94 protein-coding genes and 1 pseudogene (1 of these 95 running past the window's edge) are annotated in these 115,343 nt (G+C 60.3%); 36 read left to right on the top strand and 59 right to left on the bottom strand.

Annotation, left to right across the window (positions count from 1 at the left end; translation table 11 throughout):
• From HBN79_RS00470 to cbiE, 20 genes and pseudogenes are all read right to left on the bottom strand, one after another.
• Nucleotides 1-503 carry the 5' portion of an urease accessory protein UreD gene (locus HBN79_RS00470; protein WP_095024333.1) on the bottom strand. It extends 337 nt beyond the left edge of the window, so the window shows 503 of its 840 coding nt (coding positions 1-503); it begins with the start codon at nucleotides 501-503; the stop codon falls past the left edge of the window.
• Nucleotides 504-548: 45 nt separating this feature from the next.
• Nucleotides 549-1,247 carry an urea ABC transporter ATP-binding subunit UrtE gene (gene urtE, locus HBN79_RS00465; RefSeq protein ID WP_169916118.1) on the bottom strand — a complete coding sequence of 233 codons (699 nt, stop codon included), beginning with the start codon at nucleotides 1,245-1,247 and terminating at the stop codon, nucleotides 549-551.
• 39 nt (nucleotides 1,248-1,286) lie between these two features.
• Nucleotides 1,287-2,135, bottom strand: coding sequence for an urea ABC transporter ATP-binding protein UrtD (gene urtD / locus HBN79_RS00460; protein WP_095001004.1), 849 nt, complete (start codon nucleotides 2,133-2,135; stop codon nucleotides 1,287-1,289).
• Nucleotides 2,132-3,211, bottom strand: coding sequence for an urea ABC transporter permease subunit UrtC (gene urtC, locus HBN79_RS00455; protein WP_095020797.1), 1,080 nt, complete (start codon nucleotides 3,209-3,211; stop codon nucleotides 2,132-2,134). The genes urtD and urtC overlap by 4 nt, the downstream gene beginning before the upstream one ends.
• A complete protein-coding gene (gene urtB / locus HBN79_RS00450; RefSeq protein WP_095025265.1) occupies nucleotides 3,211-4,713 on the bottom strand; it encodes an urea ABC transporter permease subunit UrtB in 1,503 nt (500 codons plus the stop codon). Before urtB ends, urtC begins: the two co-directional genes overlap by 1 nt.
• Before the next feature lie 149 nt (nucleotides 4,714-4,862).
• Entirely contained in the window at nucleotides 4,863-6,128 is a 1,266-nt protein-coding gene (urtA, locus tag HBN79_RS00445) for an urea ABC transporter substrate-binding protein (protein ID WP_095017659.1), read from the bottom strand.
• 223 nt (nucleotides 6,129-6,351) lie between these two features.
• The gene (locus tag HBN79_RS00440; protein WP_095001008.1) at nucleotides 6,352-7,362 is read right to left on the bottom strand and encodes an iron ABC transporter permease; all 1,011 of its coding nucleotides are present in this window, start codon (nucleotides 7,360-7,362) and stop codon (nucleotides 6,352-6,354) included.
• The gene (locus tag HBN79_RS00435; RefSeq protein ID WP_095001009.1) at nucleotides 7,359-8,309 is read right to left on the bottom strand and encodes an ABC transporter substrate-binding protein; all 951 of its coding nucleotides are present in this window, start codon (nucleotides 8,307-8,309) and stop codon (nucleotides 7,359-7,361) included. The genes HBN79_RS00440 and HBN79_RS00435 overlap by 4 nt, the downstream gene beginning before the upstream one ends.
• On the bottom strand, nucleotides 8,306-9,094 hold the full coding sequence (locus HBN79_RS00430) for an ABC transporter ATP-binding protein (protein ID WP_095001010.1): 789 nt from the start codon (nucleotides 9,092-9,094) through the stop codon (nucleotides 8,306-8,308). Before HBN79_RS00430 ends, HBN79_RS00435 begins: the two co-directional genes overlap by 4 nt.
• Nucleotides 9,095-9,177: 83 nt before the next feature.
• Nucleotides 9,178-11,304, bottom strand: coding sequence for a TonB-dependent receptor (locus HBN79_RS00425; protein ID WP_095031347.1), 2,127 nt, complete (start codon nucleotides 11,302-11,304; stop codon nucleotides 9,178-9,180).
• A 165-nt stretch (nucleotides 11,305-11,469) separates the two neighbouring features.
• Nucleotides 11,470-12,846 carry a PepSY domain-containing protein gene (locus HBN79_RS00420; protein ID WP_095025269.1) on the bottom strand — a complete coding sequence of 459 codons (1,377 nt, stop codon included), beginning with the start codon at nucleotides 12,844-12,846 and terminating at the stop codon, nucleotides 11,470-11,472.
• 159 nt (nucleotides 12,847-13,005) lie between these two features.
• Nucleotides 13,006-15,015 (bottom strand): annotated as a pseudogene (locus tag HBN79_RS00415) (TonB-dependent copper receptor); the annotation flags it as partial.
• 149 nt (nucleotides 15,016-15,164) lie between these two features.
• Nucleotides 15,165-15,530 (bottom strand): DUF2946 domain-containing protein, encoded by a 366-nt coding sequence (locus HBN79_RS00410; protein WP_095020802.1) that lies wholly within the window; start codon nucleotides 15,528-15,530, stop codon nucleotides 15,165-15,167.
• A 48-nt stretch (nucleotides 15,531-15,578) separates the two neighbouring features.
• The gene (locus tag HBN79_RS00405; protein WP_095001015.1) at nucleotides 15,579-16,073 is read right to left on the bottom strand and encodes a copper chaperone PCu(A)C; all 495 of its coding nucleotides are present in this window, start codon (nucleotides 16,071-16,073) and stop codon (nucleotides 15,579-15,581) included.
• Between the two features lie 48 nt (nucleotides 16,074-16,121).
• A complete protein-coding gene (locus HBN79_RS00400) occupies nucleotides 16,122-16,520 on the bottom strand; it encodes a DUF2946 domain-containing protein (protein ID WP_095001016.1) in 399 nt (132 codons plus the stop codon).
• Between the two features lie 109 nt (nucleotides 16,521-16,629).
• A complete protein-coding gene (locus tag HBN79_RS00395) occupies nucleotides 16,630-16,920 on the bottom strand; it encodes an addiction module antidote protein (protein WP_095024324.1) in 291 nt (96 codons plus the stop codon).
• Between the two features lie 3 nt (nucleotides 16,921-16,923).
• Nucleotides 16,924-17,226, bottom strand: coding sequence for a type II toxin-antitoxin system RelE/ParE family toxin (locus HBN79_RS00390; RefSeq protein ID WP_095020804.1), 303 nt, complete (start codon nucleotides 17,224-17,226; stop codon nucleotides 16,924-16,926).
• A gap of 49 nt (nucleotides 17,227-17,275) precedes the next feature.
• Nucleotides 17,276-18,004, bottom strand: coding sequence for a cobalt-precorrin-6A reductase (locus HBN79_RS00385; protein WP_095025272.1), 729 nt, complete (start codon nucleotides 18,002-18,004; stop codon nucleotides 17,276-17,278).
• Nucleotides 18,001-19,098, bottom strand: a complete 1,098-nt coding sequence (locus HBN79_RS00380; RefSeq protein ID WP_095026293.1) for a cobalt-precorrin-5B (C(1))-methyltransferase — start codon at nucleotides 19,096-19,098, stop codon at nucleotides 18,001-18,003. The genes HBN79_RS00385 and HBN79_RS00380 overlap by 4 nt, the downstream gene beginning before the upstream one ends.
• Nucleotides 19,091-20,302: a precorrin-6y C5,15-methyltransferase (decarboxylating) subunit CbiE gene (cbiE, locus tag HBN79_RS00375; RefSeq protein ID WP_095017649.1), complete on the bottom strand. Its 1,212-nt coding sequence runs from the start codon at nucleotides 20,300-20,302 to the stop codon at nucleotides 19,091-19,093. The genes HBN79_RS00380 and cbiE overlap by 8 nt, the downstream gene beginning before the upstream one ends.
• A gap of 188 nt (nucleotides 20,303-20,490) precedes the next feature.
• Here cbiE and HBN79_RS00370 point away from each other — a divergent pair, with 188 nt between their 5' ends.
• The 6 genes from HBN79_RS00370 (at nucleotide 20,491) to cobJ (ending at nucleotide 34,007) form a co-directional block, all read left to right on the top strand.
• The gene (locus HBN79_RS00370; protein ID WP_169916117.1) at nucleotides 20,491-25,710 is read left to right on the top strand and encodes a DUF6543 domain-containing protein; all 5,220 of its coding nucleotides are present in this window, start codon (nucleotides 20,491-20,493) and stop codon (nucleotides 25,708-25,710) included.
• A gap of 96 nt (nucleotides 25,711-25,806) precedes the next feature.
• Nucleotides 25,807-29,571 carry a DUF6543 domain-containing protein gene (locus tag HBN79_RS00365; protein ID WP_169916116.1) on the top strand — a complete coding sequence of 1,255 codons (3,765 nt, stop codon included), beginning with the start codon at nucleotides 25,807-25,809 and terminating at the stop codon, nucleotides 29,569-29,571.
• 90 nt (nucleotides 29,572-29,661) lie between these two features.
• Nucleotides 29,662-30,993 (top strand): precorrin-3B synthase, encoded by a 1,332-nt coding sequence (gene cobG, locus HBN79_RS00360; protein WP_275942186.1) that lies wholly within the window; start codon nucleotides 29,662-29,664, stop codon nucleotides 30,991-30,993.
• A complete protein-coding gene (locus HBN79_RS00355) occupies nucleotides 30,986-31,612 on the top strand; it encodes a precorrin-8X methylmutase (protein WP_016783380.1) in 627 nt (208 codons plus the stop codon). The genes cobG and HBN79_RS00355 overlap by 8 nt, the downstream gene beginning before the upstream one ends.
• Nucleotides 31,612-32,343, top strand: coding sequence for a precorrin-2 C(20)-methyltransferase (locus HBN79_RS00350; protein WP_086798974.1), 732 nt, complete (start codon nucleotides 31,612-31,614; stop codon nucleotides 32,341-32,343). The genes HBN79_RS00355 and HBN79_RS00350 overlap by 1 nt, the downstream gene beginning before the upstream one ends.
• Nucleotides 32,340-34,007: a precorrin-3B C(17)-methyltransferase gene (gene cobJ / locus HBN79_RS00345; RefSeq protein ID WP_169916114.1), complete on the top strand. Its 1,668-nt coding sequence runs from the start codon at nucleotides 32,340-32,342 to the stop codon at nucleotides 34,005-34,007. The genes HBN79_RS00350 and cobJ overlap by 4 nt, the downstream gene beginning before the upstream one ends.
• An 81-nt stretch (nucleotides 34,008-34,088) precedes the next feature.
• Here the strand turns inward: cobJ and HBN79_RS00340 are convergent, their stop codons facing one another.
• The 14 genes from HBN79_RS00340 to HBN79_RS00275 all read right to left on the bottom strand — a co-directional run bounded on the left by HBN79_RS00340 (nucleotide 34,089) and on the right by HBN79_RS00275 (nucleotide 52,812).
• Complete coding sequence (locus HBN79_RS00340) at nucleotides 34,089-34,685, bottom strand: MarC family protein (protein WP_095001023.1); 597 nt, start codon at nucleotides 34,683-34,685, stop codon at nucleotides 34,089-34,091.
• A gap of 58 nt (nucleotides 34,686-34,743) precedes the next feature.
• Nucleotides 34,744-37,524, bottom strand: coding sequence for a hybrid sensor histidine kinase/response regulator (locus HBN79_RS00335; RefSeq protein WP_095001024.1), 2,781 nt, complete (start codon nucleotides 37,522-37,524; stop codon nucleotides 34,744-34,746).
• A 99-nt stretch (nucleotides 37,525-37,623) separates the two neighbouring features.
• Nucleotides 37,624-38,922 (bottom strand): phosphoribosylamine--glycine ligase, encoded by a 1,299-nt coding sequence (gene purD, locus HBN79_RS00330; protein WP_153400191.1) that lies wholly within the window; start codon nucleotides 38,920-38,922, stop codon nucleotides 37,624-37,626.
• A gap of 183 nt (nucleotides 38,923-39,105) precedes the next feature.
• Nucleotides 39,106-40,713: a bifunctional phosphoribosylaminoimidazolecarboxamide formyltransferase/IMP cyclohydrolase gene (gene purH / locus HBN79_RS00325; RefSeq protein WP_095019746.1), complete on the bottom strand. Its 1,608-nt coding sequence runs from the start codon at nucleotides 40,711-40,713 to the stop codon at nucleotides 39,106-39,108.
• Nucleotides 40,714-40,794: 81 nt separating this feature from the next.
• Entirely contained in the window at nucleotides 40,795-41,115 is a 321-nt protein-coding gene (gene fis, locus HBN79_RS00320; RefSeq protein WP_003439210.1) for a DNA-binding transcriptional regulator Fis, read from the bottom strand.
• Nucleotides 41,112-42,125, bottom strand: coding sequence for a tRNA dihydrouridine synthase DusB (dusB, locus tag HBN79_RS00315; RefSeq protein ID WP_095001027.1), 1,014 nt, complete (start codon nucleotides 42,123-42,125; stop codon nucleotides 41,112-41,114). The genes fis and dusB overlap by 4 nt, the downstream gene beginning before the upstream one ends.
• A gap of 197 nt (nucleotides 42,126-42,322) precedes the next feature.
• On the bottom strand, nucleotides 42,323-43,576 hold the full coding sequence (locus HBN79_RS00310; RefSeq protein ID WP_169916113.1) for a DUF3426 domain-containing protein: 1,254 nt from the start codon (nucleotides 43,574-43,576) through the stop codon (nucleotides 42,323-42,325).
• Between the two features lie 30 nt (nucleotides 43,577-43,606).
• The gene (prmA, locus tag HBN79_RS00305) at nucleotides 43,607-44,485 is read right to left on the bottom strand and encodes a 50S ribosomal protein L11 methyltransferase (RefSeq protein WP_095019748.1); all 879 of its coding nucleotides are present in this window, start codon (nucleotides 44,483-44,485) and stop codon (nucleotides 43,607-43,609) included.
• Between the two features lie 272 nt (nucleotides 44,486-44,757).
• Entirely contained in the window at nucleotides 44,758-46,116 is a 1,359-nt protein-coding gene (accC, locus tag HBN79_RS00300) for an acetyl-CoA carboxylase biotin carboxylase subunit (protein ID WP_095001029.1), read from the bottom strand.
• 17 nt (nucleotides 46,117-46,133) lie between these two features.
• A complete protein-coding gene (gene accB, locus HBN79_RS00295) occupies nucleotides 46,134-46,592 on the bottom strand; it encodes an acetyl-CoA carboxylase biotin carboxyl carrier protein (protein WP_095001030.1) in 459 nt (152 codons plus the stop codon).
• 25 nt (nucleotides 46,593-46,617) lie between these two features.
• Nucleotides 46,618-47,073: a type II 3-dehydroquinate dehydratase gene (gene aroQ / locus HBN79_RS00290; protein WP_048360251.1), complete on the bottom strand. Its 456-nt coding sequence runs from the start codon at nucleotides 47,071-47,073 to the stop codon at nucleotides 46,618-46,620.
• A gap of 130 nt (nucleotides 47,074-47,203) precedes the next feature.
• Complete coding sequence (locus HBN79_RS00285; RefSeq protein WP_169916112.1) at nucleotides 47,204-48,970, bottom strand: protein-disulfide reductase DsbD; 1,767 nt, start codon at nucleotides 48,968-48,970, stop codon at nucleotides 47,204-47,206.
• Between the two features lie 156 nt (nucleotides 48,971-49,126).
• Nucleotides 49,127-51,088, bottom strand: a complete 1,962-nt coding sequence (locus HBN79_RS00280) for a methyl-accepting chemotaxis protein (RefSeq protein ID WP_095001032.1) — start codon at nucleotides 51,086-51,088, stop codon at nucleotides 49,127-49,129.
• Between the two features lie 80 nt (nucleotides 51,089-51,168).
• Complete coding sequence (locus HBN79_RS00275; RefSeq protein ID WP_169916111.1) at nucleotides 51,169-52,812, bottom strand: PleD family two-component system response regulator; 1,644 nt, start codon at nucleotides 52,810-52,812, stop codon at nucleotides 51,169-51,171.
• A 243-nt stretch (nucleotides 52,813-53,055) separates the two neighbouring features.
• Here HBN79_RS00275 and HBN79_RS00270 point away from each other — a divergent pair, with 243 nt between their 5' ends.
• The 4 genes from HBN79_RS00270 to speA all read left to right on the top strand — a co-directional run bounded on the left by HBN79_RS00270 (nucleotide 53,056) and on the right by speA (nucleotide 57,470).
• Nucleotides 53,056-54,123, top strand: coding sequence for a DUF2333 family protein (locus HBN79_RS00270; protein ID WP_095001034.1), 1,068 nt, complete (start codon nucleotides 53,056-53,058; stop codon nucleotides 54,121-54,123).
• Nucleotides 54,124-54,126: 3 nt separating this feature from the next.
• A complete protein-coding gene (locus tag HBN79_RS00265) occupies nucleotides 54,127-54,660 on the top strand; it encodes an NUDIX hydrolase (protein ID WP_169916110.1) in 534 nt (177 codons plus the stop codon).
• Between the two features lie 310 nt (nucleotides 54,661-54,970).
• Entirely contained in the window at nucleotides 54,971-55,342 is a 372-nt protein-coding gene (locus HBN79_RS00260; protein ID WP_095026016.1) for a translation initiation factor Sui1, read from the top strand.
• 208 nt (nucleotides 55,343-55,550) lie between these two features.
• Entirely contained in the window at nucleotides 55,551-57,470 is a 1,920-nt protein-coding gene (speA, locus tag HBN79_RS00255; RefSeq protein WP_095001036.1) for an arginine decarboxylase, read from the top strand.
• Between the two features lie 77 nt (nucleotides 57,471-57,547).
• On the opposite strand, the gene HBN79_RS00250 is transcribed toward speA, so the two are convergent.
• A complete protein-coding gene (locus HBN79_RS00250) occupies nucleotides 57,548-58,891 on the bottom strand; it encodes an MATE family efflux transporter (protein ID WP_169916109.1) in 1,344 nt (447 codons plus the stop codon).
• A 190-nt stretch (nucleotides 58,892-59,081) separates the two neighbouring features.
• On the opposite strand from HBN79_RS00250, the gene HBN79_RS00245 reads away from it, so the two are divergent.
• A complete protein-coding gene (locus tag HBN79_RS00245) occupies nucleotides 59,082-63,971 on the top strand; it encodes an alpha-2-macroglobulin (RefSeq protein ID WP_169916108.1) in 4,890 nt (1,629 codons plus the stop codon).
• 859 nt (nucleotides 63,972-64,830) lie between these two features.
• On the opposite strand, the gene HBN79_RS00240 is transcribed toward HBN79_RS00245, so the two are convergent.
• Nucleotides 64,831-65,124, bottom strand: coding sequence for a hypothetical protein (locus tag HBN79_RS00240; RefSeq protein WP_095001099.1), 294 nt, complete (start codon nucleotides 65,122-65,124; stop codon nucleotides 64,831-64,833).
• A gap of 115 nt (nucleotides 65,125-65,239) precedes the next feature.
• On the opposite strand from HBN79_RS00240, the gene pbpC reads away from it, so the two are divergent.
• From pbpC to HBN79_RS00225, 4 genes are all read left to right on the top strand, one after another.
• On the top strand, nucleotides 65,240-67,552 hold the full coding sequence (pbpC, locus tag HBN79_RS00235; RefSeq protein WP_169916195.1) for a peptidoglycan glycosyltransferase PbpC: 2,313 nt from the start codon (nucleotides 65,240-65,242) through the stop codon (nucleotides 67,550-67,552).
• 434 nt (nucleotides 67,553-67,986) lie between these two features.
• Nucleotides 67,987-68,391: a hypothetical protein gene (locus HBN79_RS24080; RefSeq protein WP_346010134.1), complete on the top strand. Its 405-nt coding sequence runs from the start codon at nucleotides 67,987-67,989 to the stop codon at nucleotides 68,389-68,391.
• Nucleotides 68,355-69,476 (top strand): collagen-like triple helix repeat-containing protein, encoded by a 1,122-nt coding sequence (locus HBN79_RS00230; RefSeq protein ID WP_346010133.1) that lies wholly within the window; start codon nucleotides 68,355-68,357, stop codon nucleotides 69,474-69,476. The genes HBN79_RS24080 and HBN79_RS00230 overlap by 37 nt, the downstream gene beginning before the upstream one ends.
• 193 nt (nucleotides 69,477-69,669) lie before the next feature.
• On the top strand, nucleotides 69,670-71,352 hold the full coding sequence (locus HBN79_RS00225) for a POTRA domain-containing protein (protein ID WP_095001041.1): 1,683 nt from the start codon (nucleotides 69,670-69,672) through the stop codon (nucleotides 71,350-71,352).
• 60 nt (nucleotides 71,353-71,412) lie between these two features.
• On the opposite strand, the gene HBN79_RS00220 is transcribed toward HBN79_RS00225, so the two are convergent.
• Together HBN79_RS00220 and HBN79_RS00215 are read right to left on the bottom strand one after the other, a co-directional pair.
• A complete protein-coding gene (locus HBN79_RS00220) occupies nucleotides 71,413-71,826 on the bottom strand; it encodes a response regulator (RefSeq protein ID WP_095001042.1) in 414 nt (137 codons plus the stop codon).
• A gap of 26 nt (nucleotides 71,827-71,852) precedes the next feature.
• Nucleotides 71,853-72,074 (bottom strand): Flp family type IVb pilin, encoded by a 222-nt coding sequence (locus tag HBN79_RS00215; RefSeq protein ID WP_153328191.1) that lies wholly within the window; start codon nucleotides 72,072-72,074, stop codon nucleotides 71,853-71,855.
• 333 nt (nucleotides 72,075-72,407) lie between these two features.
• Between HBN79_RS00215 and cpaB the strand changes: the two genes are divergently transcribed.
• From cpaB to HBN79_RS00175, 8 genes are read left to right on the top strand one after another with little or no spacing between them, the layout of a single operon-like run.
• Nucleotides 72,408-73,337, top strand: a complete 930-nt coding sequence (gene cpaB / locus HBN79_RS00210; RefSeq protein ID WP_095001044.1) for a Flp pilus assembly protein CpaB — start codon at nucleotides 72,408-72,410, stop codon at nucleotides 73,335-73,337.
• Between the two features lie 36 nt (nucleotides 73,338-73,373).
• Nucleotides 73,374-74,600 carry a type II and III secretion system protein family protein gene (locus tag HBN79_RS00205; RefSeq protein ID WP_095001045.1) on the top strand — a complete coding sequence of 409 codons (1,227 nt, stop codon included), beginning with the start codon at nucleotides 73,374-73,376 and terminating at the stop codon, nucleotides 74,598-74,600.
• Nucleotides 74,597-75,802, top strand: coding sequence for a pilus assembly protein (locus HBN79_RS00200; protein WP_095020822.1), 1,206 nt, complete (start codon nucleotides 74,597-74,599; stop codon nucleotides 75,800-75,802). The genes HBN79_RS00205 and HBN79_RS00200 overlap by 4 nt, the downstream gene beginning before the upstream one ends.
• Complete coding sequence (locus tag HBN79_RS00195; protein ID WP_095001047.1) at nucleotides 75,799-77,073, top strand: CpaF family protein; 1,275 nt, start codon at nucleotides 75,799-75,801, stop codon at nucleotides 77,071-77,073. Before HBN79_RS00200 ends, HBN79_RS00195 begins: the two co-directional genes overlap by 4 nt.
• 10 nt (nucleotides 77,074-77,083) lie before the next feature.
• Nucleotides 77,084-77,968 (top strand): type II secretion system F family protein, encoded by an 885-nt coding sequence (locus tag HBN79_RS00190; protein WP_095001048.1) that lies wholly within the window; start codon nucleotides 77,084-77,086, stop codon nucleotides 77,966-77,968.
• Between the two features lies 1 nt (nucleotide 77,969).
• A complete protein-coding gene (locus tag HBN79_RS00185; protein WP_095020823.1) occupies nucleotides 77,970-78,854 on the top strand; it encodes a type II secretion system F family protein in 885 nt (294 codons plus the stop codon).
• Between the two features lie 14 nt (nucleotides 78,855-78,868).
• Nucleotides 78,869-79,558 (top strand): tetratricopeptide repeat protein, encoded by a 690-nt coding sequence (locus tag HBN79_RS00180; RefSeq protein WP_095001050.1) that lies wholly within the window; start codon nucleotides 78,869-78,871, stop codon nucleotides 79,556-79,558.
• 17 nt (nucleotides 79,559-79,575) lie between these two features.
• Nucleotides 79,576-79,842, top strand: coding sequence for a DUF3613 domain-containing protein (locus HBN79_RS00175; protein WP_095001051.1), 267 nt, complete (start codon nucleotides 79,576-79,578; stop codon nucleotides 79,840-79,842).
• 155 nt (nucleotides 79,843-79,997) lie between these two features.
• On the opposite strand, the gene HBN79_RS00170 is transcribed toward HBN79_RS00175, so the two are convergent.
• Together HBN79_RS00170 and HBN79_RS00165 are read right to left on the bottom strand one after the other, a co-directional pair.
• Nucleotides 79,998-80,780 carry a response regulator transcription factor gene (locus tag HBN79_RS00170; RefSeq protein ID WP_095001052.1) on the bottom strand — a complete coding sequence of 261 codons (783 nt, stop codon included), beginning with the start codon at nucleotides 80,778-80,780 and terminating at the stop codon, nucleotides 79,998-80,000.
• 117 nt (nucleotides 80,781-80,897) lie between these two features.
• Complete coding sequence (locus HBN79_RS00165) at nucleotides 80,898-81,371, bottom strand: prepilin peptidase (RefSeq protein WP_095001053.1); 474 nt, start codon at nucleotides 81,369-81,371, stop codon at nucleotides 80,898-80,900.
• Nucleotides 81,372-81,442: 71 nt separating this feature from the next.
• Here HBN79_RS00165 and HBN79_RS00160 point away from each other — a divergent pair, with 71 nt between their 5' ends.
• Together HBN79_RS00160 and HBN79_RS00155 are read left to right on the top strand one after the other, a co-directional pair.
• A complete protein-coding gene (locus HBN79_RS00160) occupies nucleotides 81,443-81,886 on the top strand; it encodes a TadE/TadG family type IV pilus assembly protein (RefSeq protein ID WP_095020824.1) in 444 nt (147 codons plus the stop codon).
• Nucleotides 81,876-84,620: a PAS domain-containing sensor histidine kinase gene (locus HBN79_RS00155; RefSeq protein ID WP_169916106.1), complete on the top strand. Its 2,745-nt coding sequence runs from the start codon at nucleotides 81,876-81,878 to the stop codon at nucleotides 84,618-84,620. Before HBN79_RS00160 ends, HBN79_RS00155 begins: the two co-directional genes overlap by 11 nt.
• Before the next feature lie 128 nt (nucleotides 84,621-84,748).
• Here HBN79_RS00155 and HBN79_RS00150 read toward each other — a convergent pair whose 3' ends face one another.
• The 7 genes from HBN79_RS00150 to HBN79_RS00120 all read right to left on the bottom strand — a co-directional run bounded on the left by HBN79_RS00150 (nucleotide 84,749) and on the right by HBN79_RS00120 (nucleotide 91,671).
• Complete coding sequence (locus tag HBN79_RS00150) at nucleotides 84,749-86,719, bottom strand: pilus assembly protein TadG-related protein (RefSeq protein ID WP_169916105.1); 1,971 nt, start codon at nucleotides 86,717-86,719, stop codon at nucleotides 84,749-84,751.
• Nucleotides 86,720-86,952: 233 nt separating this feature from the next.
• Nucleotides 86,953-87,540, bottom strand: coding sequence for a DUF4136 domain-containing protein (locus HBN79_RS00145; RefSeq protein WP_169916104.1), 588 nt, complete (start codon nucleotides 87,538-87,540; stop codon nucleotides 86,953-86,955).
• Nucleotides 87,541-87,568: 28 nt separating this feature from the next.
• Nucleotides 87,569-88,183 carry a DUF4136 domain-containing protein gene (locus tag HBN79_RS00140; RefSeq protein WP_095019795.1) on the bottom strand — a complete coding sequence of 205 codons (615 nt, stop codon included), beginning with the start codon at nucleotides 88,181-88,183 and terminating at the stop codon, nucleotides 87,569-87,571.
• Between the two features lie 23 nt (nucleotides 88,184-88,206).
• Nucleotides 88,207-88,956: a methyltransferase domain-containing protein gene (locus HBN79_RS00135; protein WP_095020826.1), complete on the bottom strand. Its 750-nt coding sequence runs from the start codon at nucleotides 88,954-88,956 to the stop codon at nucleotides 88,207-88,209.
• The gene (locus tag HBN79_RS00130; protein WP_095001060.1) at nucleotides 88,953-89,258 is read right to left on the bottom strand and encodes a nucleotide pyrophosphohydrolase; all 306 of its coding nucleotides are present in this window, start codon (nucleotides 89,256-89,258) and stop codon (nucleotides 88,953-88,955) included. The genes HBN79_RS00135 and HBN79_RS00130 overlap by 4 nt, the downstream gene beginning before the upstream one ends.
• Before the next feature lie 202 nt (nucleotides 89,259-89,460).
• A complete protein-coding gene (locus HBN79_RS00125) occupies nucleotides 89,461-90,315 on the bottom strand; it encodes a MaoC/PaaZ C-terminal domain-containing protein (protein WP_169916103.1) in 855 nt (284 codons plus the stop codon).
• 3 nt (nucleotides 90,316-90,318) lie between these two features.
• Nucleotides 90,319-91,671, bottom strand: a complete 1,353-nt coding sequence (locus HBN79_RS00120; protein WP_169916102.1) for a 3-oxoacyl-ACP reductase — start codon at nucleotides 91,669-91,671, stop codon at nucleotides 90,319-90,321.
• Nucleotides 91,672-91,793: 122 nt separating this feature from the next.
• Between HBN79_RS00120 and HBN79_RS00115 the strand changes: the two genes are divergently transcribed.
• Nucleotides 91,794-93,068 carry an acetyl-CoA C-acetyltransferase gene (locus HBN79_RS00115; RefSeq protein WP_095001063.1) on the top strand — a complete coding sequence of 425 codons (1,275 nt, stop codon included), beginning with the start codon at nucleotides 91,794-91,796 and terminating at the stop codon, nucleotides 93,066-93,068.
• A gap of 50 nt (nucleotides 93,069-93,118) precedes the next feature.
• Here the strand turns inward: HBN79_RS00115 and HBN79_RS00110 are convergent, their stop codons facing one another.
• Nucleotides 93,119-94,171, bottom strand: a complete 1,053-nt coding sequence (locus tag HBN79_RS00110) for a bile acid:sodium symporter family protein (protein ID WP_095019799.1) — start codon at nucleotides 94,169-94,171, stop codon at nucleotides 93,119-93,121.
• Between the two features lie 82 nt (nucleotides 94,172-94,253).
• Between HBN79_RS00110 and HBN79_RS00105 the strand changes: the two genes are divergently transcribed.
• Both HBN79_RS00105 and HBN79_RS00100 read left to right on the top strand, forming a co-directional pair.
• Nucleotides 94,254-95,048 (top strand): helix-turn-helix transcriptional regulator, encoded by a 795-nt coding sequence (locus HBN79_RS00105; protein ID WP_169916101.1) that lies wholly within the window; start codon nucleotides 94,254-94,256, stop codon nucleotides 95,046-95,048.
• A gap of 126 nt (nucleotides 95,049-95,174) precedes the next feature.
• Nucleotides 95,175-96,068, top strand: coding sequence for a PA4780 family RIO1-like protein kinase (locus HBN79_RS00100; RefSeq protein ID WP_016783575.1), 894 nt, complete (start codon nucleotides 95,175-95,177; stop codon nucleotides 96,066-96,068).
• Between the two features lie 209 nt (nucleotides 96,069-96,277).
• Here the strand turns inward: HBN79_RS00100 and HBN79_RS00095 are convergent, their stop codons facing one another.
• Nucleotides 96,278-97,141, bottom strand: coding sequence for an MBL fold metallo-hydrolase (locus tag HBN79_RS00095; RefSeq protein WP_095001066.1), 864 nt, complete (start codon nucleotides 97,139-97,141; stop codon nucleotides 96,278-96,280).
• A gap of 92 nt (nucleotides 97,142-97,233) precedes the next feature.
• Here HBN79_RS00095 and HBN79_RS00090 point away from each other — a divergent pair, with 92 nt between their 5' ends.
• The 3 genes from HBN79_RS00090 to HBN79_RS00080 are packed head-to-tail and all read left to right on the top strand — an operon-like array spanning nucleotide 97,234 to nucleotide 99,987.
• Entirely contained in the window at nucleotides 97,234-97,563 is a 330-nt protein-coding gene (locus tag HBN79_RS00090; protein WP_095001067.1) for a metalloregulator ArsR/SmtB family transcription factor, read from the top strand.
• Nucleotides 97,564-97,606: 43 nt separating this feature from the next.
• Nucleotides 97,607-99,172: a bifunctional protein tyrosine phosphatase family protein/NAD(P)/FAD-dependent oxidoreductase gene (locus HBN79_RS00085; protein ID WP_169916100.1), complete on the top strand. Its 1,566-nt coding sequence runs from the start codon at nucleotides 97,607-97,609 to the stop codon at nucleotides 99,170-99,172.
• 8 nt (nucleotides 99,173-99,180) lie between these two features.
• A complete protein-coding gene (locus HBN79_RS00080) occupies nucleotides 99,181-99,987 on the top strand; it encodes a sulfite exporter TauE/SafE family protein (RefSeq protein ID WP_169916099.1) in 807 nt (268 codons plus the stop codon).
• Between the two features lie 124 nt (nucleotides 99,988-100,111).
• Here HBN79_RS00080 and cueR read toward each other — a convergent pair whose 3' ends face one another.
• The 3 genes from cueR to HBN79_RS00065 form a co-directional block, all read right to left on the bottom strand.
• Entirely contained in the window at nucleotides 100,112-100,522 is a 411-nt protein-coding gene (cueR, locus tag HBN79_RS00075; protein ID WP_095001070.1) for a Cu(I)-responsive transcriptional regulator, read from the bottom strand.
• A gap of 9 nt (nucleotides 100,523-100,531) precedes the next feature.
• The gene (locus HBN79_RS00070; protein ID WP_346010132.1) at nucleotides 100,532-102,913 is read right to left on the bottom strand and encodes a heavy metal translocating P-type ATPase; all 2,382 of its coding nucleotides are present in this window, start codon (nucleotides 102,911-102,913) and stop codon (nucleotides 100,532-100,534) included.
• A 90-nt stretch (nucleotides 102,914-103,003) separates the two neighbouring features.
• Nucleotides 103,004-103,384, bottom strand: a complete 381-nt coding sequence (locus HBN79_RS00065) for a hypothetical protein (protein WP_016783583.1) — start codon at nucleotides 103,382-103,384, stop codon at nucleotides 103,004-103,006.
• A gap of 147 nt (nucleotides 103,385-103,531) precedes the next feature.
• On the opposite strand from HBN79_RS00065, the gene HBN79_RS00060 reads away from it, so the two are divergent.
• A complete protein-coding gene (locus HBN79_RS00060; protein ID WP_016783584.1) occupies nucleotides 103,532-103,732 on the top strand; it encodes a heavy-metal-associated domain-containing protein in 201 nt (66 codons plus the stop codon).
• Between the two features lie 276 nt (nucleotides 103,733-104,008).
• Complete coding sequence (locus HBN79_RS00055; RefSeq protein ID WP_095020833.1) at nucleotides 104,009-105,205, top strand: multidrug effflux MFS transporter; 1,197 nt, start codon at nucleotides 104,009-104,011, stop codon at nucleotides 105,203-105,205.
• A 1-nt stretch (nucleotide 105,206) separates the two neighbouring features.
• On the opposite strand, the gene HBN79_RS00050 is transcribed toward HBN79_RS00055, so the two are convergent.
• On the bottom strand, nucleotides 105,207-105,377 hold the full coding sequence (locus HBN79_RS00050; RefSeq protein WP_130872246.1) for a sensor domain-containing protein: 171 nt from the start codon (nucleotides 105,375-105,377) through the stop codon (nucleotides 105,207-105,209).
• 124 nt (nucleotides 105,378-105,501) lie between these two features.
• Nucleotides 105,502-106,515: a zinc-binding alcohol dehydrogenase family protein gene (locus HBN79_RS00045; RefSeq protein ID WP_169916098.1), complete on the bottom strand. Its 1,014-nt coding sequence runs from the start codon at nucleotides 106,513-106,515 to the stop codon at nucleotides 105,502-105,504.
• Nucleotides 106,516-106,639: 124 nt separating this feature from the next.
• Here HBN79_RS00045 and HBN79_RS00040 point away from each other — a divergent pair, with 124 nt between their 5' ends.
• Nucleotides 106,640-107,557 (top strand): LysR family transcriptional regulator, encoded by a 918-nt coding sequence (locus tag HBN79_RS00040; protein ID WP_169916097.1) that lies wholly within the window; start codon nucleotides 106,640-106,642, stop codon nucleotides 107,555-107,557.
• 139 nt (nucleotides 107,558-107,696) lie between these two features.
• Here HBN79_RS00040 and HBN79_RS00035 read toward each other — a convergent pair whose 3' ends face one another.
• The 5 genes from HBN79_RS00035 to HBN79_RS00015 form a co-directional block, all read right to left on the bottom strand.
• Entirely contained in the window at nucleotides 107,697-108,650 is a 954-nt protein-coding gene (locus tag HBN79_RS00035; RefSeq protein ID WP_016783589.1) for an adenosine deaminase, read from the bottom strand.
• An 88-nt stretch (nucleotides 108,651-108,738) separates the two neighbouring features.
• A complete protein-coding gene (locus HBN79_RS00030; RefSeq protein ID WP_095001075.1) occupies nucleotides 108,739-109,425 on the bottom strand; it encodes an SDR family oxidoreductase in 687 nt (228 codons plus the stop codon).
• A gap of 157 nt (nucleotides 109,426-109,582) precedes the next feature.
• Entirely contained in the window at nucleotides 109,583-110,185 is a 603-nt protein-coding gene (locus HBN79_RS00025) for a YigZ family protein (RefSeq protein ID WP_095019807.1), read from the bottom strand.
• A gap of 13 nt (nucleotides 110,186-110,198) precedes the next feature.
• Nucleotides 110,199-110,849, bottom strand: coding sequence for a TetR/AcrR family transcriptional regulator (locus tag HBN79_RS00020; protein ID WP_095019808.1), 651 nt, complete (start codon nucleotides 110,847-110,849; stop codon nucleotides 110,199-110,201).
• 42 nt (nucleotides 110,850-110,891) lie between these two features.
• Nucleotides 110,892-111,812 (bottom strand): LysR family transcriptional regulator, encoded by a 921-nt coding sequence (locus tag HBN79_RS00015; protein ID WP_095001078.1) that lies wholly within the window; start codon nucleotides 111,810-111,812, stop codon nucleotides 110,892-110,894.
• A gap of 124 nt (nucleotides 111,813-111,936) precedes the next feature.
• Here HBN79_RS00015 and HBN79_RS00010 point away from each other — a divergent pair, with 124 nt between their 5' ends.
• Nucleotides 111,937-113,286: an aspartate aminotransferase family protein gene (locus HBN79_RS00010; protein ID WP_095001079.1), complete on the top strand. Its 1,350-nt coding sequence runs from the start codon at nucleotides 111,937-111,939 to the stop codon at nucleotides 113,284-113,286.
• A gap of 81 nt (nucleotides 113,287-113,367) precedes the next feature.
• Complete coding sequence (locus HBN79_RS00005; RefSeq protein ID WP_095001080.1) at nucleotides 113,368-114,861, top strand: CoA-acylating methylmalonate-semialdehyde dehydrogenase; 1,494 nt, start codon at nucleotides 113,368-113,370, stop codon at nucleotides 114,859-114,861.
• Nucleotides 114,862-115,343: the final 482 nt, after the last annotated feature.

Genomic DNA, 115,343 nt, shown 5'->3' with positions numbered 1-115,343 from the left:
CGTGACTGAAAATGCCCGTGCTCAAAACGCTCGCCGCTGGCCAGCCGCCCCAACGCCACCATGTCCCAGTAAAACAGCCGTGCATCGTCTGCAAGTTCGATACGGGTGGTGAGTTCGGCCTGGGCTGAGCTGAACACGATGGTTTCTTGCGGCAGCCATTCCAGGGTCGCGCCGGCAGCCACGTTCAATTCGACTGTCTGGTAGGCCGGGCCCGCCGCGCGATACCACTTGGCCGCGCCGGGGCTGGTCAATTGCGCCCAGGCATCGGGGCCGACGCTGGCGCTGATATTCAGTTGGTCACCCCCGGCAATCCCCCCCGGCGGGTGGACGATGATGTGCTGGCACACCTCGGGGCCTTCGGCGTACAAATGCTTTTGCACCCGCAACGGGCCGAGGTGGCGCCGCAGGGTAGGGCGGGTGCTGTCGCCAAAACGGCCATAGCCCAGCTCCAGCTCGGCGAGCCAGCTGGGGGTGAACAATGCGGTATTGGCCGGCAGGTTCATATGTAGGACTTCTTTGTAAGAAAAGCACCAGGAAAGAGGGACAGATTAAATCGTCACCAGCCCGCGCACACCCTCTGTTTGCATATTTTCGCCACGCCCCTGTTGCACGATTTCACCTCGCGACATCACCAGATACTGATCGGCCAGTTCTTCGGCAAAGTCATAAAACTGCTCCACCAGCAAAATCGCCATATCGCCGCGGGCGGCGAGCATTTTGATCACTGCGCCGATCTCCTTGATCACCGAGGGCTGGATGCCTTCGGTGGGCTCGTCGAGGATCAGCAGACGCGGGCGGCTGGCCAGTGCGCGACCGATGGCCAGCTGTTGCTGCTGGCCGCCGGACAAATCGCCGCCGCGCCGGTGTTTCATTTGCAGCAGCACCGGGAACAGTTCGTAGATAAACGCCGGCACTTCCCTGGCCTCGGCGCCGGGAAAGCGCGACAGGCCCATCAGCAGGTTTTCTTCCACTGTCAGGCGCCCGAAAATCTCCCGGCCCTGGGGCACATAGGCGATCCCGGCGTGGACCCGCTGATGAGGCTTGAGCGTGATGATGGGCTGGCCCTCCCACTGCACGCTGCCTTCCTTGACCGGCAACAGGCCCATCAGGCATTTGAGCAGGGTGGTCTTGCCCACGCCATTACGGCCGAGCAGGCAGGTGACTTCACCGACTTTGACCTCGAAGGACAGGCCGCGAAGGATATGGCTGCCGCCGTAGTATTGGTGCAGTTTTTCGACGTTAAGCATGTTCAGTTCTCTCCATGCCCCTGTGGGAGCGGGCAGTTTTCAGCGACCCAGGTAGACTTCGATCACCCGTTCATCCGCCTGCACCTGCTCCAGCGAGCCTTCGGCCAATACGCTGCCCTGGTGCAGCACGGTGACGTGGTCGGCAATCGAGCCGACAAAGCCCATGTCATGCTCCACCACCATCAGCGAATGTTTGCCCGCCAGACTCTTGAACAGCTCGGCGGTGAATTCGGTTTCGGCATCGGTCATGCCCGCCACCGGCTCGTCGAGCAACAGCAGTTGCGGGTCCTGCATCAACAACATGCCGATTTCCAGAAACTGTTTCTGCCCGTGGGACAACAGCCCCGCAGGCCGCAGGGCCGAGCCGGTCAGGCGGATGGTATGCAGCACTTCGCCGATACGGTCCTTTTGCTCTCCTGTCAGTTTCGCGCGCAGGCTGGCCCACACCGACTTGTCGGTCTTCTGCGCCAGCTCCAGGTTCTCGAACACGCTCAGGGCCTCGAATACCGTGGGCTTTTGGAACTTGCGGCCAATCCCGGCCTGGGCGATCTGCACTTCGCTCATCTGGCGCAGGTCGAGGGTTTCGCCAAACCAGGCCTGGCCTTCGCTGGGCCGGGTCTTGCCGGTGATCACATCCATCATGGTGGTCTTGCCCGCACCATTGGGGCCGATGATGCAGCGCAGTTCACCGACGCCGATATACAGGTTGAGGTTGTTCAGGGCCTTGAAGCCATCGAAGCTGACGCTGATGTCTTCCAGGGTCAGGAGGGTGCCGTGGCGGGTGTTCAGGCCCGGCCCGGCGGCTTGTCCCAGGCCGATGGCGTCGCGACTGCTGCCAGCGTCCAGCACCGGTTCGAGCATGAACTCGGCGGTCGGTGTGATTCTCATTGTTCGCCCCTTTTCTTCAGCAGGCCGATCACGCCTTTAGGCAGGTACAGGGTCACGACGATAAACAGCGCCCCGAGAAAGAACAGCCAGTATTCGGGGAAGGCCACGGTAAACCAGCTTTTCATGCCATTGACCACGCCTGCCCCCAGCAGCGGGCCGATCAGGGTGCCGCGCCCGCCGAGGGCGACCCATACGGCGGCTTCGATGGAGTTGGTCGGCGACATTTCACCCGGGTTGATAATGCCCACCTGGGGCACATACAAGGCCCCGGCCAGGCCGCACAGCACGGCGCTCAGTACCCAGACGAACAGCTTGAAACCGCGCGGGTCGTAGCCGCAGAACATCAGGCGGTTTTCCGCGTCGCGCAGTGCGGTCAATACCCGGCCGAACTTGCTGCGCGCCAGTCGCCAGCCAAGGAACAGGCTGGTCACCAGCAGCAGCACGGTGGCCAGAAACAGCGCCGCGCGTGTGCCCGGCTCGGTGATGCCAAAGCCCAGAATACTGCGAAAATTGGTGAAGCCGTTGTTGCCGCCAAAGCCGGTTTCGTTGCGGAAAAACAGCAGCATTCCGGCGAAAGTCAGGGCCTGGGTCATGATCGAGAAGTACACGCCCTTGATCCGCGAGCGAAAGGCGAAAAAGCCGAACACCAGGGCCAGCAGGCCGGGGGCCAATACCACCAGACACATTGCCCACCAGAAATGCTCGGTACCGACCCAGTACCATGGCAGCTCGGTCCACGACAAAAAGGTCATAAAGGCCGGCAGCTCGTCGCCCGAGGCCTGGCGCATCAGGTACATGCCCATTGCGTAACCGCCCAGGGCGAAGAACAGGCCATGGCCGAGCGACAGCAGCCCGGCGTAGCCCCAGACCAGATCCAGGGCCAGGGCGACAATGGCGTAGCAGAGAATCTTGCCCACCAGCGTCAGCGTGTAGGCCGAGACCTGCAACGGGCTGTCGGCGGGCAACAGCGAGAGCAGCGGCAGGGCCAGCAATACCAGCAGGACCAGAACGCCCACCAGTGTAGTGACCGCAGGTCCGGCCTTTTGTGCAGCAGTGACCATCAGAGGCTGATTCATCAGTCGATCACCCGTCCTTTAAGCGCGAAGAGCCCCTGCGGACGCTTCTGGATAAACAGAATGATCAGTCCCAGGATCAGGATTTTGCCCAGCACGGCACCGATCTGCGGTTCGAGGATCTTGTTGGCGATACCCAGGCCAAAGGCCGCATACACAGTACCGGCCAATTGGCCGACGCCGCCCAGCACCACCACCAGAAACGAGTCGATGATGTAGCCCTGTCCCAGATCCGGGCCCACGTTGCCGACCTGGCTCAAGGCCACGCCGCCAAGTCCGGCAATCCCCGAGCCCAGGCCGAAGGCGAGCATGTCCACGCGCCCGGTGGGTACACCGCAGCAGGCAGCCATGTTGCGGTTCTGGGTAACGGCGCGCACGTTGAGGCCCAAACGGGTCTTGTTCAGCAGCAGCCAGGTCAGTACCACCACGGCCAGGGCGAAGACGATGATCACCAGACGGTTATACGGCAACACCAGGTTGGGCAGCACTTGCAGCCCGCCCGACAGCCAGGCCGGGTTGGCCACTTCGACGTTTTGCGCGCCGAACAGCACACGTACCAGCTGGATCAGGATCAGGCTGATGCCCCAGGTGGCAAGCAATGTCTCCAGCGGGCGGCCGTAGAGGTGACGGATGATGGTGCGCTCCAGCAGCATGCCCACGGCTGCGGTAACGAAGAACGCCACGGGCAGGGCCAGCAGCGGGTAGAACTCGATGGCGCCGGGAGCAAAGCGCTGGAACAGCAACTGCACGCAGTAGGTGGAATAGGCGCCGAGCATCAGCATTTCGCCGTGGGCCATATTGATCACCCCCAGCAGGCCAAAGGTGATGGCCAGGCCGAGTGCAGCCAGCAGCAGGATCGATCCGAGGGACAAACCGCTGAACGCCTGCCCCAGCAGGTCGCCGATCAGCAGCTTGCGTTTGATTTGCACCAGGCTGGTTTCGGCGGCGGTGTGCACGCTGGCATCGGTTTCTACCCCTGGTTGCAGCAGGTTTTCGAGGCGGGTGCGGGCCAGCGGTTCGCCAGTTTCGCCCAGCAGGCGCACGGCGGCCAGACGCACGGCAGGGTTGGGGTCGACCAATTGCAGATTGGCCAGCGCCAGGCTTAATGCGCTGTGCACATCGCTGTCCTTTTCAGCGGCCAGTTGTTGGTCGAGGAAATTGAGTTGCGCCGGTTTGGCGGATTTCTGCAATTGTTGCGCTGCGCTCAAGCGCAGCTTGGGGTCGGCTGCCAGCAGTTGATGGCTGGCCAGTGCGGTATCGATCAAGCCGCGCAAGCGGTTGTTCAGGCGCAGGGTTTTAACCTGGCCGTCTACGGTGACCTGGCCCTGTTGCAGGCTGTTGATCAGTTCGATGCGGGCGGGCGCGGGTTGTGCGGCCCAGCTTTCCAGGAGTTGGGCTTGCTGGGCGTTATTGGCTGCGGCGAAGTCGCTGGCGTCGTCGGCGTGGGCGGCCAGGGGCAGCAACAGCAGTAGCGCGACGATAACGCGGTAAAGGGCAGTGGGCATAGTTATGGCCTTGCACAGATAGAAGCAATTCAACACACCTGTGGGAGCGGGCTTGCTCGCGATGCAGGCAACGCGGTCTTTCAGTCAAACCGTGTTGACTGCATCGCGAGCAAGCCCGCTCCCACAAAAGCACAACGATGAGGCTGGCCTCAGTTACTCTTCACCGCGTAATCCGGCTTCTTGTCATTGCCCGGGATGTAAGGGCTCCACGGCTGGGCGCGGATCGGCCCTTCGGTCTGCCATACCACGCTGAACTGCCCGTCCGGCTGGATCTCGCCGATCATTACCGGCTTGTGCAGGTGATGGTTGGTCTTGTCCATCGTCAGGGTGTAGCCCGAAGGCGCGGCAAAGGTCTGGCCCGCCAGGGCTTCGCGCACCTTGTCGACATCGGTGGACTTGGCTTTTTCGGCCGCCTGGGCCCACATGTGAATGCCCACGTAGGTGGCTTCCATCGGGTCGTTGGTCACGGCCTTGTCGGCGCCCGGCAGGTTGTGTTTTTTGGCGTAGGCTTTCCAGTCAGCCACGAATTTGGCGTTGACCGGGTTCTCTACCGACTGGAAGTAGTTCCACGCCGCCAGGTTACCCACCAGCGGTTTGGTGTCGATGCCGCGCAGCTCCTCTTCACCCACCGAGAACGCGATCACCGGCACGTCGGTCGCTTTCAGGCCCTGGTTGGCCAGCTCTTTATAGAAGGGCACGTTGGAGTCACCGTTGACCGTGGAGATCACCGCTGTCTTGCCGCCCGCCGAGAACTTTTTGATATTGGCCACGATGGTCTGGTAGTCGCTGTGGCCAAACGGGGTGTAGACCTCTTCGATGTCCTTGTCGGCCACGCCTTTGGAATGCAGGAATGCGCGCAGGATCTTGTTGGTGGTGCGCGGGTACACGTAGTCGGTGCCCAGCAGCACAAAACGTTTGGCGCTGCCGCCGTCTTCGCTCATCAGGTATTCCACCGCTGGAATCGCTTGCTGGTTCGGCGCCGCGCCGGTGTAGAAGACGTTGGGCGACATCTCTTCGCCTTCGTATTGCACCGGGTAGAACAGCAGGCCGTTGAGTTCTTCAAACACCGGCAGTACCGATTTGCGCGACACCGATGTCCAGCAGCCGAACACCACCGCAACCTTGTCCTGAGTCAGCAACTGACGGCCCTTTTCGGCAAACAGTGGCCAGTTGGAGGCCGGGTCGACCACTACGGGTTCGAGCATCTTGCCGTTGACACCGCCCTTGGCGTTGATCTCGTCAATGGTCATCAGGGCCATGTCTTTGAGCGAGGTTTCGGAGATCGCCATGGTTCCGGACAACGAATGCAAAATCCCTACTTTGATGGTCTCGGCGGCTTGCACCGTCCAGGTCATGCCCATGGCTGCGATGGAGGCGCTCAGGGTGAAAGCCTTGATCAAGCTACGACGCTTCATGGTGCGATCTCCAGGTCTCTGATTTTTAGTGATGAATTCAATGACTGGAGAGGTCTTTAGCAAAGGCTGTGCCTATACCTGAAAAGGGCTCTGGAACAGTATTTTGCGCGAAGAGTGGGCGCGACGACGCACCCGTTTGGTGCCGCCGGGAAGGCGTGGTGCGGGGTTATGCTTCACCTTGGTGCTTTGCGGGTTTGACTCACTACCGCCCTGTCAGGCGGTGTTAGCGTTTGCGCATCAACCCGATAAAAAACAGCCCGCCAATCGCCGCCGTGGCCACGCCTATGGGCAGGTCTTCGGGGGCGATCAGGGTGCGTGCCGCCACGTCGACCCAGACCAGGAACACACTGCCCAGCAAGGCGGATACCGGCAGCAGACGTCGATGCTCCGCGCCCACCAGGCGGCGGGCGATATGCGGAATCATCAGCCCGACAAAACCAATGGAGCCACTGATGGCCACCAGCACGCCGGTCATCAGCGAGGCGATCAAAAATACCCGCAGGCGCACATTGCGCGCATTCAAGCCCAGGGTCACGGCGGTTTGTTCGCCGGCCATCAGGGCATTCAGCGGGCGTGCCATACCCAGCAGCAACACCAGCCCCAGCAGCACGCTGGCGCTGGGGATGGCCAGCAGCTCCCAGCGCGCCAGTCCCAGCCCGCCGAGCATCCAGAACAGCACCGCGGAACTGGCCCGGTGGTCGCCCAGAAACAGCAGGGTATTGGCCACGGCCATCATCACAAAGGATACGGCCACGCCGCACAGCAGCAAACGGTCGCTGTCGAGCCGGCCGTGTCGGCTGGCGATGGCCAGTACCAGAGCCATGCTCAACAGCGCCCCGATAAATGCGGCAATGGGCAGGGTCAGCAGCCCGACGATTTCGCCCACATGCAGCACCACAATCACCGCCCCCAGCGTGGCGCCGCTGGTCACACCCAGCAGGTGCGGGTCGGCCAGGGGGTTGCGGGTCACGGCCTGCAACACCGCGCCGATCAGTGCCAGCCCTGCGCCCACCAGCGCCCCCAGCAACATGCGCGGCACGCGGATCAGCCACACGATATGTTCCTGGCCCGCGCTCCAGTTAACGTCGCCGATGCCAAACAGCTTGTGCAGCAGAATCTGCCACACCACGTCCACTGGCACCCGCGCCGGGCCAAAACCCAGCGAAACCACACACGACACCAGCAGCAATGCGCCAAGACCAGTCAGCAACAGGGCGTAGCGGCTGGCCATCATTGCGGGTGAAAGCCTTTAGCCAGGGTTTCGATGGCGAGCACATTGTCGATGCCCGGCGTGGCCTGCACATAAGGGATAACGATAAAGCGCTTGTTACGGATCGCGTCTACCGATTGCAGCGCCGGGTTGGTTTCCAGGAAGCGTTGTTTCTGCTCGGCGGTGACCTCGCTGTAATCAACGATCACGATGACTTCGGGGTTGCGCTCGACCACGGTTTCCCAATTGATACGGGTCCAGCTGGCGTCGATATCGCTGAGGATATCGTTGCCACCGGCGGCTTCGATCAATGCGTGGGGGATACCCAGTTTGCCCGAAGTCATGGCCCGGTCTTCACCGCTGTCATACAGGAAAACCCGGGGCTTCGAGGTGGGCAGGGTGTTTTGGACGTCTGCAATTTTTGCCTGCATCTGGGCGATCAACGCACTGGCGCGATCCTGCACGTCGAAGATCCTGCCCAGGTTGCGCAGGTCGTTATAGGTGTCTTCCATGCTGGCGGGCGGGCGCTTCATCACAAATGCGCAGGACTCGGTCAGCTCATACACATTGATGCCCAGCGGGGTCAGGGTTTGCGGCGTGAGGTCGCCGCCCACGCGCATGCCGTAGTCCCAGCCGGCGAAGAAGAAATCGACGTTGGCATTGAGCAGGGTTTCCACTGACGGGTATTTGCTCGCCAGTTCCGGCAGACCATCGAGGATCACTTTCATCTGCGGGGTCACGGCCTTCCACCCGCTGATCCCGCTGTAGCCGGCCATGTGTGGCTTGAGACCGAGGGCGAGCATCATCTGGGTCATGTTGATGTCATGGCTGACCGCGTGTTTGGGGGCCTGGTCGAAGGTTACGTCGCGATTGCAACTCTTGATAGTCAGCGGGTACTGCGTGGCCTCGGCAAAGGCCAGGGGCGAGGCGAGCACTGCGCCCAGGCAGAGGGCGAAACGAATCAGGTTCATGCGTGGGTTATCCAGGTTATGCGCGGGTAGCCGGACAGCGGATGGTCGTCGATCAGGGCCGCCACGCCAAACACGTCGCGCAACAGCTCCACAGTCAAGACTTCACGGGGCGTGCCGCTGGCGATGATCTTGCCGTGGTCAATGACGTACAGCCGGTCACAAAAGGCAGCGGCCAGATTGAGGTCGTGGATGCTGGCCAGGGTGCCGATGTTCAGGCGCTTGACCAGTTGCAGCAACTCCAGCTGATAGCGCGGGTCGAGGTGATTGGTGGGCTCGTCGAGGATCAGCAGTTCGGGTTGCTGGGTCAGGGCACGGGCCAGGATCACCCGTTGTTTTTCGCCGCCCGAGAGGGTGGCGAAAGCGTGGTCTTCAAAACCCTGCAGGCCGACGGATGCGAGGGCGTTTGTGGCCAGTTGGCGATCAGCTTGGGTGTCGCCATCGAACAGGCCTTTGTGCGGGGTACGGCCCATGGCGACCACTTCATCGACGGTCAGGCCGAAAGTGTCGGGGAATTCTTGCAACACCACGGCGATGCGTTGCGCGCACCAGCGGGGTGATTGCTGCCAGAGATTGTGGCGGTCGAGCTGGACAGTGCCCGATTGCGGCTTGCTGAAACGGTAGGCGCAGCGCAACAGGCTGGTCTTGCCGCTGCCGTTGGGCCCGATCAGCCCCACAAACTCACCCGCCGCGACATGCAGGTTGGCATCACGCAGCTGGAACTGGTGATGGCAATGGCCGTGGCCCAGAGGGCTCCAGGCGAGCTGGGTGAGGGTGAGGCGGGTCATAAAAGTCCGGTTGTTCTTTAAAGTCAAAAGCCCCTCACCCTAGCCCTCTCCCTCCGGGAGAGGGTTAGGGTGAGGGCCAGCGGTTAAAAGGTGTAATCAGCCGTCACGAAAAACGAACGCGGTTCGCCCATGATCCATTGCTGGCCGCCATTGTATTGGGTTACGGCGTACTGGCGGTCGAACAAATTGTTCAAACGCAAACCCAGGGTGGTTTTGGGCATCGCTTTCCAGCTCACGCTGGCGTCTACCACGGTGTAGCTCGGCAGCTCGACGTTGTTGGCCATGTCGGCATAACGCGAGTCGACATAGCGCACGCCGGCACCGGCACTTACATCATCGTTGATGGCCTTGCTCAACCACAGATTGGCGGTGCGACGGGGTACGTCGGTGGGACGGTTGCCTTTGCGCGATACGCCTTCATCGTCGAACTTGTCGTACTGCGCGCGCACCACCGAGGCGTTGGCTTGCAACGCCCAGCGCTGCGGCAGTTGCAGGTCAAGGCTGGCTTCCAGGCCGCTGGAGGACTGCTCGCCCACTTGCAGCGTATTGCCCGGGATATTCGGGTCGGAGGTCAGCAGGTCTTTTTTGACAATGTGATAGGCCGCTAGGGTCCATTCGCCGCGCTGATCCCAGAACATCTGCTTGAAGCCGATTTCGGTCTGGCGCGCATGGGCCAGCTCGAAGTTTTGCTGCTTTTCGCTCAGGCTGATCAAGCCGCCCACGCCATCAACGCTGGTGGCTTGCTGGGCATAGATCGACATGTCCGGGGTCAGTTCGTATACCAACCCGACTTTCCAGCTGTTGGCCGACAGGCTGCGGTCAGTTCGAGTGGCGTCGCCATTGACCGCGAAGTCATCGCGGTCCAGATGCACGATATCGCGGCGCACGCCGGTGACCAGCGACAGTTGATCGCTCAGCTCGGTGCGGTTTTCGGCGAACAGCGAAACCTGTTGCGTGGTGGTGGTGTATTGATCGCGGTACGGCGAGTCACTTTCAAATTCGCCACGATCCGGGTGGTACAGGTCAATCGGCTGACCGTTTTCATTCACGTCTTTATACGGCGAGTTGCTGTGCAGGTTGAAGTGGATGCGGTTGTAATCCGCGCCCACCAGGGTTCTGCTTTCAAGGCCGAACAGGTCGTGGTTGAGGGTGAAGGTCTGGCGGTCGCCGACTTGTTCCTGCTCGTGCTTGATGCTGAAGTAGCCCCTGCGCAGCAAGGTCTGCTGGCTTTCATTCCAGGCGTGGTTTTCGGCGTTCTGCCAGCGGCGTTGGGCCTTGAGGTAATACAGCTCGTTGTTGGCACTGAGGGCGTCGTTGATCTGCCATTCAGTATTGAGGCGCGTCCACTGGTCGTTGTAATGCAGTTTTGCATCGCGCACGTTGTAGTTCTTGTCCCGCAGGCTCTGGTGATACCGGCCATTGATCAGCGGTACGCCGAAATCGTTTTGCGGCTCCTGATCGCCATAGTCGTGGCTCAGGGTAAACGCCAGGTCATCGCTGGCCTGCCAGCGCAGAGCGGCGCTGACAAAGGTGTTTTCGGAGTCGCCGTGGTCGATCCAGCCATTGCTCTGGACGTGGTTGATATTCAACCGATAGCTCAGGGTATCGGTCAGCGAGCCACCGCTGTCGAGTGCCTGCTGGCGGGTGTCGTACGAGCCGTAGCCCACACGGACATGGTTTTCTATGGCACCGGAGAAGGGTTTTTTCGGGATTACGTTAATCACTGCGCCGGTAGCGCCTTCGCCATACAGCACCGAGGCCGGGCCGCGCAGCACGTCGATGCGTTCCACCGACCAGTCGTCCACCGGGAAGGTCACGGTGCCCGCGCCGCTGTACATGCGTACGCCGTCATAGAGCTGCATCACCGAGCCTTCGCCGACAAAGCCCCGGGCCGAATAGGCGGAGCCGCCGTTGCCCGGTGTGCCGGTGTTGCTGATGCCGGTGGTGCGGGTCACGGCGTCCTGCACGCTGCGGTCGCCACGGGCGCGGATTTGCGCGCCGGTCAGGCTTTCAACGCTGGCAGGCGTTTCGAGACCGGTAAGGTTCAGGCGTGAGCCGGCGCTGGTGGCGGTCTTGAGGTCGATGCTTTCAATCTCGACTTCAGGCGCGGTAACGCTCGCGGCAGGCAGCATCAGAGAGGGGGCGGCGTCATCGGCCTGGGCGCTGTTCAGCGCCAGCAGGCAGAGACTGGACAAAAAGTACTTGTTCATCAGGGCAGTGAGTCGCTTATTTCAGAGGGTGTCCCCGCTGCCTCCTGGCGGCGGGTGATGGAGCTTAAATGGTTTTGTTATACAGTAACACTTATTTCGCGCATGATATTGGCGTGCCATTATAGGGGTGGCTCTGCAATGCGCCTCTCGGATGGTTCATGCTGGTTATGAAAGGCGCTCATCCGGCCGTAGTTTGCGCACCATCAGCCATAACCGGTCGAGCCCCCACACTGCGATCAACGAGGCGCCCACCAGCGGGAACGCGATAGCCAGAGCGAGCATGATGGCAACGCCGGCCTTCCAGGTCGGCAGGTCGTGACGCAGCGGCGGAACCCCCAAACCGCCTTGCGGGCGACGCTTCCACCAGATCACCAGGCCGCTTACGGAACTGAGCAGGATCATCAGGCACACCAGCAGCATCACGATCTGGTTGAGCGGGCCAAACAACTTGCCTTCGTGCAGCATCACGCCCATTTCGGTGGCGCGGGCGACATTGCTGTAATGCTGCCAACGCACGTCGGCCAGTACCGTGCCGGTGTATTGATCGACATGCAGGGTGGCGTCGTTACGCGGGTCGTCGGCGAATACGGCAATGGTGAATACGCCGGTAGCGGTGGTCGGCAGGGTGATGCTGTAGCCGGCCTCGACCTGGCGGGCCGTGGCGGTGTCGACCACCGCTTGCAGGGTGATGCCGGGGGCGGCGGGGCCTGAGGTGTGCGCGGCGTGGGCCATATGTTCGGCGTGGGCGCCGGAGACCGGCATCGGTGTGTTTTCCATTGCCCAGGGCACGGTCTGGCGGTTGGCGGTATTGAGGCTGCGGGCCTCGATATCAGACTTCGGCACGTCGTTCCACATGGCTACCGGGAAACGGTTCCACAGGTCGGCATATTGCTTGCCCCAGAAGCCGGTCCAGGTCATGCCGCTGATCAACATGAACAGCAGCAAGGCGGCCCCCCAGAACCCTGTGACAACGTGAAGGTCGCGCCATAGCACGCGCCCGCGCCTGCTCAGGCGCGGCCATAGAATTCCGGCAGCCGATTGCCCCCGCGGCCACCACAGGAACAGGCCGGACACCACCAGCACCACGCCCCAGCCAGCGGCCAGTTCCACCAGCCGGTCGCCGAGGGTGCCGATCATCAATTCGCCGTGCAGGGCGCGCGCCACGGCTTGCAGGTTGAGCTTGGCATCCTGCTCGCCCAGCACCTGGCCGGTGTAGGGGTTGATAAACACATTGAGCTCGTGCCCGTCGTTGTGAACCACGAACTGGCCGCTGCGTTGCGGATTGATCGGCGGCAGGTACTGGCTGATATGGCCCTGTGGATAAGTGGCCTGCACACGGCTGAGTTGCTCATCGGCGCTGAGGCTGTGATGGGCCGGGGTGACGTTGAGCAGATGGTCGTACAGCAGTGGATCAAGCTGGGGTTTGAACAGGTAAATGATCCCGGTCAGGGCAAGCAGGATCATAAACGGGGCGACAAACAACCCGGCGTAGAAATGCCAGCGCCAGGCCAGGTTGTAGAAAGACGGTGTTGGTCGGCTCATGTGAGCGGCTCCGCAAGGTTGAAATTGTTGTCGTCAGTAAAGACCCTCACCCTAGCCCTCTCCCAGAGGGAGAGGGGACTGACCGCAGCGGGTTCAAGCACGGCGCAAATCAGCTCCCTCTTCCTCCGGGAGAGGGTTGGGGTGAGGGCTGGCGGTTTGTCAGAAACTCACATCCACCTTGGTCCACAGCGTGCGGCCTGGTTCATTGATGGCGCGCGGGTCATTGGCCGGGTAGCCGTACCCGGCGTTGCCCGCCATGTTCAGGTGCTCGCTGTAGTTTTTGTCCAGCAGGTTGTCGACCCCGGCGCTGACCTTGAGGTTTTTGTTGATGCGGTATGCACCGTTCAACGAGAACACGCCAAAGCCGGCACTTTTGCCAAAATCCTTGCCGACCACATTGCCCGCGTTGCGGTCTATGCGGTCCTGGCGCGCCACGACGCGCCACAGGGCGCCGGCACTCCAGTCGTCTTCGCTGTAGGTCAGGCCCAGGCGGGTGTCCAGCGGCGGCATTTGCGGCAGGGCCTTGCCATCGCTGGTGTTCTTGCCCCAGGCGTAGGCCAGGGTGGCGTCGGCTTTCCAGTTTGACGTCAACTGATACGCCGCGCCCAACTCGCCGCCCATGACCCGGGCGTTGATGTTTTGCGCTTGGGATGAGCCCTTGGCATAGTCGAACAGGATGTAGTCGCGAATCTCGCCGGCGTACACCGAGGCCCAGGCCTCCAGGGTGTCGGTCTTGTATTGCAGGCCCGCATCGAGCTGCGTGGTTTTCTCGGGCTTGATGGCGTCGAATGCATTCACCGAACCGGTCGGGCCGGAGCTCGGCGAAAACAGCTCCCAGTAATCGGGGAAGCGCTGAGTGTGGCCCAGCCCGGCGTACAGGGTGGTCGGGCTGTCGCTCAGGTCATGCTCGTAACGCACAAAACCGCTGGGCAGGGTGTCGGCGCGGGTCTTGTCCAGGGTCGGGTTGGGCTTGCTCATCATCCCCGAGCCGAGTCGGGCGCGGTAATCCTTGGCGGATGCGCGGTCAAGACGAGCACCGGTAATCAGCCGGTCGCGCTCGGCGGCGTACCAGGTCAACTCGCCAAAGGCGCCGTAGTTGTGGAAATCGGCGTCCTTGCTCCAGTTCTGGTCCTTGTAGGTATCGATGCCCATGCCCATGCGTTTGCGGTGTTCGTTGGTCTGCGCATCGATGCCGCTGATCAACTGGTAATCGGCCCAACGCCAGGTGGCCTTGATCCGCGCACCGAGGGTGCGGCGGTCGACGTTGGACGCCATCGGCCCGGCCATCATGCCGGTGCCCGACGGGGTACGCAGTGTGTAGTTGTCCATCACATGGTCGGCGTAGTTGTAGTAGACCTGGGCTTCGATCTTGTCGAGAACGTCGCCGATATTGGACTTTTCAAAGCGCAGTCCCAGGCTTTCGCGCTTGTACTGGCTGCCGTCCATGCCGCGTCCGGCCGAGCGCGCTTCACCGTCGCCCTTGCCGGCGGTGAGTTCCAGCAGGGTGTCGGCGTCCGGGGTCCAGCCCAGGGCAATGTCGCCGTTCCATTTGTCGTAACGCGACGGCACGGTGTCGCCGTTGCCGTCCTTGTAGTCATCGGCATGGGCGGTGTTGCCGATGACCCGCACATAGCCCAGCGGGCCACCGGCGGCGGCATCGATGGTTTTGTCGAAGCGCCCGTTGGAACCCGCCAGCAGGCTGGCATTGACCCGTGTGCCCAGTTCGCCGAAGTGCTCGGGCTCGCGTTCGAAGAGGATGGTGCCCGCCGAGGCGCCCGGGCCCCAGAGCACGGTTTGCGGGCCTTTGATCACCGTGAGCTGGTCGTAGGTTTCCGGCGAGATGTAGGAGGTGGGTGCGTCCATGCGCCCGGGACAGGCGCCGAGCATCATGCCGCCGTTGGTAAGGATATTCAGGCGCGAGCCGAACATGCCGCGCAGCACCGGGTCGCCATTGGTGCCGCCGTTGCGGATCAGGGCGAAGCCGGGGATGGTCTTGAGGTAGTCGCCGCCGTCACTGGCAGGCACGGGCTGGCGCGGGTCCTTGGGGTTGGTGACGATGGTCAGCGGTGAGCTGGGGGCGATGGCGGTGATCACCAGCGGGCTCAGCTCATTGCTGTGCCCGGCATGTTCGTCGGCCACAGCGGTGGTTGCCAGAATCGCACAGCACAGGGTGCTGAGGGTAAAGGGCAAACGGGAGGCAGCAGTAAAGCGGGACATAGACATTCCAATAGTCAGACGAATACAACTCGGCCACGCACCTGCGACTGTCTGAAACAGTGCATGCAGGTCGGCCAGATGATGTGTTGTGGTGTCGGTAGCTAAAGGAATACGGGAGGCGCGCGGGAGCGGGAGCCCGGGAAGACCGGTTGCCGGGCGTGGCCCAGGCGGGGATTGGCGGCCAGGTAACTGCGGGGTTCTGGTGAGTTATAGAGGGTCAGGCCCGGGGTGCCGGGCAAGGCCGGGCAACTGAACAGCAGGGTGCAGTAGCCGCACTTTTCCCAGATGGCATGGTGGTCGGCTGAAGGCTGTTCATGTTCGGCGTGCGCAGACATGTCCATGCTCATATCCATCGACATGGGCATGGAGGCGTGATGATCCATCGGCATCGCCTGGGAAATCAGCGGGCCGATAAAAATCATCAACATGGCAAACAGGCTCAGCCAACTGCCGCGAATATGCGACATGGAGTGCCTGGCGCGAGGTTCGCGCACGGGGATCAGCAACCTTGGCCGTTAGTGGGCGTGCATGTGTTCCATGCTGTCTTCAGGTGCCTGCTTCTGCACATTGACCTCAACCGGCACGGCGCCGGCTTTTTCAAAATGCAGGGTCAGCGGGAAGTGCTTGCCGTCCTGCAGCAGGCTGCGGTCCTTGAGACCGAACATCATCACGTGGTACGCCATGGGCGCAAAGGTGGCGGTGCCGCCGGGCGGCACTTCGACGCTGGCCACGGGCAGCATCTTCATCAAGTCGCCTTCCATGATGTGCTGGTGCAGTTCGGCCTTATCGGCAATCGGCGTGTCGACACTGACCAGCCGATCGGCCGTGCTGCCGGTGTTGTGAATGATGAAATACGCGGCCACGGTGGGCGCATTGGGCGGCAGCTCCTGGGACCACGGGTGGGCGATTTCGAGGTCGCCGCTTTTGTATTCGTGGGCGTTGGCAAAACAGGCAGGCAGCAACACAGCCGCCGCAATCACGACGTGCTTGAACAGGGAAAGGTTCAACATGGCAATTCTCCGGAACGATTCAAAACGCAAAGGGGTTGCGAGGAAGAATCAGACCAGGGGCGATGCGCGGGGGTTGAGGCTCGGCCATTGCTGTCGCGGGGTGGGGCGCTTGAGGTGATCCGGGACCAGGCTGTGGCCCCGCTCGATGGCGGCAAAGTAGAGCTTGGGAATATGCGCGGGCAGCGCCACCACCGGCGCGGCGCCCGAGCAGCACCAGCAATGCTGCATGGTGGAATGATCGTCATGCTGGTTGTCGGCGGGCTCGAACGTGCCCAACGATACGGCGACCATCTTGGTGCCGGTGGAGGAGCAGAAGCTGCTCCACATGAACTGCTCGGTGGGCCCTCGCTCAACGGATTGGGTCGCTCCGGCCATCGACATGGCGAGCATGTTGAACAGCACTGCAAAGCAGGCGATCCAGGCAAATGCAAACCGTTGTCGGGACATGACGAATTCCGTGAGTGGAGCGATCAAGGGGCTATTTAGCCTGAATGCTCGGCGTAAGTAAAAAGTGCGGGTGTGGCGAAGTGTCGCGATCGGCCAGTACGCGCAAATTTCAGGCTGCTGTGGCATGCAGCTTGAGCCCCAGCGCCTTCATCACTTTGATGATAGTCGCGAACTCGGGGTTGCCCTTGCTGCCCAGGGCCTTGTACAGGCTTTCACGGCCCAGCCCGGCTTCGCGGGCGATTTGAGTCATGCCTTGGGCGCGGGCGATATCGTTGAGCGCCGCTCGGATCAGACTGCCGTCGCCGGGGTCCTCTTCGAAACAGGCGTCCAGGTAAGCCGCCATATCCTCCGGGGACTTCAGGTAGTCAACGGTATCGAAACGGGTAAGTTGCTCGGTCATGCGTCAGTCCTCATTACCCAGTGTGTGTGCCATTTGTTTTGCGCGTTTTATATCTCGTGTCTGGGTGGTTTTATCGCCGCCAACAAGCAGCAGGTAGAACACTTCGCCTTTGCGGGTGTAATAGACTCGATAACCGGGCCCGCAGTGAATCCGCATTTCGTAAACACCGCCACCGACGCACTCGCAGTCGGCGAAGTGACCCAAACCGGCTGCTTTCAGGCGAGCAAGAATGCGGGCTTGCCCGGTTTTGTCTTTAAGTGCGCCCAACCATTTGGCGAATTCGCGTGTTTGTTCGAAAGTGATCATGGGGCATGATCGTATTCTGAAGGATACACCATCGCCAGCTTTTACACATTCACAAATAATTCCCCTGCGCCAACCCTTCCATCAGCTCCTCGACCGTCCGGAACTCCCGATCCACCTGCGCCAGCGTCGGCCGCTTGAGGATCAACACCGGCACTGCGCGCTCGCGGGCAACTTGCAGCTTGGGTTCGGTGGCGCTGCTGCCGCTGTTTTTGCTGATCAATACGTCGATGCGCCGTTGTGCAAACAACAGGCGTTCGTCATCGATGAGGAACGGCCCGCGTGCGCCAATCACGTCGCAGCGTGCAGTGCCGGGGTAAGCGTCGAGGGCGCGCAGGGTCCAGAACTGCTCTGGCGGAATTTCGTGCAGGTGCTCCAGCGGCTCACGGCCCAAGGTGAACAAGGGGCGCTGGAAGGTGGCGAGCGCTTCCACCAGTTCGCTCCAATCTGCCACTTCACGCCAGTCATCGCCCGTCTGCGCCACCCAGGCCTGGCGGCGCAGCGCCCAGCACGGGATGCCACTGGCAGCAGCAGCGAGGGCCGCGTTATGGCTGATTTTCGCCGCGTAGGGGTGGGTGGCGTCCAGCAGCATGTCGATGCGCTGTTCGCGGATGTACTGCGCCAAACCTTCAGCGCCGCCATATCCGCCCACCCGTACCTCGCAGGTCAGGTCCGTCGGCACCCGGCCAACCCCGGCCAGGCTGTAGACATGCTGCGGGCCCAGGGTACGGGCAATGGCCAGCGCCTCGGTGACGCCGCCCAATAACAAAATACGTTTCATGCAAAGGCTCCGGCGTGACCGACAATCCCGCCCTGGCGGTCGATGGCAAACACTTCGACCTGTACCTGGGCCGGCACCACGCTGCGGGCAAAGTCCAGAGCGTGCTGGCACACCACATCGCCCAACGCGATACCGGCCGCACTGGCCATCGCCAGGGCTTGCTGGCTGGTGTTGGCCTGGCGGATGGCCTCCTGGAGTGGATGGTCGGCCCCGATATCCGCTGCCCATTGGGCCAGTTGCGGCAGGTCGATGCTGGAATGGCGACTGTGCAGGTCCATATGCCCGGCGGCCAGTTTGCTGATCTTGCCGAAACCGCCGCAAATGCTCAGTTTATCCACAGGCACTTTGCGCAGATGCTTGAGCACTGCGCCGACAAAGTCGCCCATTTCGATCAGGGCGATTTCCGGCAAGTTGTAGACCCGGCGCATGGTGTCTTCGCTGGCATTGCCGGTGCAGGCGGCAATGTGCAGGTAACCGTTGGTCTTGGCGACGTCTATGCCCTGGTGGATAGAGGCGATATACGCCGCGCAGGAAAACGGCCGCACGATGCCGCTGGTGCCCAGGATCGACAGCCCGCCGAGAATCCCCAGGCGCGGGTTCATGGTTTTCAGGGCCAGGGCTTCGCCGTCCTGTACGTTGACAGTCACTTCAAAGCCACCGCCGTAACCCAGTTCGGTTGCCAGTTGCTGCAGGTGCTCGGTGATCATTTTGCGTGGCACAGGGTTGATCGCCGGCTCGCCCACGTTCAATACCAGACCCGGGCGGGTTACGGTGCCGACACCTTGCCCGGCAACAAAGCCAATGCCCGGTTCCGGTCGCAAGCGCACCCGTGAATAGAGCAGTGCGCCGTGGGTCACGTCGGGATCGTCGCCGGCGTCCTTGATGGTGCCCGCTTCGGCGCCGTCTTGCCACAGACGGCAGAACTCCAGGCGCATTTGCACCTGTTTACCCTTGGGCAAAGTGATTTGCACGGCGTCGTTACACACGCCGCCCAGCAGCAGGCGGGCAGCGGCCAGGCTGGTGGCGGTGGCGCAGCTGCCGGTGGTCAGGCCGCTGCGCAGGGGGGCGGGTTGTTCGGCAGTTTCGTCACGCATCGAGAGGCTTGGTCATGTCCAGAAGGGTAATCGGCAACGCCTGACGCCAGGTGTCGAATTCACCCAGGGGCTGGGCCTGGGCAATATGGATGCGGGTCAGTTCGCCGCCGTGGCGCTCGCGCCAGCTCATCAGCAGCATTTCGCTTTGCAGGGTGACGGCATTGGCCACCAGCCGCCCGCCGGGCTTGAGTCGCTGCCAGCAGGTGTCGAGCACGCCTTCGCGGGTTACGCCGCCACCGATAAAAATCGCGTCCGGGGGCTCCAGACCGTCAAGAGCCTGAGGTGCCTTGCCGCGAATAAGTTGCAGGCCGGGCACACCAAGGGTATCGCGGTTACGTTCGATCAGTTGCTGGCGGCCTTCGTCGGCTTCAATCGCCAAGGTGCGGCAACTCGGCCAGGTACGCATCCACTCGATGCCGATCGAACCGCTGCCCGCGCCTACGTCCCACAGCAATTGGCCTGGCAGTGGCGCGAGGCGGGCGAGGGTTACGGCGCGCACATCGCGCTTGGTCAACTGGCCATCATGCTCGAACGCGCTGTCGGGCAGCCCACCGATACGTGACAGCGGCCGGGCGCTGGCGTCGGCCAGGCAATCGATGGCGACCAGGTTAAGCGCCGCGACGGGCGGGTCACTCCAGTCGCAGGCGCGGGTGTCGATCCTGCGTTCAGCCTGGCCGCCCAGGTGTTCCAGCACCGTCATGCGGCTGGGACCAAATCCCTGCGCGCTCAGCAGACGGGCGATGATGGACGGGCTGCTGCCATCGTTGCTCAGTACCAGCAGACGTACACCGCTGTGCAGGTGGGCATTGAGGGCGACGACGGGGCGTGCCACTACCGACAGCGTGACTACGTCCTGCAGGGCCCAGCCCATGCGTGCTGCGGCCAGGGAAAAGGACGATGGCGCTGGCAGCACCTGCATTTCATCCCGCGCTACCCGTCGCGCCAGGCTGGCGCCGACACCAAACAGCATGGGGTCGCCGCTGGCCAGTACGCAGGTCGGCGTGTTGCGCAGGGCCAGCACTGGGGCCAGTGAAAACGGGCTCGGCCAGGTCTGGCGCTCGGCGCGAATGCAGGCGGGCAGCAGGTCGAGCTGGCGCTGGCTGCCGATTACGCGGGTCGCGCCCAACAAGGCGCGGCGCGCATTTTTGCCCAGCCCGGCAAAACCGTCCTCACCGATTCCCACAACTGTTAGCCAGGGCGACATGCCGATCCTCTTGATAAACGCCGGGTTGTTCCTCCGCTACCGGGCGAAGGCCCTGCGGATACAGGTGCGCATGATAACGCGCCTTGCCCTGCACCAGAGTTCATCTTTACAGGTGGTAGCCGGTTAATGCCGTTGTACCGGAGATTCGGGCCAAGATTTGCCTTCCGTGGGTTCTGAGGCAGTCGCCAGTGACAGATGATCAGCTTGAGCCGGATGACTGGCTCGCCGCCATGCAAACAGGGTATCTGGACAACCTGGCGCGGCTCGATGCCGCGGGGCAACTCACGGCGCAAGAGTTTATCTGTCTGCAGCAGGTCATTGCGGTGCAACCGCAGCATGTCTATGCCCTTGAGCTTGGCGCGGACAACGCCCCGGCCGCCGATCTTGCCGGCCATTTCATCGTAACCCGGGCAGACAGCAACCCGCCGGGCGCATTCCTGTATTCCCCTCTCGGTGGATTGGAACGCATCGCCAATTCAACCGCGCTGCGCATAACCCTCAAGCGGCGTCTGGCCGACCCGCTGGTACGTGACACCTTGTTGCGCTTTATGCCGATCGAGGTGCGTGAAGACCTGAAAAAACTGCGCTCCCTGAGGATCAGGCGGTGCTTGATTGAGGGTCGGGTATTTGAGCATCGCACACGCTCGTTGCAGGATCTGCGTTTGCACAACCTTGAGTTGTTGAGGGCGCGCCTGCTCGATCTTCCGTCCCTGCGCGGGGTGCTCAATGCACAGCTCACGCTGGCCCTGGAGCACGAGTTCCAGGGGTTGGGCCTGTCTGCTCAGACGCTGCAGGTCAACAGCTATGCGATGGCGACGGCTGGCAGCCAGCCACCGTTGTCGAGCATGAGCCTTCTGGATCTGGCACTGGCGTACCTGGGCAAAGGCGAGTGGCCGGGTAATCACATCCGCGAGTATCTGAGCCCGACCGTAGCCTTCGATGCAGCTCAAGCACGATCACCCTCGCTGGATGTGCGCATGTACCAGTTGGTCAGGGAAATTGTCGGGGGCATTCAGGCCGTGATGCAGCAGCAACTCGAAGCCTGGTGGTATCTGGACATAAAAGGGTTGAGCCTGAGGGTGCTGGCTGTTCAGTTTATGGGCGACCGGTTTTTCAATGAGTTGTTACAGGCTCGTCACGAGGGGCGGATTGATCCCGTGCAGTTCGATGCACTGTTGGCTGTGGGGCGCTCGCGCCTGAATGATGATCGATATGCCCATGGGCAATGGCGGCCCGCCCGCCTGTCATTGCTGGGGCAGGGGGGTGCCAGGGTAGAACTGGCCGGGCTGTTCAGTGTGTCTGTACCGGTCTCCACTCCCGAGCTGTTTTTGTTCAGCGAACAGGCTGCACTTGAGCGCTTTGACAATGACGAGACGCTCAAGGGCCAGGTGCTCGCACGGCTCAAGGAGCCCCGCGACAGAGACAACCTGCTCGGTCATGTGTCACGCGATCAGCGGCCGGTATTGCGCCTTATGCTTGACCCGGTCCTGAGTGTCGAGACCATCGAGGGTGATCTGTTCGAAAACCGTGTGCGCTCCATCATCGACAAGCAGGCGCGGGATTTTACCTTTCTGCTCGGTGCCATACGTGGCAAGGACTGTAATGTGAATGCCGTGGTGGATCACGGGCTGGATGTGCGTGCGCTGCTCGATCCACGCTTGACGGAGCCCAACCAGCAAGGGCGCTGGAGTACCCGGCTGGCGCTTGATGGCCCGGCGACAGCTGCGGCTACGGCAGGTGACAGCGCTACGTTACCTTTGATCCAAAGCAAACTGCAGGTGCTCAACGGGCAGGTAGCCCTGATGCTGCTGGGCCGGCCCGAGCTCAGGGGCTTTGCCCACCGACGGCTCAAGCAGCATCTGGCGTCGCCTGGTTTGAGCCATTTGATCCCCGGGCATCTGGTGCTGCGTATTTATGGCACCGCGGCTTTGCGCAAGCAGTTGGAGCCGTTGCGGGTTATCCCGCTGGTCGATGCGTTGCTGGATCGGGTCACAGGCTGGAGTCCGCTCCCGGTCGATGGCGCGCGAATACGTCTTGGCGTGCAAAAAAACAGCCCGGACATCAAGCCGATCCATTACCCCGATGGCGCAGCCGTCCTGGCCTTGCTCGACCGCGCTTCTGTGGGCCTCGTTGCGCAATTCATGCAGCAACTGCACGGGTTTTACTATATGGGGATGGCCGCATTGGCGGGTTCGACCGTGATTAGCCGACTGGCCCGGTTCCGGGGCTCGGCGCTGCGTTACGAGGCATTCGTCAGGCAGATGGACGGGCGCCTGGACAGTAACGGGAGTGCCATTGTCAGGGCTGTGCTGGAGCATTCGACCTACCTTGCACGACGGGCGCTCAACGGGTTTATCCCCGATGTCTGCGAGCTGGCGTTAACCCTGCCGGGCAGACGCCCAAGCATCACGCTGCGCAACTGCCTTGTGATGACCGGGCGCGGTGGCACTGACAGCGTCAACTCCGGGCAAGCCGTCTTGTGGACGGCAGCCTGGAGCCTGGAATGTTTCGATTCACTGGCATCATGCCTTGAGACCTTGCAGGCCCGCTTGCGGGATCGTGTTGAACAATGGCATCTGTTGCGCTGTATCAGCTTGCGTGAGCGCGAAAGGGTGCAGGCCGCCGTTGATGTGAAATGGACTGCCAGCGTGATCGACACCGACTGGCTTGAAGCCTGCCAGCGCCGGGAGACAGAAAAACACCTCAGTGATATCGGCTTCCTGCTGGAGCGAGGTGTGGTGCAGCAGGTGTCGGCACCGGAACTGGTCAACCAGGTGGATTGCTACTGGTCGGAGCAGGCGCAGTTCAATGTTGACGCAACGCTCGCCGCCGCCCGCCAATGGCAGTTCCGTGAGGGTTTGCCTGACTGGCTCAAGCACGCTGCGGCCAGTGACCAGCAAGCCTACGGTCGGATCCTGCTGCGAATTCAACAGGCCGGGAGCGAGGGGTATTCGCAAGACGTGCCCGAGCTGCTCGACTATGCCCGCGAGCGGTTGTTGGCACGCTTGAGGGCTGACTTTCCGGGCGTGGCAATTGACCCGGACAAGGTCGAAATCAGTGTGGTGCAATACAGCGGACCGGCTGGCGGAGAGATCGCCGGAGGCGCGGCAGTCTCCAGGCTGAGGCGATCGCTGACGTACTTTGCCCTGAGTCATTTTTTCAATGTGCACTCTGGCGTGCGCAGCTATCGCTCACTGGGCGAAGAACCTTTGCCTGCGGGGCTGGATGACCACTATGTGAGTGAGCTGGTGCGTTCGCTGGATCTTGGCGAAAGCTATCAGGCCCTGCTGGTCGAAAAGCTCACCCCGGGCCATGAGGGGGCTGCACGGCGTCAGGGCTTGTTCTGTCAGCAGCTGCCTGCGCAGGTGCTCGAAGACGCGCTGCAAGCCCGAATCAAGGGCGCATTGAGCCTGACGGCCCATGATTTCGTTGAGCATGTACTGAACAGCCCGGACGCCAAAGCCCGCGAACGCTTCAAGGGCATCGAGCTGGTCGTGCGGCCACTGGCTTTTCGCGCCGTAACCGGTCGTCATCCCGACCGGGCGCAGGGCATGTACCTGATTGGTCCGGCTGCTCTGGATAGCGGGCCGCAGGTGTTGTATGTGCTCTACGGCAAGGGGCCTGCGCTTCGAGAGTACAGCAGCCAGTCCGATTTTCTGCATCGATTGCACGGTTCTGGAGCCTTGCAGGACGAGGTGCTGGAGCGGCTGGAACCCCGGGTTCGTAAAATTTATGAATATGGGGGATTTCGCGAGCCGCATATCGGCTATGTCGATCCGACCTTGAGCTCGCCGCAGGTGGCCAATCCTCCCGCCAGCCTCGATCCCGGCCAGTTGACCGGTAACTGCCTGAACAGGTTGTACGTCGACACCCTCAACGTGCGGCTGGCCCTGGCTCGTACCCAGGCCCGCAGCGCAGCGCAGGCGGACTGGGCTTCCCTTGTGTATCTGCTGTCGCTGCTGGCGGACACTGCTTTGCTGATTCTGCCGGGCAAGCTGAGTGTGCCCTTGATGATCTGGCAGGCCCAGACCAGTGCACAGTCAGCTGCTCAGGCCGTGGCAGATGATCGCTGGGGGCAGGCCGTGTTTGATTTTGCCACGGCGTTGTTGATGATCGCGGGGAGCCATGGCGCACTGAGGCGCACAACCGGGGAACCCCACGTCGTTGCTGCCTTCGAGGCCCCTCTGGAGACCATGACCCGTGAACAGCAGGCCAGCTTGCGGCCCTATGCGGCCAATCATGTGTCGTTGGATAATCTGCATGAAGACACTGGCTCCGGGTTGTTTACTGACCCCGAGTCAGGCCACCGCTTTATCGTTCTGGACGGGCAGGTGTTTCAAGTCGCAGCCTGGCAGGATCGATGGCGTATTCATATTGGTGAAGACCGCGATGGCCCTCTGGTCAAACGCAGCCCCCATCAGCGCTGGGTACTCGATCTCAAGGAACCGTTGCCAGGCGGTGGCCAGGCACTGGGCACGCGGTCGGGTACATCGGGGAGCGTTTCGTTTGGACGGGAGCACACAGTTACGGTCCTGGGCATGCCTGCCATCGAACGTCTGCAGCCACGCAAGGCCCAGGTGATTCGGGAGGCGCACGAACAGGCTATTCGCTATCTGACTGATTGCAGGGCGCATCTGCAATCAGTCGGCTCCGCCAGCCAGCTGAATGCCCAGACCCGGCGCTTTCTTGCCAGGGTCTTCAGTGTGAGCCAGATCGACGACCCCTTGCTCGACAAGCTCAAACGCATCGTCGACAAACTGCTGACGGCCCTGCAATCCACCGAGTTTTCACCACAGCATTCCAGCCGCTACGGCTTGTACTCACCGCCCAACCCGCGAGAAGTGGCGCGGGTTTCTTCGCTGGGCAGCGTGATCAAACGCAAGACCGTGCTTTTTTCTCAGGGTTACTTCGCCTCGGCCGACGAGATTTTCAGCCTGTCAGTGATGGGGGTGGACGGCCGCGAGTTCGACCGGGTCAAGCATTCGACGGCCACCATTCTGCTCCATGAATTCAGCCACCTGGTCATGGGTACCATTGATATCAATTATCTGGGTGTAAGCCATCCCTTCGAAGAGTTGCTGGTTCCCGAGCGTGACTGGGATGGTCAGATACGTACGCTTAAAAGGCAGATGCAGGATCACCGTTATCGTCAACTGACCACCGAAATTCGCAAGGCAGATCTTTTCAAGGAGAAGTACAGCAACCGGCGCAGTTACCTGCCCCTCCCTTTCAAGCTGGCACACAGCTTGATCCACAAGACCCGCAGCAAAAACATCGAAGAGGTGCGTGACCGGTTTTTCAGTGACCCGGTGTTTCGCGAGAGGGTGATCCTGATGAATGCCGACTCTCAGACGTTGTTGATTACCTGGCTCGGGTACTTCAAACCGGCAACTGTCGCTGTCGTTTGATCCCCCGGAAAGTGCCCGGGTATCTATGTAGTGCCGTTGTCGTCCGGGGGCGCGATAGCGTGTTGTGCATTGTCCGCAAGCGAAGAGAGATCACCCATGAAGGCAATCACTTCCACATTTAATTCCGGCTCTGCATCGAACGAAACCTTCAATGTCCGCCCGATGGCTGCTGGCAACGGCGGGCAGGCCGAGGGGCTGGTGATGCAGTTAATGAACATCGCTTCCCAGGTTGATGAATTGTTGCGGCCATGGCCTGCACCGTTTTCGTATGCGTATTCAAGGCTGGTGAAAGCGCTGGCCCGCGCGGGGCATGACGTGCTGGAGCTCGACCGTATGCGGTTACGGGTCGCTGGCTTGCGTGAGCCGGTGTCGCTGATGGAAGCATTGTTGCAACAGGTCACCGGACTACAGCCGCTGCCGCGTGATCCCGAAAGAATAGAGGCGGGCCTGCACTTGCTGGATACCCCGGATCTCAATCCGCCCAAGCCACTTTCAGGCAGTGAACTAATCAACGTCATGGATCAGGCCGCAGCGGGGTTTTTCCAGGGGTATGTCAATCAGCTCCGTGCGTTTTTCTATACCCCGGCCCCACCGCCGAGGGCCGATACGTTGATCGACAGGCTGTGTACCCTGAGGTTGGCGATGCTACGGGCCGAATTGCAGCTGATGCAATCGGGCAACCGGCTTTCAGCGGCGGACCTGGCGGTGCTGGGCGCGGTGCTGAGCCAGCCGGTGAGCGCCCGGCGTCCAGCATTGGCAGGGTTTGTTCCCGATGTGTTTGCCATTGCACTATCAATCAATGGCGCACAGGCCGGGCTGGATATCGTCAACTGTCTGTTGTTCACCGAACGCGGTGGTCAGCAGCCTGCAACTGCCGGCCGGGCCATATTCTGGAGCCCGGATTCGGGGTTCGAAGGCTTTGCGTCGGTGGGCGAGTGCACCACCCAACTGCAAGCCCGCCTGGCGGACAAGGCACGGCGCTGGGAACTGCTGAGCCATGTCAGCACGGGCACGCAGCCGCAGGTTACGGCCTGGCTGGACAGCACCGCTAACGGGAAAATTGGCGGGCTTCAATTCGAACGTGTTGAACACGACTTTGTCCGAGAGACCCAGCTACGGGCTATTGCCAAGGTGCTGGCGGACGCCGGCTTTGCCTGCCGTACGGCTCAAGCCATCCCCTTGTCGGCGCAAGCCTTTGAAAATCTTATCCACAGTGAACTGGTACAAGGTCGGGCAGGGCTGGTGTTGGAGCCTGTGGTTGAAATGGCGCGCCTGCAAGCGTTTGAGGCGGCAATACCGCAGTGGTTGAAAAACGCCTCGAAGGCAGACAAGTTGGCTTATGCCGGGTTGTTGCAGCGCTATCCAGGGGCAGGGCAGGAACAGCAAAACTACCTGCATGATATCCCGCCGCTTGCCGAGTACGCCCGCGCGTTACTGAAACTGCGTCTGGAGCTCGACTTCGCGGGGCAGGCGCCAGACCCGGATGCGATCGAGGTGGTGATCGACACCTATGTGCCTTCCCCGGTACCGGTTGGTAGCACGCCCTCTTTTTTGCCAGCGGCGACGACGCGCACTGTTCAGACCCTCACGCAATTTTCGCTTAACGGTTTTTACCGGCTCAATGCAGGCGCGATTTCCTTGCGAGCCCCTAATGGCAGTGCGTTGCCGACGGCCTTGAATGCGACGTATGTAAAACGACTGACCCGACAACTGGAAATCGGCGCGCATTACCGTGCTTTGTTGCAAGACAAGCTGGCGCCCGGAAAACCGGGGGTGACCTTGCGCCAACAACAATTCTCCGAGCAGCTCTCGCTGCAGGTGATGGAACAGGCCCTGCGGGAAAAACTGATCGACCCTGGCCAGGAGATGGCGTATCGGTACATACAGCAGGTCATCAACATGCCAGATGGAGCGGCCCGCCTGACGTTGGACAGAATGCCGATCATCGTCCGGCCATTTGAGCTGGTAGCCGAGCCCGAAGCCGATCCTGATCGGGCCAGGGGGCTCTACATCATTGGGCCTGTGGAGTCAGGCGCCGGGCCGCAGATCCTGTGGGTCAACTACAGCGAGCGCTTTACATTCAAAGCGTACAACAACGAAGCCGCCTTGCTCGACGACCTGCGTATCAACACGGACCTGCAGGCGCTGGTGCTCCAGCGTCTTGAGCCCGAGGCCCGTAAAACCTACAACTATGGCGGTTTTGTGGAGCCCCATATCCCGCAGTATGTGGACGCGTCCCTCGGCAGTTTCATGCTCAGGCCGGCCCCCCCGACCCTGGCGCCAAGGCCCATCGCGGGCAATCTGTTTGAACAGTTGTATGTCGACAACTACCACCTGTTGCTGGACATGGCCGCCGCCCAGTCGAAGACCTCCGCCGAAGCCGACTGGGAGTCATTCAAGTACCTGTTTTCGTTGATTGCATCGACTGCGTTGATGTTTTTGCCTGCCAGGCTGAGTATTCCCATGGTGGTCTGGCAAACGGCGGGTTTTGTGCAGCAGGGTTTCGAGGCCGCGCAAAAAGGCGAGTGGGGCGAAGCCGTGGCTGATTTTGCCTCGTCGCTGGCACAGATAGGCAGTGGTTATCTGACACTGCGCCAACTGAAAACAGTGACTCCGACAGTCTTGCGTCAGCCGCAGTCCGAAGCGGCGGTGCACCTCACGCCTGAGCAGGAGATCGGCCTGCAGCCCTTTCAGGCCAATGATGTGGCCTTGCTGGAGCTCAAGCAGGACAGCCTGACCCGGTTGTACCGTCACCCGGGCACAGGTCTTCACTATGTGCTGCTGGGCGGGCATGTTTTTCAGGTGCAGGCCTGGCGCGAGCGCTGGCGCATTTTTATCGGAGAAGGCCGCGAAGGGCCGCTGGTGAAAATCAACGAGCGTGAGCATTGGGAGCTTGATCTCAAGGAACCGTTACTGGGGGGCGGCCCTGTACTGTCGACCACTGCTTCGATATCCGACCGCCTGACCCATGAGATGCAGGCCATCGGCATGGCCAGCATTGAGCGGCGCTTTCCTGACAAGGCACAGGCCATTCGCGAGGCCCATGCCCAGGCCGTCACCTACCTGCAGCGCAGTCAAAGCGCCCTGCACACCTTGCTCGAACCGGGGACGCAGAATGCCCGGAACCGAGCGTTGATACAGACGTTCTTTGATGTGGAACACGTTGATCAGCCGTTGCTTGACCGACTCAATGAAACGATCGGGCCCCTGCTTGCGAGGTTTTTGCATCCCGATCTGTCGCCGCTGACTTCCAGTAAATACGTGGTCTGCCGCTCCCGGTTCAACGACAAGGCCGTCGCCTGGATTCACCGCTGGGATTTGCACAAGCGCCTGTACTTGAGTGAGCATTTTTTCAGCACTCTATTTGAAACACCCAACGCCTTGAGCCAGGCATTTGTGAAAGCCACCCAGCCACCTTTCAGGACCAACGTGCATTATCGGGCGGCCTTTATGCTGCATGAGATCAGCCATCAGGCGCTTGATACCGAGGACATCAACTATCTGAATCCCGGCTTTCCTTACGAGGACCTGCTGGATGAATCAACCCCCCTGGGCAGCCAGATCAAGTCGTTTAACCAGATCGTCCAGAGTTGCCATTCACCCTATATCTCGACCGAGCACCTGTTTCAGCAATTTGATCCTGAAGAGCGCACCTGGGCGGATATACCCGCTAACCCGGGCAAGGCCAAAATCAAGGCGCTTAGCGGTGTCAGGACCCTTGAGCAAGCGCGGCCGATCTTTAAACACGATGCTCGTAAACGCATTGACCTCATGCTGGCCAATGCCGATTCCGTGGTGTTGTTGATCACCCGTCTGGGCCGGGATCATCCACAACTGCCCGAGGTTAATACACGGGAGTAGTCATTCCGTCCGGCAGGCTTTTCATGCACTCGCCCAAAGCAGGCATAATGCGCGACCTGCAATAGCGTATTGCCTGCTCTGGATAGCTCCTTGAACTTGCCACCTGAACTTTCTGTCACGACGCCTGTGCGCCCCTCGGCTTGCCCGGGGTTACTGCGTATCGTCCAGGCAATGGATGGCGGTATCTGTCGGGTCAAGCTGGATGGCGGCGCGATTAACGCCGATCAGGCTCGCACGGTGGCAGATGTGGCTCAGCGGTATGCCAGTGGTGTGATCGAAGCGACCAACCGTGGCAATTTGCAAATCCGTGGTGTGGGGCCGCAGCACAGTGCATTGATTGCGCCCTTGCTGGCGGCCGGGCTTGGGCCTGCTACTGCCGCCAGTGACGACGTGCGCAACTTGATGCTCAGCCCGAGTGCCGGCATTGATCTGCAGATGCATATCGATACGTGGCCGGTGGCCCGGCAGATACTGGCCAGCCTGCAAAGCACGCCAAGGTTCACCGAGCTGTCGGCCAAGTTCGCCGTGCAACTGGATGGCGGCGAGGCCCTGGCCATGCTGGAGCATCCGCATGATCTGTGGTTGTCGGCATTTGTGCGTAATGGCCAGACGCTGTTGGCTTTTGGCCTGGCCGGGTGCCCGGCGCACGATTGCGCGTTGGCAGCCGTACCCGTGGAGTACGGGCATGAGCTGGTGTTGGCCGTGCTGATGCAGTTTCTGGATCTGGCGCGACCTGAGCAAACCCGCATGCGTCATCTGCTGGAGGAGGTCACCACTGAGTCATTTGTCGGGCAGCTGGCACAGCGAATCAGCGTGGCACTGTTGCCTGCTGGCGACTGGCAGTGCAGGGCCATCTCGGCGTCCATGCACCTCGGCATTTGGCCACAGCAAGCGCCTGGTCGGGTCTATATCGGCGGGGCGCCGGCACTGGGGCGGCTGGATGCGGCGATGCTCACGGGGTTGGCCGAGCTGGCCGAGCGCTACGGCGATGGCACTTTACGGTTCACGCCATGGCAGAGCGTCTTGTTGCCCAACATAGCGGCCGCTCAGGCCGCTGCGGTGATGAGCCAGTTGATGGTGCTCGGCTTGATCGTAGAGGCTGGCAACCCGCTGGCGCATCTGGTGGCCTGTACCGGCTCCAGTGCCTGTGCCAAAGGGCTGGCCGACACGAAGCATGATGCCCGTCAGTTGGCCGCGTTGCTGCCAAAGCCTTTGAATATTCACCTGACCGGCTGCCAGCGCTCCTGCGCGGCAGCCCACGTCGCGCCGGTCACTTTACTGGCCGTGGCGCCCGGTCATTACGACCTCTATTTACGCACCCCGGAGCACGCCGGTTTCGGTGTTCTGCGCGAGCGCAATCTTACAATTGAAGCGGCGGGCGCCTGGCTTGAGGCCCGCCAATGGAGCAACACCGATGATTGATTACATCCGCGATGGTCAAGAGATCTATCGCAATTCGTTCGCCATTATTCGTGCCGAGGCCAACCTCGACAGCATCCCGGCGGACCTCGAAAAACTGGCCGTGCGTGTGATCCACGCCTGCGGCATGGTCGATGCCATTGAAGACCTGCGTTTTTCGCCGGGTGCCGGCAAGGCCGGGCGTGATGCGCTGGCGGCAGGTGCTGCCATTCTGTGCGATGCGCGGATGGTTTCCGAAGGCGTCACCCGTACCCGTTTGCCGGCCAACAACCCGGTGATCTGCACCCTGCGCGAAGAAGGCGTACCTGAGCTGGCGCTGGAGAAGGGCAACACCCGTTCGGCGGTGGCCCTTGAGCATTGGCGCCCGTACCTGGAAGGCAGTGTGGTGGTGATCGGAAACGCGCCCACCGCGCTGTTTTACCTGCTGGAAATGATCGATGCCGGCGCTCCCAAGCCGGCACTGATCCTGGGCTTCCCGGTGGGCTTTGTCGGCGCCGCGGAATCCAAGGCCATGCTTGCGGCAGACAGCCGTGGCGTGCCGTTTGTGATCATGCAAGGCCGCCGTGGCGGTAGTGCGATGGCGGCTGCGGCCGTCAACGCCCTGGCCACGGAGATCGAATAATGGCGCAACCAGGACGTTTGATAGGCTTGGGCGTAGGCCCCGGCGACCCTGAGCTGATCACGGTTAAAGCCCTGCGCCTGCTGCGCGAATCGCCGGTGGTGGCGTATTTCGTGGCCAAGGGCAAGAAGGGCAATGCGTTCGGCATCATCGAAGCCCATCTGCAAGACGCGCAAACCCAGATGCCGCTGGTGTACCCGGTGACCACCGAGGTGTTGCCGGAGCCGTTGTCCTACGAGCAGGTGATCAGTGATTTCTACGATCAGGCTGCGGTTGAAGTGGCCGTGCATCTGGATGCCGGCCGTGATGTGGCAGTGATCTGCGAAGGTGATCCGTTCTTCTACGGCTCCTATATGTACCTGCACGACCGTCTGGCCCAGCGTTTTGAAGCACAAGTGGTACCGGGCGTGTGCTCGATGCTGGGCGGCGCTTCGGTATTGGGCGTGCCGTTGGTGTATCGCAACCAGAGCCTGTCGGTGCTCTCGGGTGTGCTGCCCCACGAAGAACTCAAGTCGCGGCTGGCGGTTGCCGATGCGGCAGTGATCATGAAGCTGGGGCGCAACTTTCATAAAGTGCGCGAAGTGCTGGGCGAGCTGGGGCTGGCCGAGCGGGCGTTGTATGTCGAGCGCGCCACCATGAGCAATCAGAAGATCGTGCCGCTCAATGAAGTGGAACCGATGTCTTCGCCGTATTTCTCGCTGATTATCGTCCCAGGCGAAAGGTGGCAGGGTTGAGTCGCCCGGCACCGGCCATTGTCATTCTGGGCAATGGCAGCCTGGACACTGCACGCCGTATCCAGCAGTTGCTGCCCGGCGCTTCTGTCCTCGGGCTGGCAGGGCGGGTAGACGGCGGTGATCGCAGTTACAGCGATTTCGGCGACACCCTGCGTCAGCTTTATCAGCAGGACACGCCGATTATTGCGCTATGCGCTGCGGGTATTGTGATCCGCACGCTGGCGCCGTTGCTGCTGGAAAAAGGCGCCGAGCCACCGGTACTGGCGGTTGCCGAAGACGCCAGCGCGGTGGTGCCGTTGCTGGGCGGGCTGGGTGGGGTGAATGATCTGGCGCGGGTCATTGCGGCGGGTCTGGGCATTGCTCCGGCGATCACCACCAGCGGCGAACTGCGCTTTGGCACCTGTCTGCTCAATCCGCCTGCGGGCTATGTGCTGGCCGATCTGGAGCTGGGCAAACGCTTTGTTTCGGACCTGCTGGCCGGCGAATCAGTGCGTATCGAAGGCGATGCGCCGTGGCTGGCGCGGGCGCAACTGCCCGAAAGCGGGCAGGCGCGTCTGGCGATCCATGTGGGCAGCGCCGAGCGTCTGCCAGCGGCAGACGAGTTGCTGATTTATTCGCGCAATGTACTGGCGCAGGTGTGTGCCGAGGTTTCGCCACAGTCAGTCCTCGAATCGTTGCACCAGGCCGGGCTGGCACGTCAGTCGCTGGCGTGCATCGTCGCACCGGAAACCTTGATGGCCAGTGCAGCGCTGCGTGAAACGGCCCTTGAGCTGGCGGTGCCGTTGCGGTTTGTGGGCAGCGATGCAGCGTTGCTGCCTGTTGCCTGGTGTGAACCGGGCAATGGCGTGGTGCTGGGTGTTGCCGCGGTGCCGCTGGAACCTGAAACGATTGGCCGGGCCCGTGGCCGTCTGGCTGTAATTGGCCTGGGCCCCGGCGCTGCCGAACTGATGGTGCCGGCGGTCAAGGCCGAGCTGGCACGGGCCAATGATGTGCTGGGTTATGAAACCTATGTGCGTATGGCCGGCCCGTTCCGCGACGATCAGGTGATGCATTGCACCGATAACCGCGAAGAGATGCAGCGCGCCCGCCACGCCTTCGAGCTGGCGGCGCAGGGGCGTTCGGTGGTGGTGGTGTCTTCGGGGGATCCTGGGGTTTTTGCCATGGCCGCAGCCGTGCTCGAAGCCTTGCATGAGTCTGTGGACCCGCAGTGGCACAGCGTCGATCTGGAGATCCTGCCGGGTGTGTCAGCTTCACTGGCAACGGCCGCGCAGGCCGGGGCGCCGCTGGGGCATGACTTCTGTGTGATGTCGCTGTCGGACAACCTCAAGCCGTGGAGCATTATTGAGAAGCGTCTGGACCTGGCTTGCGAGGCGGATCTGGCGTTGGCGTTCTACAACCCGATTTCCCGTTCACGGCCATGGCAGCTGGGCGTTGCGCTGGATATCGTCAGGCGCCATCGCACGCCGCAAACGCCGGTGGTGCTGGGTCGTGACATTGGCCGTCCGGGCCAGATCCTGCGCACCCTGACCCTGGGCGAGTTGACCCCGGAGCAGGTGGATATGCGCACCATGGTGCTGGTGGGCTCGTCGACGACGTGCACCTTTGCCCGTGCTGACGGCATGCAATGGGTGTACACGCCGCGCTGGTATGGCGAAAAACCCTGAGCCCTGTGGGGGCGAGCCTGCTCGCGAAGCGGCTGTCAGAGCCTTTCGCGAGCAGGCTCGCTCCCACAGTTCTGTGTGTTTTCAGGGGACCATATAGCCCCTGATCCCGGTAAAGATGATCTGCGCTGCAAGGGCGCAGACAAACAGGCCCATCAGGCGGCTGACGATCTGCAAACCCTGCTCACCGAGAATCCGTTCGATTCGGTTGGACAGGTAAAGCACCACGCCCACCGTCAGGCTGGCCAGGGCAATACTGACAATCGCCATCAGCTTGTCATCCCAGTGGGGCTGGCTGACGCCCATGACCAGCAACGCACCGATCGTGCCGGGCCCGACAGTGAGCGGGATGGTCAAGGGCACAATCGTCACGTCCTGCTGCACATTGTCTGTTTGCACCGCAGACTTGCCTTGGGCCATGCCCAGCGCCGAGATAAACAGCACGCTGCCGGCACCGATGCGGAATGCATCGACGGTGATGCCGAAGACGCTGAAGATCGTGCGCCCGAACAGGTACAGCAATACACTGGAGATCAGCGTGGCCAGGGCCACTTTCCAGGCCAGCCGGCGGCGTTCCTTGTTCGAGTAACCCCGGGTCAGGCTGATAAAGCACGACAGCACGAAAAACGGGCTGTAAAGCACCAGCATCTTCAAGTACACACTGAACAGCACATGGAGCATGGTCTGAGCTCACATCGATAGGGGGCGCCGAAAGTCTATCAGGGGGATTGGCTGTCTGTTAGGACAGTTGCGTACGGGATTGACGCAGCTCACGTTGTTCGACCCAAAACTCCACCAGTTCGCGCAGTTGCGACAGTTCCACGGGTTTGGACATATGCCCGTCCATACCGGCCTGCCGGGCGCGTTCCTTGTGTTCGGTAAGGATGTGGGCGGTCAGGGCGACAACCGGAGTTCGTACCCGCTGGTGGCTGACTTCCCAGGCGCGCAACTGCTCGGTGGCGGAAAACCCGTCGAGTACCGGCATCTCACAGTCCATCAGCACCAGGTCATAGCGCTGGGTCTTCATAGCCTTGAGCGCTTCGGCACCATTGCAGGCCGTGTCCGGGTTCAGGTTGAGCTTGCCCAGCATGCCGCGGATAACCTTGGTCGAGATGTTGTTGTCTTCGGCCACCAGAATGCGGAAGTCGCCGGGCACGGAGACCGCAACGGCAGCGGGGCCATTGGCGGTGGTTTGTGCGGCGGCATGGCCTTTGTTGCGCTGGGTCAGTTCGTCCGCCAGGGTGGTCTTGAGGGTGTAGCCGGCCACCGGCTTGGCGAGGATGCGCTTGATCCCGCAGTTACGCGCAATGATCTTGCTAGGGGCATTACTGATACCGGTGAGCATGACCAGCAGGATGTCGTGGTTCAGGCTCGGGTCTTCCTTGATCTTGGCGGCCAGTTGCATGCCGGTCATGCCGGGCATGTTCTGGTCCAGCAGGACGATGTCGAAGTAGTCTCGCAAGTGCGCCTTGGTGCGCAGCAAGGCCAGGGCTTCCTTGCCCGAGGCGGCGGCGCTGACATTCAAGCCCCAGGCGGAGCATTGCTGCACCAGCACTTTGCGGCAGGTGTCGTTGTCGTCCACCACCAGTACCCGCGCGCCTTTGAGCGGGCTGTCGAGGTCCGAGGTGGGGTGTTCCAGGTGTTGCGGGTCCAGGGGCAGGGTCAGCCACAGGTTGCTGCCGGTGGTTTGACCGGACTTTATGCCGAATTCGCCGCCCATCAGCATGATCAGCTGGCGGGCGATCACCAGCCCCAGGTGGCCGCCCAGGCGGGTGGCGGCAAGGAAGTTCTTGCTGTGCAGTTCGGCGTGCAACAGGGCGTCACGCTCCTGCTCATCCATCGGCTGGCCGGAGTCCTGGATCGCAATGCGCAAGCGTGGCGGGCCATTGCGCTCCTCAAGGGCCACGACGATCAGGATCTCACCCTCGTCGGTCTTTTTCAGGGAGCTTTCGAGCAGGCTGAGCAGGGTCTGGCGCAAGCGTGTGGGGTCGCCGCTGATCACCCGTGGCACTTGTGGCTGGATAAAGCTGATGAGTTCGACGTTCTGCTGTTCGGCCTTGGTGCGGAAGATGCTCAGGCAATCCTCGATCAGGGCATTGAGGTCGAACTGCACGTCATCCAGTTCGATCTGCCCTGACTCAAGCTTGGAAATGTCGAGGATTTCGTTGATCAGCGTCAGCAGCTCATTACCGGCGCTGTGGATGGTCTGTACGTAGTCGCGCTGCTTGACCGAAAGCGGTGTGCCCAGCAGCAGCTCGGTCATGCCCAGCACGCCGTTCATGGGGGTGCGGATTTCATGGCTGATCTTGGACAGGAACTCGGCCTTGGCATTGACTTCGGCCGTGCTGGCCGCCAGTTCGCGGCTGATGCTGAACTGGGCCTGGGTGATGCTGCGGTTGCGTTCGCTCAGGGCGAAGCTCATCAGCAAGCCGCTGATGCACACCACGCACATCAGCGCCAGCACCAGCTCCTGCGGTGCGATGAGGGTCAGGCCCAGTAGCGCCGGGAGAATCACCAGGGTGCCGATATTGAAAATCACCATCGCCATGGCAAACATGCGTGCCGGTTTGTAGCCCTTTTGCCAGTGGTAAACCGATACGGCCAGAATGCTGACACTTGCCAGTCCGACCAGGGCATAGGTAATGAGGTTCAGCGGCAGGTTGTCGATAAACAGCAGCAACAGGCCACCGAGGGCGATAATAAGAATGTCCAGCAGCAGCAGTTTGAGCAGCCGATGGGCACCGCGACTCGCGAAAAAACTATAGGTGAACATCAGCCCGCACGGCGCGGTCAGCAGCAGTGTCAGGTAGGCGCCCGGGGTTTGCAGGCTGTGCCACTGCCCCAGCCAGGGGTCGAGCAGGTTCAGGAACAACACTGAACTGGCCATGAGCAATGCTTCGCAGATCGCCAGCCACAGGCTGCTGGGCGAGCGGCTGAAGGCAAAGCGCACAATGTTGTGCAGCAACAGCATCGTCATGCAGCCCAGCAACAGGCCATAGAGCAGGGGCTTGCTCTGGCTGGCGGCCAGCATCACGGCAGTGTCGAGAGTAATGTGGGGGCGCAGCTGGTGGTCAGAGACCATGCGCAGGTAAACATCCAGCGGTTCGGCGCTTTGCGGCAGGGGCAGCAGGTAGTCACTGCTGGGCACCGGTTTGCGGTTGGTGGGCAATGCCGAGCCGGTGTTGATTTCGCTGATCAGTTTTTGATCATCGAATACATACATGTCCAGGCGCGCCAGGTCAGGGGCAAACAGCCGCAGGATCTGCTCGTGCTTGTCGGGTTGCAGGCGTACGCGCAGCCACAAGGCTTCGCCGGGTTCAGCAGCACCAATGCGGTCAAGGTCGACAGGGCTGAACTGGCTGGACAGGCGAGGGGAGCGTACATCGCTCAGTTGCAGGCTGGCCTGCGGGTCTGACAGAACAGACCAACTGGTCGCTGTAGCGGCTTGCGCAGGCATCATGCCAAGCACAGTGGCCAGTAGGGCGGCGGTAAAAGCTATGGCGATCCTGAGCCAGCGCACGGCGAAATCCCTTCATGGATTGAAGCTAGACGGTAACTATGCGCGGGCCTGGAACGGTTAGGCAAGGGCGCAGACGCCCCGCCTATCCGTATGGAGTGTTTACTCCTGAGGTTCACCACGTTCGCGAGCAATGGCACGGTAGCCGATATCGTTACGGTAGAAGCAACCCTCCCACTCGATGGCCTTGGCCAGCTCGTAAGCCTTGTGCTGTGCCGCTTCTACGGTGTCGCCCATGGCGGTTGCGCACAACACGCGACCCCCCGAGGTCACCACCTCACCGGCTTGATTGAGTGCAGTACCGGCATGGAACACTTTGCCTTCCAGCTTGGCGGCTGCGTCCAGACCCTGGATAACAGTACCTTTGGCGTAATCGCCAGGGTAGCCGCCGGCGGCCAGCACGATACCCAGGCTCGGGCGCGGATCCCATTGCGCTTCAACCTTGTCCAGCGCTTGAGCCAGAGCCGCTTCAACCAGCAGCACCAGGCTCGATTGCAGGCGCAGCATCACCGGTTGGGTTTCCGGATCGCCGAAGCGGCAGTTGAACTCGATCACTTTCGGGTTACCGGCCTTGTCGATCATCAGCCCTGCGTACAGGAAACCGGTGTAGACGTTGCCTTCTTCGGCCATGCCACGCACGGTTGGCCAGATGACCAGGTCCATGACGCGCTGATGAACGTCAGCGGTGACCACCGGGGCAGGAGAGTAAGCGCCCATGCCTCCGGTGTTCGGGCCGGTGTCGCCGTCGCCGACACGCTTGTGGTCCTGGCTGGTGGCCATCGGCAATACGTTCTTGCCGTCGACCATCACGATAAAGCTGGCTTCTTCGCCGTCGAGGAACTCTTCGATCACCACGCGCGAGCCGGCTTCGCCAAAGGCGTTGCCTGCGAGCATGTCACGCACGGCGTCTTCGGCTTCGGCCAGGGTCATGGCGACGATAACGCCTTTGCCGGCAGCCAGGCCGTCAGCCTTGATCACGATCGGCGCGCCGACTTTCTGCAGGTAAGCCAGAGCCGGTTCGATTTCGGTGAAGTTCTGGTAGTCGGCGGTCGGGATCTTGTGACGCGCCAGGAAGTCTTTGGTGAAGGCCTTGGAGCCTTCCAGCTGGGCAGCGCCAGCGGTCGGGCCGAAGCAGTCCAGGCCACGGGAGCGGAACAGGTCAACCACACCGGCAACCAGCGGGACTTCCGGGCCCACGATGGTCAGGGAAACGTTTTTCTCGGCAAAATCTGCCAGTTGCTCAAGGGCCAGCACGTCGATGGAGACGTTCTCGCATTTGGCTTCAATGGCGGTGCCGGCGTTGCCCGGGGCAACGAATACTTTGGCGACACGTGGGTCCTGAGCTACTTTCCAGGCCAGTGCGTGTTCGCGGCCACCGCTGCCAATGATCAAAACATTCATTTCAAAAACCTCGGATGACGCTGAATTCTGATGAGCACCGCTGAGGTGCCTGAAGGCCGGGCTTTTGTGGGAGCCGGGCTTGCCCGCGATACAGGCACCTCGGTGTTTCAGACACTACCGAGGTGTTGCTGTCGCAGGCAAGCCAGCTCCCACAAAAGCCGGTGCCTACATGGGATCGTGCTGTTAGTGACGGAAGTGGCGCATGCCGGTGAACACCATGGCAATGCCCGCTTCGTCAGCGGCTGCAATCACTTCGTTGTCACGCATCGAGCCGCCTGGCTGGATCACGGCAGTGATACCGGCTTTGGCTGCGTTGTCGATGCCGTCACGGAACGGGAAGAATGCGTCCGATGCCATGACCGCGCCCTGCACTTGCAGGCCGGCGTGTTCAGCCTTGATCGCAGCGATACGGGCCGAGTTTACGCGGCTCATCTGGCCTGCGCCGACACCGATGGTCTGACGACCCTTGGCGTAAACAATGGCGTTGGATTTTACGTACTTGGCCACTTTCCAGGCAAAGATCAGGTCGTTGATCTCTTGCTCGCTCGGGGCGCGCTTGGTCACGACTTTCAGGTCTTCGCTGCCGATCATCTCGATGTCGCGGCTCTGTACCAGCAAACCGCCGTTAACGCGTTTGAAGTCCCAGGCCGGGGCGCGATCTTCGCTCCACTGGCCGCAGGCCAGCAGGCGCACGTTGGCTTTGGCGGCCACGATGGCGCGAGCTTCTTCGCTCACGGACGGGGCGATGATCACTTCAACGAACTGACGCTCGACAATGGCCTTGGCCGTTTCGGCGTCCAGCTCACGGTTGAAAGCGATAATGCCGCCGAAAGCCGACTCGGTATCCGTGGCGTATGCCAGCTCGTAGGCCTGGCGAATGCCGCCTTCGGCGTCCGGGCTGACGGCAACGCCGCACGGGTTGGCGTGCTTGACGATGACGCATGCCGGTTTGACAAAGCTTTTTACACATTCCAGCGCGGCATCGGTATCGGCCACGTTGTTGAACGACAGTTCCTTGCCTTGCAGCTGGGTTGCAGTGGCAATGCTGACTTCGGTCGGCTTGGCTTCAACGTAGAACGCCGCTTTCTGGTGCGGGTTCTCGCCGTAGCGCATTTCCTGGGCCTTGATGAACTGGCTGTTGAAGGTGCGCGGGAACAGGCCGCGGTCTTCGGTGCTCAGTGTTTCAGCGGCCTGGTTCACGGTGCCCAAGTAGTTGGCGATCATGCCGTCGTAGGCGGCAGTGTGTTCGAAGGCCTTGAGCATCAGGTCGAAACGCTGCGCGTAGGTCAGGCCGCCGGCCTTGAGGTTTTCCAGAACATTGGCGTAGTCGCTGGCATTGACCACGATGGCCACGTCTTTGTGGTTTTTCGCTGCCGAGCGAACCATGGTCGGGCCACCGATATCGATGTTCTCGATGGCGGTCGGCAGGTCGCAACCTGGTTTGGAGATGGTGGCTTCGAACGGGTAGAGGTTGACCGCGACCAGGTCGATCGGCTTGATGCCGTGCTCGTTCATGATGTCGTCGTCGATGCCGCGACGGCCCAGGATGCCGCCGTGGATTTTCGGATGCAGGGTTTTCACCCGACCGTCCATCATTTCTGCAAAGCCGGTGTAGTCCGCGACTTCAACAGCGGCCACACCGTTGTCTTGCAGCAGCTTGAAGGTACCGCCAGTGGACAGGATCTCGACGCCGAGGGCTTCCAGTTCACGGGCGAAATCAAGGATTCCGGTTTTGTCGGAAACGCTGATTAGAGCGCGGCGGATCGGCAGGCGGGTAGTCTGATCGGTCATCTCGATTTCCATCAAAAGCAAAGGAGTCAGCAAAAAAGGCGGCCTGTTTTATCAGGACGCCTTTCAGGTTTGATTGAATGCTTACAGCAGATCGTACTGTTTGAGCTTTTTGCGCAAGGTGCCGCGATTGAGGCCCAGCAGCTCGGAGGCCTTGGTCTGGTTGCCCTTGACGTAGTTCATGACGCACTCGAGAAGGGGAGCCTCGACTTCGGAAAGTACCAGGTTGTAGACGTCCGTGACTTCAGCGCCCTCCAGATGGGCGAAATAATTGTGCAGCGCCTTCTCGACACTCCCGCGAAGGGTCTGGCCTTCTTCGCTCGGTGTATTGAGGTGCTGTTTCAAGTTGACGTTGTCGCTCACGGGCGTTGTTCCACTCACTAATGTCTCGGTCATCATCGTCATGCGGCCACCCATCCTTCGTCCCCTGTCACCAGGCTCTTGTGTCGTTCGGCGAAAAACGCCTGAACGTTGGCGCATTGTGCTTCCGTATCTTCCAAACGATTGAAGTGGGCGCGAAACTCCTTGGCGCCCGGCAAGGTTGCCAGATACCACCCGACATGCTTACGGGCGATACGTACGCCCAGCACCTCCCCATAGAAGGTGTGCAATGCAGCCAGGTGCTCTAGCAGAATACGTTCCACTTCGATCATCTCCGGTGCCGGCAGCAGTTGCCCGGTACGCAGAAAGTGATCGACTTCGCGGAAAATCCAGGGCCGCCCCTGGGCCGCCCTGCCAATCAACAGTCCGTCAGCCCCGGTCGCGTTCAGCACGTGCAGGGCCTTTTGGGGTGAATCGATATCGCCGTTGGCAAACACCGGTATCGACACGGCCTGCTTGATCGCGGCAATGGTGTCGTACTCGGCATCACCGGTGTACAGGTCGGCACGGGTTCTGCCGTGCACCGCCAGTGCGCTGATCCCGGCTTGTTCGGCGATCTTTGCCACCGTGATGCCGTTCTTGTTGTCCCGGTCCCAGCCGGTGCGGATCTTCAGGGTAACCGGCACATCAACCGCAGCCACGACGGCCTGCAGGATCTCGTTTACCAGTGCTTCGTCTTTCAGCAACGCGGAGCCGGCGGCCTTGTTGCAGACCTTCTTTGCCGGGCAACCCATGTTGATATCAATAATCTGTGCGCCCAGCTCCACATTGGCTCTGGCGGCGTCTGCCAGCATTTGCGCATCACCGCCGGCGATCTGTACCGAGCGTGGCTCGGGATCACCGTCGTGAATCATGCGCAGGCGCGATTTGCGACTGTTCCAGAGACTCATGTCACTGGTGACCATTTCCGAAACAACCAGGCCTGCACCCATGCGTCGGCAAAGCTGACGAAAGGGCTGGTCGGTGACACCCGCCATGGGGGCGAGAATCAAACCGTTGTTCAATGTATATGGGCCGATGCGTACCGCCGACATAGGACTTCCCTGTTGTGGGGCCGGATCTTGGGAGTTCGAAAAAGGGTTGGCATGATACCCGCTCTCGATGACTGGTTAAAGCTGCAATTGAGTGAATTTTGAACAATAAGCAGCAAGTTTCAAGGGTCAAGCGGCAAGCCGGTGCGCTTTAAACGTGTCGGTTACAGCTTAAAGCTAGCAACTTGTGCGAAACCCGCTCATTCGGGCGAGTGAAAACTCAGGCTGTAGTTCACGGCCTTGGGGCCCGGGTCGAGGATGTCCAGAGCAATGTGGATAGGGGTTTGCGGTGGCATTTCGGCTTTGGCCAAGTCGCCGCTGAGGTATTCGCCAGGTTTAAACCGACGACTGGCGATCATTTTGCCGTTGAGATCGGCAAATCGCAGCTCCAGCAGCGGGAAGGGCTGAGAGAACGGTGCGCGATTGTAGAGGATTGCATCCACCACCAGCGCACCGGCGAATTCCGGATGACTGCGTACCACCAGATTGCTGCTCTTGATCCGGTCGATATCGACCTTGGAGGGCACCGTACAGCCGATCTGCGGGCACAGCTGCTGGAAGATCGGGCGATACTGGTCCTGGCGTGCCAGTTCGTCGAAGTGGTTGGCAATGTACTGCCCGGCCAGTGCGGCTGCGGCCAGGAGTACCAGCAAGCTCCAGAGCAGGCGTTTGCCCCAGGGCGTACGGCGTTTTTGCCAGTCCAGCTGCAGCGGATCGTCCACCAGTTCCATCAGCGGGTCTTCGCCCATGGCCGGTTCATTGCGTTTGCGTCTGTCCTTGCTGACGGGCGCAGGCTCAGGGAGTGCGTCGTCCTCGTCCTCGGTGGCAGACAGTCGTTCGCCTGTCAGCGGCGGTTTGAGGTCGTCGTCCAGGGAAAGCTGAAGCGGCGGGGTATCGTCGGGTTCATCGAGGTCCAGTGACAATGACGGCTCGGTGCGTCCGGTTTGCGCAATCTCGGCGGCTTGCCCGGCAACCTTGGCGGATTCGGCGCGGTCTGCCGCAGATTCGCTGAACAGGCTGTCTGACCACTCACCTTCTTCTGCGTCAGAGGTTTCGCGACGAGCGCTTAGCGACGTGGTTTTGGGCTTGTGCGGTTGGCCAAAGCTTTTGCTGGGCTGGATTTCACGCTCTTCGAGCTTGGCCAGTTCTTCGTCCAGATCCAGATGGTCGAGATCGATCGTGCTGGTCTGCCACGGTGCCGGGTTGACCGGCACGGTTGGGGCAGGTACTTCGACAGGGGCAGGTTCGATCACTTCGGGCGCGGCGACGACGGGCATCTCCACGGCGGGCGGCTGCCCTGTTTCAGTGCTCTGGTTCAGCAGCTGCTGCGCGGCATTGAACACTTGCAGGCAGGCGCCACAGCGCACCACACCGCGCGCCATGCCCAATTGGGCATGGCTGACGCGAAAACTGGTCTGGCAATGTGGGCACTGGGTAACGAAGCTATCGCTCATGCGGCCATCCGGATTGGGCATGGTTTCATTCTAGCGCCGACGGCCGCTGATGCGCACCCAGCCATCGCGATTGGCAATCGGGTCCAGATCGAAGTCCTGGGCGTAAGCGGCGGCCACTTCTTCGCCCTGTTCGGCGAGGATGCCCGACAGTGCCAGGCGACCACCCGGTTTGACCAGGCTCGACAGTTGCGGGGCCAAAGCAACCAGTGGGCCGGCGAGGATGTTGGCGACCACGACATCGGCCTGCACTTGTGGCATGTCTTGCGGCAGGTACAGCGGGAACAGGGCCGGGTCGATGCCGTTGCGGTTGGCGTTGTCGCGTGAGGCTTCCAGCGCCTGCACGTCGATATCGGTGCCGACGGCTTCCTTGGCTCCCAGCAACAGGGCTGCGATGGCGAGGATGCCCGAGCCGCAGCCGAAGTCCAGCACGTTGCAGTCTTTCAGGTCCTGACCGTCCAGCCATTCCAGGCACAGGGCGGTGGTCGGGTGGGTGCCGGTGCCGAAAGCCAGGCCCGGATCGAGCAGCAGGTTGACGGCATCCGGCTCGGGAGCCGCGTGCCAGCTTGGCACGATCCACAGGCGCTGGCCAAAACGCATCGGGTGGAAATTGTCCATCCAGCTGCGTTCCCAGTCCTGGTCTTCGATCACTTCGGCGTGATGCTCAGGCAGTGGCGAACCGGTCAGCAGTTCCAGATGGGAGAGTACGAGTTCGGCTTCGGTGCCGCCTTCGAACAGTGCCAGCAAATGGGTGTGCGACCACAGCGGGGTGGTGTTGAGCTCAGGTTCGAAGATCGGTTGGTCTTCGGCGTCCATGAACGTAACCGAAACGGCACCGACTTCGAGGAACGCGTCTTCGTAGGTTTCGGCTTGTTCCGGGCTGATGGCGAGGCGTACTTGCAGCCAAGGCATGGCGGGCACCTTTGAAAAATTGGAGTGTGCAGCCGGTCGGGCCGCGAGAAGCGCGCAAGTTTACGCGAGCGTAGGCATGGGGGGTAATCAAAAAACGATGAATGCAACGGATCCCTGGTGGGAGCGGGCTTGCTCGCGATACAGGCGACCTGGTCTGGCAGGTTGGCCCGTGTGAGGCCACCGCGAGCAAGCCCGCTTCCACAAGGGCAGTTGCCTGCCTTGCAGAAACAACAAAGCCGCTCGAAAGCGGCTTTGTTGATCAGAATACAAACTTACTGGTTAGCCAGTTTGTGTTCCAGGTAGTGAATGTTGACGCCGCCTTTGCAGAAGCCTTCGTCATTCACCAGATCACGGTGCAACGGGATGTTGGTTTTGATCCCGTCGACCACGATTTCGTCCAGGGCATTGCGCATGCGCGCCATGGCTTCGTCACGGGTCGAGCCCCAGGTGATCAGCTTGCCGATCAGGGAGTCGTAGTTGGACGGAACCTTGTAGCCGCTGTACAGGTGCGAATCGACGCGAACGCCGTTGCCGCCCGGAGCGTGGAAGTGCTTGACCATGCCAGGGCTCGGCATGAACGTCGCCGGGTCTTCCGCGTTGATCCGGCACTCCAGCGAGTGACCGTGAATGTTCACGTCAGCCTGGGTGAAGGACAGCTTGTTGCCGGCTGCGATGCTCAACATCTCTTTGAGGATGTCGATGCCAGTGACCATTTCGGACACCGGGTGCTCTACTTGCACACGAGTGTTCATCTCGATGAAGTAGAAACGACCGTTCTCGTACAGGAACTCGAAAGTACCCGCGCCGCGGTAGTTGATGTCCACGCAGGCCTGAACGCAACGTGCCAGAACTTCGGCGCGTGCGGTTTCGTCGATGCCCGGTGCCGGAGCTTCTTCCAGCACTTTCTGGTGACGACGTTGCAGCGAGCAATCGCGGTCGCCCAGGTGGATGGCATTGCCCTGGCCGTCGGAAATGACCTGAACTTCCACGTGACGCGGATTGGTCAGGTATTTCTCGAGATAGACCATCGGGTTGCTGAACCAGGCGCCGGCTTCTTCGCGGGTCTGTTTGGCAGCTTCGATCAGGTCTTCTTCACGGTGCACAACGCGCATACCGCGACCACCACCGCCGCCAGCGGCCTTGATGATTACCGGATAGCCGACTTCACGGCCAATGCGCAATGCGGTTTCAGGGTCTTCCGGCAGCGGGCCGTCAGAACCTGGAACGGTCGGAACGCCTGCTGCGATCATGGCGTGCTTGGCCGATACCTTGTCGCCCATCAGGCGAATGGTGTCGGCTTTCGGGCCGATGAAGGCAAAACCGGATTTCTCGACCTGTTCGGCGAAGTCGGCGTTTTCAGCCAAAAAGCCGTAGCCCGGGTGAATCGCCGTGGCACCGGTCACTTCCGCGGCCGCGATGATGGCCGGAATGTGCAGGTAAGACAGGTTGGCCGGTGCCGGACCGATGCAGACGGTTTCGTCTGCCAGGCCCAGGTGCATCAGCTCTTTGTCGGCAGTGGAGTACACAGCGACAGTCTTGATCCCCATTTCCTTGCACGCCCGCAGGATGCGCAAAGCAATCTCGCCACGGTTGGCGATCAGGACTTTTTCCAGCTTCTGAGGCTTCAACATCGTTGGCTCCCCGTGGTTCAAACGATGGTGAACAGCGGTTGGTCGAATTCAACCGGCTGACCGTTTTCTACCAGGATGGATTCGATAACACCGGCTTTTTCGGCGGTGATGTGGTTCATCATTTTCATCGCTTCCACGATGCAAATGGTGTCGCCGACCTTGACGGTCTGGCCCACTTCAACGAAGGCAGGCGAGGTAGGCGCCGGGGTGCGGTAGAAGGTACCGACCATTGGCGACTTGACCACAAAACCGTTCAGTTTCGGTGCAGCAGGCGCTTCGGTCACGGTGGCAACCGGGGCAACAGCCACTGGCGCTGCAGCAGGCGCTTGCATTGGGGCTGGCGCGTAGTACTGCTGGGCAGGTGTCTTGCTGTGACGGCTGATACGTACGGACTCTTCGCCTTCTTTGATTTCCAGCTCGTCGATGCCGGACTCTTCCAGCAGCTCGATCAGTTTCTTAACTTTACGGATATCCATGAATCGTCAACTCCCAATGGGTCGGTCAGGGGCGTTTAGCTTGTAGTTCAAGCTGTTCCAGGGCGGCCTCCAAGGCCAGTCGATAACCGCTGGCGCCAAGGCCGCAGATCACACCTACCGCAACGTCGGAGAAGTAGGAGTGATGGCGGAAAGGTTCGCGTTTGTGCACGTTAGACAAATGCACTTCGATGAATGGGATGCTCACCGCCAGCAGCGCGTCACGTAATGCCACGCTGGTGTGGGTAAAAGCCGCCGGGTTGATCAGAATAAAATCCACGCCTTCGTTGCGGGCAGCGTGTACGCGGTCGATCAATTCATACTCGGCGTTGCTTTGCAGGTAGAGCAAATGGTGGCCGGCATCACGGGCCCTTTGTTCCAGATCCTGATTGATTTGCGCCAGGGTGGTAGCGCCGTAGACGCCCGGCTCGCGGGTGCCGAGCAGGTTCAGGTTGGGGCCGTGTAGTACCAGGAAAGTCGCCATCTGCTGTTCCTTATTATCTGTGTGCAGTTGTCAGTGCCGGGCGACTATGCCGAAAAGCGGATTCGCTGTCCAGTTAACTGCAATAGCCAGCACGATGACCGATGTTCGCGAAAAGTTTGTGACTGAGGCTCTAGATCTGGTCATTCGCGATCGCAACACGTTCGGCGAAGTCCGCGGCATTGATCTCGCCGATGACCCGTTGGTCACTTATTTCGGCTCCCTCCTTGCCGAAGAACATCAGTGCCGGAGGGCCGAACAATTTGTAGTGATCGAGCAGGGCGCGTTGTTCGGCATTGCTGGCAGTCATATCGAAACGCACCAGTCGGTAACCCTTGAGCAGATCCAGCACCCTGGGGTTATTCAGCACCTCATGTTCGATCACTTTGCAACTGATGCACCAGTCGGCGTACCAGTCCAGCAACAGTGGTTGCCCAGCGGCTTTGGCCTGGGCCAGTGCGCTGTCCAGTTCGGCCGGGGTGCTGACAGTGAGCCATTGGCCTGCTGGTACTGCAGAACCATTTGCGGCGCTGGCAACCGGTTGGGAATGGCCGATGGGGTTGAGCGGATCGCTCTGACCGCTCAGGGCGCCAAACCAGCAGGCCAGGGCATAGATCAGTAAAAACAGGCCCAGCAGTTGAGCCAGACGCTGGCGCGGGGCTTTGCTGGTGAACTCGAGGGTGCCAAGGAACAAACTGACACCCGCCGCCAGCGCGCCGATCAGCAGCAGCGTGACCGGCCCGGGCAGCACGCGGCTGAGCAAGCCGATTGCCAGGCCGAGCAGCAGTACGCCAATCGCGTTTTTCACACTGACCAGCCACGGTCCGCTTTTTGGCAGCCAGGCCGCACCACCGGTTGCGACCAACAGCAACGGTGCGCCCATCCCCAGGCCCAGGGCGAACAGCTTCAAGCCGCCACCCAGCGCATCGCCACTGGCGCTGATGTACAGCAGCGCCCCGGCCAGCGGCGCCGATACACAAGGAGAAACCAGCAGGCTGGAGACCACGCCCAGCACCGCCGCGCCCCACAGCGAGCCACCCTGGGTGCGATTGGCGACACGGTCGAGGCGATTGCTGATGGCTTGCGGCAGTTTCAGTTCAAATACACCGAACATGGCGAGGGCGAAAATGGCGAAGAACAGCGCGAAAGGCACCAGCACCCACACCGATTGCAAACGTGCCTGCAAATTGAGTTGCGCACCGAACATGCCCATCAAGGCGCCCAGCAGGGCAAAGCAGGCCGCCATCGGCAACACGTAGGCCAGCGACAGGCTGAAGCCGCGCAGCCCGCCCACCTGGCCGCGCAACACCACGCCCGACAGAATCGGCAGCATAGGCAGTACGCAGGGAGTAAATGTCAGGCCCAGGCCGGCCAGGAAAAACAGCGCCAGTTCGCGCCAGTTCCACGCGGTTGCCGGTTCGCCGGTGCTGGTGGCTGTGCTGCCATCGATGCTCAGGCGTTCGGTTTCCGGCGGGTAGCACAGGCCCTTGTCGGCACAGCCCTGGTAGGTGACCACCAGGGTGAAGGGGCGCTGGTCTTTGGCCGGGCGCGGGATATCGACGTCAAGAATGCCGTGATAGACCTCGACATCGCCAAAGTACTCATCGTGTTTGGCTTCGCCGGGGGGCAGTTGTGCGGTGCCCAGGGCGATATCGGCGGGTTCGGTCTTGAAGGCGAACTTGTGCCGGTACAGGTAATAGCCTTCGGTGGGCACGAAGCGCAGCTTGATCGACTCGGGTGTGCTGCTGATGAGGTTGAGCTTGAAGGCTTCGCGTACTGGCAGAAAGTCGCTGCTGTTGTTGATGGCGCCCAGGGTTGCGCTGGGGCGGTTATCCAGCAAGCCCGCGCCCATGGCAGGCACGGCAAACAGCAGACACAGGAGCAAAAGCAGGCGGCGCATAGGAATCTCGCAAAGCAAACGTGCGGGCATGATAGCGCGGTGCATGGGTATGTGGGTGTGTGGGAGCGGGCTTGCTCGCGATTGCATCACCGTGGTCATGCAGGTAGACCGAGTCGTCGGTATCGCGAGCAAGCCCGCTCCCACAAGGGGGGCGGGTTACACCCGAAACGCCTGCACCGCGGTGTTGAGTTCTGACCCCAGCGTCAGTAGCTGCTGGCTCTGGTCGCGGGCAATGCCGATGCGTTGCAGGTTTTCGTCCCCCAGCACGTGAATGCGCTCGCTGTGGTCGCGAATCTCGCTCACCGCCCCGGTTTGCTGGGCGGTGACGTCGGCGATGCGTACGGCGGTAGTGGAGATGGTGGCTATCGCGTCGACAATTTCATCCAGTGCACCGTCGGCATCCTGTGCCTGCTGGGCAGTCGCCTGCGCGTGGGTCACTTGTGCGCGGATGCCCTCAACCGATTGGCGGGCGGCCAGTTGCAGGCCGCCAATCAGGGTCTGGATTTCGTTGGTCGCGCCTGCGGTGCGCTGTGCCAGCGAGCGCACTTCTTCCGCGACCACGGCAAAGCCGCGGCCCATTTCACCGGCGCGGGCCGCTTCGATAGCGGCATTCAGGGCCAGCAGGTTGGTCTGGTCGGCAATCGATCGAATCACCGTCAACACGCCACCGATGGTGGCCGACTCTTCGGCCAGGCGTTCGATGGTTTGCGCGTTACCTTGTACTTCACCGACCAGGGCATGCAGCCCGGTCAGGCTCTGGCCAATCACCCGTTGCCCCTGGGCCACCGCAAGGCCGGCACTGCGGCTGGCATCGGCAGCCTGGCTGGCGTCGCCCGCCACCTGGGAAATGGTGGCCTCCAGCTCACCCAGTGCGTCGCGGATTTGTGCGCTATCGCCGGCCTGGCGCTCAGCGCCGCTGTGCAGTCCGGAGCTCAGCTCGGCCAGGGTCCGGCTGCTGCCGGCTACTTGCTCGGCATTCAGGCGCAAGGTGCCCACCAGGTTCACCAGATAGCTGCGCAGGCGGTTTAGTGACGCCTCGATATCACGCAATTCCCGGTTGGTTTTACCCAATTGAATGTCGCGGCTGAAATCACCTTCGGCCCAGGTCGACAGCAGCGGTGCAAGGTAGGTCAGTACCCGCGCCAGTTTGCGCTGCAAGGTGTCGATCAGGAGTGCGATCAACAGGATAAGGCCAATCATCAGGCCCTGGATCAGCCGCACTTCATTCTGGATTTGCCCGTGTTCGGCGCGCACAACGGGCTCCAGCCCGGCAATGGCCTGCTGTACAGCGTTGAGCTTGAGGTGGGTGGCGGCGCTGAGCTGGCTGCGTTGTTCGATCTGGTCCCGGGTGCGCTTGAGTTCTGCGGGGTAGCGGCTTAGCAGGCTGTTAAGTTCGCGCTTGAGAGCAATTCCTGCATCTTCGGCTTGGGTTGTTTCGGTGGGATCAAGGCCCATCATCGCGGCAAAATCATCGGTGCCCGAGGCACTTTTACTGCTCACGCCCAGCAGGGGCAGGGCGTCGATTTGCCTGGCCTGGAGCTCAATGCTGTCCAGCTCACGTTCCACATCGCCGGCCAGTTCACTGCGTCCGCTACTGACCAGTTTTTCGCGGGCGAGGGACAGCTTGGCCAGGTGTTGCGAGGCAGTAAACAGCAGGGGCAGATAAGCGCGGGCCTCGTTGGAAGTGGCGTCACTGGCATATTGGCCGAGTTGTTCCAGGCCGGCGCTCAGCTCGCGTTCGGCCTGTAGCAGTAAGGCCTGGGGGTCGCCGGCCAGTTTGCCAGCGGCCAGCAGTTCGGAATTGCTGTAGGTGCTGAGGTTTTCCAGGCTGGGGCGCAGTGCATCGGCCAGTGCGGGCGGCAAAGGAGTGAGTTCGCTTTTGAGAGTGTCGAGGGCGCTGTTGGCATCACTCAGGCGCAGGGCGTCACCGCTGGCCAGGTAGTCCTCGATATTGCGTGCCACTGTGTTGTGGAACTGCTGCGAAAGGCTCAAGTAGCGTTCCATCAGCAAAAATGGGCGTTCCAGGGCCTGTTGTGACCACCACAAGGTTGCACCCAGCGCGAGGCACACGGCGACCAGCAATAGCGTGTTGAGGTTGGTTAGCAGCTTGAGGCGCATGTGGGATTTTGCCTACTACACAGTCAGAAGCGGCAAAAGTTATTGCACTTAAGTTACAGCGTTGTGACGAAAACTCGGGATCAGGGGCAAATAGTGGCAATTTGCCTTGTCTGGTGAAAGGGTTGTACCTGATTGCGCCCATTGTTCTTGGCGCGGTACAGCGCCTCATCGGCCTGGGAGGCCATTTGCAGGCTGTCGGCTTCGCCCTGCATCTGTACCACGCCTGCGCTGAAGGAGCACGACAGGTCTGCGGGCTGGGCCGGGTAGTGGATTTCGGCAAAGCGCTGGCGAATCTGATTGAGTACCTTATAGGCCGACTCTTGATCGGTGTCAGGCATCACAATCGCGAATTCCTCGCCGCCGTAGCGGCCAATAAAGTCGCTTTTGCGCAGGCGCTGCTTGAGAAACAGCGCCAGGCTCTTGATCACCCGGTCGCCCATGGGGTGGCCGTAGCCATCGTTGACGTGCTTGAAGTGATCGAGGTCGAGCATGGCAAAGCTCAAGGGGCGGTTCTCGCGGCGGGCGCGAAAGGTGCAGTCTTCGAGCAGTTGCAGGATATGGGTGTGGTTGTACAACCCGGTCAGGCTGTCGCGCACCATTCGCGCCTTGAGATGGCGGGCGCGCACGGCACGGTTGCGTACGGTGGTGATCAGATGGCGCGGCTGGATTGGCTTGGTCAGGAAGTCATCGCCGCCCTCGCTCATGGCATCAAGCTGCTTGTCCATATCGTCTTCGGCCGACAGATAAATGATCGGCACGCTGACGTAGCGGTCGTTGTGGCGGATGACCTTGGCCAGCTCGGTGCCGGTACAGGAGGGCATGTACATGTCGAGGATGATCAGGTCTGGCTGGAAGTCTGCCAGCTCGGCCATCGCCTGGATCGGATCGATCAGGGTGCGGGTAACAATGCCTGCGCTGTTGAGCAGGCGCTCGGTGTGTAGCGCCTGGGCCCGGGAGTCGTCAATGATCAGCACTTTGTAGGGCTCATATTGGGCGACACAGGTCAGCACCTCGATTTTCTCCATCAGGCTGGAGGCTTCCAGGGTGCCGGTCAAAAACGCCTGCCCGCCTGCGCGCACCGCTGCAAGGCGGGTCGGGGTGTCGGTTTCATGCAGGCTGAAAAACAGCAGCGGCAATTTTTGCTCAAGACCGGCCTGGGCCTGGGCGGCCAGTTCAAGGCCAAAACCGGGGCTGGCAAAGTCCACGTCCATCACAATGGCGGCCGGATGACGCTCGGCCATGGCCTGACGAAATGCTGCCGGGCTGCTGATCGCCTGGGCGCTGAGCTCGAAAAACTCCAGCTGCCTGGCTAGCCGGTCGGCGCGCGGCAGGTCTTGCAGCAGGATATACACCGGCTTGCGCAGCGGTGGCAGGTTGATATTTCCCATCAAGTCGCCCTGACGCAGGCCGGTGCGTGACAGGCGCTGCATAAGGCGATTGAGTTCGGTGATGATCGAGCTGCTCAGGCGGCTCTGGTTGGCGGCCATGTCCTGCAGCGCCAGGCCGATGGCCCGCGCCAGCGCGGTATGCTCCGGTTGCTCGAAGCGCTCGGCAAAGCGCAGCAGGCGCAAATTGGCGTCGTCGAGCTCGGCCAGGCCGGCAGGCGACCACTCATTGGCCTGCAGACGTTGCCAGATCTCAAGGATCTGGCGGGCCTGGTGGGTGACACGCTGGGCAAAGTGGTTTTTCAGACGCTCGCGACTGGGATCTTCTTGCTCGGTCATAACCTGGCTGCTGGGTAGGGAGGCATGCTGAAATCGAATGATGGCTCTATGCTAGCAGCTCATTGCAAATCTACGAGTTTCTCCTTGAAATTAACTGTCGGGCAGCCATATTGCCCATCACCTGTGCGCTTGTTCTATAGTGCCGGGCGTAGTGGCCCCCTGAGATAAAAAGCGTGCATGCAAGGCACGATGGGTTAGGGTTGTGGTCGAACCGTTGAATCAAGCATATGAAAGGATATAGCCATGCTGGACTGGAAAAAACGTGAGGGCACAGCCCGCGAATCGGTCAAAGAGCCCAAAATACAGTCGCGTGGCTATTTCAAGAGCATCCTGCTGAGCCGTTCCATCGCGGTGCTGGTAGGGATTTTTGTGCTGGTGAACCTGGGTCTGGGCTGGTACTGGAGCCAGGAGCCGGATCTGTTCCCGGTGCAGCAAAACGCGCAATTGGCGGCCGAAAAAGAAGGCAAGCAGATGGTGCCTGGCTTCACTACCGTCGAAACCCTCAAGACCGTGGCCGGCACATTGCTGAGCAAGCCGGGCGGTTACCTGTCCAATGACCGTTTTCCACCGGGCATTTTTCTGGACAACATCCCTAGCTGGGAATACGGCGTTCTGGTGCAGGTGCGCGACCTGACCCGCGCCCTGCGCAAAGACTTCGCCCGTTCACAGTCGCAGTCTGCGGAAGATGCCGATCTGGCCAAGGCCGAGCCGCGTTTCAACTTTGACAACAAAAGCTGGATGCTGCCGTCCAGCGAATCCGAATACCAGGAAGGCATCAATTCCCTGAGCCGTTATCAGGCACGCCTGTCTGACCCGAATCAGAAAAACGCCCTGTTCTATGCCCGCGCCGACAACCTCAACAACTGGTTGGGTGATGTCGGCACCCGTCTGGGCTCCCTGTCGCAACGCCTGTCGGCCAGCGTGGGTCGGGTTAAGCTCAACAGCGCGCTGAAAACCGAAAGCCTGCAACCGGGTCAGGTGCCGGTGGTGGATGAAGAAGTGGTAGAAACCCCGTGGATGCAGATCGACAACGTGTTCTATGAAGCCCGTGGTCAGGCCTGGGCGCTGTCACACTTGCTGCGTGCCATTGAGGTCGACTTTGCCGATGTGCTGGCGAAAAAGAACGCCACGGTCAGCGTGCGCCAGATCATTCGCGAGCTGGAAGCGGCGCAAGAACCGGTCTGGAGCCCGATGATCCTCAATGGCAGCGGCTATGGCGTGCTGGCCAACCATTCGCTGGTCATGGCCAACTATATTTCCCGCGCCAACGCGGCGGTCATGGACTTGCGTCAATTGTTGTCGCAAGGCTAAGCAATGGCCATTTCAGCCTTGCAGGCCGCACACCGTGCGGCCTCTGATGTCGAGCAAGTTGCCTGGGTGGATCGCGATGATCGCCTGCTGGGTGGTCTGCCCCGTCATGAATTGCGCGAGCGCGGCCTGATTGGACGAGGTACGTTCATTTTGCTGTTCAACTCTGCCGGGGAGCTGTGCGTGCATCAACGCACCCTGAGCAAAGCGCTGTACCCGGGGTTCTGGGATGTGGCAGCGGGCGGCATGGTCGGGGTGAATGAAACCTACGCCGAATCGGCGGCCCGTGAGTTGGCCGAAGAACTGGGTGTGAGTGGTGTGCCGCTGACGGCCCATGAGCGCTTTTACTTCGAGGCTCCGCAAAACCATCTGTGGTGCGCAGTGTTTTCAGCGGTGTGGGACGGCCCGTTGCAGGTGCAGCCCGAGGAAGTGCAGCAAGCGTGCTTTATGCCGGTGGCCGAGGCATTGCACCTGAGTACGCAACTGGACTACTGCCCTGACTCACTGGATGCGCTCAAGCGTTATATGACCCAGGGCTGACGTTGATTCGCCCTGTGGGAGCGGGCTTGCTCGCGATTCAGTCGACCCGGTTTTTCAGTTGCACCGCTGCGATCCCATCGCGAGCAAGCCCGCTCCCACAAGTTCGTGGCTGGCGCTTTAAAAAATGCCGCCGATTGGCTATTGGGATGCAGCGATTTTGTCGTTACACTGCGCGACCTTTTTCAGGCTCAGGCGGTTTTCCCTCCTGAGTTGCGCTGCCCCTGCCAGAGTGGGGCTTCGCGGTCGGTACACCCTGGCGCAACAGCGCCAGGCACCGGCCAATTATTTGTCCTCCGAATGAGGATTGCCGGTGGCCAAAAAAGCCGCATCCTTCGCCGCCCTGGGTGGCCTGGTATTTTCCACCGACGCAGGTCGTCACTGTCCGGACTGCCGTCAGCCGGTGGACGCCTGTACCTGCAAACAAACCCTGATCCCCGAAGGTGACGGTATCGCTCGCGTGCGCCGCGAAAGCAAAGGCCGCGGCGGCAAGACGGTGACCACCATCACCGGCGTGCCGTTGGCTGAAGACGCACTCAAGGAACTGGCCACGACGTTGAAAAAACGCTGCGGCACCGGTGGCGCGTTGAAAGACGGCATCATCGAGATCCAGGGCGACCACGTCGAACTGCTGCTGGCCGAGCTGGTCAGGCACGGTTTCAAAGCCAAGAAGTCCGGCGGCTAGCAGCCTCTGTGAAAGCCACCGCACAGCCGTTCTGGCGCCCCTCGAAGGCTGGTCAGAGCGTGCTCGCCATGGTTTTCACAGAGCCTGTTATCACCGGTTTCTAAACTCGGCGCTATTGTCAGGGTCTGACTAATCGTCACGTTCACACTTTAGACTGCGCCAGCCTGCTTTCAGGCTGGGCTATTTGACTTATTTATAGGGGACTTCGATGTCCGTACGACGCACACGCAAAGACGATGGCAGCCAATGGACAGTTGCGGACAGCCGCAGTGTTTACGGGATTCGCCATTGGGGGGCCGGGTATTTCGCGATCAATGAAGCCGGTCGCGTAGAAGTCCGTCCGAACGGCCCGAACAGCTCGCCCATCGATTTGTACGAGCAGGTCGACGAGCTGCGCAAGACCAGCGGTTTGTCCTTGCCGTTGCTGGTGCGTTTCCCGGATATCCTGCAAGACCGTGTACGCCAGCTGACCGGCGCATTCGATGCCAACATCGCGCGCCTGGAATACCAGAGCGAATACACCGCGCTGTACCCGATCAAGGTTAACCAGCAGGAAGCGGTGATCGAAAACATCATCGCTACCAAGAACGTGTCGATCGGTCTTGAAGCCGGCTCCAAGCCCGAGCTGCTGGCCGTGCTGGCCCTGGCGCCCAAGGGCGGCACCATCGTCTGCAATGGTTACAAGGACCGTGAGTTCATCCGCCTGGCGCTGATGGGCCAGAAGCTGGGTCACAACGTCTTTATCGTGATCGAGAAAGAATCCGAAGTAGACCTGGTGATCGAAGAAGCGGCCTCGCTCAAGGTCAAGCCACAGGTTGGCCTGCGCGTGCGCCTGTCGTCCCTGGCGTCGAGCAAGTGGGCCGACACCGGCGGTGAAAAATCCAAGTTCGGCCTTTCTGCTGCGCAATTGCTGTCGGTGGTTGAGCGCTTCCGTGCGGCCGGTCTGGACCAGGGCATCCGCCTGCTGCACTTCCATATGGGCTCGCAGATCGCCAACCTGGCGGACTACCAGCACGGTTTCAAGGAAGCGATCCGCTATTACGGCGAACTGCGCAACCTCGGCCTGCCGGTTGACCATATCGACGTGGGCGGCGGCTTGGGTGTGGATTACGACGGTACCCACTCGCGCAATGCCAGTTCGATCAACTACGACATGGACGATTACGCCGGTGTGGTCGTGGGTATGCTCAAAGAGTTCTGCGATGCGCAGAGCCTGCCGCACCCGCACATCTTCTCCGAGAGTGGCCGTTCCCTGACCGCGCACCACGCCATGCTGGTGGTGCAAGTCACTGACGTCGAGAAACACAACGACGACGTGCCGGTGATCGAAAACAAGGAAAGCCTGCCGGAAACCGTGCAATGGCTGGTGGACCTGCTGGGGCCGACCGACATTGAGATGGTCACCGAAACCTACTGGCGCGCCACGCACTACATGAGCGATATCGCTGCCCAGTACGCTGATGGCAAAATCACCCTGGCGGAAAAGGCCCTGGCCGAACAGTGCTACTTCGCGGTGTGCCGTCGCCTGCACAACTCGCTGAAAGCGCGTCAGCGTTCCCACCGTCAGGTGCTGGACGAGCTCAACGACAAGCTGGCCGACAAGTACATCTGCAACTTCTCGGTGTTCCAGAGTCTGCCGGACACCTGGGCGATTGGCCAGGTACTGCCGATCCTGCCGCTGCATCGTCTCAACGAAGAGCCGCTGCGTCGCGCCGTGCTGCAAGACCTGACCTGTGACTCCGACGGCAAGATCAAGCAATACGTCGACGAGCAGAGCATCGAAACCAGCCTGCCGGTGCACGGGCTGAACGAAGGTGAAGACTACCTGCTGGGGATCTTCCTGGTGGGCGCTTACCAGGAAATCCTCGGTGACATGCACAACCTGTTCGGTGACACCGACTCGGTGAACATCTACCAGAACGAAGACGGCAGCGTGTACCACGCCGGTATCGAGACCCATGACACCATCGAAGACATGCTGCGCTACGTGCACTTGTCGCCTGAAGAGCTGATGAACCACTACCGCGACAAAGTGGCCAGCGCCAGCATCAGTGCCAAGGAGCGTACCCAGTACCTCGACGCATTGCGCCTGGGCCTGACCCGCTCGTCGTACCTGTCGAGCCACTGATCCCCACGGGCTTCAGAGCTGACCGAAAAACGCCGGCCTGTGCTTTGCACGGGCCGGCGTTTTTTTTCGCCTCAGTGTCAGGCGCCGAACCACTGGTTCTTGCGTTGCATTCGCCATGCGTACACGCCCAGGGTCAGGCTGCGCAGCACCATAAACAGCAGGAAACTTATCCACAGCCCGTGGTTGCCATAGCCGTGCAGGACCCAGGCGGCGGGGAAGGCGATGACCACGCTGATCACCATGGCATTGCGCATTTCACGAGCGCGGGTAGCACCGATACACAGCCCGTCAAGCAGGTAGCTCCATACTGCAATCAGCGGCAGCAGGGCCAGATAGGGCAAGTACTGGAAAGCGGTTTCGCGCACAACGGGAATATCGGTCTGCATTTGCACAAACAGATGCCCGCCGAACATAAACAGCAGCGCAAAACCCAGGCTGGCCAATAGTGACCAGCCGCAGGCCACCACCATCGAGCGGCGCAACGCCTCACGGTCGCGGGCGCCAATAGCGTGTCCGCACAGTGCCTCGACGGCGTGGGCCAGACCGTCCAGGGCATGGGCAGCCAGCAGCAGGCCATTGAGCAATAACGCATTGGCAGCCACGGTGGCATCGCCCAGGCGGGCGCCTTGCAGGGTGATGGAGAAAAACACCAGTTGCAGCATCAGGCTGCGGATAAAAATATCGCGATTGACCCCCAGTAACGGCTTCCAGTTGTGCCACATGCCCAAGGCGGCCCACACTACCTTGCCCGGATATCGACGCAGGGCACCGCGGGTCAGCCACAGGCCGAGCAGGGCGCCGCTCCATTCGGCAATCACCGAAGCCCGGGCCGAGCCTGCCACCCCCCAGTCCAGCCCGAGGACGAACCACAGGTTCAGCGCGATATTCACCAGATTGGTCGTCAGCAGGATCGCCAACGGTGCGCGGGCGTTTTGCGTGCCCAAAAACCAGCCTACCAGTGCATAACTGGCCAGTGCGGCGGGCAGGCCAAACAGCCGTGTGTGGAAGAACTCCAGAGTCAGCGCGTGCAGTTCGGTGGAGGGCTGCATCAGGCTCAGGGCCACGCCGCTAAAAGGAATCGCAATGGCCCCCAGCAGCATCGACAACAGCACGCTGAGCAACAGGCCCTGCAGCAGGATTTGCCGCAGCGCGGCGCCATCACCGCGTCCGGCGGCCTGCGCGGCGAAGCCGGTGGTGCCCATGCGCAGAAAACCCATCATCCAGGCCAGGAAGATATACAGGCTGGCGCCCACGGCGACGGCGCCCAGTTGATGGGCGTGGGGCAAATGGCCGATAACGGTACTGTCGACCAACGCTACCAACGGCACGGAGATATTGGACAGGATCATGGGGGCCGCCAGCGCCCACACCCGGCGATGGGTAGGACGGTCGCGCCAGTCGGCTAACAGGGAAGATGACATGCAGGCTCCTTGGGGGAGCGCGATTGTAGCCGCAAAGCCTGCCCTCACCCCAACCCTCTCCCTGAGGGCGAGGGGGCTGATCTGCGCTTTTGTCCCCTCTCCCTTCGGGAGAGGGCTAGGGTGAGGGGCTCTTGATCTTCATCCAGCTGTTATATAGTCAACCCTTAACTGCCCGGTAAACGAGTACACCATGCTGAACAAAGGACTGCTTTTGGCCTGCACGCTGGCGCTGCTGAGCGCTTGTGATTCTTCCAGCGTCGACAAACCCGCCACGCCACAGGTGGCCACGAGCCAGCCGGCTAAACCGGTACAGGACGTCAAAGTGCTGGCCGGGCGTTATGCCGGGCGCGAGTTGAGTGTGGTAGACGTCTCTGAAGTGCAGCTGGACGGGGCCAGTACCTTGTCCGTGAGTTTCTCGGTGCCCCTGGACCCGCAGCAGAACTTCACCGACAAACTGCATCTGGTGGACGCCAAAACCGGTAAGGTCGATGGCGCCTGGGAGCTATCGGACAACCTGATGGAGTTGCGCCTGCGCCACCTTGAGCCGCAGCGCAAGTTGATCCTTACCGTCGACCCCGGCCTGCGCGCCGTCAACGATGCCAAGCTCGCCGCCGAATACGTCAGTCGCCTGGAAACCCGCGACCTGCAACCCACGGTCGGCTTCGCCAGCCGTGGCAACCTGCTGCCCACGCGCCTGGCCGAAGGTCTGCCGGTGATCGCGCTGAACGTCGACAAGGTCGATGTCGAGTTCTTTCGGGTCAAACCCGAGTCGCTGCCGGCGTTTCTCAGCCAGTGGGGGCGCAACAGCAGCCTGCAAAGCTACGAAGCCAGGGATCTGCTGAATATGGCCGATCTGGTTTACAGCGGCCGTTTTGACTTGAACCCGGCGCGCAATACCCGGGAAACCCTGATCCTGCCCACGGCCGGGATCAAGCCCTTGCAGCAGCCGGGAGTTTATCTGGCGGTGATGACCGCCTCTGGCAGTTACAACTATTCGACCCCAGCCACCTTGTTTACCCTCAGCGATATCGGCCTTTCGGTGCATCGCTACCAAAAGCGCCTGGATGTGTTCACACAGGCCCTGGAAGGTGGCAGTGCACTGAGCGGCATCGATCTCGAGTTGCTTGATGGCAAGGGCAAGATGCTTGGCCAGGGCAAGACGGGCAAGGACGGGCATGCCGAGCTGGCCTTGCCACCCAAGGCCGAAGTGCTGCTGGCGCGCCAGGGCGACCAGACCAGCCTGTTGCGCTTGAACACGGCGGCGCTGGATCTGGCCGAATTCGATATCGGCGGCCCGCAGGGGCATCCGTTGCAGTTCTTTGTATTTGGCCCCCGTGATCTGTATCGCCCCGGCGAAACCGTGCTGCTCAATGCCTTGCTGCGCGACCGCGACGGCAACCCGGTCAAGCCGCAGCCGGTCAGCGTCGAGGTGCGTCGCCCGGACGAGCAGGTGAGCCGCAAGTTCGTCTGGACGCCGGATGCTTCCGGTCTTTATCAGTACCCGCTGCAACTGGCCGCCGAAGCGCCGACCGGGCGCTGGCAGCTGGTGTTCGACTTTGGTGACGGCAAGCCGCAGCTGTACGAGTTTTTGGTCGAGGACTTTTTACCCGAGCGCATGGCACTTGAACTCAAGGGCAGCGATACCCCGCTGAGCCCCGAGCAAACCGCTGAAATCCAGGTTGCGGGGCGTTACCTGTACGGTGCTCCGGCAGCCGGTAACCGCTTGAGCGGGCAGGTCTATGTGCGGCCATTGCGCGAGGCGGTCAGTGCCTTGCCGGGCTATCAGTTCGGTTCGGTGACAGAACCGGAGCTGACCCAGGATCTGGAGCTGGACGAAAGCGTGCTCAACGCCGACGGCAAGCAAACCCTCAGCATTGACAGTCAATGGAGCGATGCCAAATCGCCGTTGCAACTGATTGTGCAGGCCAGTTTGCAGGAGTCGGGCGGGCGCCCGATTACCCGTCGCCTGGTGCAGCCGGTATGGCCGGCAGACCGTCTGCCGGGGCTGCGCGGCCTGTTTGACGGTGCTGAAACCGATGGCGACGGCCCGGTTGAGTTCGAGCTGCTGGTTGCTGACAGCCAGGGCAACAAATTGGCGGCCGACAACCTCAAGGTGCGTCTGGTGCGTGAACGCCGCGATTACTACTGGAACTACTCGGACAACGACGGCTGGAGTTATCACTACAACGAGAAGTTTCTGAACCTCAACGAAGAGACCCTCAGCCTCAAGGCGGGCGAAACCGCCAAGGTCAGCTTTCCGGTGGAGTGGGGCCCTTACCGCGTAGAGGTTGAAGACCCGCAAACCGGCTTGATCAGCAGCCTGCGTTTCTGGGCCGGTTATCGTGCCCAGGACAACGCCGAAGGCGGTGCCGTGCGCCCCGACCAGGTCAAGCTGGCGCTGGACAAGGCCGCTTATGCCGATGGCGATACGGCCAAGGTCACGGTCACGCCACCTGCGGCTGGCAAGGGCTACTTGCTGGTTGAAGGCAGCGATGGCCCGTTGTGGTGGCAGGAAATCGAAGTGCCGGCCGAGGGCAAGGCCTACGCAATCAGACTCGACCCGAGCTGGGCCCGGCATGACTTGTATATCAGTGCACTGGTGATCCGCCCCGGTGAGCGCAAGACCAATATCACTCCCAAGCGTGCTGTAGGGGTGCTGCACCTGCCCATCGATCGCAGCCAGCGCAAGTTGGCTCTTACGCTGGATGCCCCTGAAAAAATGCGTCCCAAGCAACCTCTGACGGTGAAGCTCTCGGCTAAAAATGCCGATGGCAGCATTCCCAAACAGGCCCATGTACTGCTGGCTGCCGTGGATGTGGGCGTGCTCAATATCACTGAGTACCCGACCCCCGACCCGTTCGCCAGCCTGTTCGGGCGCAAGGCCTATGGGGCGGATCAGCTGGATATTTACGGGCAGTTGATTGAGGCCGGGCAGGGCCGTCTGGCCAGCCTGGCGTTCGGCGGCGATGCGGCACTGGCCAAGGGCGGCAAGCGACCTGCCACCAGTGTCACCATCGTGGCGCTGCAAAGCGCACCGGTGACGCTCAACGAGCAGGGCGAAGGTGAAGTCAGTGTGGATATCCCTGACTTTAACGGCGAGTTGCGCTTGATGGCACAAGCCTGGACCGACGATCGCTACGGCATGGCCGAGGCCAGAACCGTGGTCGCTGCACCATTGGTGGCCGAGCTGGCTGCGCCGCGCTTTCTGGCCGGTGGCGACGAGACGCGGCTGGCGCTGGACCTGTCCAACCTCACCGACAAGCCGCAAACGCTGCACGTGAACCTTAACACCGAGGGGCAACTGAGCCTGCTGGGTGACGCGACACAGAGCCTGACACTCAGCCCCGGCCAGCGCAGTACCTTGCAGGTTCCGGTCAAGGCGCTGGGCGGGTATGGCACCGGTGTGGTCAAGGTGACGGTCAATGACCTGGACCTGCCGGGTGAAACCCTGGCGCCGTTCACCCGCGAATGGACGTTGGGGGTGCGCCCGGCGTATCCAGCATTGCTAAAGCATTACCGTGCTGTGCTCAACGACCAGCCCTGGAGCCTGCCCGAGGGCGAGCTGCAGGCCTTTGAACCGGCCGGGCGTGAAGCCTTGCTCAGCTTGTCGAGCCGCCCGCCGCTGAATCTTGGCGAGCAGATTCGTGCGCTCAAGGCTTACCCGTATGGCTGTTCCGAGCAAACCACCAGCGGCCTGTACCCGGCTCTGTATGCCGATGCAGCCCTGCTCAAACGCCTGGGCCTTGAAGGCGAGCCGGACACCGAGCGCAAACGCAAAATCGAGTTGGGTATCGAGCGCCTGCTGGGCATGCAGCGCTACAACGGCAGTTTTGGCCTGTGGGGCGCGGACGGTCAGGAAGAGTACTGGCTCACGGCCTATATCACCGACTTCCTGCTGCGCGCCCGCGATCAAGGCTACGCGGTACCTCCCGAGGCGCTGAAAAAGGCCAGCGAGCGGTTGCTGCGTTATGTGCAGGAACGCAACCTGATCGAGGCCGACTACAGCGACAACCTCGACCACACCCGCTTTGCCGTACAGGCCTATGCAGCGCTGGTCCTGGCCCGAAGCCAACAGGCGCCGCTGGGTGCGCTGCGCAGCATTTTTGAGCGCCGCAGCGATGCCCGTTCCGGTTTGCCTCTGGTGCAGTTGGCCATTGCCCTGCAGAAAATGGGCGATCAACCGCGCGCCGATCAAGCGTTGGTGGCGGGGTTGGCGGCGAAGCGCAAGGCTGATCAATGGCTGGGCGACTACGGCAGCCCGCTGCGCGATCAGGCGTTGATTCTGGCCTTGCTGGAAGAGAACAACCTGATGAGTGGTCAGCGTGAACAGCGACTGTTCGACCTGTCCGATCAACTGGCGGCGAGTCAGTGGCTGTCGACCCAGGAACGCAATTCACTGTTCCTCGCCGGTCGCGATTTGCTGGGCAAGCCTGAGGCCAGCTGGAGTGCGCAACTCACCAGTGGCGATCAGACCCGCGAGCTGAACAACGCCCGCTCAGGGCTCAAGCTCGACGGGCCGCTGCTAGCCTCGCCCCTGAGCCTGCGTAACGCAGGCAGCGCGCCGATTTATCAACAGCTGACGATTTCGGGTTATCCACAGCACGCCCCGGCGGCGGGCGGCGAAAACATGAGCATTCGCCGCGACTACCTGGGTATGAACGGTGAGCCGCTGGATCTCAAGGCGCTGAAAAGTGGTGATCTGGTGCTGGTGCATCTGGCCGTGACAGCCAAGCAGCAAGTGCCTGATGCGCTGGTGGTGGATTTGCTGCCGGCAGGCCTGGAGCTGGAAAACCAGAACCTGGGGCAGAGCACGGCCAGCCTTGAAAACGCCAGTACTCAAGTGAAGCAATGGCGCGAGTCGATGCAGAACGCCAGCGTGCAGCATCAGGAGTATCGGGATGATCGTTATGTGGCGGCAGTCAAACTGGATGGCTACGGCACTACGCACCTGCTGTACCTGGCCCGTGCAGTGACACCAGGTACCTATCGGGTGCCGCCGCCGCAAGTGGAGTCGATGTACCGGCCCAACTGGCAGGCCGTGGGGGATGCGGTGGGGGAGATGGTGATCAAGGGGCGTTAGGTCTGTGGCCGCGGTAGGGTTTAGCAGGTACACCGGGTACATATTCGGCATTCGCATTTAAACGGGATATTGGTTTCGCCCTTACGGCGAGTCACTTTTTCCAGACGCCGAAAAAGTAACCAAAAAGGCTTGCCCCTGGCGTACGGCCTTCGCTGCGCTCAGGTTCCCTCGCTCCGGTCCCGCTCCGTGGGCACGCCGCCACGGGCCATCCTTGGCCCATCGCGGCTCTCCCGGCATCCATGCCGGGAGGCCCACTGCGCAGAACCTCCACTCGGCCTCCCGATGGGGCGGGTAGATCAACAGCCGTCGAGGCGGCCGACCGGCCGGCCTGTTTGAATACAGGATCTGCGACCGACATATTTCCCTGTGGGAGCCGGGCTTGCCCGCGATGCAGGCACCTCGTTCTATCTGGAGGAACAAAGTGCTGGCATCGCGGGCAGGCCCGCTCCCACAAGAGTTGGTGTTGGTTAAATTTTTTGCTTTTGCTTTTGCTTTTGCTTTTGTTGTGGCCACTCGATTGTGCAGGCGACGCGAATGCCCCTCACAGAAGGCCGAACGTAGGTGCTGTTATGGGGGTGGCGCGGCAGGACGCCGCGCCAGCCGCGATGGGCCATGGATGGCCCGTCGCGGCGTGCCCCCATAACAGTGCCGGAGAGAGGGAACCGGGGAGCCTTGGCGAGTCGGCCGTATGGTAGGGCGAGGACTTTTTGGTTCCTTTTTGGTCCTTCAAAAAGGGACTCGCCGTAAGGGCGAAACCGATACTTCAGTTAACCGCAGATGCCGGATATGTACCCGGTGTACCTGTTAAAACGCTAAAGCGGCAACATATATGGCGCATCGCTCCCACAGGAGTAAGAGCTCAACTGATGATCCAGCTCAAGAGCCACAGCCCCAGCACCAGCCAGATCACACCGCCGATGATCGAGGCGCGGATAAAGGCGCGCACGGCGTTGTACAAAAACAACAGGCCGATGATCAACACCGCAATGCTGATGATCGAGGTGTCCATGCCCAACGCCCGGGCCATGCCGTCGACAAAGTTGCTGCCTGCCTCAGTGATGGTGCCGAACAGGCCGTTCAGGGTCTCGACGATAAAACGCACCAGCGTGCCCAGCCACAGGCCAAGATTTCCAATAAAACTTTCGACGTGCATGGTCAGGTTCCGATGAGTAAGGTGGCCACTGTGCCAGATATACACATTAGGCATCCATTCATGGTGCAAGTTGCGTAGCGAGTGAGTTTGAGTGGGGCCAGGGATCAAAAAATTACTGGGTTGGACGGCTGGCGGCCTGCTGGCGCTGTGTACGTTGCTGTGGCTGGCTGACAGGATCTGGCCGCTGCCGTTGCCCAAGGATGACCAGGCCCGCGTTGTCCTGGCCGAAGACGGCACGCCACTGTGGCGCTTTGCCGATGCCAACGGTGTGTGGCGCTACCCGGTGCATGTCGAAGACGTGTCGCCGCTGTACCTGGATGCCTTGCTGACCTACGAGGACCGCTGGTTCTTTCAACACCCCGGGGTCAACCCGCTGGCGCTGGGCCGTGCGGCCTGGCAAAACCTTAGCGGCGGGCGGGTGTTATCAGGCGGTAGCACCTTGTCGATGCAGGTTGCACGCCTGCTCGATCCCCATGAGCGGACGTTGCCTGGCAAATTGCGTCAGCTATGGCGCACCGCTCAGCTGGAATGGCATCTGAGCAAGCCGCAGATTCTTGAGCTGTACCTCAATCGCGCGCCATTTGGCGGTACCCTGCAGGGTGTTGCTGCGGCCAGTTGGGCCTATCTGGGCAAAGCGCCGCAACAGCTCACCCGGTCAGAGGCAGCCCTGCTCGCCGTGTTGCCACAAGCGCCGAGCCGCTTGCGCCCCGACCGTCACCCGCAACGCGCACAAGTGGCGCGCGACAAGGTGCTGCGTCGCCTGGCCGAGTACCGGGTGTGGCCACAGCCAGCGGTGGACGAGGCCCTGGAAGAGCCGCTGCTGCTGGCACCGCGCCTTGAACCGAGCCTGGCACCCTTGCTGGCGCGACGCCTTAACCGCCCCGGCAGCCCTCCACTGATCCGTACCATGATCGACGCCAGTTTGCAGCGTCGCCTCGAAGACTTGCTGCTGGGCTGGCGCGCCCGTTTGCCCGATCACACCTCGGCGGCCATTGTGGTGGTCGAAACCGAAAACATGGCCGTACGCGCCTATCTGGGGTCGGTGGACATCAACGATGCACGCCGCTTTGGCCATGTCGACATGATCACCGCCATGCGCTCGCCGGGCTCGACCCTCAAGCCGTTTTTGTACGGCATGGCCATGGATGCTGGGCTGATTCACTCTGAATCGCTGCTGCAGGATGTGCCGCGGCGTTATGGCGACTATCGTCCGGGCAACTTCTCCATGGGTTTCAGCGGGCCGGTATCGGCCAGTGCCGCGCTGGTCACTTCGCTCAACTTGCCCGCTGTACAACTGCTTGAAGCCTATGGGCCCAAGCGTTTTGCCGCCGATATGCGCAGCGGTGGCGTGCCCTTGAGTTTGCCAGCACTGGCCGAGCCCAATCTGGCGCTGATTCTGGGCGGCGCCGGCAGCCGTCTGGAAGATCTGGTCAGCGGCTACAGCGCCCTTGCACGTGAAGGGCGCAGCGCCAACCTGCGGCTGCAACCCGACGACGAACTGCGCGAGCGGCGCATGCTGTCGCCGGGGGCGGCATGGGTGATACGGCGCATCCTCAGCGGGCAGGCGCGCCCTGACCGCGACCCCCATGCCGACCTGGTGCTGCGCCCGCAACTGGCCTGGAAGACCGGTACCAGTTATGGCTTTCGCGATGCGCTGGCGATCGGTGTTGGGCCGCGTTACCTGATCGGTGTGTGGATCGGTCGCCCGGATGGAACCCCCGTGCCGGGGCAGTTCGGCCTGGCGTCGGCGGCTCCCTTGATGCTGCAAGTCCACGACGTATTGAGCAACCGCGACAACCAGCGTGGCATTGTCGCGCCAGTACAGGCGGTGCCGGACAGTGTTGGGGTGGCAGCGATTTGCTGGCCATTGGGGCAGCCCATGAACAAGAGCGATGCCAATTGTCGTCGCCAGCGGTTTGCCTGGACCCTGGATCACACCACGCCGCCGACCTTGCTGGCGGCGGATCAACCTCTGGGTGTGGGCCTGCGCGAAATCATCCGGGTCAATCCGCAAGGCTTGCGTGTTGGCCCGCAATGCGCCGACGGGCAACAACACGAGGTGGCATTGTGGCCAGCCCCCCTTGAGCCCTGGCTACCCCGGGTAGAGCGACGTGAAGCGCGGCTGCCTGCGGCTTCCACACAATGCCCGCCACCGGCCTTGAGTGCGCTGACCCCGCTGTCGATTGTCGGTGTACGTGACGGCGACCGACTGCGCCGTCCTGCTGCCAGCCAGGCGATGTTGCGCCTGGCGCTATCGGCCTTGGGCGGTGAAGGTCGGCGCTGGTGGTTTATCAATGGCGCGCCGCTGGGCGACAGTGCACAACCAGAGGTATTCAACACCAGCCTGGAACTACCGGGGCGTTATGAGCTGAGCGTGCTCGATGAAAGCGGGCAGACTGCCCGTGTCGAGTTCAGTGTGGTGGAGTAACAGCCCCTCTTTGTGCCTGTTTTACGCACTGAATATCAACTTGAAATCCGTCAATTATGCTTATACCTAAAGTAGAGTCGCTGCTGGCAGTGTTTTTTCGGGGAAGTAATGGCGTTGATATATATGGTTTTTTTTACTGGCGTTTAAACCAAAGTATTAATCATCAAGAAGGGGGCAAGGTGTTTTATATAAGGGGTTAATACCAAGTTGAGAATTGTTTGATAAGGCCCGCGGCGTTGTTATGTACCCAACGGACGAACGTATCCCCGACACAGAGCAGGGAACTTCGAACTCAGGCATAACAGGTGCAAGGGACTTAATCATGAATACTCAACTTTTTCTGAAAACCAGCACAGCGCTCCTCTTGGTCATGACTGTCAGCCTGGCTGGCTGCAGCGGCGGCGGTGGCGGCCACAAGAGCTATGTAGCCAGCAGTGATACCGGTACTGACGCAGGTACTGGCGGTGGCACTGACGGCGGGACTGACGGTGGTACAGGCGGTGGCACAGACGGCGGCACTGGCGGCGGTACCGGTGGTGGTACAGACGGCGGTACTGGCGGTGGAACTGGTGGTGGTACAGACGGCGGTACTGGCGGTGGAACTGGTGGTGGTACAGGCGGCGGTACTGGTGGTGGTACAGGCGGTGGTACTGGTGGTGGAACTGGCGGTGGAACCGGTGGCGGCACTGGCGGCACCGGCGGTACAGGCGGTACAGGCGGTACAGGCGGTACAGGCGGTACAGGCACAACTCCTCTGGTTACAGGTCAGGTCGCAGGTCAGGTCGGCAGCGCCCTTGGCGGCGTGGGCACCACGGTCAGCGGGGTTGGTGGCACCCTGAGCACCGTGCCTGTGGTCGGTACCGTGGCTGGCGGCCTGGTGACCAATACCGGCAATGCCGTGACCTCCGTAACAGATGGCATTACTGGTGGCCTGGGCTCGCTGGGTACCGACAAGAACTCCCTCGGCCTGACTGTCGGTGGTGTTACCAACGCGGTTGGTGATGTAGGCAAAGGCGTTTCGTCAGTGGGTACCGGTCTGAGCACCGTGCTGGACAACACCCCGATCAGCCAGATTCCGCTGGTGGGTGGCGTGGTTGGCAAGGTGACTGATACCACGGGCGGGCTGGTCAACAAAGTGGGCACCACGGTGACCATGATCGGCAATACCCTGACCACCGATGTGAGCAGTGGCAAGCTGGGCGCCTTGACCGGCGGCGTAAATGACAAGGTGCTGGTGCCGGTGATTTCCCTGGTCGAGAACGTCACGGGCAAAGTGGGTACCACCACAGGGCTGGGGGCACCGGTAGACGGTCTGCTGAACAAAGTAGGCGGCACTGTGAGCGGCCTCGGCGACAAGGTGACAGCTACCGGCGGCGACAACCCGGTGACTTCTCTGGTGGGTGGTGTGCTGACCGGTGTAGGCGGTGCGGTTGACAAGGCTGGCGGCTACGTGAATCCGGCAGCGGGCTCCACAGGCAGCGGTACTGGTACCGGGACAGGGCTGGGTGGTCTGCTGGGCGGGCTGGGTGTGGGCGCAAGCGCCGGGGCCGGTGTAGGTGCCGGTGCCGGGGTTAGTACAGGTGGTGTGAGCGCAGGTGCGGGGGCCGGTGCAGGCGCTGGTGTAGGCGCCGGGGTTGGCGGTCTGCTGGGCGGTCTGGGTGTGGGGGCAAGCACTGGCGGCAGTGTCGGAGCTGGTGCTGACACTACAGGTGCAAGTGCAAGTGCAGGTGCAGGTGCAGTCGGTGGTGTTGGCGGTGTCGTCGGTGGGGTAGTTGGTGGTCTTGGCGGCTTGCTGGGTGTCAAAGTGGACTCAGTCAACAACACTGCCGATACAACAGCAGGAGCCGCGGGCGCTGGTACAGGCGGTCTGGGCGGGGTACTTGGGGGCGTGGTTGGCGGGCTGGGCAACTTGGGCAAGAAATAACTGAAGAATATTGCACCTGGCCGGTTCGACGGCCTTACCTACAGCGCCTACGCTTGGTTGGGACGAGAGATTCAGATGAGTCTCTCGTCTTTTTTCATGTGCAGATTGTAGGACTGATGCTCGGGCCGCTTTGCAAAGCATTCTAAAAATAAAGCCCTTCGTTATGTCGCCGTAGTTGAACATGGAGTGTCCTATGCGTAATTGCGTTCCCTTTTTGTTGTTGGCTCTGGCCCCGTACGCGGGTGCCGAGACCCTTCCGCGTTTTCTCAACAGCAATGACAGCATGCAAACCCTGCCCACGCCCAACCTGCCGGTGGATGCCTATCGCCCTGCGGCGCCTGCGCTGGAGCTACCCAAGCCGGCGGCTGCACAACCCCGGCCACTGGAAATGGGTACCCGCCTGACCATTCGCAAGTTGCAGATCGAAGGTGGCACGATCTATCCGTTGCCAGAGCTGGGGGCGGTGTACAAACCGCTGCTGGGCCATGAAATCACCCTGGCCGAACTGATCGAGGCCACACGCAAGATCACCAAGCGTTACCAGGACGATGGCTATTTATTGTCCTATGCGTTTTTGCCTCAGCAGAACTTCGACCAGGGCCTGGTGCGTGTGGTGCTGGTTGAAGGCTATATCAGCGAGTACAAGGTTGACGGCGATATCGGGCGGGTCAAAGGGTTTGTGGATGAGCTGGTCGATAAGCTCAAGGGCGAACGCCCGCTGACCCGCAAGACGTTCAACCGCTACAGCACGCTGTTGAGCCGCATCCCCGGCGTCACCCTGGAGGCGCAAGTGCCACCACCCGGCACCACCGATGGTGCATCGACGCTGAGTATCAGTGCCAGCCGCAAGCCCTTCACCACCAGCATGAGCCTGGTCGAAGGCAATCGCAGCAGCACCCAGGCGCTGCTGGCGGCCAGCAGCAATTCGCAAACGGCCATGGCCGAACAATTGACCCTGAGCGGGTTGTTTCCCCCGGGCAATGACAAGGAGCACTACTACCGCCTTGATTACAGCCAGTACCTCAACGCGGAAGGCACGCAGTTGAACCTGTTTGGTTCCAGTTATCGCAGTGATCCAAGTACCAGTATCGTCACCAGCGACGGTTTTGAACTCAAGCCCCATCGCGAGAATGACCGCTTTTCGATCGGTATCAGCCATCCACTGATTGCTGCTCCGGATCAATGGCTCAGCGCCGCCGCGCGTTTCTACGGGGTCAATGACAAGACTGACTACGAGATCGTCGGCTACGGGCAGACCATCAGTGACAAAACCAACGTGCGGGCACTGGCGTTTGAGGGCGACTGGCGCAAGTCCGATGCCAAACAACTGCGCATCGTCAGTGCCGGCTTGTACCAGGGCATAGATGGCATGGGTGCCAAGAGCGAGACCAACCTGACCGGCACGCAGTACGATCTGGACTTCTTCCGTTTGCGTCTGTCGGGCGTGCAGAGTAACGGCTACTTCGACAATTGGCAGGGGGTGATATCGGGCGCTCTTTACTGGAGTGACGACACCCTGCCTGACAGCGAAAGGGCGGTATTTGGCGGGCAGAACTTCGGTCGCGGCTACCCGGACGATCAGGCATCCGGCGACAAGGGCTGGGGGGCGGCATACGAACTTAACTACAGCTTCAATCGCGAGGGTGAATGGGTCAAGTTGCTGCAACCCTATGCCGTCGTGGACAGGGCCAAAGTCTGGTACAACGAGTTGCCGTTAAAAGGTTCGGATATGTCTTCGGCAGCACTGGGCTTGCGTTTTGGTGACAAGCGCTATTACAACGTTGCCCTGGAAGTTGCCAAGCCCATGTCGGATATAGCGCTGGACAGTTTTAATCGCCGGCCGCGATATACATTGAGTTTTAGTTATCAGTTGTAGTGTGTGACCGTAAAAGCCCGCCTCCCCAAGTCAGGGGGGCGGGCTTTTATAGTATGGGGGTCAAGTTCTTGCCAGGTGTAAGTGTGTGGGCTGTGGAAAGAGGTTTTCGAGGGTGTCGAGCAGGCGCACGTGGTAAATGGGTTTGCGAAACAGGTCCAGCACCTGCAGGCGCAGAAGGTCGCTTACATCGTCCATATCGGCGTGCCCGGAAATGACAATCACCGGCAAATGCTGGCGCGATGTGTGCTCGCGCAGGCGCTTGATCAGCGCAATACCGCTCTCTTCCGGCATGCGCAGGTCGGTGATGACCAGCGCAATATCCGGATGTTGGGTCAACTGCGAAAGGGCGAGTTTGACTGAAGTTGCCGTATAGCAACAAAAGCCCTCGCCCTCCAGCAGCTCAGCCAACTCCAGCAGTGCGTCCTCTTCGTCATCCACCAGGAGAAGCTGTTGGCGTGATGGGGAGAGAGGCATGTTGAGTACTCATTTTGGTTAATGAACTAAGCTGCGGCTCCCAAACCTTCTTTAACTTTGTCAAATACGTCGGTTACAGCTGTCTGTACACTTGGCGAAAGCCCCGCAATCACCACCGCCACCATCGCTGCAATAATTGCATATTCAATACCCGAAGCGCCTTCGGTCCGTTTTGCAAACAACTTGGCTTGGCGCGCTACAAATACCTGGGCAGGTACATACACTTTCAGAACAGTATTTAATATCATCTGACTTCTCCTTAGTGCGCCGGGGCGGGCACTGCGTAACTTGGGTGCAGGGTGATTCCCACCTGCAGTCACAGCATTGGCAATAAATGACTTTCCCACAACTGTATCATTGGACTAATCACAAAGTATTAATCCAAATGACTATTTAAAAAATGCGTATCAAATCAAACTATTCACAATTGATTAGAGATTTTTTAGTTCGCTAATGGCATTTTGCTTTACCTGAGCTATTTTTAAATAGCGATTGGTTTCAAACGCATTAAAGGTTCGTAGCTGCCTGATTGTGAATGGGTTTTTTAGTCTGCAGTGCGCAGTGATAAAGGGAGTTTGTGCATGAACAATCGACGCAGTCTGATATTGGCCGCCATTTTGTTTGTCGGGGCAATTGCCGCCGGTTACTGGGGGCTGGTATTGAGTCGACAGCAGCCGGTCGCCGAAGTTCCGGTGGCTCAGTCTGTAGAACAAGGTGTAGCGGCCGTTGAAGACAAAACCCGCCAGGCGGTGGTGGTACTGGTTCGCGATGTCCCCCCGAATGTGGCCTTGACGGCCGATGACCTGACCCTGGAAAAACTCCGTACCGCCCCCGCTGGCAGCCTGACTGCCATCGATCAGGCGGTGGGCCGCACCCCGTGGCGCAGCCTGAGTGCAGGCACCTGGCTCAGTGATCAAAGCTTTGACGTGGGCGGGCCGCTGGCTCGCATGATTCGCCCGGATGAGCGCGCACTGGGGGTCATGATTGACGAGGTGTCCGCTGCGGGTGGGCAGCTTAGCCCCGGTGATTACGTCGATATCCTGTTGTTTTTGCGTCAGGACAGTGGCAACCCTCAGCAGTCGGCCCAAGTGGTATTGCCGGCAGTGCGGGTGCTGAGCGTGGGGGGTGAGCTGGGCTTGACCAGCGATGGCAAGTTGGCCAGCCAGCCGAAAAATGCCGAGGAAGCGCTCAAGCAAGAACAAAGCCGCATCAATGCGCGATCCGCAGTCCTGGCGGTTCCCGAGCAGCTTCTCAATCAACTGATGCTGGCGACCCAGGCAGGCACCCTGCGCCTGGCCGTGCGCAGTGCCGACGAGCAACGTTTGAGCAAATATTGGGCGGGCGAGCAGGAATCTGCGACTAATCTTGATAATGCCAAGCGTAGTCTTTATCAATTTAACCAGTTAGCCATGGCCAGTCCGGCAAGAGTGCCAGTCAGCAGCAATCCCGCTGTCGCCCCTCGGGTACGCGGTATTGAAGTGATCCGCGGCAATCAAACGGCTCAGCAGTAGGCCCAATAAAAATCCTTATCTGAAAGGAAAACCAACATGAGCCACCGTTGCCCTCCACTTTATAAACGCGCTTTCTGGACGCTGCTGCTGAGCAGCTTGCCCCTGGAGATGGCCTTGGCCGCAGGCGAAAACTGCGCGGCATTCAACGCATTGCCTTCGGTATTGGAAGTGGCCCAGGGGGCCCAGAAGGCCATGGGCTTTCCGGTGAACATCTCGCGCATTGCCGTGGGCGACCCCACCATTGCCGATATTCGCTCCAATGGGCCAAACGCTTTTTTGCTCACCGGTATTGCCTCGGGCACCACCAGCCTGATGGTCTGGAGTGCCTGCTCGAAAGAGCCGCACCAAACCATGCTTTTCGTCAAGGGCAAGGCCGCCTCGGGGCTGACCGGTACGACGTTGCCGCCCTCCGAAGACCCGACCTTGCCGGTGCAGGTGCAAACCGATATCCGCTTTGTCGAAGTCAGCCGCACCAAACTGCAGGAAGCCAGTACCTCGATCTTCGGTATGGGCAGCAACTTCCTGTTCGGCTCGCCGGGCTCATTCCTCAGCACCGCTGAAGGGATCATCACCGGTGGTCCGGTGGCCAACGCCAAGTATTTCAACATCGGCTTTGGCGGCGGCAAGGTCAGGGCCATGATCAATGCCCTGGAAGGCAGCGGCTTTGCCTACACCCTGGCGCGTCCCAGCCTCGTGGCCATGAGCGGGCAGAGTGCAACCTTTCTGGCCGGTGGTGAAGTGCCAATCCCGGTGCCCAGCAGCGGCAGCGATAACGTGTCGATCGAGTACAAGGAGTTCGGTATCCGCCTCACGCTGACCCCGACCGTGGTGGGGCGTGATCGCATCATGCTCAAGGTGGCCCCCGAAGTCAGTGAGCTGGACTACACCAACGCGGTGAATATCGCCGGTACCCTGGTACCGGGCCTGACGGTTCGACGCACCGATACCAGCATCTCACTGGCCGACGGCGAAAGTTTTGTGATCAGTGGCTTGATCAGTTCGCGCAACAGCTCCCAGGTCAACAAATTCCCGGGGCTGGGCGACATTCCGATTCTTGGCGCTTTTTTCCGCGACTCCAATATCAGTCGTGAAGAGAAAGAACTGCTGATGATCGTCACCCCGCATCTGGTCCAGCCACTGGCTGCCAATGCGGCACTGCCGACGATGCCCGGGGAGCAATTGCGCAATTACGACCCTAACTGGTATCGCCTGTATTTCCTGGAGAACGGCAAATTCAATAGCCGTAGCGGGTTATCTCAATGAGCCAAAGCCTAAGCCAGACATTTCTCGCGCTGACGCGCAACAACACCGATCTTGAGTGGCTGCAGGGAGCATTAGCGCCGTTGGGTCAAGTGGTGGGTGCAGGCACAAGTAGCCTGGATGAACTGCTGGCCCTGGTTGATGTGACGTTTGCCGGCCTGATATTTGTGGGCCTGGATCGGGACAAGGTAGTCAGCCAGTGCGCGCTGATTGAAGGTGCTCTGGAAGCCAAGCCCATGTTGGCCATCGTTGCCCTGGGCGACGGTATGGATAACCAGCTGGTACTCAATGCCATGCGCGCCGGGGCGAGGGATTTTGTGGCCTACGGTTCGCGCTCCAGTGAAGTGGCGGGGCTGGTGCGGCGCCTGAGCAAGCGCCTGCCACCTGTGGCACCGAATGCCCAGTTGGGTGGCCTGAGCGTGTTGTTCAGTGCGCAATGCAATGCCGATGGTGCATTGCTGGCCAGCCACCTGGGGCTGGTGGTGCAAAAGCACGATCAAAAAACCCTGTTTCTGGACCTGGGCGTGCCCCGTGGTGATGGCCTGGCCGTGCTGGGCCTGGAAAGCTCGTTCTTTTTCGGTGATGCCCTGCGTCATTTGCGGCGCCTGGACAGCACCTTGATTGACAGTGCCTTTACCAAGACTGCCAGTGGCTTGCGGGTGTTGGCCCACAGTGACAGTGACGAACCGCTGGAGCAAACCAGTGCCGCCGAACTGTATATGTTGCTCAGTGCCTTGCGTCAGCACTTCCAGCATATTGTGGTCAACCTCACCGGTCAGCCTGACAGTGAAGCGCTGCGTACCTTTGCCACCCATTGCGACAGCCTGCTGTGGTACACCGACCAAAGCGTGCTCGATTGCCGCCGCAATCTCGACGTACTCAGCCGCTGGCGGGCCAAGGGCATGAAGTTCGAGCATACGGGCTTGTTGATCGACCGCTATATGAGTGGCGTTGCTCCCAATGCCGATGCCCTGGGTAAAAGCTTTGGCCTGCCGGTGCTGACAACACTCCCACCCAGCCCGGAGCTGCGCATCAATGCCAAGAATCAGGCCACCACCCTGTTTGACCTGGCCCCGCGCGAAGCCCTGAGCCAGGCTTTGAAAAAACTCGGTGAACGGTTGGTCTTGCGTTCACAGGTGCCTGAGCAAGCGACTTCCAAATCGGGTACCTGGCTGAACCTGAACCGCCTGTGGGGGGCCAAATGAGCAATGAACAGCTGTTTGGCTCAGGCCTGTACAAGGATGGTCGTGCGGACCATGACGGCCTGAAACTGGTGCTGCACCGCTATATCATCGATGCCATTGAAGAGACCGGAAAAAACCTGCTGGAAGGTTCCCGGGTGTCTTTGGCCCAGTTTGTTACCGAGCGGGTAGCCGAGTATGTGTCGCGCCTGCATCTGGCTATTTCCCGTTATGAGATGGAGCGTCTGGCCGAGGAGATCGTCGACGAACTGACCGGATTCGGCCCCCTCGAAGTGCTGCTGCGCGACCCGGCCGTGACTGAAATTCTGGTCAACGGCCCCCATCGGGTGTTTGTCGAACGCGAGGGTCGACTTAGCCAGAGCGATCTGCGCTTTATCGATGACCATCATGTGGAACGGGTGATGCAGCGTATTCTGGCGCCCCTGGGGCGGCGTCTGGATGAGTCCTCGCCGATGGTCGATGCGCGCCTGCCCGATGGCAGCCGGGTCAACGCCATCATTCCGCCCATTGCCCTGGATGGCCCGTGCCTGTCGATCCGGAAATTTCGCAAGGACATGCTGCAAAGCAGCGACCTGGTGGCCATGCAGACCATCGACCAGGCAATCTTTGAATTCTTCCAGGAGGCGGTGGGCAAGCGCTGCAACATCCTGATCAGCGGCGGTACCGGTACCGGTAAAACCACGCTGCTCAACATCCTCAGCCAGTTGATCAACCCCCATGAGCGCCTGGTCACCATCGAGGACGTGGCTGAATTGCAGTTGGGCCACCCTCATGTGGTGCGCCTTGAAACCCGCCCGCCCAATGCCGAAGGGCATGGTGAGGTGAAATCCAGCGACCTGATCCGCAACGCCCTGCGGATGCGTCCGGACCGCATCATCCTCGGCGAGATCCGCGGTGTGGAAGTGCTCGATGTATTGACCGCGATGAACACCGGTCACGATGGTTCCATGAGCACCGTCCACGCCAACACCGCACAGGATGCCCTGCTGCGACTGGAAACCCTGGTGGGTTTGACCGGGCGTACGGTGGCGGAGAAAACCTTGCGCCAGATGATCTGCGCCGCACTGGACGTGATTATCCAGCTGACGCGCATGCCCGATGGCCGCCGTTGCGTCAGTGAAGTGCTGGAGGTGGTGGGGGTGCGTGACGATGTGTATGTGACCAACACCCTGTTCCGTCTCGACAAGCGCACCGGCTTTGGTTTTATGCGCGAGGCCTTGAACCCGGCAAGCGACAAGTTGCGTCGTGACCCCGTCCTGAACGCCCACGGCTGAGGCACTGCATATGAACCCGGCCTTACTGCTTTTTACCATCAGTTTCCTGATGTTCGCGCTATCGCTGAATCTGGTGTATCGCGCCCTGACCGACCCGACCACGGGCCGTGTGCTGGAGCGTCTGGGTGAAGGCCAGCCGCAGTTGCTGGAGAAAGCCCAGGGCGTGGCCTGGCTGGACCGGGCTTTTTTGCAGGCAGGCCTGGGGCGCCCTTCAGAGCGTCTGGGTTTGTGGCTGTCGCTATGGGCCGCTGCGGTGATTGTGGCGGGCCTGATCGGTGGCTGGGTGTTCTTGCTCGCGTTGCTGGTGTTGCCGCCGGTGCTGCTCAAACTCTTTGTCAGCTGGCGTTACCACCGCCGGGTTCGGCGCATGGTTGAGCAACTGCCATTGCTGCTCGATCACTGCGTGCGCAGCCTCAAGGCCGGACGCACCTTGGCCGATGCGGTGTTGACCGCGATCGAGGCATCCAGCGACCCGCTCAAAAGCAGTATCAGCCGGGTATCGCGCAACGTGCAGATGGGGGTGAGCCTGCCCGAGGCAGTGAACGACTTTGCCGAGCTTTATGAACGTGATGAATTTCGCATGTTTGCCCTGGGGCTTAAGGTCAACCATCGCTACGGTGGTAACGCCAGTGAGTTGCTGGAGAACCTGATCGTGCTGATTCGCGAGCGTGAGCAGGGGGCGCGCAAGTTGCGCGCCATGACCGGTGAAACCCGGATGACGGCGCTGGTGTTGGGCTCGTTGCCGGTGTTTGTGGTGGGTTTCTTTATGGTGACCAACCCCAGCTACATGCTCAAGATGTGGCAGGACGGCGGAGGGCAGCAGATGCTCCTGACCGCAATGGCCATGCAGATAATCGGCAGTGTGGCGCTGTGGCGCATGGTACGGAGCGTATGACATGGCCTTTTTGATTTGTGTGGTGTTGCTGCTGGGCGCCATGGCGCTGTTGATCAATAACGTGGTTCAGGATCGCATGAGCCAGCAACGGGTCATGCAGCGCCTGGATGGTGACAAGACCGGCCCCGGCAAGCTCAGCCTGTGGATGCGGGCGGTGGGCAACAGCAAGTTTGGCCAGCGCTCGGTGTCGATGGACAGCGAAACCCAGACTCTGCTCAACCGCATCGGCTGGCGCACCGCCAGTCAGCGCTCGCTGTTTGCCGCTTTTCAGGTTGGCACCCCGATAGCTTTTGCCGGGCTGGTGTTCTTGGGCTATGAGCTGTTTTTTCCGCGTTCGGGCAATCTGCTGGTGGTGATGCTGTTCTCCCTGGCTTTGGGCTATCTGATCCCCAAGCGATTGTTGGCCTATGCTGCAAAAAGGCGCCAGCAGGAAGTGGCGATCGAAGTTTCAACCTTTATTCCGTTGCTGCGCATTCTGTTTGAGTCGGGCATGGCAGTCGAACAGGCGCTGCGGGTGTTGAGCCAGGAAGCGCGGCACCTGCTGCCGGTACTGACCGGTGAGTTGCGGGTGATTCTGGCCCGGGTCGACTCGGGGCTGGAGTTGAATCAGGAACTGAGCAAAACCGCGAGTCTGCTGGATGTAGACGAGTTCAATGACACCTGCGTGATTCTGCAGCAATTGATTCAGCAGGGTGGTGGCGCGATGAAGTCATTGCAGGCACTCAAGGAGCTGCTGGATGACCGTCGTTTGACCCGCATGGAGGAATATATCTCCAAGATGTCCGCCAAAATGTCGGTAGTGATGATGGTGTTTCTGTTCCCCGCTTTGATGATCGTCTTGGCCGGGCCGAGTTTTGTCGCTATCTCGCGAGCCTTTCTCTCTTGACCAGGGGTATGAACATGAAAGCTGTCATCGTCGTGTGCGGGCTGCTGATGCTGGGCGGCTGTGCCACAGGAGGTCAGAGTAATCCGCCGTGGATGGCCATGGGCGGCAGTTGCACCAAGTTGAGTGGTGACCAGGAGCTGTCACTGAACCTGGCCGATGACATGGCCAAGGAAGGCAAGCTGCACGCCAGCCTGGCCAACCTGCAAAACCTGCCGCAGGGGTCGGCGCAGGTACAACTGCGCAAGGCACGGATTTATCGCCAGTTGGGCCGCGATGAGGCCGGGCCGCTGTATCAAGGGTTGCTGGGGTCGTGCCTGGCAGCCGAAGGGGAGCATGGCCTGGGCCAACTGGCAGCCGGGCACGGTGACAACGCCCTGGCGATCACCCATCTGGAGCGTGCGGCACAAATGGCGCCGACCGATGCCAAGATCCGCAATGACCTGGGTGTGGTTTATCTCAATCAACGGCGGGTTGATGAAGCGCGGTTCGAGTTTTTGACCGCTCTGGAGCTCAAGCAGGATGAATCTCCGGCGGCATTGAACCTGGTGACCTTGCTGATTTATCAGGACCAGTGGAAGCAGGCCGCAGAACTGGTAACCCGCGCGGGCCTGACACCCGAACAGGTAAGTGATGCCCAGTACCGGGCACAAGCTTTGAAAGCTCAAGCCAGGACCGCCAGCAACCAGGTGGCTGTCGTCAAATAACGCGTTGGAGGTTTGCCATGACTTTATCGATTCGTGTGGGGGTGCTGCTGGCCCTGATGCCGCTGGGTGCGCTGGCTATCGAGCCTGGCCCCACCCCCAGAACCCAGCAGCAAACCGAGAACTGGCTGCAATTGCAAGTGAGCGGCAGCGTCCAGTCGCCCATCCACCAAACGGCTACGCCGGCGGAGCGTGAGCTCAGCCTGCAGCGCTGGCTGGACAGTTATAAACATGAAATCCCCGAGTACTACGGGCAGAAAGAGGGTGGCAAGGCCAGCCAGGAATAAGTTCTTTCCTGCAATAGCGGGCCCCCACAGGCAGTAGGCGGCGCAAGAGCTGTGGGAGCGGGCTTGCCCGCGATGGCAGCGGTGCGGCGTCACTCACCCGCCGCGCCAGTTGTATCGCGGGCAACTCGCACCGCTACAGTGAAGTGATCAGGTAGCTAGTGCGCAGTTTGCCGATGGGCGCCGGCGTTTGGCGACAGGGCCAGGGCCAGTTGGGTGCGGTTGTTCATATGGGTCAGGCGCAGCACTTGCGACACATAGAGCTTGACCGTGTTTTCGGTGATGCCCAGGTCACAGGCGATCTGGTAGTTGGTCTGGCCCTTGCTGACCAGCTTGGCGACGTCCAGCTGGCGTGGTGACAGCTGTTTGAAGATCGTCGGGATCTGTTGCCAGGGGCCTTCACCTGGTTCCTGGCTGTTCAAGGGGTGAGTGGCAGCTTGCGGAGGGCGCCGGGCGGACTCCATGTCCTGATACAGGTCATCGATGGATTCGGCCAGGAACTGCAATTTCTGGTTCAGGTGGCCCAGCTGATCGCTCTTGTGGCGTTCACGCAAAATAGCTTCCTGGCGCTGGATGCCCTCGAGCAGCTCATTGAGGTCGACCGGCTTTTGATAGTAGTCGGCGATGCCGATACGCAGGGCCTTGATCACATCCTGTTTATCGGCGCGACCGGTCAACAGGATGCTTTCAAAGGCGCGGTGTTTGCCGGCCAGTTTTTGCAACTGCTGGGTCAGTTCGATGCCGTTCATGTCGGGCATGTGCAGGTCGCAGAGCACCAGGCCGATTTGCGGGTCGGCCACAAACGCATCAATGGCTTCACGGGTTGTATTGCAAGGCACGCAACGGTAACCGCTGCTTTCCAGAAACTCGCACAGTTCTTCGACAATCAACGACTGATCGTCGACTACGAGCACTTTTATTAGGGGGTTGGGCGTGTTCACGTGGTTCTCCTTCCTGGTAAACCAATCAGGGACATCTTGGTCCACATACTTGCGGTGATTGAATTAAACGTAGACCTACTTTACGACTATGTACAAGGTATTAATCCCTCGTAATGACTAGTGAAGCAGAGCCATTGTCAGGGTAAAACCACCGAACAGGAAGGGTGCAAAGGGAAGCTTTTTTGACACTGTGGCGCCTTTCGCAAGCGAGAGCGTCTTAACTTGTTGATTTATTGACGGCAGTATTTTTGACGCACAAAACCACCAGATGCCACTACAGATGCCAGCACCGATAACGGTGCCAAGAATTGTCGGACGATCGGTTGTCAGCGCCAGGGCGATCAACAGCTTTACGTCGCCGGCACCCAGCTTGTTCAAGGCATAACCGGGCAGTGTCAGCACCAGCGCGATCAGCAGCGCCCAGCCTCCTTCGGTTGCGCTTGCTCCCAGCCAGGTGTGACCGGTCCACAGCAGATACAGCAGCGCAAGCGCTGCGCCACCCAACGTCAGGAAGTTGGAAATATGGCGTTGGAGCAGGTCTTGAATGGAACAGGCCACAAACCACAGCAACACAACAGCTAACTGGATCACGTAAAGAGCCTCCGTTTTTTACCAATGATTCTATGATGATATTACTGTCGACAGTCAGGGTAGACGCAGTCATGAAAACAAGACTTGGCAAAAAGCAGCAGGGCGCGGCGGCGATTGAGTTCGCGCTGGTGTTTGTGATTTTTTTTGCGGTGCTTTATGGCGTGCTCAGCTACAGCTTGCCCCTGCTGTTGGTGCAGTCATTCAACAATGCGACGGCCGAGGCGGTGCGGCGCAGCATGGCGGTGGATCCGACGGCGGCCAACTATGGCGGGCTGGTGGAGACGTTGGCCAAGAGCGTATTGAACGAGAAACTGGCCTGGGTGCCCACTGCGGTTAAAGGCAGCCTGGTTCCGGCCGCGACCTATAACCCGACAACCAAAGTGCTGACTGCCAGTGTGACCCTGCCTGCTACGGCGTTGACCACCATCATGCCGGTGCTCAAATTGGGAACGATCACAGTGCCCAGCCTGCCAACAAATTTGAAAGCCGAATCGAGTGCTCAACTTGTCCCCTAGCGAAGGGCTGTTCGGGCGCTTGTTGGGACGGACCGACGAGCGCTTGCCTGAATCCACCGATCCGCAATCACGCACCCATGCGGGTATCCAGCTGATGCTTGATCCGCTGGGGCACGTCATTGAAATCCACGGCCTGCAGCGCTACGGCCTGGCGCGGGGCAGCGACGATGGTTCACCGCGCCTGCTCCTGAGCTATCTGGTGCCGGGGAGCACCCTGGCGCTTGAAGGCGTACCGGCAGACTGGGTTGGTCACAGTCTTGATCTCGACTTCCAGTGTGCGGGGCTGCGTGTGGTGCATACCCGGGGCTGGGTGCAACCCCAGGGGGGCAGCTGGCTTTTGCAGTTGCTGGATATCAGCGACCTGCGCCTTGGCAGTGAGCAGGCCCGCAGCCGCGAGCGCTGCACGCAACTGATCCTGGGGCTGGCCGGGCAGTTGCGCCAGTGCAGCGCGTCGCGTCTGTCCGAGGTCATGCACGAAGCGCTGCGCAGCGTCGCCCAGCATGGGCGTGTGCCCTGTATGGCGCTGGCGCTGCGTGAGGGTCCACAGGCTTCCTGGTATATGCACAGCACGTATCACGCCTTTGATGCGCCGCAACTGTGGCTGCCCGAACAAAACCTTGGCAGCCTGCTCGATCCGCTTGGCGGAACCTCACCCCAGCGTGTCGAGCGCGACGGTAACCCGCGATTAAACGATTTGTTTGGCAATGCCGATGGTGTGCTGGTGCCTTACAGCGACCAGCAAGGCTTGTGTGCCTGGTTGATGCTGGGGTTTTACCCGGCGTCCCTGCACGGCCCGCAAATGAGTGAAAGCGACTGGATGCAGGTGTGCGCTGCCCTGGCCGCACCACTGCTGGACCGTTTACGTGAGCAGCAGCACCTGCAGCAAAGCGAGCGCATGGAAGCCCTGCAAGGCCTGCTGGGCACCGGCTGGTGGGAATGGTCGAGCACCAGCGAACTGCTGGAACTGGCTCCACAACTGGCCATCAACCTTGACGCTGTGGCCGAGCCGCAGGCCATGACCCGCCAGGCATGGCTGGCGTTGTTTCACCCGGCTGACCGTGATGAACTTAGCGGTCGCTTCAATGAACTGCTGGAACATGGCAAAGAATTATTACTGTTTGCCCGGGTACATGAGCCACAGGCCACAGAGCCTGCCCGCTGGTACCGGATTCAGGGCCAGGTGCTGGGCAGCGGCACCCGGCGGCGCATCGTAGGTTTTATGCTGGATGTCAGCGATATCAAAAACCAGCAGCAACAAGTCGCCGCCGCCCATGCGCGGCTGGACAACCTGATCGCCAGTTCCCCGGCGGTGATTTATGTACAGCGTTATGTTGAAGGCGCGCTGGTACCGGCATTTTTCAGTGACAGCCTCAAGCCTTTACTGGGCTGGACGCTGGAGGAATGTACCAGTGAAACCTTGATCGAGTGGGTCCATCCCGATGACCTCGAACAGTTTTTTGGCCGTACCCGGCAGTTGCTGCGCGAAGGCAGCGCCCGCAACCGTTATCGCCTGCGCGATCGGCGCGGCGATTATCATTGGTTGCTGGATGAGGCCAAGCTGTTGCGTAACGACCTTGGTTTGCCGGTAGAAGTGGTCGGCTTGTGGCTGGATATCACCGAAGCCACCGAAGCGGCCGAGCGGGTCAAAAACAGCGAGGAGCGTTATCGGATACTGGTTGAGGACTCACCGGCGATGATCTGCCGTTACCTGCCCGACCTGACCCTGACCTTCGGCAATCAGCCGCTGGCCAGCTACCTGGAATGCACCACTGCGCAACTGCCGGGCATCAACCTGAGCAGTTGGCTATCCACTGAGCAGCGCGAGGCCTTTGTGCAGCGTATTGCCGGCTTGACTCCGCAGGCACCGGTCAGCACGGCGGAAATCAGCCTGCAACTGCCGGGGCGTGAATATGCCTGGTGGGTGTGGTCGGACCGGGGCATTTTCGACGAGCAGGGCAACTTGCTTGAAGTGCAGGCCGTGGGCCGCGACAACACCGAAGTGCGTCGCTCGCAACAGCAACTGACCCACAGCGCGAAAATGGCCACCCTGGGCGAAATGGCCACGGGGCTGGCGCACGAAATCAACCAGCCGCTGAACGTGATGCGCATGGCCGTGGTCAACGTGCTCAAACGCCTGGGTAATGGCGATGCGCAGATCGATTATTTGCAAGACAAACTCACCCGTATTGACGGTCAGATCCAGCGTGCGGCGCGGGTGGTAGACCACTTGCGGGTGTTTGGCCGTCGTTCCGAAATCGAACAGCAAGTGTTCAACCCGGCGCAGGCCATGGAAGGCTCTATGGCCTTGCTGGGTGAGGGCTTGAGGGGCAAGGGTGTGCAATTGCGCAGTGAGGGCCAGGCTTGCGCTGTGCAGGTGCGCGGCCATGTGGATCAGTTGGAGCAAGTGCTGATCAACCTGATGGTCAATGCCCGTGATGCGCTGATGAGCAAGCGTGAAACCGACCAGGAGTTTTTACCCTGGATTGCCCTGAGCGTTGAGTCCGATGCGCAGAGTGTGCGCCTGCGGGTGGACGACAATGCGGGTGGGATTGATCCGCGGCTTTTGGAACGGATCTTCGAACCGTTTTTCACCACCAAGCCCATCGGCCTGGGCACCGGCCTGGGGTTGTCCGTGAGTTACGGCATTATCGACAATATGGGCGGGCGGCTGAGTGTCAGCAATACCGAGCATGGCGCGCGGTTTTGTGTGGAGTTGCCGGTGGTAGCAGCCTGAATTCAGCGTTCCACCCTTCATGTGGGAGCGGGCTTGCTCGCGATTGCATCACCTCGGTATATCAGATGTACCGAGGTGCCTGAATCGCGAGCAAGCCCGCTCCCACAAGGTATTGCACTCCATTTAGGTCAAAGCACCAGCTGGGCGCGGCCACCCTGGTTGCAGGAGAGGTTGGCGCCGACATCGGCTACTGCCAACTTCACACCTAGGGCGTTCAATAAGGTATTGATGATTGGGTTGACCAGATAAACCAATATCTGATTCAAAGCAGTAATGATAGATGTGCTGAGTGTGCTGATAGCTCCGGCAACCGCTTGAAGAAGAGCCCCAGTGACTGTTTTACCCGTTGGCGGGGTGTATGAAGTTGTAATAACACTTCCTGAGGTATCTCCAATGGTCAGGACGTTGGCGTTGGAGCCAAAACTTTTATAATAGGTAGCCTGGTTGATGTTCTGCAACAAGGGTGGCGCATATACGAGATTTTGCGTAGTCGGCGATAAACTTGTCTGGGCTTTTAAATTAAAACTGCCTCCGTCACCTACCCCCGTAGAGCAACCAAGAACGCCTAACAGATGGCATGTTTTAAGGTTGATGCTTATCAGCTTCACGGGAGAGACGTTGAAACTGTTGGTTGTCAGATCTACCGGAGGGAATAGGCCAGAGCTTGGAGAAGCACCAATAGTAACTTTAGCTAATGCCGTATTGGCTTTGGCCGTCAAGCTTTTCGAGTCCTGGCTTGTGCAGGTATAATCAGTCACATAACTGTTGGCACTGGCAGCCTCTATATAGATGTTGAGATCGTTGACTAGCGTCAGTGTTCCGACCGATTGGCAACTTAGAACGCAGACGATAGCGTCTACAAGTTTAAGCTCCAAAACCTTGCCGACAATTTCTGTTACTGTTGACAGTACGCTGGTTAGCAGATTGGTGAGTGGTTCAAGCGCTTTTAATACTGGCAAGCCTATTTGTATTCTTGTCTGGATTTGAGCCGTGCGAACTGATATTTGATTCGGGCCCGCATAGTCACCCTTTATCAGTGCTGGATTGCCAATGGCTGAAAGTTGAGGCGGCTGGATAATTTTTGTGTAGACATTTATGTCGACAAGGTTAAAAGGGTTTATTTTTATATTTGCAGTAACGCCGCTTTTTCCATTGGAAAGCTGGACGATTCCTTGCAAGAGATCAAACACCGACATGTTCGTATCCAGGCCTGCATTAGGTGTCCCTGTCTGGACTTTAAGCAGGTCACCGAGCTTCAAGAGTTGAGTAGGGCTGATAAGGGCTCGGATTGTAGTAAGGCCGCTGACTGCAACGTCAGCAGTAGACCCGTTTTTTTTCAAGACATTTATGGCCGCATCAAGAAGCTGAGTGGCATGAAGATCTGTTTTTAGTAAGTCATCATAGTTAGCAATATTTGCATTCAGCGAAATTAACTGATTTAGATAACTGAGCAAGTTGATCTTTGTATCTACCAATCCCTGCCAAGAAACTAGGTTGGCATTTATGGATCCCCCCAAGAGCCCGCCAACAAGTTGATCCAGTATTCTTGATTGGGTGGTGTCGATAGATGCCAGTGAACTGCGAATGGTTAGCTGCGCCAACGGCCCCCCTCCGACACTCCCCACCGCACTCGCCGTCAAATTGGTATTCAGATTAAACCCGTTTTTGGAAAACATACTCCACAAGCCTCCGGCCACGCTGGTCGGCACAGTGGTGGTGGCGATTACGCGAATGGCATCGGATTTGGTTGCGTCGGCAGTGAATACCCGCAACTGGCTACTGTTGGTGCTCAGGGTGCCGCAAGTGGTGTTTACTTTTTGCACGCTGCCGGGGGTGAAGCTGTTGCGAGTGGCACTCTGGTTGGCGAAACCGGCAGCAGTACTGGCGCCAGCACAGTTACCGCCCCGACTCACCGCCTCCAGCACCGCCATATCCGCCACGCGCTGTAACTTGCGCTGCTCCAGGTACAGGCGCCCGCTGTCGACCACCAGCAGCATAAACAGCAGCACCATGCCCAGCGTCACGGCAGCCATCAGGCCGATTGCGCCATGCTGCTGCCGGGGACCATAAAAACCCATACCGCGTAGTTGGGGAGACATCGAGCACTCCTGATGCTGGAACAGTGCCAGCGCTAACTCTCCAAAGTTTCAGCGAGTGTAGACAAGAAGTGATCGGTGCGCTGGCCAGTTGCCAGTTTTATAAGCGCGATGTGAACGGTTAATCAAAAGACAACGACAAGTGGTCAGAAAAACAGTGTAAAAACCAACTTGCTCACGAAAGTATTAATACCAACTTACTTATATACATCGTGAGCAAGTTAATGCTGCGTAACTTACTTGGGCGGATACATACTCAGGATCTTGGTGACTGCTTGCTGGATTGCAGCGCTGCGTTCAGCCGGGGTCGGGCTGCTGTCGACGACTTTCTCTGCACTCCCTCGCCACACCAGCTTGCCGTCTTTGGCATCGATCAGGTCGATCTGCAGCGTACCAACCTGGTAGACCACGTTGCGGGTTTCGTTATACATCGGTGCGCCCCAGTAACCTTCCCACGGGCCGCCCCAGTAACCCCCCCACGGCCCGCCCCAAGGGCCACCGTAGCCGTAGTTGGTCACCACTTGCTCCTGGCGGTTGGCCACGATCAGCCAGGTTTGCACCAGCAAGTCCGGCTTGCTGCCTGCCGCTACCGGGCGCAGGCCGCGCTGGTCCAGCTGGCTGCTGACGGCCTGGACAATGCGCTGCTCGGTCAGGTCGCTTCTTAGCATCGGGTTGTTGGGTTGGTATTGCACGGCAGGGTCTTTCCAGGCCCAGGTACGGAACTGGGCGAAATCGACAGCAGGGTTGTAATCATGGCTGACCTGCATGGTTTCGCAGGCACTGAGCAGCAGGGCCAGGCCCAGTAATGCAATGCGACGAAGCATGATGATTTCTCCACTTCACTATTGAGACTCAATGGGGAGGGTAAGCCTGTACTGCCTTGTTCAGTGATTCGCGCAGGGCGTCACTGCGTTCGCTCAGGCTGCCTTTACTGCTGGTTTCTGCACTGGAACTCCACACTGGCTGGCCAGTTTTACCGTCATACAGGTTGAGTCGAACCACCATGACCTCAACCTCATAAGTACGTATGACGGGGACAGAGTTGTACATGCCGTATTGGCTGCCGTAGCGGCCGTAACCGCTGCCGTAGCCGGCCCCGTAACCATAGTCGTCCTGTACCTGGCGCAAGCGTTTTTCGGTGTGCAAATCAGCACTGACCCAAAGATCCGCCGGACGGTTGGGTTGTGCCGGGCGCAAGCCGCGCTGGTCCAGGGCATTGTTAACCGCTTCGGCGATTTGCGCCGAGTCGGCCCATGCCGTGCCAACCGGCAGCCGACCATTGAGCCAGGCCCAGCTCTGGTAGCGCCCGTAATCCCGTGGCGGGGCCGGGTAGGCACTCAAGTCCAGGGTATTGGCTGCCTGTGCCGGAGCCGGAGGCATGGGCATTGAGGTGGCGGTGTACGGGTTGGGGCTTTGGCAAGCGCCCAGCCCCAGGCTCAAAACGATCAAGGCAACGCGGCGATACATCATGCTCTCCCCCGCAGGGCGATTTAAACCGGGCGACACACCCAATGAAGATAACGTCCCAGCCCGGCAAACGCAGGGTGGCGACGGTGGGCCAGCTCCATTTCAACCAGGGCTTCAAGCTCGGCGCGGGCCTGGAACTCCACTGGCATGTAATCGTGAAACACCCGCACGCCGCTTTGGGTTTCGACCTGCCACAGCCCTTCGAGTGCTATGGCCAGCTCCCGTGGGTCGAGTGGCTGCTGCGGGGTGAGGCTCTGTTTTTCGCCGGCCATGTCGTTCTTGCGCATCTTGCGAAAGTGCCCCTTGAGCAAGTTGCGATAGATCAGCGCGTCGCGGTTGTAAAACGCCAGCGACAACCAGCCATCTTTGGCGGTCAATTGATGCAGCACCGGCAGGATCGCGTGGGGCTCGGCCAGCCACTCCAGCACGGCGTGGCACAACACCAGATCGTACGGTTGAGTCAGTTGGCCCAGCAGCTCCTGCCACGGCGCCTGAATAAAGGTGCCAGTCTGGCCAGCTTCGGCAAAACGCTGGCGGGCGCCTTCCAGCATCGGCGCGGCCGGTTCGGCCAGGGTCACATCGTGACCTTGCTGGGCCAGCCACAAGGACATATGGCCCAGCCCGGCGCCGATATCCAGCACCCGCAACGGGCGTTTGGGCAGGGCTTCCTGCAGGTCGGCCTGGAGCACGGCCAGACGAATCGCACCCTTGGCGCCACCGTAGATTTTCTCGGCGAAGCGGGTGGCCAGTTGATCGAAGTGACGGTCACTCATTTGTTGAAACGCCTTTCATTGTCGGCCAGTTTATTGCGTACCACTTCATTCATGTCCAGGCCCAGTTCGGCACAAAGCAATACCAGGTACAGCACGATATCGCCCACTTCCTGGCCGGCGTGGGTGAGCTTGTCGGCAGGGAGCTGGCGTGACTGGTCTTCGCTCAGCCACTGAAAGATCTCCACCAGCTCGGCCATTTCGACACTGGCGGCCATGGCCAGGTTTTTCGGGCTGTGGAACTGCTTCCAGTCGTTGTTATCGCGGATGCGATGCATGCGTCGGGTTATTTCGTCGAGGTTCATTGCGGGCGTGCTCTCCAGAAGGCGCAAAGCTTGCGACCGAACGGGGATTGGTGCAAGTGAAAGGCACGGGCAGCCCGGCGGGATTTTCGGCTCGCATGCCATCCTCTGTGGGAACGGGCTTGCTCGCGATGCAGGCGCCGCGGTTTAACAGGTAAAACGCGCGGATGCCATCGCGAGCAAGCCCGCTACCACAGGGGGGTGGTCAGCTAACCGGTCGCCAGTTGCCGATCAAGTGCACCAGGCCGTCATGGCCATTGAGCTGGAAGTCGCCACTGGAACCCGCCTCACTGCTGAGCAAAATCACTTCGCCGGGCAAGCGCACCGGTTTTTTGAAGGCAACAAAAACCTCAACATTGGCCGCCGGCAGGTGCGAATTGAGTGCCGCCAGCGTTCGGGCTTTTATCCACAGGCCGTGGGCAATTGCACTGGGCAGGCCAAACAGCTTGGCGCTGGCGGCACTGAGGTGGATGGGGTTGTAGTCGCCCGAGACTTTGGCATAACGCCGGCCAATATCGGCGGGGGCATACCAGCGGGTCAGTTCGCTCAGGGCCACCGGCGCAGGATCGTTGATTTGGGGCAGGTCGCCCGGCAGTTCTACGCCTTTGCACAGCAGGGTGCTTTCGGCCGCCCATATTGGCCCCAGCAGATCGTCAACCTGGGTGACCACCTCGAAGGTCGCGCCCTTGGGGTGTTTTTGCAGGTTGTGTACATATACCCCGATGCGCAGCTGCGTCACGCTGCCCATCGGGCGCAGCAGACGGATCCGATTGGTCAGATGAATCAGCCCCAGCAGCGGGAAGGGGAAGTCCTTGGCAGTCAGCAACTGCATTTGCAGACCGAAGGCCAGGATGTGTGGATAAGTGGGCGGCAGCAATGGGCTTGGCACCAGGTCGCAAACATCGCGAAACGCCGCCAGGGCCTTGGGCTCCACCTCGACCCAGCAGCGCAGACCTTGCTCCGGCAAGGGGCTGGAGGTGATCTTGCGCCGGGCCGCGGCATGGGCGTACAGCGCGGGCAAGTGCGGTGGGCCGCTGAGGTCGAGCCATTTCACGGTCATGGCTTATGCTCCCAGAATACTTTGGCCACACACCCGCAGTGCCTGGCCGCTGAGCGCGCCCGAACCCGGCTGGCCGAGCCAGGCCACAGCCTCGGCGACGTCCTGGGGTTGGCCACCCTGGCCCAGCGAACTCATGCGTCGTCCCGCTTCGCGCAGGGCAAAGGGAATATGCGCGGTCATTTGGGTTTCGATAAAACCCGGGGCCACGGCATTGATACTGATGCCACGCTCGCCCAGCGCCGCTGCCCAGGCCTGAGCAAGGCCGATCAGCCCGGCCTTGCTGGCGGCGTAGTTGGTCTGGCCGCGATTGCCGGCGATACCGCTGATGGACGCGAGCAGGATTACCCGGCCGTTATCGCGCAGGGTGCCGCTATCAAGCAGGGCCTTGGTCAGCACTTGCGGGGCGTTGAGGTTAACGGCGAGTACCGAGTCCCAGAATTCCGGGGTCATATTGGCCAGGGTTTTATCACGGGTGATACCGGCGTTGTGCACCAGGATATCGATACCATCGGCCAGTTGCCCGGTCAGTTGTTCTGCGGCATCGGCGGCACAGATGTCGAGCGCGATGCTGTGCCCGCCCAAGCGCGCGGCCAGCGCATCGAGATCGCTCTTGGCGGCCGGCACGTCGAGCAGGATCAGTTCGGCGCCATCCCGGGCCAGGGTTTCGGCAATCGCGGCGCCAATGCCACGGGCCGCACCGGTAACCAGTGCCTTGCGCCCGGCCAGGGGGCGGGTCCAGTCCTGCACCTGGTTGGCGCAGGCCTTGAAGCGCAGCACCTGGCCGCTGATAAAGGCACTTTTTGGCGAGAGAAAAAAGCGCAGTGCGCCTTCAAGCTGATCTTCGGCCCCCTCGCCGATATACAGCAGTTGCAAGGTACTGCCGTTACGCAATTCCTTGGCCAACGAGCGACTGAAACCTTCGAGCGCACGTTGCACGCTGGCGGCAAAAGGGTCGCTTAATGTTTCAGGGGCACGGCCCAGGATCACCATATGGGTACAGTGCTCGAGATTGCGCAGCAGCGGCTGGAAAAATTCGCGCAGTTGCTTGAGCTGCCCGGTGTGCAACAGCTCGCTGGCGTCAAACACCACGGCCTTGAGCTTTGGTCCCTGGCCTGGAATCCACGGTGTGGCATGCAAGGGTTCAGGGCCATAGCTGAACACCGCATCGGTGAGTTTGCCGCCAAAGCGGGCCACCTGTGCGGCAAGCGCACCGCCGCCAATCAGCAGAGGGCCTTCAACGGGGCGCAGGCGCCCGGCCTGCCAGCGCTCCAGTCGTCCCGGTGACGGCAGCCCCAACGCGCCGACCAGCCGCTGGCCGAGGGATGAGTTGACGAAGTCGATATAACGGTCTGACATGGAACACTCTCCGACAGGTGGGGTTCAAAGGGTTGACCACAAACAGACCGTGGTCGTTCGTTATCGGCAATAAGGCTTACGCTGGTAACGATTAATGGATTTAAGAGAATAGGGTGAATCGTATGAGTCTGCGTCGTGTAGCAATTATTGGTGGTAATCGAATCCCGTTTTCTCGCGCCAACGGGCCTTATGCGACTGCCAGTAATCAGGACATGCTGACGGCGGCGCTGGAAGGGCTGATCGAGCGATACAACCTTCACGGGTTGCGCATGGGCGAAGTAGTGGCCGGGGCGGTGCTCAAGGATTCGCGGGATTTCAGCCTGACCCGCGAATGTGTGCTGGGCTCGCGGCTGTCGCCGCAAACTCCCGCCTATGACTTGCAGCAGGCCTGCGGTACAGGGCTTGAGGCGGCATTGCTGGTGGCCAACAAGATTGCCCTGGGGCAGATCGAGTGCGGGATTGCCGGTGGCGTGGACTCTGCCTCCAATGTTCCGATCGGCATCAATGACGGGCTACGCAAATGGCTGCTGCAGTTCAATCGCCTCAAGGCACCTGTGGACAAGCTCAAGGCGTTGCTGCAATTGCGTCCGGGCTTTTTGAAGCCCGAATTTCCACGCAACGGCGAGCCTCGCACCGGGCTGTCGATGGGCCAGCACTGCGAGTTGATGGCGCAAACCTGGAACATCCCCCGGGTTGAGCAGGACGAGCTGGCGCTGCACAGCCATCAGGCACTGACGGCGGCTTACCACGCCGGCTGGGAAGATGATCTGCTTACGCCATTTATGGGCCTGAGCCGCGATAACAACCTGCGTGCCGACCTGACCCTGGAGAAACTGGCCGCCCTCAAGCCCGTATTCGAGCGCAGCGCCAAGGGCACGTTGACGGCGGGCAACTCCACGCCACTGACCGATGGTGCGTCGACGGTCTTGTTGGGCAGTGAAGAATGGGCCAGGGAGCGCGGCTTGCCGGTCTTGGCGTATTTGCGCGATGGTGAAACAGCTGCTGTAGATTTCGTACACGGTGCAGAAGGGTTATTGATGGCACCGGTATACGCCGTCCCACGGCTGCTGGCGCGTAATGGCCTGACCTTGCAGGACTTTGACTACTACGAGATTCACGAGGCATTTGCCGCGCAGGTGCTCTGCACCTTGAAGGCCTGGGAGGATGGGCCTTACTGCAAAAGCCGGCTGGGGCTTGATGCAGCGCTGGGGGCGATTGATCGCAGCAAACTCAACGTCAAGGGCAGTTCCCTGGCGGTGGGTCATCCGTTTGCGGCGACGGGCGGGCGTATCGTGACCAATATGTCCAAGCTGCTGGCCACCGCCGGGCAGGGTCGAGGTTTGATCTCGATCTGCGCGGCGGGCGGGCAGGGTGTTACTGCAATAATTGAGCGATAGCCGTCTGTGGGAGCGGGCTTGCTCGCGATGGGCGCAATGCGGTGTGCCTGTTACGCCGTGGCGTCGGCATCGCGAGCAAGCCCGCTCCCACCCGAGATGTTGTTGTGTTTGGCTTCTGCGCGACTGCGCGTGGCATAACTCTCGGCCATCACCGAACACACGATCAACTGCAGTGGGTGGTAGATCATGATCGGCAATAAAATCAGGCCCAGCCCCGGGTTGGTCCCGAAAATCAGGGCCGCCATCGGCGCACCCGCCGCGAGGGATTTCTTGCTGGCGCAGAACACTGCAGCGATTTCATCTGCGGTGCTGAATTTCAGGGCGCGGGCGGTGCGGGTGGTCATCCACAGGATAATCGCCAGCAGGACCGCACTGCCGACCAATGCACTGACAATCACCGAACTGCCCTGCTGTTGCCACATGCCCGAGACCATCGAGTTGCAGAACGCGGCGTAAACCAGCAGCAGAATCACCACCTTGTCGCAGATATTGGTGTAGCGCTTGTGCCGGGCAAAAAAGCGTCCGCACAGCGGGCGCACCAACTGGCCCAGCACCAGCGGCAGCAACAGCATGGCGCACAGGTCGAGCAGGGTTGAACCCAGGTCGATGCCCCCTGCGCCGCTGCCCACCACGAAGCTGACCAGCAAGGGTGTCAGGAAAATCCCCAGCACGCTGGACAGGCTGGCGTTAAGAATCGCTGCCGGCACATTGCCTCCAGCACTGCCGGTCAGTGCCACCGACGAGGAGATGGTCGAGGGCAGGGCACACAGGTAGAAAAATCCCAACATCAGCAGCGGCGGGATATGGGCGCCCAACAGCTTGTTGGCGACCACCCAGATCAGCGGGAAGACGATAAAGGTAAAGCCCTGCACCATAACGTGCAGGCGAATGTTTTTCAGACCGTGACTGATCTGCTCACTGGACAGGTTCACCCCGTGCAGGAAAAACACCAGAAACACTCCGATATTGATCACCCATTCCGCGTGCATTGCACCGCCAGTGCTACCGAAATGCGGAAACACATAGGCCAGGAAAGTCGCCAGCAGCATGCCGCACAGAAACCAGTCGGTGAACATTCGTTTGAGATGTTTGAGTACAGGCATTGTCGGCACCGCAACATTGTAAGAATTGATGACTTAGCCTAACGTCGCAGCAATCTGTCGTCTTGCGATATAAGGCCAATCAATGCCGCCAAACGGACAACGTGGGCTGCCGCGTGCCATTCCGGTACTCGATGCCCTGCCACGACCCCTGTATGCCCGGGCCGAAAGCCTGGGCGCGGGCTCGTGGACGCCGCGCCATCGACACGATTGGGTGCAGTTTTCGTACGCCATTATTGGTGTGCTGGGCGTACATACCGACGAGGGCAGTTTTTTTGCGCCCCCGCAGTGGGGTATCTGGATTCCGGCCGGGCTGGAGCATGAAGTAATCACCTCGATGCGCGCTGAAATGCGCAGCCTCTATGTGCGCCGTGAGGACTGCCAATGGGCGCCGGGGCAGTGCCGGGTACTGGAGGTCACGCCGCTGGCCCGGGAGCTGATCAAAAGCTTTTGTGCGCTGCCCGTCGACTACCCCGAGGAGGGGAGCTGCGAGCAACGCTTGGTGGCGGTGCTGCTGGACCAGTTGGCAAGCCTGCCCGAGGTCGGTTTTTCACTGCCGTTGCCCCGTCATGAACGTTTGCTGGTGCTGTGCAATGAGCTGGTCGAAACCCCTGATGCCGAGGCGAACCTGGGCCTGTGGTCGTATCGGCTGGGGATGTCCGAAAAAACCCTGATGCGTTTGTTTCAACGTGAAACAGGCTTGAGTTTCCGCAGTTGGCGGCAGCGGGTGCGTCTTCTGTCATCGTTACGGGTGCTGGAGGAGGGCGGTCATGTCACGCGGGCGGCGCTGTCTTGCGGGTATGAATCAACGTCGGCGTTTATTGCGGCGTTTAAAAAGATGTTCGGCTTTACCCCGGGTGACTTGTTTCGACAGGGTTAAGTCGGTGCTCAAAACGTGTTGCTCGTCTATCATTCAAATCGTTTGCCCTCTCCCCGTGGTGAGTGGATTGCCGTATAACGAATGACATTCGCGTGTTTGGTAATAAAGGACCCACAATAAAAGCTGATGAAGACTCCAAAACGCTTAGAACCCCTGATCGAAGACGGTCTGATCGACGAGGTGCTGCGCCCACTCATGAGTGGCAAGGAAGCAGCTGTATACGTAGTCCGCTGCGGCAATGAGCTGCGATGCGCCAAGGTTTACAAGGAGGCCAACAAACGAAGTTTCCGCCAGGCCGCCGAATATCAGGAGGGTCGCAAGGTTCGCAACAGCCGTCAGGCCCGAGCGATGGCCAAGGGCTCGAAGTTCGGTCGTAAAGAAACCGAAGATGCCTGGCAAAACGCCGAGGTAGCGGCACTGTTTCGCCTGGCCGGTGCGGGTGTGCGGGTTCCTAAACCGTTCGACTTCCTCGAAGGCGTGCTGTTGATGGAACTGGTGGCGGACGAGTACGGCGATGCGGCTCCGCGTCTCAATGACGTGGTGCTGGAGCCGGATCAGGCCCGCGAGTACCACGAGTTCCTGATTCAGCAAATCGTGCTGATGCTGTGTACGGGGCTGGTTCACGGCGACTTGTCCGAGTTCAACGTTTTGCTGACGCCAACCGGCCCGGTCATCATCGACTTGCCCCAGGCGGTCGATGCGGCGGGTAACAACCACGCCTTCAACATGCTGGAGCGTGACGTGGGCAACATGGCTTCCTATTTCGGGCGTTTTGCGCCGGAACTGAAGAAGACCAAGTACGCCAAGGAAATGTGGGCACTATACGAAGCTGCCACCCTGCACCCTGGCAGTGTGTTGACGGGCGAGTTTGACGAGCCGGACGAGCTGGCGGATGTCGGCGGGGTGATGCGCGAAATCGAAGCCGCACGTCTGGACGAAGCTTTCCGCCAGGCAGTGCGTGCTGCCGATGATGCGCCCCCGAGCAAGGCTGAAGAGCCACCACCCCCGTGGATGCAGTAATTGGCTAACTAAAAAATCCGGCTCAGGCCGGATTTTTTATGCGCCTGGGGCTGCCCGGGTTCTTGTGGGAGCGGGCTTGCTCGCGATGGAATCACCGTGTGTTACCTGTCAGAGCGCGTTGTTTGCATCGCAGGCAAGCCAGCTCCCACGGGTAATGCGCCGCTCATCAAAACCGCTGCTGCCCTGTTCCTGGCAAGTGTTTGGGCGGCTCAAAACCGGTTCAGCGGAATCTTCAGGCTGCACAGGCCGCTGTCATCCGCAGGCGGCAGGTTGCCTGCACGAATATTGACCTGAATCGCCGGAATCAGCAGCGCCGGAACCCCGAGGGTGGCATCGCGGGCCGTACGCATGCCGACAAAACCTGCCAGGTCGATGCTGTCATTGACGTGGATGTTTTTTGCCCGCTGTTCACCCACCGTGGTCGACCAGCAGGCTTCGCGCCCGGCTGGCGGGTAGTCATGGCACATAAACAGGCGGGTCGACTCAGGTAATGCCAGCAGGCGCTTGATCGATTGATACAACTGCCGCGCATCGCCACCCGGGAAGTCGCAACGGGCGGTGCCCACATCAGGCATAAACAGGGTATCGCCCACAAACAGGCTGTGGTGTTCTACCTGATAGGCCATATCTGCCGGGGTATGGCCGGGCACATGCAGCGCCCGCACCTGTAGCCGCCCGATATGAAACAGCTCGTCGGGCTCGAACAGGCGATCGAACTGCGAGCCATCAAGCTTGAATTCCGGCTCAAGGTTATAGATGTCGCGAAACACTCCCTGGACCTGGGTGATGGCAGCCCCGATGCCGATCTGACCGCCCAGCTTGCGCTTGAGGTAAGCACTGGCCGACAGGTGGTCGGCATGGGCGTGGGTCTCCAGCAGCCATTGCACCTTCAGGCCTTCAGCCTGCACGAAAGCGGCGATGGCGTCGGCACTGACGGTGCTGATACGCCCGGCGGCGGCATTGTAGTCCAGCACCGGGTCGATGATTGCGCACTCCACGCTGCCAGCAGCATGGACCACGTAGCTCACGGTCGACGTCGCCGGGTCGAAGAAACCTTGAATTTCGGGATGCATGAGGGGCCTCGTGGCGGTCGTTGAATGATCAATATATTGAAAGATATATTATCGAGTCGTAGACTGTCGACCATCACGCACCGGAGCTTTTCATGACTGCTCAGCTAACCAGCGAAGAAATCGGGCTTCTGCGCGACTCTGCTTCCAAAGCCTGCACCCTTCTCAAAGCGTTGGCCAATGAAGATCGCCTGCTGCTGCTCTGCCAGTTGACTCAAGGTGAGCGCAATGTCGGCGAACTTGAAGCGCTGACCGGCATCAGACAACCCACACTGTCGCAACAACTCGGTGTGTTGCGCGATGAGGGCATGGTCAATACCCGAAGGCTGGGGAAATACATTTTCTACTCACTCGCCAGCTTTGAAGTGGTTTCTGTGATGCAGACCCTGTCGGGGCTGTATTGCGGGCAAGCGCTCAAAAAGTAACGCCCTCCCAATCCATTCATTTTAGTTGTGCCTGGAGTGCTCAATGGAGCAAAGCATCAAGCGAATCGACGCGTCATTTTCCGTGACCGGTCAGATCGAGCAGTCTGATCTCCAATCCTTGGCTGCGCTGGGTTTTGCCAGCGTGATCTGCAACCGCCCCGACCATGAAGGCGGGCCTGAGCAACCCGAACACACCGCGATGCAACAGGCCGCGCAGGCCCTGGGGCTGAGCTTTGCCTATCTGCCAGTAGCGACCAGCGGCGCAACACCCGGGCAGGTGCAGCAATTGCGTGAACTGCTCGACGAGTTGCCCAAACCGGTGCTGGCGTACTGCCGCACGGGCAATCGCTCTGCCAAGCTTTTTGAAGCGGCCACCCAGGGCCCGCGTGAGGCCAGGCAGTACGATGTGGTCGTGGTGGGCGGTGGCTCGGCCGGTATTTCGGTGTCGGCCAGCCTGTTGAAGCGTAACGGGGCCTTGCGTATCGCCGTGATCGAGCCCAGCACCGAACACTATTACCAGCCCGCCTGGACGCTGGTCGGGGGAGGGGCCTACGATATCAAAAACACGGTTCGCCCCACCGTTGCGGTCATGCCCAAAGGTGCTGTGTGGGTCAAGGCGTCGCTGTGTGCCTTTGCTCCGCAGCGCAAGGTTGTGCTGCTCAGCGATGGCAGCGAGCTGGGTTACCAGCAACTGATCGTTTGCCCGGGGCTGGAACTGGCCTGGGAAAATATCGAGGGCCTTGAAGAAACCCTGGGCAAGAATGGCGTGACCTCCAACTATCGTCACGATCTGGCGCCCTATACCTGGGAACTGGTGCGCAGCCTGAAGGGCGGCAAGGCACTGTTTACCCAGCCGGGCATGCCGATCAAGTGTGCGGGTGCGCCGCAAAAAGCCATGTATCTGGCCTGCGATCATTGGCGCAAACGCGGTGCTCTGGACGCTATCAAGGTGGAGTTCAACCTGGCGGGGGCGGTGTTGTTTGGCGTGCCGGCTTTTGTCCCGCCGCTGATGAAGTACGTTGAAGCCTACAAGGCTCAATTGGCCTTCCAGTCCAATCTGGTCAAGGTTGACGGTCCCGCCAGAACGGCCTGGTTTGATGTGACTGATGCCAAGGGCGGTGTGACTTGTGTTGCTAAAACCTTCGACCTGCTGCATGTGGTACCACCGCAGCAGGCGCCCGATGTGATCCGCCGCAGTGAACTGGCGGACAAGGCGGGCTGGTTCGAGACCGATCCGGCGACCCTGCAACATCCACGCTACCCCGAAATCTTCGCCCTGGGCGATGTGTGCAATACACCCAATGCCAAGACCGCGGCGGCAACCCGCAAGCAAGTGGTCGTGGTGGCCGAAAATCTGCTCGCACTGCGCAAGGGCGTGACCTTGCCCAAGCGCTATGACGGCTATGGCTCCTGCCCGCTGACCGTGGAAAACGGCAAGGTGATCCTGGCTGAATTCGGCTATGGCGGCAAACTGCTACCCACCTTTCCCCTGGACCCGACCGTACCCCGCAAATCGGCGTGGCTGCTCAAGGCCACATTGCTGCCGTGGTTTTACTGGCAAGGCATGCTCAAAGGCCGCGAGTGGTTCACTGACTGCAAGCCGGATTGACCCTGACCATGTTGATTATTTTATTTGGCATGCTGGTGGGGTTGGTGCTCGGGCTGACCGGTGCCGGTGGCGGCATCCTGGCCATCCCGGCGCTGACTCTGGGGCTGGGCTGGACCCTGGCGCAAGCGACACCGGTGGCGTTGCTGGCCGTAGGCACGGCAGCGGCACTGGGGGCGCTGGATGGCCTGCGCAAGGGGCTGGTGCGCTACAAGGCAGCGGCGTTGATGGCGCTGGTCGGCTCGACCACCTCGCCCATCGGGCTGCACCTTGCCCGATTGATGCCGGCCAAGATGCTGGTGTTGATGTTCAGCGCGGTGATGATGTTTGTCTCAGTGCGCATGTTCCTGCAGGCCCGGGCGGATGCCCGCGATGACGGCAGCTTGGGGGTACTGGAAAAAAACTGCATGCTCAACCCTGCAACCGGGCGACTGACCTGGAATGCCCGCTGCAGCATGACCCTGGTATCCATTGGTGCTACCTCGGGGTTGCTGACGGGGTTATTGAGTGTGGGCGGCGGGTTCTTGATCGTGCCGGCATTTCGCAAGTTCAGTGACGTGCGTATCCACGCCGTGGTGTCCACGTCCTTGATGGTGGTGGCGCTGGTATCGCTGGGCACCTTGGGCAATCTGATGAGCCAGGGCGTGAGCCTGTCGAATGAAGGCGTGATATTTATTGGCGCCACCTTGGCCGGAATGATTGCCGGGCGGGTGATTGCCCCGCACGTCTCGGCCCAGTGGCTACAGCAGGGATTCGCGGGGCTGTGTGCGGTGATTGGCGTGCTGATGCTGGCTAAAGTGCTGCTGACAGCTTTCTGATTAACGTTCCTGTGGGAGCGGGGCTTGCTCGCGATGGCATCACCTTGGTCAGCCAGATACACCTTGGCGCCTGAATCGCGAGCAAGCCCGCTCCCACAGGTTTATCAGCAGATCATGCAGATGATCATATCTTTACGGTGCAGCATGGGCCTGACTCCAGGTCCTTGAGGATCGGGCAGTCAGGGCGGTGGTCGCCCTGACAGCTTTCGACCAGATCCTGCAAGGTGTCGCGCAGGCTGCTCAGCTCGGCGATCTTCTGGTTCAACTCTTCAATATGCTGGCGCGCCAGTGCCTTCACATCGCCGCTGGCGCGCTGGCGATCCTGCCACAGGGTCAGCAGCTTGCCGACCTCTTCCAGCGAAAACCCCAGGTCCCGCGAGCGTTTGATAAACGCAAGGGTATGCAGGTCGTCATCGCTGTAAAGGCGGTAGCCGCTGTCACTGCGTTGCGCGGGTTTGAGCAGACCGATGGATTCGTAATAACGAATCATCTTGGCGCTCAAGCCGCTGTGTCTGGCGGCCTGGCCGATATTCATGACGCCTCCTTATTCAAGATCCCTGGGCTTCCAGAATTTGAGCAGCAACGCATTGCTGACCACGCTGACACTGGAAAAAGCCATGGCCGCGCCTGCCAGCACAGGGTTCAAAAAGCCGAAAGCAGCCAACGGAATGCCGATCACATTGTAGATAAATGCCCAAAACAGGTTTTGCCGGATTTTGGCGTAGGTCTTGCGGCTGATCTCCAGTGCTGCCGGTACCAACCGCGGGTCGCCGCGCATCAGAGTGATGCCCGCTGCGTGCATGGCCACATCGGTGCCACCGCCCATGGCGATACCGATATCGGCCGCGGCCAGTGCCGGGGCGTCGTTGATACCGTCGCCGACCATGGCCACTACACCGGTTTTTTTCAGTTCGGCCACGGTCGCGGCCTTGTCGGCGGGCAACACTTCGGCGTGAACATCGCTGATTCCCAGGGCCTCGGCCACTACTTTGGCACTGCCGCGGTTGTCGCCGGTCAACAGGTGACTGCTGATATGACGGGCATTGAGCTGGGCGATGGCCGACTGGGCACCGGGCTTGAGTGTGTCACCAAAGGCGAACAGGCCCAGCACTTGGGGCTGCGGGCTTTGTTCGATCAGCCAGGACAGCGTGCGACCTTCGGTTTCCCAGGCGCTGGCCGATGCGGCGAGCGAGCCCGGATTGAGACCGGTTTCTTCCAGCAGGCGGCGGTTGCCCAGGGCCAGGCGACGGCCTTCCAGGGTGCCGGCAATACCGCGGCCGGTCAGCGACTGGCTGTCGGTAACGTCCGGCACTTTTAAATCACGCGCCGCGCAAGCATCCAGTACGGCCTTGGCCAGCGGGTGTTCGCTGCCCCGCTGCAGGGCACCGCCGGCTTGCAGCAAGTGCGCTTCATCGCCATCGAGTGCGCTGAAGTGAGCAATTTGCGGCGTGCCTGAAGTCAGGGTGCCGGTTTTGTCGAAAACCACGGCACTGACTTCGTGGGCGCGTTCGAGGGCTTCGGCGTCCTTGATCAGAATCCCGTGGCGGGCTGCAACGCCGGTGCCGGCCATGATTGCAGTGGGGGTCGCCAGGCCCAGGGCACAAGGGCAGGCAATTACCAGTACTGCGACAGCATTGATCAATGCTGTTTCAATCGGCGCGCCGTAGAGCCACCAGCCGAGCAGGGTGGCAAGGGCGATCAGCAGCACCACCGGGACAAATACCTGGCTGACCTTGTCCACCAGCTTCTGGATCGGCGCCTTGGCGGACTGCGCGTCCTCTACCAGGCGGATAATGCGCGCCAGTACGGTCTCCGTCCCCAGGGCCATGGTCTTGATAATCAAGCGACCTTCGCCATTGATGGCGCCGCCGGTGACTTTATCCCCAGGCTGTTTCGGCACCGGCAGGCTTTCGCCACTGATCAGGGCCTCGTCGGCATGGCTTTGGCCTTCAACCACTTCGCCATCCACCGGGAACCGCTCGCCGGGTTTGACCAGCACCAGATCATTGAGACGCAAATCACTGATGGCGACATCCTGTTCCTGGCCGTCGACCATGCGCAAGGCGCGTTCGGGGCGAAGGGCTTCAAGGGCGCGGATGGCGCTGGCGGTCTGGCGCTTGGCACGGCTTTCGAGATATTTGCCCAGCAGCACCAGGGCGATCACAACCGCCGAGGCCTCGAAATACAGATGGGGCATGCTGCCAGGTTCGGCGATGGCCCATTCATACAGGCTCAGGCCATAACCGGCGCTGGTGCCGAGGGCGACCAGCAGGTCCATATTGCCCGCGCCGGCCTTGACGGCTTTCCACGCGGCCACATAAAAACGTGCGCCCAGAACAAACTGCACCGGGGTCGCCAATACAAACTGGGCCCAGGCGGGCAGCATCCAATGGATGCCAAAAGGCGCAAGCAGCATCGGCAGCACCAGCGGCAGCGCCAGTACGATAGCCAGGGTCAGCGCCCAGCGTTCACGGTGCAGGCGTTTTTGCTGATCGTCTTCGGTGGTTTTGTCGCTCTGGTGCAGGCTGGCACCATAGCCGGCCTGAGTGACCGCGTTGATCAGCAGGCCCGGATCAACCTGGCCGAGCAATTCGACATGGGCCCGCTCGGTGGCGAGGTTGACGCTGACGCTCTTGACCCCGGGCACCTTGGCCAGGGCTTTTTCTACGCGCCCTGCGCACGAGGCGCAGGTCATGCCGCTGATATCCAGTTCCAGGCTGTGGGCGGGCACGCTATAGCCTGCCTGTTGCACAGCCTCGACCAGTGCCGGCAGGCTCTCGGCAGGCGCTTCGATACGGGCCTGTTCAGTGGCCAGGTTGACGCTGACCGAACGTACACCGGGCACTTTGGCCAGGGATTTTTCCACACGCCCTGCACAGCTGGCACAGGTCATGCCATCAATCGGCAGATCGAATTGGGTGGGCACGAGCAGTCCTCCTCAAGAAGTTATCTATCCATAGAATCGACCTTGACCCCATGGCAAGGTCAAGGCTTCTTGCTGTTCGTTGTTTGCCGCTCAATATTCCAGTTTGGCGGGCTTGAGGTACATACCCTGTTTACCCAGGGCGATGCGGTATTTGCGCACATCCCCGGCCTTGAGGGTGAACTGCTGCGCGGGCGGCACCAGCATGCCGGGCAGGCAGCCGGGGGCTTGCCCGGGGAGCAGCTTGAGGCGGATATCGACGCTGGCGGGCGGCAGGTTAAAGGCCAGGGCCTGCTCCTGAAACAATCGCCCGGCCAGTTGGTCGTCGATGTACACACCCACTTCGCAGTTGGTCGGCACCTCAAGGCGTTCGCGGGAAATGATCAGCACTCCGTAGTCCTGATCGGCATTTGCCCACAGCGGCACACTGGCAAGACCCAAAAGGCTGACTAGGCTCAAAGCGGTCCAGCGCATGGCTAAGTATCCTGTTATCAAATCGCAAGGCTTGCAGCTTGGCCGAGCACGGGATGGATTGCCAGTCAGCGCGTGAAACAACGGGCTTGACCTTGCCACGATGGCAAGGTCGAAGCTGTAGGCATATCTCAAACAGGAGGCGTAATCATGCAAACGTTCAAGGTAGACGGTATGACCTGTGGTGGCTGTGTGGGCGCGGTGACCCGTGCAGTGCAGACGGTGGATAAAGACGCGAAGGTTGAAGTGGACCTGGCGAGCAAAACCGTCAAGGTGGACAGCAACGTATCACCGTTGCAAATTATCGACGTGATCACCAATGCCGGGTTTGAGGCGCGCACGGCGCACTAAACCTGTATGTAGCAGCTGCCGAGGAACTAGGCTGCGTCCGGCGACGTAGTCGTCGTGAATGCTAAGAGCAAGCTCTGACTGGCGCACCGCAAGGTCAGACTTACGACGGCTGCGCCGCCGAACGCAGCCTCGTTCCTCGGCAGCTGCTACGGCGGTGTTGTTTCAGGACGGGTTCAAGGTGATTTATTAGCTAGCTCGCTAACTTAATGTTCAGGGTCGATAACCACAGCTAAACTGTCAGCTTGCGCTAACCGCAGCCTGATCCCTGGATACCTGATGAACCTTCGAACAATCTTGATTCTTGGCGCCCTGAGTGCCTTCGGTCCTTTGGCGATCGACTTTTACCTGCCCGGCTTCCCGGCGATGGCACAAGCCTTTGCAACCGACGAAACCCAGATACAACTGACGCTGGCCGTGTACTTTCTGGGCCTGTCCATCGGTCAGCTGGCCTATGGCCCGGTAGCGGACCGCTTCGGCCGGCGCGTGCCGCTGCTGGTGGGCGTCGGGCTATTCACTGTCGCGTCACTGGCGTGCGCCTTTGCCCCGACCCTGGAGTGGCTGATTGGTGCCCGGTTTGTCCAGGCCCTTGGCGGCTGTGCGGGCATGGTCCTTTCGCGGGCAATTGTCAGTGACAAATGCGACGCGGTGCAGTCGGCCAAAGTGTTTTCACAATTGATGCTGGTTATGGGCCTGGCGCCAATCCTGGCGCCGATGTTGGGTGGGTTGCTGGTCAACCTGTATGGCTGGCAATCGATTTTCCTGGTGTTGACGGTGTTCAGCGCATTGGCGGCAACGGCCGTAGCGCTTGGCTTGCCTGAAAGCCTGCCGGCCAACGTGCCACGTCAGCCGCTGTCGGGGGCATTGCGCCAGTACGGGCGGTTGCTCAAGGATCGCGAGTTCCTTGGCCATGCCCTGACGGGGGGGATCGCAATGGCCGGGATGTTTGCCTACATCGCGGGTTCACCTTTCGTATTTATCAAACTCTATGGCGTGCCTGCCGAGCATTACGGCTGGTTGTTCGGTACCAACGCGGCCGGCTTTATCCTGGTGGCGCAGTTGAACGCCCGCCTGCTGGCCAAGCGTGGCCCGGCCTTTTTGCTGTCGCGCATGGTGTGGGTGTATCTGGCGGCGGGTCTGGTCTTGCTGGGCGTCAGCAGTTTGCATACCGAACAACTGTGGCCGCTGCTGGTGCCGCTGTTTATCTGCATTGCCAGCCTGGGCTGCATCATTCCCAATGCCTCGGCCTGCGCCATGAGCGGGCAGGGCGCGCGCGCCGGCAGTGCCTCGGCGATGCTGGGTTGCTTACAGTTCAGCGTGGCGGCGGGGGCGGCATCACTGGTGGGGGTATTGCACGACGGCAGCGCAATGCCAATGGCGATGGTCATCACCCTGTGCGGGCTTGTGGCAGTGGGCCTGGCAGTGGCGACCCGGCGCCTGTACACCGCACGGATCGCCGCTCAGCAGCCGGTCTGATTCAGCCAGCCAAACGTTCGGGCAGGCGGTGCGGGGCATGCAGGCGCGATTGCAGCTTGTCGACAAAGGCCCGGGCCTCGGCCTCGCTGCGAAAGTTGACGGCTTGCTGGTCGATTTGCACCTGCCATTTGCAGTCGCGGGATCTTGCTAACGCTTTTATCAGGATTTTCATGACTGGCCTCCTTCGGTTCGCAAAGGAGGCCAGTGTATGCCGAAAAACTTTGATTAAAATGCCCGGAATCAAGTCTCTGACTGACGGTTAAAAAATGACCACATGGGTCCCGTCAGACGTCCTCTCAGAAGCCTTCGAGCACAATCTTGCCCTTGGCCTTGCCGCTTTCCAGCAGTGCATGGGCGCGGCGCAGGTTGGTGGCATTGATGCTGCCAAAGTGCTCGCCGACCGTGGTACGCAGGGTGCCCACATCGATCAGCCCGGCGACACGATTGAGCAGGAGATGTTGCTCGATCATGTCCGGGGTCTGGAACAGCGAGCGGGTGTACATGAACTCCCAGTGCAGTGACAGGCTCTTGCGTTTGAGTTTGGTGATATCCAGCGCCTTGGGATCATCAATCAGCGCCAGTTTGCCCTGTGGTGCCAGTGCTTCTACCAACTGATCGAGATGCTGGTCAGTCTGGGTCAGGCTGGCAACATGGGTGACGGCGTCGATGCCGTGACGCTTGAGTTCTTCGCTCAGCGGCTGGCTGTGGTCGATAACCAGATCGGCGCCCAGCTCACGGACCCAGGTCTGGGTTTCAGGGCGAGATGCGCTACCAATCACCTTGAGCGCAGTCAGTTGGCTGGCCAGTTGCGTCAGGATTGAACCCACACCACCCGCCGCGCCGACGATCAGCAGGCTTTGTTGCTCGTCGGTCTTGCCCTCGTTGACGCCAAGGCGCTCAAACAACAACTCCCAGGCAGTGATGGCGGTCAACGGCAACGCTGCGGCCTGTGCGAAATTGAGGCTTTTGGGCATATGCCCGACGATGCGTTCATCCACCACATGACGTTCACTGTTGGCCCCGGCACGGGCAATGGAGCCTGCGTAAAAGACCTTGTCGCCGACCTTGAACAAGCTGACTTCACTGCCGACGGCCTTGACCACACCGGCCACATCCCAGCCCAGTACCTTGGCAGTGTCGGCCTCGGGCTGCACGTTCTGGCGCACTTTGGTGTCCACCGGGTTTACGGAAATGGCTTTGACCTCGACCAGCAAATCCCGGGGGCCGGCCACCGGCTCTGGCAACTCGATATCTTGCAGGGCCAGCGGGTCTTGAATCGGTAACGAGTGGTAGTAGGCGACAGCTTTCATGGGACATGTCCTGAAGATGATTAAGAAACTGGCAGTGATAATTGGCTATTTCACCGCGCGATAAAACCGGCTAAAACAGCAGTCTCTTTCAATTTTTTATTGATAATGGTCGGGTGGATTGTGAATGCTGCGTTTCGATGATCTGCAATTGTTCGTTCACGCGGCTGACTTGGGCAGTTTGTCTGCGGCGGCCCGGGTGATGGATATGTCCCCGGCGGTGGCCAGCGCTGCTCTCAAACGGATAGAAGCTCAACTGGGCGCGCGCCTGCTGGCGCGTTCAACCCGAAGTTTGCGTCTGACGGCCGAAGGCGAAGGCTTTCTTGAATATGCGCGTACGGCACTCGCTAGCCTCGATGAGGGGCGACGCTTGTTGGCGCGTGGGCAAGATCAGGTTAGCGGAGTGTTGCAACTGTCGGCACCTTCAGACTTCGGCCGTAATCTGTTGCTGCCCTGGCTGGATGAGTTCCAGCGTGAGCATCCGCAACTCACCGTGCGCCTGTTATTGGGTGACCGGATTGCCGACCTGTTCCGCCAGCCTGTGGATATCGCCTTGCGTTACGGCGAGCCGGAAGACTCCAGCCTGGTGGCGCTGCCGGTGGCCCCGGATAACCGCCGGGTGCTGTGTGCGTCCCCCGACTACCTGGCGCGCAAGGGCGAGCCGCGTCAGCTTGAGCAGTTGCTGCAACACAATTGCCTGTTGTACATGCTCGGCACGCGGGTTCACGACCATTGGCAATTCAATGACGGCAAGCGCGAACTGGGGCTGACGGTAAGCGGCAATTGTTTCAGCGATGATGCCGACGTGGTGCGCTTGTGGGCGGTTGCCGGGCAGGGCATTGCCTACAAGTCGTGGCTGGATGTGGCGGGAGATGTGCAGAGCGGGCGGCTCAAGGTGTTACTGCCGGGGCTGATGTGCGAGCGGGCGCCGCTGAATCTGCTGTGTGGTCACCGGGCGCAATTGAGTAAACCGGTGCGGCTCTTGCGCGACATGCTCAGTGAGCGCTGTGCGATGTTGAGCAAGTTGTACCCGGGGAAACAGTAAAACTGCTGTGGTAGTGACGGTGTTGCAGTTTCAAATGTCTGTGGGAGCGGGCTTGCGCGCGATGCTGACAATCAGGTGTGTCTGCCTGATCGAGTTGATGCATCGTGGGCAAGCCCGTTCCCACAGGGGAGACCGCGTGTTACGGCTTGACCAACCGCGCATCCAGACCGTTTTGCGCCAGGCGTTTGGCCTGGTCCTGGGTCATGCCCAGATCGGTGTATAGCGCGTGGAAGTTCTCAGTCATATAACCGCCAAAGTAGGCCGGGTCATCAGAGTTGACGGTCACTTTTACGCCACGCTCAAGCATGTCGAGAATGTTGTGTTGCGACATGTGATCAAACACACAGAGTTTGGTGTTGGACAACGGGCATACGGTCAACGGGATCTGCTCGTCGATGATGCGTTGCATCAGACGTTCGTCTTCAATGGCGCGCACGCCATGGTCGATACGCTGGATCTTGAGCAAGTCCAGGGCTTGCCAGATGTACTCCGGCGGGCCTTCTTCACCCGCGTGGGCAACGGTCAGGAAGCCTTCATCACGGGCGCGGTCGAATACGCGCACAAACTTGCTCGGCGGGTGGCCCATTTCTGAACTGTCGAGGCCAACGGCGACAAAGGCATCGCGAAATGGCAGGGCCATATCGAGGGTCTTTTCTGCTTCTTCTTCGCTCAAATGGCGCAGGAAGCTGAGGATCAGGCCGCTGGTGATACCCAGTTGCTGCTCGCCATCTTTAAGTGCGCTGGCAATGCCATTGAGCACGACTTCAAACGGCACGCCACGATCGGTGTGGGTTTGCGGGTCGAAGAAGGGTTCTGTGTGAATGACGTTCTGTTCTTTACAGCGCAACAGGTAGGCCCAGGTCAGGTCGTAGAAGTCCTGGGAGGTACGCAGTACGTCGGCGCCTTTGTAATAAAGATCGAGGAATTCTTGCAGGTTGTTGAAGGCATACGCCTTGCGCAGGGTTTCAACGTCGTTCCAGGGCAGGGCGATCTTGTTGCGCTCGGCCAGCGAAAACAGCAACTCGGGTTCCAGGGAACCCTCCAGATGCATGTGCAGTTCAGCTTTTGGCAGGGCGTTCAGCCAGTCATACATAAAAGGTTTTCTCATCAAATCGGGTACAGATGGCGACATTCTACAGGTCGGAGGGGGCACAATTCCCCCGCCATTTGTCGCAGGCTGCCTACCAGGGAATCGTCTGGCCCTTGTAGTCGATAAAGTGATGGCCGCCTTTTCCGGCAAATGCCTTGACCTGTGCCACCAGGCCACGGGTGCTGGTTTCGACATCAATGTCGGCGCCTTCGCCGCCCATATCGGTTTTTACCCAGCCCGGGTGCATGGACAGCACAGTCGGGTTATTGTCGCCCAGTTCATACAGTACAAAGGTATTGGTCATCGAGTTGAGAGCCGCTTTGCTGGCCTTGTAGAGGGCCATTTCGGGGGCATCAGGTTGAGTGACACTGCCGAGTACTGAGCTCATAAAGGCCAGTACGCCACTGTCCTTACGGATCCGGCTGACAAACTCCCGGGCCACATTGATCGGTGCCACGCTGTTGGTGAAAAACAGCTGCCCCACCTCGGCCAGCGTTGCATTGCCCGACAGCTGGTCGTCCGGGCCTTTGACCCCGGCATTGATAAACAGCAGATCGAAGACTTCATTGTGCAAGGTATTGCCCAATGCCTTGATCGCCTGTTGATTGTTCATGTCCAGTTGTTCGATGCGCACCGGCCCCAATGCCTTCAGGGCATCGGCTTTTTGTGGGTGGCGCACAGTGGCGGTTACGTCCCAGCCATCGGCAAGCAACTCCTTGACCAGACCCAGGCCCAGGCCACGTGAAGCTCCGATGATCAGTGCTTTTTTTGCGGTCATGAGTAGCGTCCTCTACAAAGTTGATATGAGTTGGTTAAAAATCGTACAAGTGCTTCAAGCCCCCAGCACACAAGGGCTGTGGCCGCATGTGCTCAGGTTATCCACAGGTGGGTGCACAGTGACTGTGGGCAACTATGGATGTCGGAAAATAGCATTTTTATGGGGCTGGCTCGACAGCGTCACGATGCAGCAGGATCCTGCCGCGGCTAAGGTCCGCTAAAAGCTGTCGCGCGGGAGCAATCTGTTCTTCGACCAGCGCCAGTTGCAGGTCAACGCCATTGGCAGTGAAGGCTTCGCCGGTGATCAGGCCGTTGAGTTCACCCAGGCGCAGTTTGACCAATGCCAGCTCGCTGAAACTGCAAGAGCAACTGAGTGCTATACGGCTGACCAACGGCAGTTTTTCGGCGTTTTGCAGGCATTTGTTAGCGCCACCGCCATAGGCCCGAGCCAGGCCGCCGGTGCCCAGCTGAATGCCGCCATACCAGCGGATAACCAGCACCGCGACCTGATCGCAGTCCTGCGCTTCAATGGCCGAGAGTATCGGGCGGCCCGCGGTGCCGCCAGGTTCGCCATCATCACTGCTGCGGTACTGCCCACCAAGTTTCCACGCCCAGCAATTGTGCGAGGCATTCAGGTCGCTGTGTTGCTCGATAAATTCGAGGGCCTGCTGGGCGCTGGTGATGGGGGCAGCAAAAGTAATAAAGCGGCTTTTACGGATTTCTTCGCGGTACTCGCAAAGCCCCGTGAGGGTCGAAGGCATGTCGGTTCCAGGCTTAGACTGCGGGCGTCAGGCCGCAGCCTTTGAGAATGATACGGATCAGGTTGTCGCAGGCCGCATGCATATCCTGTTTGGTCAGGTGCTTGCGCCCCGTTACGCGGCAAATCTGTGTCGAAAAGTCGGCGTAATGCTGGGTGCTGCCCCATAGCAGGAAAATCAGATGGACCGGGTCGACCGGGTCCATCTTGCCTGCATCTATCCAGGCCTGGAACACAGCTGCACGACCTTGAAACCAAGCTCTGTAGTCTTGTGAGAAATACTCGGTCAGGCAGGCCCCGCCACTGATGATTTCCATCGCAAACACTCGCGAAGCCTGGGGCTGTCGCCGGGAAAACTCCATTTTTGCGCGGATATACTGAGTCAGGGCCTGGGCCGGGTCATCGTCAGCGGTCAAAACGTTGAAGGTACGGTCCCATAGCTCGATGATATTGCTCAGTACTGCGATATACAGGCTTAGCTTGTTGGTGAAGTAATAATGCAGATTGGCCTTTGGCAGCCCGGCACTCAGGGCGATGGCGTTCATGCTGGTGCCTCTGAAGCCGTGACGGGCAAACTCATCTTCGGCGGCCTTGAGAATGGCCTCTTCGTTTTTCTGCCGGATACGGCTGGGAGGCTTGCCGTCATGGGCAGGAACTTCAAGGGTCATGGGCGCTCCGGGCAACCTGTTTGTGTAGCGAAGTTTTTCACGTTAACGCGTCGCTTCCAGGCTCTCAAGGAAACTTTCCAGGACCAGATGCGGGCGCCGGCCTTTACGTGTCACCGATGCCAGGCTCAAATCGTAGAAACGTGTTTTTGCCTTCAGTGCCCGCAAGCGGCCCTGCTGAACCCACAGGCTGGCGTAATGGTCGGGCAGGTAACCGATATAGCGCCCGGTCAAAATCAAAAAGGCCATGCCTTCGCGATCCGACGCGCTGGCGGTGCAATTGAGCGCCTGGTAGTGGGCCTGGATATCCGAGGGCAGGCGAAAGGTGGGGGCAATGGCATCCTGCGCATTCAACCGTGCATCTTCCAATTGCCTGTCGTCGACATAAAACAGCGGATGGCCTACGGCGCAATACAACAGTGAACGCTCACTGTAGAGCGGCTGGTACTCAAGCCCGGACAATGTGCTGGCCTGGGGCACCACACCCACATGCAGGCGGCCGTCGAGCACACCCTGTTCAACTTCATGGGGCGAGATCATGCGGATATGAATCTGTACATCAGGCCCACGCTCCTTGAGTTGGGCCAGTGCATGGGTGATACGCATATGGGGCAGGGTGACCAGGTTATCGGTCAGGCCAATGGTCAGTTCGCCGCGCAAATGCTGGTGAAGGCCGTTGACCTCGGTACGAAAGCTCTCAAGTGCGCCGAGTAATTGCAGCGCAGAGTGGTAGACCTCACGACCTTCCTCTGTCAGTGAAAAACCCGCTCGCCCACGTTGGCACAGGCGTAAACCCAGGCGCTGTTCAAGATCGCTCATCTGCTGGCTGATGGCAGAACGGCCAATGCCCAGTACCGTCTCTGCTGCCGAAAAGCCGCCGCACTCCACGACGCTGCGAAAAATACGCAGCAGTCGAATATCAAAGTCGCTGACCTGGGCCAGTGCATCGGGGCGACGGCTGCTCATAGTTTAGTGTATGCCTGACTAAAGGTTAGAAGAGTTGGATTTCATGGACTTTATAGCCGTGGCAATTTAGGCGCAACAACGCTTTCAACATCCCACGCCGCTTTTGCCTTGCGAGGTTTTGCTGATGAACATGCCCGAAAATGCCGAATTGAACCTGACCAGCCAGCTCAAGCTGGATGCTCACTGGATGCCTTACACTGCCAACCGTAACTTCCATCGCGATCCGCGCTTTATCGTCGCGGCCAAGGGCAGTTATCTGACGGATGATAAGGGTCGGCAGATTTACGATTCGCTGTCAGGTCTTTGGACCTGCGGCGCAGGGCATACCCGTACTGAAATCCAGGAAGCCGTGGCCAGACAATTGGGCACCCTCGATTACTCGCCGGCGTTCCAGTACGGCCATCCGCTGTCTTTCAAGCTGGCAGAAAAAATCACCGAGTTGACGCCGGGCAACCTCAATCACGTGTTCTTCACCGACTCGGGGTCGGAGTGTGCCGACACGGCGGTGAAGATGGTGCGTGCCTACTGGCGTCTAAAAGGCCAGTCGAGCAAAACCAAAATGATTGGCCGTGCCCGCGGCTACCATGGAGTGAACATTGCAGGCACCAGCCTGGGTGGGGTGAACGGCAACCGCAAACTGTTTGGCCAGGCAATGATGGATGTGGATCATCTGCCGCACACCCTGTTGGCAAGCAACGCATTTTCTCGCGGCATGCCCGAGCAGGGCGGGATTGCCCTGGCCGATGAACTGCTCAAGCTGATCGAATTGCACGATGCGTCGAACATTGCTGCCGTTTTTGTAGAACCGATGGCAGGCTCGGCTGGGGTATTGGTTCCGCCTCAGGGTTATCTGAAACGTCTGCGGGAAATCTGCGACCAGCACAATATCCTGTTGGTGTTCGATGAAGTGATCACTGGCTTTGGTCGTACAGGCTCAATGTTTGGTGCTGACAGCTTCGGCGTGACACCTGACTTGATGTGTATTGCCAAGCAAGTCACCAACGGCGCGATTCCGATGGGGGCTGTTATCGCTACCAGCGAGATTTATCACACGTTCATGAATCAGCCGACGCCTGAGTACGCGGTTGAATTCCCCCACGGCTATACCTACTCGGCTCACCCCGTAGCCTGTGCTGCGGGTATTGCTGCGCTTGATCTATTGCAAAAAGAGAACCTGGTACAGAGCGTGGCTGAAGTTGCACCGCATTTTGAGAATGCATTGCACGGTTTGAAGGGCGTGAAGAATATCATCGACATTCGCAACTATGGCCTGGCGGGTGCAATCCAGATTGCGCCGCGTGATGGCGATGCAATTGTGCGCCCGTTCGATGCAGCGATGAAACTGTGGAAAGCCGGTTTCTACGTGCGCTACGGCGGCGACACCTTGCAGTTCGGGCCAACGTTCAACAGCAAGCCGCAAGACCTGGATCGCTTGTTCGATGCGGTCGGCGAAGCGCTGAATCAGATCGACTGATCCTTCTATATAGAAGCGACACTTAATGCATTCACCCAGGCGCGCAGCGTTCGCGCCTGTGGACAACTTTCTGGAGCATCCATGAGCACTATTCAACACCTGATCAATGGCGAGTTGCTGAACGATTCCGGGCGCACCGCAGATGTGTATAACCCGTCCACCGGTAAAGTGATCCACCAGGTTCCCCTGGCCAGCCGTGAAACAATCCAGCAGGCGATCGATGCAGCCAAGGCCGCCTTCCCGGCATGGCGTAATACCCCACCTGCCAAGCGCGCCCAAGTGATGTTCCGTTTCAAGCAGTTGCTTGAGCAGAACGAAGCGCGGATCTCGCAGTTGATCAGCGAAGAGCATGGCAAGACTCTGGAGGATGCTGCGGGTGAACTGAAGCGCGGGATCGAGAACGTCGAATACGCTTGCTCGGCTCCGGAAATCTTGAAGGGCGAATACAGTCGTAACGTAGGCCCGAATATTGATGCCTGGTCGGACTTCCAGCCACTGGGTGTAGTTGCAGGGATTACACCGTTCAACTTCCCGGCCATGGTTCCGTTGTGGATGTACCCGTTGGCGATCGTGTGCGGCAACTGTTTCATTCTTAAGCCCTCGGAGCGTGATCCAAGCTCGACACTGTTGATTGCTCAACTGCTGCAAGAAGCTGGTTTGCCCAAGGGGGTTATGAACGTGGTGCACGGCGACAAGTCAGCTGTTGATGCACTGATCGAGGCGCCGGAAGTGAAAGCGCTGAGTTTTGTTGGCTCGACCCCGATCGCCGAGTACATCTACGCCGAAGGCACCAAACGCGGTAAGCGCGTGCAGGCACTGGGTGGGGCGAAAAACCACGCAGTGTTGATGCCGGATGCGGATCTCGATAACGCAGTCAGTGCACTGATGGGCGCAGCGTATGGTTCGTGCGGCGAGCGTTGCATGGCCATCTCGGTTGCAGTGTGCGTCGGTGATCAGGTGGCAGATGCCCTGGTGGCCAAACTGGTTCCTCAAATCAAAGCGCTGAAAATTGGTGCGGGGACTTCGTGCGGTCTGGACATGGGCCCCCTGGTTACCGGTCAGGCGCGGGACAAGGTCAGTGGCTATGTCGATGATGGCGTAGCAGCAGGTGCGCAGTTGGTGGTCGATGGTCGCGGGTTGAGTATCAAGGGGCATGAAGAAGGCTTCTTCCTGGGGGGCTGCCTGTTTGATCGCGTGACACCTGAGATGCGTATCTATAAAGAAGAGATCTTCGGGCCGGTATTGTGCATCGTGCGGGTCAAGAGCCTGGAAGAGGCCATGCAACTGATCAATGATCACGAGTACGGTAACGGTACCTGCATTTTCACCCGTGATGGAGAGGCGGCCCGTTTGTTCTGCGACGAGATTGAAGTGGGTATGGTGGGGGTTAACGTACCGTTGCCAGTACCTGTTGCCTACCACAGCTTCGGCGGCTGGAAACGTTCGCTGTTTGGTGACCTGCATGCCTATGGCCCGGATGGCGTGCGCTTTTACACGCGTCGCAAGGCGATCACACAACGTTGGCCGCAACGTGCCAGCCATGAAGCCTCTCAGTTTGCCTTTCCGAGTCTGTAAGGCAGGCGATAGCAGCCTATAGAAGAAAAGAGGCCAGCCGTCAGGCTGGCCTCTGCTTTTAGGCCCCTTTCAAGGCTATATGACAGAAGTGTGAAACTAGTGCTTGACCCGAGGTTCAAACGGCCTATAATTCGCACCTCTTCCGGCGCAGTCGAAACGGATAACTCCTTGAGTTTCAAAGAGTTGGATGGTTTTTGGCAGTGCCAGCTTCAAGTCATCGAAGCAGGAAATGAGGTGTTGACAGCAGCGAGTAACGCTGTAGAATTCGCCTCCCGCTAACGAGAGATCGAAGGCGCAAGTGGTTGATGTTACAAAGGAAACTTTGAAAACATTTTAAAATAACCGCTTGACAGCAACAGAGGCTGCTGTAGAATGCGCGCCTCGGTACAGCGAATAGCTGACCAACCGCTCTTTAACAATTGAATCAAGCAATTCGTGTGGGTGCTTGTGGAGTCAGACTGATAGTCAACAAGATTATCAGC

The organism is Pseudomonas sp. WS 5051 (genome assembly GCF_012985715.1).
GTDB lineage: Bacteria > Pseudomonadota > Gammaproteobacteria > Pseudomonadales > Pseudomonadaceae > Aquipseudomonas > Aquipseudomonas bubulae.
Note: the sequence above shows the minus strand (reverse complement) of the source record. Positions and strands in the feature narration are given on the sequence as shown.

What these genes read in the sequence shown, in the direction of transcription:
- urtE (WP_169916118.1), bottom strand. Translation starts at nt 1,247, where the DNA reads ATGCTTAACGTCGAAAAACTGCACCAATACTACGGCGGCAGCCATATC.
- urtD (WP_095001004.1), bottom strand. Translation starts at nt 2,135, where the DNA reads ATGAGAATCACACCGACCGCCGAGTTCATGCTCGAACCGGTGCTGGAC.
- urtC (WP_095020797.1), bottom strand. Translation starts at nt 3,211, where the DNA reads ATGAATCAGCCTCTGATGGTCACTGCTGCACAAAAGGCCGGACCTGCG.
- urtB (WP_095025265.1), bottom strand. Translation starts at nt 4,713, where the DNA reads ATGCCCACTGCCCTTTACCGCGTTATCGTCGCGCTACTGCTGTTGCTG.
- urtA (WP_095017659.1), bottom strand. Translation starts at nt 6,128, where the DNA reads ATGAAGCGTCGTAGCTTGATCAAGGCTTTCACCCTGAGCGCCTCCATC.
- HBN79_RS00440 (WP_095001008.1), bottom strand. Translation starts at nt 7,362, where the DNA reads ATGATGGCCAGCCGCTACGCCCTGTTGCTGACTGGTCTTGGCGCATTG.
- HBN79_RS00435 (WP_095001009.1), bottom strand. Translation starts at nt 8,309, where the DNA reads ATGAACCTGATTCGTTTCGCCCTCTGCCTGGGCGCAGTGCTCGCCTCG.
- HBN79_RS00430 (WP_095001010.1), bottom strand. Translation starts at nt 9,094, where the DNA reads ATGACCCGCCTCACCCTCACCCAGCTCGCCTGGAGCCCTCTGGGCCAC.
- HBN79_RS00425 (WP_095031347.1), bottom strand. Translation starts at nt 11,304, where the DNA reads ATGAACAAGTACTTTTTGTCCAGTCTCTGCCTGCTGGCGCTGAACAGC.
- HBN79_RS00420 (WP_095025269.1), bottom strand. Translation starts at nt 12,846, where the DNA reads ATGAGCCGACCAACACCGTCTTTCTACAACCTGGCCTGGCGCTGGCAT.
- HBN79_RS00410 (WP_095020802.1), bottom strand. Translation starts at nt 15,530, where the DNA reads ATGTCGCATATTCGCGGCAGTTGGCTGAGCCTGTTTGCCATGTTGATG.
- HBN79_RS00405 (WP_095001015.1), bottom strand. Translation starts at nt 16,073, where the DNA reads ATGTTGAACCTTTCCCTGTTCAAGCACGTCGTGATTGCGGCGGCTGTG.
- HBN79_RS00400 (WP_095001016.1), bottom strand. Translation starts at nt 16,520, where the DNA reads ATGTCCCGACAACGGTTTGCATTTGCCTGGATCGCCTGCTTTGCAGTG.
- HBN79_RS00395 (WP_095024324.1), bottom strand. Translation starts at nt 16,920, where the DNA reads ATGACCGAGCAACTTACCCGTTTCGATACCGTTGACTACCTGAAGTCC.
- HBN79_RS00390 (WP_095020804.1), bottom strand. Translation starts at nt 17,226, where the DNA reads ATGATCACTTTCGAACAAACACGCGAATTCGCCAAATGGTTGGGCGCA.
- HBN79_RS00385 (WP_095025272.1), bottom strand. Translation starts at nt 18,004, where the DNA reads ATGAAACGTATTTTGTTATTGGGCGGCGTCACCGAGGCGCTGGCCATT.
- HBN79_RS00380 (WP_095026293.1), bottom strand. Translation starts at nt 19,098, where the DNA reads ATGCGTGACGAAACTGCCGAACAACCCGCCCCCCTGCGCAGCGGCCTG.
- cbiE (WP_095017649.1), bottom strand. Translation starts at nt 20,302, where the DNA reads ATGTCGCCCTGGCTAACAGTTGTGGGAATCGGTGAGGACGGTTTTGCC.
- HBN79_RS00365 (WP_169916116.1), top strand. Translation starts at nt 25,807, where the DNA reads ATGAAGGCAATCACTTCCACATTTAATTCCGGCTCTGCATCGAACGAA.
- HBN79_RS00355 (WP_016783380.1), top strand. Translation starts at nt 30,986, where the DNA reads ATGATTGATTACATCCGCGATGGTCAAGAGATCTATCGCAATTCGTTC.
- HBN79_RS00350 (WP_086798974.1), top strand. Translation starts at nt 31,612, where the DNA reads ATGGCGCAACCAGGACGTTTGATAGGCTTGGGCGTAGGCCCCGGCGAC.
- HBN79_RS00340 (WP_095001023.1), bottom strand. Translation starts at nt 34,685, where the DNA reads ATGCTCCATGTGCTGTTCAGTGTGTACTTGAAGATGCTGGTGCTTTAC.
- purD (WP_153400191.1), bottom strand. Translation starts at nt 38,922, where the DNA reads ATGAATGTTTTGATCATTGGCAGCGGTGGCCGCGAACACGCACTGGCC.
- purH (WP_095019746.1), bottom strand. Translation starts at nt 40,713, where the DNA reads ATGACCGATCAGACTACCCGCCTGCCGATCCGCCGCGCTCTAATCAGC.
- fis (WP_003439210.1), bottom strand. Translation starts at nt 41,115, where the DNA reads ATGACGATGATGACCGAGACATTAGTGAGTGGAACAACGCCCGTGAGC.
- dusB (WP_095001027.1), bottom strand. Translation starts at nt 42,125, where the DNA reads ATGTCGGCGGTACGCATCGGCCCATATACATTGAACAACGGTTTGATT.
- HBN79_RS00310 (WP_169916113.1), bottom strand. Translation starts at nt 43,576, where the DNA reads ATGAGCGATAGCTTCGTTACCCAGTGCCCACATTGCCAGACCAGTTTT.
- prmA (WP_095019748.1), bottom strand. Translation starts at nt 44,485, where the DNA reads ATGCCTTGGCTGCAAGTACGCCTCGCCATCAGCCCGGAACAAGCCGAA.
- accC (WP_095001029.1), bottom strand. Translation starts at nt 46,116, where the DNA reads ATGTTGAAGCCTCAGAAGCTGGAAAAAGTCCTGATCGCCAACCGTGGC.
- accB (WP_095001030.1), bottom strand. Translation starts at nt 46,592, where the DNA reads ATGGATATCCGTAAAGTTAAGAAACTGATCGAGCTGCTGGAAGAGTCC.
- aroQ (WP_048360251.1), bottom strand. Translation starts at nt 47,073, where the DNA reads ATGGCGACTTTCCTGGTACTACACGGCCCCAACCTGAACCTGCTCGGC.
- HBN79_RS00285 (WP_169916112.1), bottom strand. Translation starts at nt 48,970, where the DNA reads ATGCGCCGCCTGCTTTTGCTCCTGTGTCTGCTGTTTGCCGTGCCTGCC.
- HBN79_RS00280 (WP_095001032.1), bottom strand. Translation starts at nt 51,088, where the DNA reads ATGCGCCTCAAGCTGCTAACCAACCTCAACACGCTATTGCTGGTCGCC.
- HBN79_RS00275 (WP_169916111.1), bottom strand. Translation starts at nt 52,812, where the DNA reads ATGACCGAGCAAGAAGATCCCAGTCGCGAGCGTCTGAAAAACCACTTT.
- HBN79_RS00270 (WP_095001034.1), top strand. Translation starts at nt 53,056, where the DNA reads ATGCTGGACTGGAAAAAACGTGAGGGCACAGCCCGCGAATCGGTCAAA.
- HBN79_RS00265 (WP_169916110.1), top strand. Translation starts at nt 54,127, where the DNA reads ATGGCCATTTCAGCCTTGCAGGCCGCACACCGTGCGGCCTCTGATGTC.
- speA (WP_095001036.1), top strand. Translation starts at nt 55,551, where the DNA reads ATGTCCGTACGACGCACACGCAAAGACGATGGCAGCCAATGGACAGTT.
- HBN79_RS00250 (WP_169916109.1), bottom strand. Translation starts at nt 58,891, where the DNA reads ATGTCATCTTCCCTGTTAGCCGACTGGCGCGACCGTCCTACCCATCGC.
- HBN79_RS00245 (WP_169916108.1), top strand. Translation starts at nt 59,082, where the DNA reads ATGCTGAACAAAGGACTGCTTTTGGCCTGCACGCTGGCGCTGCTGAGC.
- HBN79_RS00240 (WP_095001099.1), bottom strand. Translation starts at nt 65,124, where the DNA reads ATGCACGTCGAAAGTTTTATTGGAAATCTTGGCCTGTGGCTGGGCACG.
- HBN79_RS00225 (WP_095001041.1), top strand. Translation starts at nt 69,670, where the DNA reads ATGCGTAATTGCGTTCCCTTTTTGTTGTTGGCTCTGGCCCCGTACGCG.
- HBN79_RS00220 (WP_095001042.1), bottom strand. Translation starts at nt 71,826, where the DNA reads ATGCCTCTCTCCCCATCACGCCAACAGCTTCTCCTGGTGGATGACGAA.
- HBN79_RS00215 (WP_153328191.1), bottom strand. Translation starts at nt 72,074, where the DNA reads ATGATATTAAATACTGTTCTGAAAGTGTATGTACCTGCCCAGGTATTT.
- cpaB (WP_095001044.1), top strand. Translation starts at nt 72,408, where the DNA reads ATGAACAATCGACGCAGTCTGATATTGGCCGCCATTTTGTTTGTCGGG.
- HBN79_RS00205 (WP_095001045.1), top strand. Translation starts at nt 73,374, where the DNA reads ATGAGCCACCGTTGCCCTCCACTTTATAAACGCGCTTTCTGGACGCTG.
- HBN79_RS00200 (WP_095020822.1), top strand. Translation starts at nt 74,597, where the DNA reads ATGAGCCAAAGCCTAAGCCAGACATTTCTCGCGCTGACGCGCAACAAC.
- HBN79_RS00195 (WP_095001047.1), top strand. Translation starts at nt 75,799, where the DNA reads ATGAGCAATGAACAGCTGTTTGGCTCAGGCCTGTACAAGGATGGTCGT.
- HBN79_RS00190 (WP_095001048.1), top strand. Translation starts at nt 77,084, where the DNA reads ATGAACCCGGCCTTACTGCTTTTTACCATCAGTTTCCTGATGTTCGCG.
- HBN79_RS00185 (WP_095020823.1), top strand. Translation starts at nt 77,970, where the DNA reads ATGGCCTTTTTGATTTGTGTGGTGTTGCTGCTGGGCGCCATGGCGCTG.
- HBN79_RS00180 (WP_095001050.1), top strand. Translation starts at nt 78,869, where the DNA reads ATGAAAGCTGTCATCGTCGTGTGCGGGCTGCTGATGCTGGGCGGCTGT.
- HBN79_RS00175 (WP_095001051.1), top strand. Translation starts at nt 79,576, where the DNA reads ATGACTTTATCGATTCGTGTGGGGGTGCTGCTGGCCCTGATGCCGCTG.
- HBN79_RS00160 (WP_095020824.1), top strand. Translation starts at nt 81,443, where the DNA reads ATGAAAACAAGACTTGGCAAAAAGCAGCAGGGCGCGGCGGCGATTGAG.
- HBN79_RS00150 (WP_169916105.1), bottom strand. Translation starts at nt 86,719, where the DNA reads ATGTCTCCCCAACTACGCGGTATGGGTTTTTATGGTCCCCGGCAGCAG.
- HBN79_RS00145 (WP_169916104.1), bottom strand. Translation starts at nt 87,540, where the DNA reads ATGCTTCGTCGCATTGCATTACTGGGCCTGGCCCTGCTGCTCAGTGCC.
- HBN79_RS00140 (WP_095019795.1), bottom strand. Translation starts at nt 88,183, where the DNA reads ATGTATCGCCGCGTTGCCTTGATCGTTTTGAGCCTGGGGCTGGGCGCT.
- HBN79_RS00135 (WP_095020826.1), bottom strand. Translation starts at nt 88,956, where the DNA reads ATGAGTGACCGTCACTTCGATCAACTGGCCACCCGCTTCGCCGAGAAA.
- HBN79_RS00130 (WP_095001060.1), bottom strand. Translation starts at nt 89,258, where the DNA reads ATGAACCTCGACGAAATAACCCGACGCATGCATCGCATCCGCGATAAC.
- HBN79_RS00125 (WP_169916103.1), bottom strand. Translation starts at nt 90,315, where the DNA reads ATGACCGTGAAATGGCTCGACCTCAGCGGCCCACCGCACTTGCCCGCG.
- HBN79_RS00120 (WP_169916102.1), bottom strand. Translation starts at nt 91,671, where the DNA reads ATGTCAGACCGTTATATCGACTTCGTCAACTCATCCCTCGGCCAGCGG.
- HBN79_RS00115 (WP_095001063.1), top strand. Translation starts at nt 91,794, where the DNA reads ATGAGTCTGCGTCGTGTAGCAATTATTGGTGGTAATCGAATCCCGTTT.
- HBN79_RS00110 (WP_095019799.1), bottom strand. Translation starts at nt 94,171, where the DNA reads ATGCCTGTACTCAAACATCTCAAACGAATGTTCACCGACTGGTTTCTG.
- HBN79_RS00105 (WP_169916101.1), top strand. Translation starts at nt 94,254, where the DNA reads ATGCCGCCAAACGGACAACGTGGGCTGCCGCGTGCCATTCCGGTACTC.
- HBN79_RS00100 (WP_016783575.1), top strand. Translation starts at nt 95,175, where the DNA reads ATGAAGACTCCAAAACGCTTAGAACCCCTGATCGAAGACGGTCTGATC.
- HBN79_RS00095 (WP_095001066.1), bottom strand. Translation starts at nt 97,141, where the DNA reads ATGCATCCCGAAATTCAAGGTTTCTTCGACCCGGCGACGTCGACCGTG.
- HBN79_RS00090 (WP_095001067.1), top strand. Translation starts at nt 97,234, where the DNA reads ATGACTGCTCAGCTAACCAGCGAAGAAATCGGGCTTCTGCGCGACTCT.
- HBN79_RS00085 (WP_169916100.1), top strand. Translation starts at nt 97,607, where the DNA reads ATGGAGCAAAGCATCAAGCGAATCGACGCGTCATTTTCCGTGACCGGT.
- HBN79_RS00080 (WP_169916099.1), top strand. Translation starts at nt 99,181, where the DNA reads ATGTTGATTATTTTATTTGGCATGCTGGTGGGGTTGGTGCTCGGGCTG.
- cueR (WP_095001070.1), bottom strand. Translation starts at nt 100,522, where the DNA reads ATGAATATCGGCCAGGCCGCCAGACACAGCGGCTTGAGCGCCAAGATG.
- HBN79_RS00065 (WP_016783583.1), bottom strand. Translation starts at nt 103,384, where the DNA reads ATGCGCTGGACCGCTTTGAGCCTAGTCAGCCTTTTGGGTCTTGCCAGT.
- HBN79_RS00060 (WP_016783584.1), top strand. Translation starts at nt 103,532, where the DNA reads ATGCAAACGTTCAAGGTAGACGGTATGACCTGTGGTGGCTGTGTGGGC.
- HBN79_RS00055 (WP_095020833.1), top strand. Translation starts at nt 104,009, where the DNA reads ATGAACCTTCGAACAATCTTGATTCTTGGCGCCCTGAGTGCCTTCGGT.
- HBN79_RS00050 (WP_130872246.1), bottom strand. Translation starts at nt 105,377, where the DNA reads ATGAAAATCCTGATAAAAGCGTTAGCAAGATCCCGCGACTGCAAATGG.
- HBN79_RS00045 (WP_169916098.1), bottom strand. Translation starts at nt 106,515, where the DNA reads ATGAAAGCTGTCGCCTACTACCACTCGTTACCGATTCAAGACCCGCTG.
- HBN79_RS00040 (WP_169916097.1), top strand. Translation starts at nt 106,640, where the DNA reads ATGCTGCGTTTCGATGATCTGCAATTGTTCGTTCACGCGGCTGACTTG.
- HBN79_RS00035 (WP_016783589.1), bottom strand. Translation starts at nt 108,650, where the DNA reads ATGTATGACTGGCTGAACGCCCTGCCAAAAGCTGAACTGCACATGCAT.
- HBN79_RS00030 (WP_095001075.1), bottom strand. Translation starts at nt 109,425, where the DNA reads ATGACCGCAAAAAAAGCACTGATCATCGGAGCTTCACGTGGCCTGGGC.
- HBN79_RS00025 (WP_095019807.1), bottom strand. Translation starts at nt 110,185, where the DNA reads ATGCCTTCGACCCTCACGGGGCTTTGCGAGTACCGCGAAGAAATCCGT.
- HBN79_RS00020 (WP_095019808.1), bottom strand. Translation starts at nt 110,849, where the DNA reads ATGACCCTTGAAGTTCCTGCCCATGACGGCAAGCCTCCCAGCCGTATC.
- HBN79_RS00015 (WP_095001078.1), bottom strand. Translation starts at nt 111,812, where the DNA reads ATGAGCAGCCGTCGCCCCGATGCACTGGCCCAGGTCAGCGACTTTGAT.
- HBN79_RS00010 (WP_095001079.1), top strand. Translation starts at nt 111,937, where the DNA reads ATGAACATGCCCGAAAATGCCGAATTGAACCTGACCAGCCAGCTCAAG.
- HBN79_RS00005 (WP_095001080.1), top strand. Translation starts at nt 113,368, where the DNA reads ATGAGCACTATTCAACACCTGATCAATGGCGAGTTGCTGAACGATTCC.